This window comes from Cyanobium sp. Aljojuca 7D2 (assembly GCF_024346415.1).
Taxonomy (GTDB): domain Bacteria; phylum Cyanobacteriota; class Cyanobacteriia; order PCC-6307; family Cyanobiaceae; genus Cyanobium_A.
Genome location: NZ_JAGQCX010000009.1, coordinates 1 through 104870, shown reverse-complemented (window position 1 = coordinate 104870; position 104870 = coordinate 1). Strand labels below are relative to the sequence as shown.

At 63.4% G+C, this 104870-nt stretch carries 130 protein-coding genes and 1 tRNA gene (1 of these 131 running past the window's edge); 61 read left to right on the top strand and 70 right to left on the bottom strand.

Translation table 11 applies throughout. The features are described from left to right. On the bottom strand, window positions 1-560 hold the beginning of the coding sequence (locus KBY57_RS10725; protein ID WP_254995860.1) for an MFS transporter. Its footprint begins 850 nt before the window's first position; 560 of the gene's 1410 nt are visible here — the first part of the coding sequence; the start codon lies at window positions 558-560; its stop codon lies off the left edge, out of view. A 76-nt stretch (window positions 561-636) separates the two neighbouring features. On the opposite strand from KBY57_RS10725, the gene KBY57_RS10720 reads away from it, so the two are divergent. Both KBY57_RS10720 and KBY57_RS10715 read left to right on the top strand, forming a co-directional pair. Then, window positions 637-707 (top strand) — tRNA-Gly (locus KBY57_RS10720). Between the two features lie 283 nt (window positions 708-990). Next, the gene (locus KBY57_RS10715; RefSeq protein WP_254995858.1) at window positions 991-2136 is read left to right on the top strand and encodes a hypothetical protein; all 1146 of its coding nucleotides are present in this window, start codon (window positions 991-993) and stop codon (window positions 2134-2136) included. Here KBY57_RS10715 and KBY57_RS10710 read toward each other — a convergent pair. Together KBY57_RS10710 and KBY57_RS10705 are read right to left on the bottom strand one after the other, a co-directional pair. Next, entirely contained in the window at window positions 2118-2687 is a 570-nt protein-coding gene (locus tag KBY57_RS10710) for a PIN domain-containing protein (protein WP_254995856.1), read from the bottom strand. The genes KBY57_RS10715 and KBY57_RS10710 overlap by 19 nt on opposite strands. A gap of 1 nt (window position 2688) precedes the next feature. Beyond that, complete coding sequence (locus tag KBY57_RS10705) at window positions 2689-3162, bottom strand: helix-turn-helix domain-containing protein (RefSeq protein WP_254995855.1); 474 nt, start codon at window positions 3160-3162, stop codon at window positions 2689-2691. A 296-nt stretch (window positions 3163-3458) separates the two neighbouring features. Between KBY57_RS10705 and KBY57_RS10700 the strand changes: the two genes are divergently transcribed. From KBY57_RS10700 to KBY57_RS10690, 3 genes are read left to right on the top strand one after another with little or no spacing between them, the layout of a single operon-like run. Next, window positions 3459-5870, top strand: a complete 2412-nt coding sequence (locus KBY57_RS10700) for a TOTE conflict system archaeo-eukaryotic primase domain-containing protein (protein ID WP_254995854.1) — start codon at window positions 3459-3461, stop codon at window positions 5868-5870. Between the two features lie 22 nt (window positions 5871-5892). After that, complete coding sequence (locus tag KBY57_RS10695; protein WP_254995853.1) at window positions 5893-6213, top strand: DUF1778 domain-containing protein; 321 nt, start codon at window positions 5893-5895, stop codon at window positions 6211-6213. A gap of 4 nt (window positions 6214-6217) precedes the next feature. Beyond that, window positions 6218-6763, top strand: a complete 546-nt coding sequence (locus KBY57_RS10690; RefSeq protein WP_254995851.1) for a GNAT family N-acetyltransferase — start codon at window positions 6218-6220, stop codon at window positions 6761-6763. 4 nt (window positions 6764-6767) lie between these two features. On the opposite strand, the gene KBY57_RS10685 is transcribed toward KBY57_RS10690, so the two are convergent. From KBY57_RS10685 to KBY57_RS10640, 10 genes are all read right to left on the bottom strand, one after another. Further along, entirely contained in the window at window positions 6768-7004 is a 237-nt protein-coding gene (locus tag KBY57_RS10685) for a helix-turn-helix domain-containing protein (RefSeq protein ID WP_254995849.1), read from the bottom strand. Then, window positions 7004-7804, bottom strand: a complete 801-nt coding sequence (locus tag KBY57_RS10680) for a KilA-N domain-containing protein (RefSeq protein WP_254995848.1) — start codon at window positions 7802-7804, stop codon at window positions 7004-7006. The genes KBY57_RS10685 and KBY57_RS10680 overlap by 1 nt, the downstream gene beginning before the upstream one ends. After that, complete coding sequence (locus KBY57_RS10675) at window positions 7801-8097, bottom strand: hypothetical protein (protein ID WP_254995847.1); 297 nt, start codon at window positions 8095-8097, stop codon at window positions 7801-7803. Before KBY57_RS10675 ends, KBY57_RS10680 begins: the two co-directional genes overlap by 4 nt. After that, window positions 8097-8429: a hypothetical protein gene (locus KBY57_RS10670; protein WP_254995846.1), complete on the bottom strand. Its 333-nt coding sequence runs from the start codon at window positions 8427-8429 to the stop codon at window positions 8097-8099. The genes KBY57_RS10675 and KBY57_RS10670 overlap by 1 nt, the downstream gene beginning before the upstream one ends. 246 nt (window positions 8430-8675) lie before the next feature. Beyond that, window positions 8676-8921, bottom strand: coding sequence for a hypothetical protein (locus tag KBY57_RS10665; RefSeq protein ID WP_254995845.1), 246 nt, complete (start codon window positions 8919-8921; stop codon window positions 8676-8678). After that, window positions 8918-9682, bottom strand: coding sequence for a hypothetical protein (locus KBY57_RS10660; protein ID WP_254995844.1), 765 nt, complete (start codon window positions 9680-9682; stop codon window positions 8918-8920). Before KBY57_RS10660 ends, KBY57_RS10665 begins: the two co-directional genes overlap by 4 nt. A gap of 90 nt (window positions 9683-9772) precedes the next feature. After that, window positions 9773-10492, bottom strand: coding sequence for an XRE family transcriptional regulator (locus KBY57_RS10655; RefSeq protein WP_254995843.1), 720 nt, complete (start codon window positions 10490-10492; stop codon window positions 9773-9775). Between the two features lie 79 nt (window positions 10493-10571). Continuing rightward, window positions 10572-10736, bottom strand: coding sequence for a hypothetical protein (locus tag KBY57_RS10650; RefSeq protein WP_254995842.1), 165 nt, complete (start codon window positions 10734-10736; stop codon window positions 10572-10574). Continuing rightward, entirely contained in the window at window positions 10736-11116 is a 381-nt protein-coding gene (locus tag KBY57_RS10645) for a VRR-NUC domain-containing protein (RefSeq protein WP_254995840.1), read from the bottom strand. Before KBY57_RS10645 ends, KBY57_RS10650 begins: the two co-directional genes overlap by 1 nt. A 138-nt stretch (window positions 11117-11254) precedes the next feature. After that, a complete protein-coding gene (locus KBY57_RS10640; RefSeq protein ID WP_254995838.1) occupies window positions 11255-11497 on the bottom strand; it encodes a type II toxin-antitoxin system Phd/YefM family antitoxin in 243 nt (80 codons plus the stop codon). A 118-nt stretch (window positions 11498-11615) separates the two neighbouring features. On the opposite strand from KBY57_RS10640, the gene KBY57_RS10635 reads away from it, so the two are divergent. Then, the gene (locus tag KBY57_RS10635; RefSeq protein WP_254995836.1) at window positions 11616-11930 is read left to right on the top strand and encodes a DUF1778 domain-containing protein; all 315 of its coding nucleotides are present in this window, start codon (window positions 11616-11618) and stop codon (window positions 11928-11930) included. Continuing rightward, on the top strand, window positions 11927-12427 hold the full coding sequence (locus KBY57_RS10630) for a GNAT family N-acetyltransferase (RefSeq protein ID WP_254995835.1): 501 nt from the start codon (window positions 11927-11929) through the stop codon (window positions 12425-12427). The genes KBY57_RS10635 and KBY57_RS10630 overlap by 4 nt, the downstream gene beginning before the upstream one ends. Here KBY57_RS10630 and KBY57_RS10625 read toward each other — a convergent pair. After that, complete coding sequence (locus KBY57_RS10625; protein ID WP_254995834.1) at window positions 12424-12663, bottom strand: FitA-like ribbon-helix-helix domain-containing protein; 240 nt, start codon at window positions 12661-12663, stop codon at window positions 12424-12426. The genes KBY57_RS10630 and KBY57_RS10625 overlap by 4 nt on opposite strands. A 202-nt stretch (window positions 12664-12865) precedes the next feature. On the opposite strand from KBY57_RS10625, the gene KBY57_RS10620 reads away from it, so the two are divergent. Then, a complete protein-coding gene (locus KBY57_RS10620; RefSeq protein ID WP_254995833.1) occupies window positions 12866-13102 on the top strand; it encodes a type II toxin-antitoxin system Phd/YefM family antitoxin in 237 nt (78 codons plus the stop codon). Further along, a complete protein-coding gene (locus tag KBY57_RS10615; protein WP_254995831.1) occupies window positions 13102-13548 on the top strand; it encodes a type II toxin-antitoxin system VapC family toxin in 447 nt (148 codons plus the stop codon). Before KBY57_RS10620 ends, KBY57_RS10615 begins: the two co-directional genes overlap by 1 nt. Here the strand turns inward: KBY57_RS10615 and KBY57_RS10610 are convergent. After that, a complete protein-coding gene (locus KBY57_RS10610; protein WP_254995830.1) occupies window positions 13545-14960 on the bottom strand; it encodes a DEAD/DEAH box helicase in 1416 nt (471 codons plus the stop codon). The genes KBY57_RS10615 and KBY57_RS10610 overlap by 4 nt on opposite strands. Before the next feature lie 102 nt (window positions 14961-15062). On the opposite strand from KBY57_RS10610, the gene KBY57_RS10605 reads away from it, so the two are divergent. The 7 genes from KBY57_RS10605 to KBY57_RS10575 all read left to right on the top strand — a co-directional run bounded on the left by KBY57_RS10605 (window position 15063) and on the right by KBY57_RS10575 (window position 22290). Beyond that, window positions 15063-15257 carry a hypothetical protein gene (locus KBY57_RS10605; RefSeq protein ID WP_254995828.1) on the top strand — a complete coding sequence of 65 codons (195 nt, stop codon included), beginning with the start codon at window positions 15063-15065 and terminating at the stop codon, window positions 15255-15257. A gap of 15 nt (window positions 15258-15272) precedes the next feature. Then, the gene (locus KBY57_RS10600) at window positions 15273-17978 is read left to right on the top strand and encodes a primase-helicase zinc-binding domain-containing protein (RefSeq protein WP_254995827.1); all 2706 of its coding nucleotides are present in this window, start codon (window positions 15273-15275) and stop codon (window positions 17976-17978) included. Window positions 17979-18269: 291 nt separating this feature from the next. After that, complete coding sequence (locus KBY57_RS10595) at window positions 18270-18956, top strand: PD-(D/E)XK nuclease family protein (RefSeq protein WP_254995826.1); 687 nt, start codon at window positions 18270-18272, stop codon at window positions 18954-18956. Between the two features lie 117 nt (window positions 18957-19073). Further along, complete coding sequence (locus tag KBY57_RS10590) at window positions 19074-19472, top strand: hypothetical protein (protein ID WP_254995825.1); 399 nt, start codon at window positions 19074-19076, stop codon at window positions 19470-19472. 43 nt (window positions 19473-19515) lie between these two features. After that, window positions 19516-20013, top strand: a complete 498-nt coding sequence (locus tag KBY57_RS10585; protein ID WP_254995824.1) for a hypothetical protein — start codon at window positions 19516-19518, stop codon at window positions 20011-20013. Next, window positions 20013-21707, top strand: coding sequence for a terminase (locus KBY57_RS10580; protein ID WP_254995823.1), 1695 nt, complete (start codon window positions 20013-20015; stop codon window positions 21705-21707). Before KBY57_RS10585 ends, KBY57_RS10580 begins: the two co-directional genes overlap by 1 nt. Window positions 21708-21876: 169 nt before the next feature. Beyond that, complete coding sequence (locus KBY57_RS10575; protein ID WP_254995821.1) at window positions 21877-22290, top strand: sigma factor; 414 nt, start codon at window positions 21877-21879, stop codon at window positions 22288-22290. Window positions 22291-22316: 26 nt separating this feature from the next. Here the strand turns inward: KBY57_RS10575 and KBY57_RS10570 are convergent, their stop codons facing one another. From KBY57_RS10570 to KBY57_RS10560, 3 genes are all read right to left on the bottom strand, one after another. Beyond that, a complete protein-coding gene (locus KBY57_RS10570) occupies window positions 22317-22847 on the bottom strand; it encodes a DUF6155 family protein (RefSeq protein ID WP_254995820.1) in 531 nt (176 codons plus the stop codon). Window positions 22848-23009: 162 nt separating this feature from the next. Next, window positions 23010-23318 (bottom strand): addiction module antidote protein, encoded by a 309-nt coding sequence (locus tag KBY57_RS10565; RefSeq protein ID WP_254995819.1) that lies wholly within the window; start codon window positions 23316-23318, stop codon window positions 23010-23012. Next, window positions 23318-23620: a type II toxin-antitoxin system RelE/ParE family toxin gene (locus tag KBY57_RS10560; protein ID WP_254995818.1), complete on the bottom strand. Its 303-nt coding sequence runs from the start codon at window positions 23618-23620 to the stop codon at window positions 23318-23320. The genes KBY57_RS10565 and KBY57_RS10560 overlap by 1 nt, the downstream gene beginning before the upstream one ends. Before the next feature lie 207 nt (window positions 23621-23827). Here KBY57_RS10560 and KBY57_RS10555 point away from each other — a divergent pair, with 207 nt between their 5' ends. From KBY57_RS10555 to KBY57_RS10515, 9 genes are all read left to right on the top strand, one after another. Beyond that, the gene (locus KBY57_RS10555; RefSeq protein WP_254995817.1) at window positions 23828-25270 is read left to right on the top strand and encodes a DUF4055 domain-containing protein; all 1443 of its coding nucleotides are present in this window, start codon (window positions 23828-23830) and stop codon (window positions 25268-25270) included. Between the two features lie 5 nt (window positions 25271-25275). Continuing rightward, window positions 25276-25800, top strand: coding sequence for a hypothetical protein (locus tag KBY57_RS10550; protein ID WP_254995815.1), 525 nt, complete (start codon window positions 25276-25278; stop codon window positions 25798-25800). Further along, window positions 25800-26363, top strand: a complete 564-nt coding sequence (locus tag KBY57_RS10545) for a hypothetical protein (RefSeq protein ID WP_254995813.1) — start codon at window positions 25800-25802, stop codon at window positions 26361-26363. The genes KBY57_RS10550 and KBY57_RS10545 overlap by 1 nt, the downstream gene beginning before the upstream one ends. A 264-nt stretch (window positions 26364-26627) precedes the next feature. Then, a complete protein-coding gene (locus KBY57_RS10540; RefSeq protein ID WP_254995811.1) occupies window positions 26628-26945 on the top strand; it encodes a nucleotidyltransferase family protein in 318 nt (105 codons plus the stop codon). Continuing rightward, on the top strand, window positions 26942-27316 hold the full coding sequence (locus tag KBY57_RS10535) for a DUF86 domain-containing protein (RefSeq protein WP_254995810.1): 375 nt from the start codon (window positions 26942-26944) through the stop codon (window positions 27314-27316). The genes KBY57_RS10540 and KBY57_RS10535 overlap by 4 nt, the downstream gene beginning before the upstream one ends. Before the next feature lie 81 nt (window positions 27317-27397). Next, window positions 27398-28261 carry a hypothetical protein gene (locus tag KBY57_RS10530; protein WP_254995809.1) on the top strand — a complete coding sequence of 288 codons (864 nt, stop codon included), beginning with the start codon at window positions 27398-27400 and terminating at the stop codon, window positions 28259-28261. A 17-nt stretch (window positions 28262-28278) separates the two neighbouring features. Beyond that, the gene (locus KBY57_RS10525; RefSeq protein WP_254995808.1) at window positions 28279-28560 is read left to right on the top strand and encodes a hypothetical protein; all 282 of its coding nucleotides are present in this window, start codon (window positions 28279-28281) and stop codon (window positions 28558-28560) included. Window positions 28561-28796: 236 nt separating this feature from the next. Further along, on the top strand, window positions 28797-29147 hold the full coding sequence (locus KBY57_RS10520; protein WP_254995807.1) for a nucleotidyltransferase domain-containing protein: 351 nt from the start codon (window positions 28797-28799) through the stop codon (window positions 29145-29147). Next, window positions 29134-29517, top strand: a complete 384-nt coding sequence (locus tag KBY57_RS10515; RefSeq protein ID WP_254995805.1) for a HEPN domain-containing protein — start codon at window positions 29134-29136, stop codon at window positions 29515-29517. The genes KBY57_RS10520 and KBY57_RS10515 overlap by 14 nt, the downstream gene beginning before the upstream one ends. 60 nt (window positions 29518-29577) lie before the next feature. Here KBY57_RS10515 and KBY57_RS10510 read toward each other — a convergent pair whose 3' ends face one another. Further along, window positions 29578-29793 carry a hypothetical protein gene (locus KBY57_RS10510; protein WP_254995804.1) on the bottom strand — a complete coding sequence of 72 codons (216 nt, stop codon included), beginning with the start codon at window positions 29791-29793 and terminating at the stop codon, window positions 29578-29580. 388 nt (window positions 29794-30181) lie between these two features. Here KBY57_RS10510 and KBY57_RS10505 point away from each other — a divergent pair, with 388 nt between their 5' ends. Together KBY57_RS10505 and KBY57_RS10500 are read left to right on the top strand one after the other, a co-directional pair. After that, window positions 30182-30325 (top strand): chlorophyll a/b-binding protein, encoded by a 144-nt coding sequence (locus KBY57_RS10505; RefSeq protein ID WP_254995803.1) that lies wholly within the window; start codon window positions 30182-30184, stop codon window positions 30323-30325. Between the two features lie 232 nt (window positions 30326-30557). Continuing rightward, entirely contained in the window at window positions 30558-30794 is a 237-nt protein-coding gene (locus KBY57_RS10500) for a chlorophyll a/b-binding protein (RefSeq protein WP_254995802.1), read from the top strand. Between the two features lie 22 nt (window positions 30795-30816). Here KBY57_RS10500 and KBY57_RS10495 read toward each other — a convergent pair whose 3' ends face one another. From KBY57_RS10495 to KBY57_RS10470, 6 genes are all read right to left on the bottom strand, one after another. Then, window positions 30817-31191: a DUF5615 family PIN-like protein gene (locus KBY57_RS10495; RefSeq protein WP_254995800.1), complete on the bottom strand. Its 375-nt coding sequence runs from the start codon at window positions 31189-31191 to the stop codon at window positions 30817-30819. After that, window positions 31188-31403 (bottom strand): DUF433 domain-containing protein, encoded by a 216-nt coding sequence (locus tag KBY57_RS10490; protein WP_254928830.1) that lies wholly within the window; start codon window positions 31401-31403, stop codon window positions 31188-31190. Before KBY57_RS10490 ends, KBY57_RS10495 begins: the two co-directional genes overlap by 4 nt. Before the next feature lie 19 nt (window positions 31404-31422). Beyond that, window positions 31423-31686 carry a hypothetical protein gene (locus tag KBY57_RS10485; protein WP_254995799.1) on the bottom strand — a complete coding sequence of 88 codons (264 nt, stop codon included), beginning with the start codon at window positions 31684-31686 and terminating at the stop codon, window positions 31423-31425. A 37-nt stretch (window positions 31687-31723) separates the two neighbouring features. Then, the gene (locus tag KBY57_RS10480) at window positions 31724-32002 is read right to left on the bottom strand and encodes a cupin domain-containing protein (protein ID WP_254995798.1); all 279 of its coding nucleotides are present in this window, start codon (window positions 32000-32002) and stop codon (window positions 31724-31726) included. Between the two features lie 182 nt (window positions 32003-32184). Continuing rightward, window positions 32185-32472, bottom strand: coding sequence for a hypothetical protein (locus tag KBY57_RS10475; RefSeq protein ID WP_254995797.1), 288 nt, complete (start codon window positions 32470-32472; stop codon window positions 32185-32187). A gap of 33 nt (window positions 32473-32505) precedes the next feature. Next, window positions 32506-33249 carry a C39 family peptidase gene (locus KBY57_RS10470; protein ID WP_254995796.1) on the bottom strand — a complete coding sequence of 248 codons (744 nt, stop codon included), beginning with the start codon at window positions 33247-33249 and terminating at the stop codon, window positions 32506-32508. An 84-nt stretch (window positions 33250-33333) separates the two neighbouring features. Here KBY57_RS10470 and KBY57_RS10465 point away from each other — a divergent pair, with 84 nt between their 5' ends. The 13 genes from KBY57_RS10465 (at window position 33334) to KBY57_RS10405 (ending at window position 40668) form a co-directional block, all read left to right on the top strand. Then, window positions 33334-33609 (top strand): type II toxin-antitoxin system Phd/YefM family antitoxin, encoded by a 276-nt coding sequence (locus KBY57_RS10465; RefSeq protein WP_254995795.1) that lies wholly within the window; start codon window positions 33334-33336, stop codon window positions 33607-33609. Continuing rightward, window positions 33596-33865 (top strand): Txe/YoeB family addiction module toxin, encoded by a 270-nt coding sequence (locus KBY57_RS10460; protein WP_254995794.1) that lies wholly within the window; start codon window positions 33596-33598, stop codon window positions 33863-33865. Before KBY57_RS10465 ends, KBY57_RS10460 begins: the two co-directional genes overlap by 14 nt. A gap of 58 nt (window positions 33866-33923) precedes the next feature. Next, a complete protein-coding gene (locus tag KBY57_RS10455; protein ID WP_254995793.1) occupies window positions 33924-34859 on the top strand; it encodes a major capsid protein in 936 nt (311 codons plus the stop codon). 11 nt (window positions 34860-34870) lie between these two features. Continuing rightward, window positions 34871-35308, top strand: coding sequence for a hypothetical protein (locus KBY57_RS10450; protein ID WP_254995791.1), 438 nt, complete (start codon window positions 34871-34873; stop codon window positions 35306-35308). A 5-nt stretch (window positions 35309-35313) separates the two neighbouring features. Further along, window positions 35314-35853, top strand: coding sequence for a hypothetical protein (locus tag KBY57_RS10445; protein WP_254995790.1), 540 nt, complete (start codon window positions 35314-35316; stop codon window positions 35851-35853). 13 nt (window positions 35854-35866) lie between these two features. After that, window positions 35867-36661 (top strand): hypothetical protein, encoded by a 795-nt coding sequence (locus KBY57_RS10440; protein WP_254995788.1) that lies wholly within the window; start codon window positions 35867-35869, stop codon window positions 36659-36661. 426 nt (window positions 36662-37087) lie between these two features. Continuing rightward, entirely contained in the window at window positions 37088-37834 is a 747-nt protein-coding gene (locus KBY57_RS10435) for a hypothetical protein (RefSeq protein ID WP_254995893.1), read from the top strand. A 60-nt stretch (window positions 37835-37894) separates the two neighbouring features. Beyond that, window positions 37895-38440, top strand: a complete 546-nt coding sequence (locus tag KBY57_RS10430) for a hypothetical protein (protein WP_254995892.1) — start codon at window positions 37895-37897, stop codon at window positions 38438-38440. Window positions 38441-38548: 108 nt separating this feature from the next. Beyond that, window positions 38549-38992 (top strand): hypothetical protein, encoded by a 444-nt coding sequence (locus KBY57_RS10425; protein WP_254995787.1) that lies wholly within the window; start codon window positions 38549-38551, stop codon window positions 38990-38992. A 128-nt stretch (window positions 38993-39120) separates the two neighbouring features. Further along, the gene (locus KBY57_RS10420) at window positions 39121-39348 is read left to right on the top strand and encodes a Nif11-like leader peptide family natural product precursor (RefSeq protein WP_254995786.1); all 228 of its coding nucleotides are present in this window, start codon (window positions 39121-39123) and stop codon (window positions 39346-39348) included. Window positions 39349-39538: 190 nt separating this feature from the next. Beyond that, on the top strand, window positions 39539-39967 hold the full coding sequence (locus KBY57_RS10415) for an EamA family transporter (RefSeq protein ID WP_254995785.1): 429 nt from the start codon (window positions 39539-39541) through the stop codon (window positions 39965-39967). A gap of 75 nt (window positions 39968-40042) precedes the next feature. Then, complete coding sequence (locus KBY57_RS10410) at window positions 40043-40333, top strand: nucleotidyltransferase family protein (protein WP_254995783.1); 291 nt, start codon at window positions 40043-40045, stop codon at window positions 40331-40333. Then, entirely contained in the window at window positions 40330-40668 is a 339-nt protein-coding gene (locus KBY57_RS10405) for a DUF86 domain-containing protein (protein WP_254995782.1), read from the top strand. The genes KBY57_RS10410 and KBY57_RS10405 overlap by 4 nt, the downstream gene beginning before the upstream one ends. Window positions 40669-40720: 52 nt before the next feature. Here KBY57_RS10405 and KBY57_RS10400 read toward each other — a convergent pair whose 3' ends face one another. Beyond that, the gene (locus tag KBY57_RS10400; RefSeq protein ID WP_254995781.1) at window positions 40721-42949 is read right to left on the bottom strand and encodes an ATP-binding protein; all 2229 of its coding nucleotides are present in this window, start codon (window positions 42947-42949) and stop codon (window positions 40721-40723) included. Between the two features lie 192 nt (window positions 42950-43141). On the opposite strand from KBY57_RS10400, the gene KBY57_RS10395 reads away from it, so the two are divergent. Further along, on the top strand, window positions 43142-43891 hold the full coding sequence (locus KBY57_RS10395) for a hypothetical protein (RefSeq protein WP_254995780.1): 750 nt from the start codon (window positions 43142-43144) through the stop codon (window positions 43889-43891). A 131-nt stretch (window positions 43892-44022) separates the two neighbouring features. On the opposite strand, the gene KBY57_RS10390 is transcribed toward KBY57_RS10395, so the two are convergent. The 5 genes from KBY57_RS10390 to KBY57_RS10370 all read right to left on the bottom strand — a co-directional run bounded on the left by KBY57_RS10390 (window position 44023) and on the right by KBY57_RS10370 (window position 51350). After that, window positions 44023-45024 carry an STAS-like domain-containing protein gene (locus tag KBY57_RS10390; RefSeq protein WP_254995779.1) on the bottom strand — a complete coding sequence of 334 codons (1002 nt, stop codon included), beginning with the start codon at window positions 45022-45024 and terminating at the stop codon, window positions 44023-44025. 273 nt (window positions 45025-45297) lie between these two features. Then, a complete protein-coding gene (locus KBY57_RS10385) occupies window positions 45298-45600 on the bottom strand; it encodes a hypothetical protein (RefSeq protein WP_254995778.1) in 303 nt (100 codons plus the stop codon). Between the two features lie 166 nt (window positions 45601-45766). After that, window positions 45767-47386 carry an HIRAN domain-containing protein gene (locus tag KBY57_RS10380; protein ID WP_254995777.1) on the bottom strand — a complete coding sequence of 540 codons (1620 nt, stop codon included), beginning with the start codon at window positions 47384-47386 and terminating at the stop codon, window positions 45767-45769. 58 nt (window positions 47387-47444) lie between these two features. Next, the gene (locus KBY57_RS10375; protein ID WP_254995776.1) at window positions 47445-50162 is read right to left on the bottom strand and encodes an AAA family ATPase; all 2718 of its coding nucleotides are present in this window, start codon (window positions 50160-50162) and stop codon (window positions 47445-47447) included. A 6-nt stretch (window positions 50163-50168) separates the two neighbouring features. Then, window positions 50169-51350, bottom strand: a complete 1182-nt coding sequence (locus KBY57_RS10370) for an exonuclease SbcCD subunit D (protein ID WP_254995774.1) — start codon at window positions 51348-51350, stop codon at window positions 50169-50171. A 132-nt stretch (window positions 51351-51482) separates the two neighbouring features. Between KBY57_RS10370 and KBY57_RS10365 the strand changes: the two genes are divergently transcribed. Next, a complete protein-coding gene (locus KBY57_RS10365) occupies window positions 51483-52583 on the top strand; it encodes a hypothetical protein (RefSeq protein ID WP_254995773.1) in 1101 nt (366 codons plus the stop codon). On the opposite strand, the gene KBY57_RS10360 is transcribed toward KBY57_RS10365, so the two are convergent. The 8 genes from KBY57_RS10360 to KBY57_RS10325 form a co-directional block, all read right to left on the bottom strand. Next, complete coding sequence (locus KBY57_RS10360) at window positions 52519-56133, bottom strand: TM0106 family RecB-like putative nuclease (protein WP_254995771.1); 3615 nt, start codon at window positions 56131-56133, stop codon at window positions 52519-52521. The genes KBY57_RS10365 and KBY57_RS10360 overlap by 65 nt on opposite strands. A gap of 114 nt (window positions 56134-56247) precedes the next feature. Next, on the bottom strand, window positions 56248-56700 hold the full coding sequence (locus tag KBY57_RS10355) for a hypothetical protein (RefSeq protein ID WP_254995770.1): 453 nt from the start codon (window positions 56698-56700) through the stop codon (window positions 56248-56250). 7 nt (window positions 56701-56707) lie between these two features. After that, a complete protein-coding gene (locus KBY57_RS10350) occupies window positions 56708-57187 on the bottom strand; it encodes a hypothetical protein (protein WP_254995769.1) in 480 nt (159 codons plus the stop codon). A gap of 85 nt (window positions 57188-57272) precedes the next feature. Beyond that, a complete protein-coding gene (locus tag KBY57_RS10345) occupies window positions 57273-59240 on the bottom strand; it encodes a protein kinase domain-containing protein (RefSeq protein ID WP_254995768.1) in 1968 nt (655 codons plus the stop codon). A gap of 2 nt (window positions 59241-59242) precedes the next feature. Further along, window positions 59243-59989: a protein phosphatase 2C domain-containing protein gene (locus tag KBY57_RS10340; protein ID WP_254995767.1), complete on the bottom strand. Its 747-nt coding sequence runs from the start codon at window positions 59987-59989 to the stop codon at window positions 59243-59245. After that, window positions 59977-60687 carry a vWA domain-containing protein gene (locus KBY57_RS10335; RefSeq protein WP_254995766.1) on the bottom strand — a complete coding sequence of 237 codons (711 nt, stop codon included), beginning with the start codon at window positions 60685-60687 and terminating at the stop codon, window positions 59977-59979. Before KBY57_RS10335 ends, KBY57_RS10340 begins: the two co-directional genes overlap by 13 nt. 195 nt (window positions 60688-60882) lie before the next feature. Further along, complete coding sequence (locus KBY57_RS10330; protein WP_254995765.1) at window positions 60883-62439, bottom strand: ATP-binding protein; 1557 nt, start codon at window positions 62437-62439, stop codon at window positions 60883-60885. Window positions 62440-62480: 41 nt separating this feature from the next. After that, window positions 62481-62735 (bottom strand): hypothetical protein, encoded by a 255-nt coding sequence (locus tag KBY57_RS10325; RefSeq protein ID WP_254995764.1) that lies wholly within the window; start codon window positions 62733-62735, stop codon window positions 62481-62483. 328 nt (window positions 62736-63063) lie between these two features. On the opposite strand from KBY57_RS10325, the gene KBY57_RS10320 reads away from it, so the two are divergent. Together KBY57_RS10320 and KBY57_RS10315 are read left to right on the top strand one after the other, a co-directional pair. Next, window positions 63064-63642 (top strand): hypothetical protein, encoded by a 579-nt coding sequence (locus tag KBY57_RS10320; protein WP_254995763.1) that lies wholly within the window; start codon window positions 63064-63066, stop codon window positions 63640-63642. A gap of 303 nt (window positions 63643-63945) precedes the next feature. Next, window positions 63946-64086: a hypothetical protein gene (locus KBY57_RS10315; protein WP_254995762.1), complete on the top strand. Its 141-nt coding sequence runs from the start codon at window positions 63946-63948 to the stop codon at window positions 64084-64086. Window positions 64087-64120: 34 nt separating this feature from the next. Here KBY57_RS10315 and KBY57_RS14375 read toward each other — a convergent pair whose 3' ends face one another. From KBY57_RS14375 to KBY57_RS10285, 7 genes are all read right to left on the bottom strand, one after another. Continuing rightward, window positions 64121-64366: a type II toxin-antitoxin system HicA family toxin gene (locus KBY57_RS14375; RefSeq protein WP_409996439.1), complete on the bottom strand. Its 246-nt coding sequence runs from the start codon at window positions 64364-64366 to the stop codon at window positions 64121-64123. Next, on the bottom strand, window positions 64363-64569 hold the full coding sequence (locus KBY57_RS10310) for a 2-oxoisovalerate dehydrogenase E1 subunit beta (protein ID WP_254995761.1): 207 nt from the start codon (window positions 64567-64569) through the stop codon (window positions 64363-64365). The genes KBY57_RS14375 and KBY57_RS10310 overlap by 4 nt, the downstream gene beginning before the upstream one ends. Before the next feature lie 64 nt (window positions 64570-64633). After that, window positions 64634-65404, bottom strand: coding sequence for a hypothetical protein (locus tag KBY57_RS10305; RefSeq protein WP_254995760.1), 771 nt, complete (start codon window positions 65402-65404; stop codon window positions 64634-64636). A gap of 78 nt (window positions 65405-65482) precedes the next feature. Continuing rightward, window positions 65483-65656 carry a hypothetical protein gene (locus KBY57_RS10300; protein WP_254995758.1) on the bottom strand — a complete coding sequence of 58 codons (174 nt, stop codon included), beginning with the start codon at window positions 65654-65656 and terminating at the stop codon, window positions 65483-65485. 17 nt (window positions 65657-65673) lie between these two features. Further along, window positions 65674-65922, bottom strand: a complete 249-nt coding sequence (locus tag KBY57_RS10295) for a hypothetical protein (protein ID WP_254995757.1) — start codon at window positions 65920-65922, stop codon at window positions 65674-65676. Beyond that, window positions 65919-66221: a nucleotidyltransferase family protein gene (locus tag KBY57_RS10290; RefSeq protein ID WP_254995756.1), complete on the bottom strand. Its 303-nt coding sequence runs from the start codon at window positions 66219-66221 to the stop codon at window positions 65919-65921. Before KBY57_RS10290 ends, KBY57_RS10295 begins: the two co-directional genes overlap by 4 nt. 123 nt (window positions 66222-66344) lie before the next feature. Beyond that, complete coding sequence (locus KBY57_RS10285) at window positions 66345-66806, bottom strand: DUF1810 family protein (protein ID WP_254995755.1); 462 nt, start codon at window positions 66804-66806, stop codon at window positions 66345-66347. Window positions 66807-66891: 85 nt separating this feature from the next. Between KBY57_RS10285 and KBY57_RS10280 the strand changes: the two genes are divergently transcribed. From KBY57_RS10280 to brxL, 8 genes are all read left to right on the top strand, one after another. Beyond that, window positions 66892-67242, top strand: a complete 351-nt coding sequence (locus KBY57_RS10280) for a hypothetical protein (RefSeq protein WP_254995753.1) — start codon at window positions 66892-66894, stop codon at window positions 67240-67242. Window positions 67243-67496: 254 nt separating this feature from the next. Continuing rightward, window positions 67497-68285 carry a BrxA family protein gene (locus tag KBY57_RS10275; RefSeq protein WP_254995752.1) on the top strand — a complete coding sequence of 263 codons (789 nt, stop codon included), beginning with the start codon at window positions 67497-67499 and terminating at the stop codon, window positions 68283-68285. Further along, entirely contained in the window at window positions 68282-68890 is a 609-nt protein-coding gene (locus KBY57_RS10270; protein ID WP_254995751.1) for a BREX protein BrxB domain-containing protein, read from the top strand. Before KBY57_RS10275 ends, KBY57_RS10270 begins: the two co-directional genes overlap by 4 nt. Further along, complete coding sequence (brxC, locus tag KBY57_RS10265) at window positions 68890-72375, top strand: BREX system P-loop protein BrxC (protein ID WP_254995750.1); 3486 nt, start codon at window positions 68890-68892, stop codon at window positions 72373-72375. The genes KBY57_RS10270 and brxC overlap by 1 nt, the downstream gene beginning before the upstream one ends. Window positions 72376-72424: 49 nt before the next feature. Next, a complete protein-coding gene (pglX, locus tag KBY57_RS10260; RefSeq protein ID WP_254995749.1) occupies window positions 72425-75922 on the top strand; it encodes a BREX-1 system adenine-specific DNA-methyltransferase PglX in 3498 nt (1165 codons plus the stop codon). Window positions 75923-75932: 10 nt separating this feature from the next. Next, window positions 75933-77369 carry a helix-turn-helix domain-containing protein gene (locus KBY57_RS10255; protein WP_254995748.1) on the top strand — a complete coding sequence of 479 codons (1437 nt, stop codon included), beginning with the start codon at window positions 75933-75935 and terminating at the stop codon, window positions 77367-77369. Then, on the top strand, window positions 77369-79906 hold the full coding sequence (gene pglZ, locus KBY57_RS10250; protein WP_254995746.1) for a BREX-1 system phosphatase PglZ type A: 2538 nt from the start codon (window positions 77369-77371) through the stop codon (window positions 79904-79906). Before KBY57_RS10255 ends, pglZ begins: the two co-directional genes overlap by 1 nt. Window positions 79907-79914: 8 nt before the next feature. Beyond that, entirely contained in the window at window positions 79915-82050 is a 2136-nt protein-coding gene (gene brxL, locus KBY57_RS10245) for a BREX system Lon protease-like protein BrxL (RefSeq protein ID WP_254995745.1), read from the top strand. Between the two features lie 98 nt (window positions 82051-82148). Here the strand turns inward: brxL and KBY57_RS10240 are convergent, their stop codons facing one another. From KBY57_RS10240 to KBY57_RS10225, 4 genes are all read right to left on the bottom strand, one after another. Beyond that, window positions 82149-82283: a hypothetical protein gene (locus KBY57_RS10240; RefSeq protein WP_254995744.1), complete on the bottom strand. Its 135-nt coding sequence runs from the start codon at window positions 82281-82283 to the stop codon at window positions 82149-82151. Between the two features lie 41 nt (window positions 82284-82324). Further along, entirely contained in the window at window positions 82325-82693 is a 369-nt protein-coding gene (locus KBY57_RS10235) for an AbrB family transcriptional regulator (protein ID WP_254995743.1), read from the bottom strand. 75 nt (window positions 82694-82768) lie between these two features. After that, the gene (locus KBY57_RS10230) at window positions 82769-83023 is read right to left on the bottom strand and encodes a hypothetical protein (protein ID WP_254995742.1); all 255 of its coding nucleotides are present in this window, start codon (window positions 83021-83023) and stop codon (window positions 82769-82771) included. 158 nt (window positions 83024-83181) lie between these two features. Next, a complete protein-coding gene (locus KBY57_RS10225) occupies window positions 83182-83652 on the bottom strand; it encodes a LysR family transcriptional regulator (protein WP_254995741.1) in 471 nt (156 codons plus the stop codon). Between the two features lie 129 nt (window positions 83653-83781). Here KBY57_RS10225 and KBY57_RS10220 point away from each other — a divergent pair, with 129 nt between their 5' ends. Continuing rightward, entirely contained in the window at window positions 83782-86058 is a 2277-nt protein-coding gene (locus tag KBY57_RS10220) for an AAA family ATPase (protein ID WP_254995740.1), read from the top strand. 25 nt (window positions 86059-86083) lie between these two features. Here the strand turns inward: KBY57_RS10220 and KBY57_RS10215 are convergent, their stop codons facing one another. The 5 genes from KBY57_RS10215 to KBY57_RS10195 all read right to left on the bottom strand — a co-directional run bounded on the left by KBY57_RS10215 (window position 86084) and on the right by KBY57_RS10195 (window position 90071). Next, window positions 86084-86512: a hypothetical protein gene (locus tag KBY57_RS10215; RefSeq protein WP_254995739.1), complete on the bottom strand. Its 429-nt coding sequence runs from the start codon at window positions 86510-86512 to the stop codon at window positions 86084-86086. Window positions 86513-86776: 264 nt separating this feature from the next. Beyond that, a complete protein-coding gene (locus tag KBY57_RS10210; RefSeq protein ID WP_254995738.1) occupies window positions 86777-87610 on the bottom strand; it encodes a M20/M25/M40 family metallo-hydrolase in 834 nt (277 codons plus the stop codon). Between the two features lie 3 nt (window positions 87611-87613). Next, window positions 87614-87772 carry a hypothetical protein gene (locus KBY57_RS10205; protein WP_254995737.1) on the bottom strand — a complete coding sequence of 53 codons (159 nt, stop codon included), beginning with the start codon at window positions 87770-87772 and terminating at the stop codon, window positions 87614-87616. A 186-nt stretch (window positions 87773-87958) separates the two neighbouring features. Beyond that, window positions 87959-88399: a hypothetical protein gene (locus KBY57_RS10200; protein WP_254995736.1), complete on the bottom strand. Its 441-nt coding sequence runs from the start codon at window positions 88397-88399 to the stop codon at window positions 87959-87961. A gap of 397 nt (window positions 88400-88796) precedes the next feature. Beyond that, window positions 88797-90071: a vWA domain-containing protein gene (locus tag KBY57_RS10195; RefSeq protein ID WP_254995735.1), complete on the bottom strand. Its 1275-nt coding sequence runs from the start codon at window positions 90069-90071 to the stop codon at window positions 88797-88799. Window positions 90072-90221: 150 nt separating this feature from the next. Between KBY57_RS10195 and KBY57_RS10190 the strand changes: the two genes are divergently transcribed. Next, window positions 90222-91283 (top strand): DUF4145 domain-containing protein, encoded by a 1062-nt coding sequence (locus KBY57_RS10190; RefSeq protein WP_254995734.1) that lies wholly within the window; start codon window positions 90222-90224, stop codon window positions 91281-91283. A gap of 33 nt (window positions 91284-91316) precedes the next feature. Here KBY57_RS10190 and KBY57_RS10185 read toward each other — a convergent pair whose 3' ends face one another. Together KBY57_RS10185 and KBY57_RS10180 are read right to left on the bottom strand one after the other, a co-directional pair. Next, window positions 91317-91610 (bottom strand): hypothetical protein, encoded by a 294-nt coding sequence (locus KBY57_RS10185; protein WP_254995733.1) that lies wholly within the window; start codon window positions 91608-91610, stop codon window positions 91317-91319. A 643-nt stretch (window positions 91611-92253) separates the two neighbouring features. Next, the gene (locus KBY57_RS10180; RefSeq protein WP_254995882.1) at window positions 92254-94560 is read right to left on the bottom strand and encodes an AAA family ATPase; all 2307 of its coding nucleotides are present in this window, start codon (window positions 94558-94560) and stop codon (window positions 92254-92256) included. Window positions 94561-94730: 170 nt separating this feature from the next. Here KBY57_RS10180 and KBY57_RS10175 point away from each other — a divergent pair, with 170 nt between their 5' ends. Then, window positions 94731-95504 (top strand): hypothetical protein, encoded by a 774-nt coding sequence (locus tag KBY57_RS10175; RefSeq protein ID WP_254995732.1) that lies wholly within the window; start codon window positions 94731-94733, stop codon window positions 95502-95504. A gap of 334 nt (window positions 95505-95838) precedes the next feature. Here the strand turns inward: KBY57_RS10175 and KBY57_RS10170 are convergent, their stop codons facing one another. Further along, window positions 95839-96051 carry a hypothetical protein gene (locus tag KBY57_RS10170; RefSeq protein WP_254995731.1) on the bottom strand — a complete coding sequence of 71 codons (213 nt, stop codon included), beginning with the start codon at window positions 96049-96051 and terminating at the stop codon, window positions 95839-95841. 311 nt (window positions 96052-96362) lie between these two features. Here KBY57_RS10170 and KBY57_RS10165 point away from each other — a divergent pair, with 311 nt between their 5' ends. Together KBY57_RS10165 and KBY57_RS10160 are read left to right on the top strand one after the other, a co-directional pair. Continuing rightward, the gene (locus KBY57_RS10165) at window positions 96363-96512 is read left to right on the top strand and encodes a hypothetical protein (RefSeq protein WP_158217095.1); all 150 of its coding nucleotides are present in this window, start codon (window positions 96363-96365) and stop codon (window positions 96510-96512) included. Window positions 96513-96520: 8 nt separating this feature from the next. Then, window positions 96521-96901 carry a type II toxin-antitoxin system PemK/MazF family toxin gene (locus tag KBY57_RS10160; protein WP_198953915.1) on the top strand — a complete coding sequence of 127 codons (381 nt, stop codon included), beginning with the start codon at window positions 96521-96523 and terminating at the stop codon, window positions 96899-96901. A 53-nt stretch (window positions 96902-96954) separates the two neighbouring features. Here KBY57_RS10160 and KBY57_RS10155 read toward each other — a convergent pair whose 3' ends face one another. Together KBY57_RS10155 and KBY57_RS10150 are read right to left on the bottom strand one after the other, a co-directional pair. Further along, window positions 96955-97905, bottom strand: a complete 951-nt coding sequence (locus KBY57_RS10155; RefSeq protein WP_254995730.1) for an ArdC family protein — start codon at window positions 97903-97905, stop codon at window positions 96955-96957. A gap of 262 nt (window positions 97906-98167) precedes the next feature. Further along, window positions 98168-98776 carry a hypothetical protein gene (locus tag KBY57_RS10150; RefSeq protein ID WP_254995729.1) on the bottom strand — a complete coding sequence of 203 codons (609 nt, stop codon included), beginning with the start codon at window positions 98774-98776 and terminating at the stop codon, window positions 98168-98170. Between the two features lie 97 nt (window positions 98777-98873). Here KBY57_RS10150 and KBY57_RS10145 point away from each other — a divergent pair, with 97 nt between their 5' ends. Together KBY57_RS10145 and KBY57_RS10140 are read left to right on the top strand one after the other, a co-directional pair. Further along, on the top strand, window positions 98874-99209 hold the full coding sequence (locus tag KBY57_RS10145; protein WP_254995728.1) for a hypothetical protein: 336 nt from the start codon (window positions 98874-98876) through the stop codon (window positions 99207-99209). 103 nt (window positions 99210-99312) lie between these two features. Continuing rightward, window positions 99313-99834 (top strand): GNAT family N-acetyltransferase, encoded by a 522-nt coding sequence (locus KBY57_RS10140; RefSeq protein WP_254995726.1) that lies wholly within the window; start codon window positions 99313-99315, stop codon window positions 99832-99834. Between the two features lie 4 nt (window positions 99835-99838). On the opposite strand, the gene KBY57_RS10135 is transcribed toward KBY57_RS10140, so the two are convergent. Together KBY57_RS10135 and KBY57_RS10130 are read right to left on the bottom strand one after the other, a co-directional pair. Continuing rightward, window positions 99839-100186 (bottom strand): MerR family transcriptional regulator, encoded by a 348-nt coding sequence (locus KBY57_RS10135; RefSeq protein WP_254995724.1) that lies wholly within the window; start codon window positions 100184-100186, stop codon window positions 99839-99841. Window positions 100187-100217: 31 nt separating this feature from the next. After that, window positions 100218-100430, bottom strand: coding sequence for an STAS-like domain-containing protein (locus tag KBY57_RS10130; RefSeq protein WP_254995723.1), 213 nt, complete (start codon window positions 100428-100430; stop codon window positions 100218-100220). A 22-nt stretch (window positions 100431-100452) separates the two neighbouring features. Between KBY57_RS10130 and KBY57_RS10125 the strand changes: the two genes are divergently transcribed. Continuing rightward, on the top strand, window positions 100453-101016 hold the full coding sequence (locus tag KBY57_RS10125) for a WYL domain-containing protein (RefSeq protein ID WP_254995722.1): 564 nt from the start codon (window positions 100453-100455) through the stop codon (window positions 101014-101016). Window positions 101017-101107: 91 nt separating this feature from the next. Continuing rightward, window positions 101108-101383, top strand: coding sequence for a hypothetical protein (locus KBY57_RS10120; RefSeq protein ID WP_254995721.1), 276 nt, complete (start codon window positions 101108-101110; stop codon window positions 101381-101383). Window positions 101384-101593: 210 nt separating this feature from the next. Here the strand turns inward: KBY57_RS10120 and KBY57_RS10115 are convergent, their stop codons facing one another. The 8 genes from KBY57_RS10115 to KBY57_RS10080 form a co-directional block, all read right to left on the bottom strand. Further along, window positions 101594-101965, bottom strand: coding sequence for an AbrB family transcriptional regulator (locus KBY57_RS10115; protein WP_254995720.1), 372 nt, complete (start codon window positions 101963-101965; stop codon window positions 101594-101596). A gap of 90 nt (window positions 101966-102055) precedes the next feature. Continuing rightward, window positions 102056-102289, bottom strand: coding sequence for a hypothetical protein (locus KBY57_RS10110; RefSeq protein ID WP_254995719.1), 234 nt, complete (start codon window positions 102287-102289; stop codon window positions 102056-102058). 251 nt (window positions 102290-102540) lie between these two features. Continuing rightward, entirely contained in the window at window positions 102541-102702 is a 162-nt protein-coding gene (locus tag KBY57_RS10105) for a hypothetical protein (RefSeq protein WP_254995718.1), read from the bottom strand. Window positions 102703-102758: 56 nt separating this feature from the next. Continuing rightward, window positions 102759-102941, bottom strand: a complete 183-nt coding sequence (locus KBY57_RS10100) for a hypothetical protein (protein ID WP_254995716.1) — start codon at window positions 102939-102941, stop codon at window positions 102759-102761. A gap of 62 nt (window positions 102942-103003) precedes the next feature. Beyond that, window positions 103004-103294 carry a hypothetical protein gene (locus tag KBY57_RS10095; RefSeq protein WP_254995715.1) on the bottom strand — a complete coding sequence of 97 codons (291 nt, stop codon included), beginning with the start codon at window positions 103292-103294 and terminating at the stop codon, window positions 103004-103006. Window positions 103295-103311: 17 nt separating this feature from the next. After that, complete coding sequence (locus tag KBY57_RS10090; protein WP_254995714.1) at window positions 103312-103560, bottom strand: DUF1651 domain-containing protein; 249 nt, start codon at window positions 103558-103560, stop codon at window positions 103312-103314. Window positions 103561-103652: 92 nt separating this feature from the next. Beyond that, the gene (locus KBY57_RS10085) at window positions 103653-103883 is read right to left on the bottom strand and encodes a hypothetical protein (protein ID WP_254995713.1); all 231 of its coding nucleotides are present in this window, start codon (window positions 103881-103883) and stop codon (window positions 103653-103655) included. Between the two features lie 245 nt (window positions 103884-104128). Then, complete coding sequence (locus KBY57_RS10080; protein WP_254995711.1) at window positions 104129-104725, bottom strand: thermonuclease family protein; 597 nt, start codon at window positions 104723-104725, stop codon at window positions 104129-104131. Window positions 104726-104870 lie beyond the last annotated feature (145 nt).

Below are 104870 nucleotides of genomic sequence, written 5' to 3'. Positions count from 1 at the left end.
AGCACCAGCCCCGCCAGGCCGGCCAGGATCGAGCCGGTGAAGCGGCCCGCACTCAGCTGGGTGCGCAGCTGGGTGGAGCTGGTGAGCTCGGAGGCGAGGGCGGAGTAGGGCAGGTTGACGCAGGTGTAGAGGCCCATGGCCACCAGCTGGATGGCCACCAGCACGGTGAATTTCTGCCAGTCCCCCCCAGGCGGCACCCACCACATCGCCACCAAGGCCAGGCCGAGCGGGATGGCGCTGCCGGCCATCCAGGGCAGACGCGGGCCCCAGGGGTGTTTGGTGTGGTCGCTGAGCCAGCCCACCAGGGGGTCGTTGATGCCGTCCCACACCTTCAGCACCATCAGCACCAGGCCGGCCATCCAGGCCGGCAACCCCACCACACCGGTGTAAAACACGAATAAATAGAAGCCCAGCTGGGTGGCGGCCATGCCGGTGCCGATGTCGCCGAGGCCATAGCTCCACAGCAGCCGGCGTCGCGCAGCTGTCCCCAGGGGTTGGCTGCGTGCCGCGGTGAGATCAGGCGTCACAGGCGGCGATTTCGAGCTGGGTGGGCAGGTCATAATGCAGTAACTGCAGGTTGCAGCCCCCGGTGGAGGGCCAACAATCCAGCAGTCGCTTCAGTACGTCTGTACTGCTGCGGGCGTAGTTTAGTGGTAAAACCTCAGCCTTCCAAGCTGATGATGCGGGTTCGATTCCCGCCGCCCGCTTCCTTTTCTCAATAAGGGTTTTCGGCCCAAAGCCCTTGCTGCGACTGGCGTTAGGGCTTCCAGTCTTTGCCAGCACCTGTTTGGCCGTGCCAGGCTGTGAGGCGAAACATCTCACCAAACGTCTCACATGCCGGCGGCCCGTGATTGGGAGGTGACGGTCAGGGCCGTCGTGTCTCACGCGCTGTCCCAAAGGGGCTGCCGCAGGGGCTGGACGGTTCTGAATCACCGCGGTCATGCGCGTCTGAACATTGCTGCTGGTGCCGGTGGGGGCAAGCGCCGCCAGGTGCTGCTGCCGGTCCCCTGGCAGTGCGACCAGGTCGATCAGATCCGCGACGCCGTGGTTCAGGTCTACGACGAGTTCCAGCAGGGCGTCGAGCCCGATGCCTGCGTTGCTCGGATGCCTCGTGCGGAGGAGCAGCGCGCCGATGGGGAGGCAGTGCTCCGATCGGCATCGAGCCAGGGCGGTCGCGCCAGGCATCGAGGTGGTGCGGCGCTCCACGCTCCTGGGGACTGGGATGCCTTGATTGCAGCCTTCCGGGAGCACAAGCTGATCAGTGGCGAGATCAAGCCGTCCACCTGGCACCGGGTTTACCGGCACCACATGAACCACGTGCTTGGAGCCGTGGCTGTGGCGGCCCCGCCGCAGAACGCCAAGCAGCTCCTTGAGACGCTGGCCCGGATCTGGGCGGACAAGCCGGGCGGGCGCACCCGCCAGATCCAGATTCAGTCGACTGCAGCCCTGCTGCGTTGGGCCGTGGCGGAGCGGCGGCTGGGTGAGGACTGGGATCCGCCGCAAGACCTGACGGTGTTCGTGGGCCGTTCGCGTGCAGCGAAAGCCATCACCACGCCGTTGGAGGTAGAGCACATCCTCGCGTTGGTGCGGGCCATCCCGGATGTCCGCTGGCGTTTTGCCTTTCAGCTGATGGCGGCCTACGGCCTCCGCCCAGAGGAACTTCAGCATCTGCAGATTCGCCAGGGCCGTCTCTGGTGCATGTACGAGAAGGTTGCCTCTCGCGGGAAGACCCGGCCACGGGTGCTTCGCACGCTGCCCTGTGATGACTGGGCGGATGGCTGGCGCCTGGAAGAGCGCTTCCCTGCCCAGGAGCTTCCCCCCATGCAGCCTGGCCTTGGTGGCGGCTATGTGGGCCACTACCTGATGAACCGGCCGCTCTGGAAAGAGCTTCGTCGGGAGTACGAGGCGAAGGGGGAGAAGCTGGTTCCCTACTCCTGCCGGCACGGCTACGCGCACCGGGCCCACGTGATCTGCGACCTGCCGCCCAAGGTGGTGGCCGCGGCCATGGGACATAGCGTCCAGACCCACCTGGCGGCCTACAGCCGCTGGTGCGGGGATGACGTGGTGGATGACGCCTTCGCCAAAGCGGAGAAGCGCCTCGGCCACGACCGAGCTGATCAGAACTCGGCGGCGTAATGCCGCACTGCCTGCGAGAACCCGCCCAACCCCTGTTCCTCCAGGGTTGCCAGATACTCCTCAACTGTTTTGGCCGGGTTCTTCAGGCTGGCCCGGTGCTGCCGCATCGCCGCGCACACCCGTTCGGCATCCAGGTTCAGTTGATCCACCAGAAACGAATCGGGATGGCAGGCGCCAAGGCCATAGCTCGCCAGGGCGTGATCCGGGAAGTCATTCAGGTTGAAGGTGATGATCAGATCGGCACCACACTTGATGGCGGCAGCCAGAACATGGCGGTCATCCGGGTCGGGTAACTCCAGAGCTGGAATTAGGGACTGATAGCCATTGACCCGCGCATCACGCACGTGAGCATTCATCAGCGAACGGGTGCGTTCGAGCTGCGCTCTGGAGAGATCAGACCGGTTCCGCAGCACGGCCGTCATCCACTCCTTGTGAATCTGGTCACTCCAACGGGCCCGGTAGAGATCGGTGAGCGCCAACCGCATCAGCAGATCGCGGAGTGGCGCGGGATAGAGCACGCAAGCGTCGTAGACGACGGTGAAGCGATTCACCTCAGTAGCCCAGTCCCAGCTCCTGGGCTTGGGCAGCCAGCTCATCGAGGGCCGCCGCACGCCGCTGATCGATGGCGTGCTTGTAGGCCATCAGGTCGGACAGGCGGATGCGTCGATGGGTGCCGACCTTGCGGAATGGAATCTCCCCTTGCTCCAGCCGCTCGATCAGGAAGGGCCGGGACACATTCAGCAGATCAGCGGCCTGCTGGGTCGTGAGCTCGGCATGCACCGGCACCAGCGTGACGGCATTGCCTTGGGCCATCTGCACCAGGATTCCCTGCAGCAACTCCAGCACCGCGGCCGGGATGGGGACAGATGCGTGCTGGCCGCCTTCCAGCTCAAGGGAGAGACAGGCTTGACGCAGGCCATGGCTGGCACGAAAGCGAGCGAGGTCGCGCAGGCTTGCTCCTGCGGCCTCAGCCGCCTCGGCTGTGGGAACCACGGGCTCCATGGAGCTGGGGAGCGCGACGGCCATGGGCAACGGGGGAGAGGCCACCTGAACAGTAATCAAAATAATCGCAGCAACCGCAGCTTCCGCAAGAGCGTCGGGCCTGCGTTCCATGGATTGCCGGCCAAGGCCCAGCCAGCGGGATGTAGGTCTGCACTGATCGCACCAAGATCAAGCTCCGCGCCGCAGGGTTCCGCCTGGTGGTCGAGGTGCGGGATCACACGAAGCTGCCGGTCCTTGCTGTCGGTCCTTCTCGTGGCGGTGGGCAAGCGGGAGCGCAATGCTGGCTACCGACAGGCCACCCAGCGCTGAGGCCCTACCCCATGGCCGACTCCATGCACCCTGAGCTGGATCAGCTGCGCCGGGAAAACGCTCGTCTGATTGGCCTTCTGGAGGCCCACCGTATCGCCTGGCGCTCCAGCGAACCCCCGCGGACGGAACCACCCCCGGACTCAGCTCAGCCCGTTGCCAGTGCTCCCGGTTCGGCGGAGCAGAAGGTGGCCCTGTTCCGTCGTTTGTTTCGCGGTCGTGACGACGTCTATGCCCTGCGCTGGCAGAGCCACAGCAGCGGGCGCTCGGGGTATGCACCGGCCTGCGCCAATGAATGGCAACCCGGCGTCTGCGAGAAGCCCAGGATCAGCTGCCGCGACTGCCAGCACCGGAAGCTGTTGCCCCTCACCGATGCGGCGATCTACGGCCATCTGGCCGGCGAACACACCCTCGGCCTCTACCCCCTGCTGGAGAACGACACCTGTCATCTGTTGGCGGTGGATTTCGATGAGCAGGACTGGCGCGAGGACGCCCGGGCCTTTCTGCGCTCCTGCCGGGAGCTGGGCGTGCCGGCGGCCCTGGAGATCTCCCGTTCCGGGGAGGGCGCCCATGTGTGGGTGTTCTTTGAGGAGGCGGTACCGGCCCGAGAGGCCCGTCAGCTCGGGGCAGCCCTGATCAGTCACACCTGCGCCGCGTCACGTCAACTGCAGCTGAGCTCCTACGACAGGCTCTTCCCCAATCAGGACAGCATGCCCAAGGGGGGCTTCGGCAACTTGATCGCCCTGCCGCTGCAAAAGGAAGCCCGGCAGCGGGGTTGCAGCGTGTTCGTGAATGACGACCTGCAGCCCTACCCCGATCAGTGGGCCTATCTGGCAAGCCTGAAAAGGTTGTCGGTGGTGGGGCTGCAGACCGTGATTCAGACCGCCACCAGCGGCGCCCATCCGCTCGATCTCGCCTTCATCGACGAGGAGGACCTGGCGACCCCGTGGAAGGCACCTCCTGCGATTGCGAAGCTCAGCGGGCCGCTACCCGCCTCGATCAGCCTCACCCTGGCCGACCGTCTCTATGTGGAGCGCTCGGGGCTGCCGCAACCGCTGCTCAATCGACTGATCCGCCTGGCGGCATTTGCCAATCCCGCCTTCTACAAAGCCCAGGCCATGCGGCTGTCGGTGTGGGACAAACCCCGGGTGATCGGCTGCGCTGAGAATTTCCCACAGCACCTTGGCCTGCCGCGGGGCTGCCTGGAGCAGGCGCAGCACATGCTGCAGGAACAGGGAATCGGCTGGGATCTGGTTGATGAACGCCAGAACGGCTCGCCCCTGGAGCTGGTGTTCACAGGTCAACTTCGCGATGACCAAGAAGCGGCGGTCGAAGCGATGCTGCGCCATGACATCGGAGTGCTGCAGGCACCGACGGCCTTCGGGAAAACGGTGGTGGCAGCAGCGATCCTGGCCAGGCGGGGTGTGAACACCCTGGTGCTGGTACATCGGGCTGAGCTGCTGCGCCAATGGCAGGAGCGATTGCAGTCTTTTCTTGATGTCCCACCCGAGACGATCGGTTGCATCGGTGGCGGCAAGGCCAAGCCCATCGGCCGACTCGACATCGCCGTGATGCAGTCGCTGGTGCGGAAGGGAGAGGTGAACCCTGTGGTGCAGGACTACGGGCAGGTGATCGTCGACGAGTGCCACCACATCGCCGCCACCTCCTTTGAAGCGATCCTCAGGCAGGTGAAGGCCCGCTATGTGCTGGGGCTGTCGGCCACCCTGGTGCGCCGGGACGGCCTGCAGCCGATCCTGTTTATGCAGTGCGGCCCTATTCGCCACACCGCCCAGCGACCTGCCGGGGCGCCCCAGACCCTGGAACTGGTGAGCCGCACCCATCAGCTCCCAGCACTACCGGCCGATCTGCCGATCCAGGAGCTGATGCGCCGGCTGGCGGAGGACCAACGCCGCAGCGAGCGGATCGTGGCCGAGGCCCTCGCCTGCTGGGGTGATGGCCGCAAGCTGCTGCTGCTGAGCGAGCGGACGGACCACATCACAGCCATCGCTGCCGCTCTGGCCGGACTGGTACCGAACCTGTTTCTGCTGCATGGCCGCCTGAGCGCACGCCAACGCAGCGCCACCCTGGCCGCACTGGAGCAGCTGCCCCCTGAGGCATCTCGCATCGTGCTTGCCACCGGGCGACTGGTGGGGGAAGGGTTCGACCATCCGCCGCTCGACACCCTCCTGCTGGCGATGCCCGTGTCCTGGAAAGGCACGCTGCAGCAATACGCCGGCCGGCTGCACCGGCAGCAGAGCGGCAAGACCAGCGTGCGGATCATCGACTGGCTCGATCTCGGCCACCCCGTGCCGCAACGGATGTGGGAGCGGCGGCTGCGGGGCTATCGGGCGATGGGGTACGAGCTGACCTCGACACAGCAGCCCTTGTCAGACGGCGGCCATGTACGGCCATCCCCCGTACAATGACAACGTTGCTCCCTGGTGTGCCATGTCACCGGTCGAGACCGCGCTCCATGCGGCGATCGAAGCGATTGACGAGCCCCGCTCCGCTCGGATGGACCAGCGCACCAAGCCCTCGGTGAAGGCCAGCATTGAGGCGGCAGCAGACCTGATGGGCATCGAGGCCTCCGCCTTCGTGGTGATGTCGGCGTATGCACGCGCCCAGGAGCTGCTCAGTGGCAGGCAGCAGACCCTGCTCAGCCAGGGCGATCACCAGGCACTGCTCGCCGCCCTCGACGAAGAGACCACGCCAACGCCCGCCCTGCTGGAGGCTTGGCAGCTGTACCAGGACCAGGTCGTGCGCTCTTGACCCGGTGGCCTATCGGATCGAAGCCTTTGACCCTGGCCTGCACGACACCAAGGACTTCTGCTGCGGCAGCGACAGCCAGGACAACTTTCTGCGCCGCACCGCCAGGCGCCAGCAGCGTGATGGCTACACCCGGCTCTACGTCGCCACTGACGCCGCCCAGGTCGCTGAACCTCGGGCCTGCCTGGGCTTCTACGCCATCAATGCCCATGCCATTGGCGTGGCCGACGTGCCTTCCGATGCGGCCCCGCGGCCCCCGCGCTCGAACCTGATCCCAGGCGTTTTTCTCAGTCACCTCGCTGTCGATGGGAGACAGCAGGGAAAGGGACTGGGGCGCATCCTGCTGGTGGATTCCATGCAGCAGTGCCAACGGGCGGGCCAGATCCTGGGGGTGCGGCTGATGTTGCTCGATGTGGAGGGCGCCGCTGGAGACGCGGAACGCGCACGCCTCCACAGCTTCTACGCGTCGATGGGGTTCCGGCCTTTGCCAGGTCGACCGGAGCGGTTGTTCCTGTCTCTGAGTGCTCTTCCACCTCCGCAATCGGGCGGATAAAGCATCAGAGGCGCAGATGTTTCCTGCTCCAGCCTGTGATCGTGGCCTCCACGTTCTCCATGTGCCACTGCAGCGGCCCCCGGCCCTGGGTGCAGCCCCAGCGGCGGTAGTGCTTGCCGGGGGTGAGCACCCCCCGCAGCCGCAGCTGGCGGAGTGTTTCACGGCTCATCCCCAGAGCTGCACATGCTTCTGCCGTCGTGACCCAGACCCGCTGGCGGGCTGGCGTTGTGGGGGTTTCCATTAGCCTCCTGCCAGCTGGGCGCGGAAGCGCTTGAGGGTGTCGATCAACCAGGAGCGGCGATAGCTCTTGACTTGGCACGGGGCCCCGTCAACAAACTGTTGGCGGCGAGGAGGTTCTTCTCCGAATTCCTCGCGGTAGGCCCTGGCCACGAGCTTGCCGGCTGCGCAGAACTGGTTGCGCGGCAGCACTTGCTGGAACACCTCCAGCCAAGCATCTCCCAAGGTGAGCTCCTGGTCAGTGGGGGCCCCCGGCAGCACTCCCGAGCTTGCGGTCAGCACGTTGCTGCGCACGATGTCCTTGAACAGGAGCTGATCGCGTTGATCGAGGCCGCCCAGCTGCTCGAACAGGGTGATGCTGCGTTCCACCAGCGCGATCACCTCGACCTCTCGCAGCCGGGGCGGGGGTGTTTCCACCGGCGCCGGTTGAGCCTGCTGGAGACTCTCCAGAAACCAACCATCCATCCACACCGCGAACGGTGCGCTGATCCACCGGGCCAGGTCGACTGCGACCTGGGGATGGACCCAGGTGCCGCCGCCCTGGCCCTGGCGGGACTCGATCAGGTCAAACATCCGAATTTCGGAGGTTTCAGCGAGGGCATCCAGATAGGTCTGGCAGCGGTCGCTCTCCCGGTACTTGGACCATTGCTTGCCGTTGGCCCTGCACATGGCTGTGGCATTGACGTAGCCATCGGTGGTGCGCCGAGAAATCGGCGTGCCGTTCCAGGAACGGGAGACCAGATCGGGGTGATCCATCGAGGCGAGAGGACTGACAGGAAAGGAGCCGGTGGTTGTGTTGTTCATCGGTCTGACAGCGGTGTGGCTGAACTCCCACCGGTGACGGCGGAGCGAAAGACGGTGTTGCTGCTAGTCACCGGTCGCGGCGGCACCGGCCCGGCGAGCACGAGCAGCAGGGTGCTGAGCTGAAACAGCAGCCCCAGCACAACCAGCAGGCGCAAGGCGACGAGGCTGCTGGCCGTGATGGCCACGGTTGTGGGCCGGCGGGTGCGGCAGAAGGCAGGCAACTGGGGACCGGGCCGGTGAAGGGGCCTGCCCCTCCAGGTCCCGGCGCTCTGGTCCTGACGATCGAGCGGCATCAGAACAACTCCTCCTCGTCGTCAGCAGCACCGGCGCTCCAATCACCGGCACCAGCGCCGGTGGTGGTGTAGCCCTCGACCTCCTCAAAGCCGTCGGTGGGATCGACCTGCTCGTAGGGCACGAACTCGACGACCTGAACAGCACGGGGCTGGAAGGTCATGCCGCAGCCGTTCTCCCCGTCCCAGTCGTAGATGTCGAAGGCCACCACCACCTTGGAGCCATTGCCGATGGCGGCCCCATCCCAGGGCTGCTTTTTGGCATCGACGATGCGGGGCCCCTCGGACAGAGAACCATCACGCCGCTGGAACTGCGGCACCTTGAAGCGCACCACCGTGATCTCGCTCGGCTTCTCCTTGTCGGGCTTCCAGGGGAAGCCCTTTCGGCGCGGCGCTTGCGGCTGCCGTGCAGGGCGATGAACTGATCCTCCATCGCCAGCAGAAAGGACTGGGCCTTCTCGTCACCGTTGGGGAGAAGCAGGTCGGTCGTCCAGGCCTTGGGTTTGCTCTTGTCGAGCTGATGCCTGGGGGTGATCAGGTGAGCCCAGCGCACTGCAGCGAGGGGCGTGCGGAAGACGTCTTTAGCCATGGGATGAATCGGTGGAAATCTGGTGTTGATCGAATGGAGGAAGGGGAGGCAGGCCAAAGCGCTCGCGCAGCAGGTGATGCACCGCTCCGCTGGCGGAGATGTTGTGGCGCTCCATCACCTCGCGGATCCGCAGGTACACATCGGTGCGCACCTGGGTCTGGATGAAATGGCGACCAGCCAGAGAACGGGGCTGCTCGCCATAGCGGCGTGGCGGCCGGGGGCGATGGCTCTCGCTCATGGGCCTGGCTCCGCAGGAGCTTCCGCCTGCATCTGGCCTTGCGCTTCTTCCAGGAAAAGCGCAATGAAGTCGCTGTGCTGCCGTTGGGTGATGCGATCACCGATGGAGCGCGCATTGCGCGGCACCTGGAAGTGCTCGCGGAAGGCTTTGGTCAGCTCCTGACGGCTCGCCTGGGGCAGCTCGAGGACGCGACGGTGAACCTCGCTGACCTCCTCAGGGGTGAGGGGAGCGAGGGCTGGATCACCGTCTGCGGGACTGCCATCAGCACTGCAGTCAGCCAGGGGGACTGGCTCCTGTGGAGACTCATCGTCGGCTTGCCGATCTGGACAAGCCTGCTGTGCAGGAAACGCATCAGGCTCTTCAGCCATCTGCTCTTTCGTATTTGCATTGGGCTGTACAGCCCGAGCCTGAGCGGACACAGGAATGCCCAGCAGCATGGCCAACATCAGACCGGTGGTTTCGGCCAGATCGCTGGCCTCATCAGCCCAGGACTCGCTGCAGAGCTCGGCCCCGGCGACGTGCATCACCGTGACCTGCAGCCTGGAGCGGCCTTGCTGCTCGCGCAGATGGGCGGACCAGCTGATGCCGCGGCGGAAGGCGGGGCGGGCTGAGTGCACCACCTCCGCCAGGTCGGCAGCTGTGATGGGGGACACCTCGGCCTGGAAGCAGGCCAGGGCATGGGTGAGCTGCTGCTCAGGGGTGGCGTGGCCCAGGTCAGCCGGTAGGGGCTCGGCGTCCGTGGGCCTGGATGGTGGAACCATGGCGGATCGAATCGGGCGGTTGCCCGCTGATCCGAAAATTAGCACTGTTCACTGATAGCCGCGCTCACAGCGGCTGTTAATTCCTAGCCATCAGGCTGTGACTGGCTTCTTGCCTTTGCGGCCGCTGGGCTTGGCGCCCTTCCTGTTGGCCGCCTCCCACTGGTCCAGCCAGCGCTTCGGCAGGTACAGGTCGCCCTCGATCCACAGCGGGGCCAGTTCCTCAGGCTTGTAGTCGCCGAAGCCCGTGAGCACGGCAAAGAAGCGCTTGCGGTGCTCTTCGCTGGCTTCGACCGCCAGGGAGTTGAGGGCGTCACTGGGTTCGAGGCCACACTCGTCGACAACCCGGCGCATCTGGCTGCGCCACTTGCTGGAGAGCTCCGTTGCCTTGCGCTGGCCGACCGTCGGCGCGGGAGTGGTGCGGAAGGCTTCTGGCACGTCCCTCAGGCCGCAGTAACAGGCCCATAGCTCCAGCGGCGTCCAGGCCGGGCAAGCCTCATCGCCTAGTGGGATGGCCCCTTCCAGCTTTTCCTTGATCGCCTGGGTCTTGACCGGGCCCCAGTCCTTCGCGGCGATGCGGCGGTTCAGTTCACCCAACTGCCAAAACGCCTTCTGGCGCAGTTCACCAGCCTTGCCCTGCTCGATCACCGAGAGGTTGCCGTAGGAGATCGCATCAAAGCCCGCCTCCTCCGCCCAGCTGCAGGCGGTGTACTGGGTCCAGCCGTTGATTCTTCGCCAGTTCAGCAGCATCCGACCGAACGCTGCGCGGTTCTCCTCCTGGTGCTCAAGCAGCTCCGCGTAGGTGATGGCCACGTTCAGGTTCCTGAATGGGATCCCAAAACCATACGGCAAACTTGGCACTCCTAGCCACGCCCTGTCACGTCCTGCCATGTCAGGGCCGGTCAGGCTCAAGCCTCTGCAGGATCAGCTTGGCAAGCTGCCCCGTAATCACCTTTCCTGTTTCTGCCTGCAATCTCAAAGCGAGGGTGTAGGGGTACTCGCCCGGATAGGCCTGTGAGAGACGCCTCAGCCGCTGCTGCACTTCTGCTGGATCCATCAGTGTCCCAGCGGCACTTGCCTTGGCGCGCCAAGCAACTGCTCGGCTTCCTCCACTGAGCGGCAGGCCGCGGCCAATCCGCCGAGTTCCTGCACGAGGCGCAGGAAGGCCCGCTGCTCCGGGCTGAGCACGCCCTGGGCTGTCTTGACCTCTAGGGCCACGAACTGAGCGAGCCGCTGACCGACCAGCTCGGGTGTGACCTCCAGCGAGCGCAGGCCGATCAGGTCGCTGCTGCCCTTGCACAGCCCAAAGCGCACGAAGCGACCCTGCTGGTCGACCAGGGCGCCGGTGTTGTTGCGCCAGAGCCGCACCGGCCCCCGGCCGCAGGCGAGGCGGATGCGCTGCTGGATTTCGTGTTCGCTGGGGGAGGAGGAGGCCATGCCTCCTGTTGCCGGGCTGGTTGTCAGCGAACGGCAGGTATTGGCTGTTTTGCCAATACGTGACAGGTATTCGCTGAATTGCTTCGGCGGGCAATAGCTCGGTCAGTCAGCCAGCCAGCCCGCTGCTGTAGGCCGTGCTCACCAGAGCGCTTCTGGGCTCAACTCAGTCACCTCGGTGGCCATGCCATCGAGGATCGACGTGCGCATCCCGGGAATCGAGACCAGATGCAGGGTCTCCCAGATTGCGCGCCAGTGACCTTCCCCCAGCAGAACAGCGTTGCCCCGCTTCCCAATGATCAGCAACGGCTCGTGGGACTGCCCCACCTCGTCAATCAGGGCGTCGAGCCGCTTGCGGGCTTCAGTGGTTGAAACGCAGGCCATGGCGCTCCTGCTGCCAGTCCGTGAAAGCGTATTGCTGCTGACGACCTGCGCAGGACCTGCGGAGCTGTCAGGACATTGTCTGGCAGGCAGGGCTAGGATGGCGGAAGACGGTGCTGTGATGACGTCATCCCCTTCGAGAAGCGAGAAGCTCGACCTGCGGCTGACGCCAGGTGCCAAGCAGACCCTGCAGCGGGCAGCCGCGGCGGCCCAGCGCAGCGTGAGCGAGTTTGTGTTGGAGAGCGCCCTGGCCAGCGCGGCTGAAACCCTGGCCGATCGGCAGAGCTTCCAGCTGGATGGGCAGCAGTGGGAGGCTTTCGTGGCTGCCCTGGATGCTCCACCCCAGGTGCATCCGCGGCTGGTGCGGCTGCTGCAGGAGCCGAGCGTGCTGGAGCGGGGTGTTGCGGAACAGAGGCCTGCTGGTGGCGCCTGGTGAGCCGCTACCGGATCGAACCGCTCCAGGCCAGTCATGCCGTGGAGTGTTTTGATTGCGGGGAGGAAGCCCTCAACCGCTTCCTGGGCCGCTTTGCCCTGGCGAATCAACGAGCGCGGGCCAGCCGCACCTACGTGGCGCTGGATGGCGACGTCGTCGTTGGCTTCCACACCCTGGTGGTGGGTGAGGTGAGCCCGGAGCAGGCACCCGAGCGGATTGGCAAGGGGTTGGCGCGGCATCCGATTCCGCTGATGGTGCTGGCCCGGCTGGCCGCGGCGGTTGCGCACCAGGGGAAGGGCCTTGGCGCCGCCCTGCTGAAAGACGCGATCGGCCGGACGCTGGCGGCGGCCGAGATCGCCGGCATCCGCGCTTTGGCGGTGCATGCCAAAGATGAACGGGCCCGAGGCTTCTACGAGCATTTCGGCTTCCGGCCCTCGCCCACTGACCCGCTGCACCTCTTCGTGCTGCTCAAGGATCTGCAGGGCATCGCCGGCGGCTAAAGGGTTGGCGAGGAGGAGGGCTCAGTCAGCTCCAGCTCCACGCCGCCGAGCAGGGCGAAGTGTGCATGGATGCGAGTGCCCAGGCCCTGACCACCAGCGACGGGCTGTCGGGCTTCGAGGGCGGAGCGGAGGATCGTGCGGGCTTCCTCCTCCATCGATCGACCATGGCGGGCGGCCTGAATGCGCAGCTGCTCCTTGGTGTGCTCGTCGAGGTTGCGGATCGTGAGCGTGGTCATTGACGACTCTCGCTGGCGCTGACGGCAATGCTGTCAGTGCTAAGGCCTCTGACCGCGCGTAGCCATCCCAGTGGGGATCAAGTGCTGTGCTGACGAGCGGCTGAGTCGATGGCTGGTTGTCGCGCTCGCCGGGAGGAGACCACGCCCCTGCCTCTGTGCCGCACACCCGCCCTAGATTTGGTCATCTAGGTGGTCAATGGTCATGGTGCAGGTATCGGTGGCGGAAGCCAAGACCCAGCTCTCCAGCCTGCTGGATGCGGTGGAAGCCGGCGAGGTCGTGGTGATCACCCGCCGCGGCAAGCCCATCGCCGAGCTGGTGCCGCGCTGCAGCGTGCGTGATCTGCTGCCACAGCTGGCAGCCCTGCGAGAAGCCCTGCCAGAGCAGCAAGTCAGCGGCGTGGAGAGCATGCGGCTGCTCCGGGACGAATCTCGCCCCTGATGCTCTACCTCGACACCTGTGTGCTGCTGGCAGTGCTGATGCCGGAAGTGCACTCCGCCGCCGCGGTGGCATTTCTAGAGGCGGCCAGGGCACCGTTGGCGATCAGCTCTTGGAGTGTCACCGAGCTCCATTCCGCCCTTGGCCTCAAGGTGCGAACCAAGGCCCTGAGCCAGGCGCAAGCCGAGTCGGTGCTGCAGGGTTTTGAGCGCAGCCTGGCGCCGGGCCTGCTGGTGTTGGAACTTGAGCCGCAGGACTTCCGCAATGCCAACGCCTGCCTACGCGGCTGGAGCACGTCCCTGCGAGCGGCCGATGCCCTGCACCTGGCCATCGCCAGCGGCCGTGGTGCCACCCTCTGCAGTCTGGATGCTCCGTTTGTGGCGGCGGCCCAACAGCTGGGCCAGGAGGCTGAACTCCTGGGGGCAGGCGGCAAGCCGGGCAGGGGTTAAGTGCTGCGCTGCCGAGCGCCCCAAACGTGTCTGGCCCAGCCGGGTTTGTAGCCGCGCTCCTGCTCCCGCTCCAGCAGCTCCTCGAAGGTCCGGCAGCCAGCTGCCGGGTGCGTGCGCCGGGGCCTCTGCTGCAGGTTGTGTTTGGGCCGGTGGCGCGCGGCGCCCGTGACTTCAACCAGTTCGCCTTCCAGTTGCTGGATCCCGCGCCGCTGCTCATCGCGTTCCTCGGTCAGGAACAGGTGGCCGCAGTCCGGGCAGACCTGCACAGCACTGGGGCAGCTGCAGAAGCAGAACGGGCAGTCCTTGATCGGAATCGAGACGCCCTCCCTGCGGCGCCGACCAGCCAGGTTCCACTCACGCTCATCGGTGGGCAGGCCGTGGCGATGGGCATTTCCGACGTGATCGAGGATCACTGCTTCCTGCTTCCCAGGTGCGGGACGCAGAGCCCGGCCAACCATCTGCAGGTAGAGCGACAGGCTGGCGGTGGGGCGCATCAGGATCGCGCCGCCGACTGAGGGGATATCGGTGCCCTCGGAAATGATCATGCAGCTGGTGAGCACCTCCAGTTCGCCGGTGCCGAGCCCAGCGATCAGGCGCTTTCGCTCCTCCGCTGGGGTGCCGCCGCTCACCGCGGCGGCGCGAATTCCCGCACGACGAAAGGCGCCGGCCATCTTCTCGGCGTGCTCGATCGTGCAGCAAAAGCAGATGGCCGTGCCCGGGTTCAGACGTCGCTGGTAGTGCGAAACGGCATCGCCAATGGCGGCCCGATCGCCAAAGGCGCGTGCCGCTTGCTCCAGGTCGTACTCGCCCTTGCGGCGGCGGAGCTTGCTGTTCCTGGCCCCTGGCCAGGAGAACACCTTGGGCCGCGCCAGCCAGCCCTGTTCCACCAGCTTGGCCGCGGAGGGCCCCAGCACCAGGGCCTCGAAATAGCCGCCGGCCTCCACGCCGAGCCCTTTGCCGTCGAGGCGTTCCGGGGTGGCGGTCTTGCCGATCAGATGCGCCTCAGGCCAGGCGTTGATGACCCGGCCCCAGACATTGCCGGCCACCAGGTGGTGGGCCTCGTCCTGAATGATCAGATCCGGCGCGGGAAGCAGGTCGAGCCGCCGGACCACGGTCTGCACTGAGCCCACCGCCACCTGGCGGCCCTGCAGCTGGTGGCCTGGGGCGATCACGTCGGGCTCCAGGCCCCAGGCCCGCACGGTGCCGGTGAGCTGGTCAATCAGCTCGGCCCGGTGGGCGAGCACCAGCACCCGCCGGCCCTTGCCGGCCGCGCCCTGCACGATGGCGCCGATGGTCTGGCCCTTGCCCGCGCCGGTGGGCATGACGGCACAGACCCGGCGGTGGATCTTGAGGGCGGCGCGGAGGTCGGCCAGCAGCAGCTGCTGGTAGTCGCGCAGGACGATCGGGGCCATGGGCAAGCGGCAGGCTTTGCGCTGGGGCGTACGTCTCAGCAATGTTCAATTTATCAAGCTTTGCTGGGTGTGCTTAGGCTGTGCTCAGAACTCCAGGCATTTATGGCTTCTTTCGCGCCACCGCTGAGCGTCTCCATCACCGAGGCGCAGTTGGCTTGGCTTGACCAGCGTCGCCTGCATGGTGCCCTCAGTCGCTCGGCGGTACTGCGCCAGGTGATCGATGCCGCGATCGCGGCAGAGCGGGCCGGCGTGGCCAAGCCAGGGCCCGTGCTGGCGGCAGCCGCTGAGCGTCGTTGATCCGCGCCGACACCCATGGCAACCGACGTGATGATTGCGGCCAATGGCCGCTGGAGGGACATCCTCGAGGTGTTGGCAGGACTGCCTGCCGAGCAGCTCAGCAATCGCCACCAGCCTTGTCCTGCCTGCGGGGGACGAGACCGCTACCGCTTTGACGACCGGGACGGCAGTGGCTCCTGGTTCTGCAATCAGTGCGGCGGCAAGGACCACCTGGGTGGAGGCGGAACCGGAATGGACCTGCTGATGCGGGTGCGCCGCTGGAGCTTCCGCCAGGCCTGTGAGGAGGTGGAGCGCTATCTCGGTTTGGAGGCGCTGGGGAATGGCCGGCATCGGCCCCAGCCGGTCTCCAGCGGCAACGGCACCGGAGGCAAGGCCCATGCGGCCAAAGGACTCCCCGGCCATGCCAGTCGGCCCTGGCGTCAGCCCGAGGTGCCGCCTGCTGACGCCGCGCCGCCAGAGCTGGAGCGGGGTGCGATCGCCCAGTGGTGCTATCGCGATGCAGCGGGAAACCAGCTGTTCTGGATCCAGCGGCTCTGCCCTGGCCGCAGCAGGCGCAAGGCTTTTCTGCATCGCGTGTGGCTCGATGGCGGCTGGCACCAGCCCAGCCGCCGCGATCCCTTCTCCTGCGAGTGGCCTGCCCCACGGCCGGTCTACGGCCTGCAGGGCCTGAGCCAACGCCCAGACGCTCAGGTGCTGGTGGTGGAGGGGGAGGGCGCGGCCGATGCCGCTGCCCGTCTGTTCCCCGAACACGTGGTGATCAGCTGGGCCAACGGCACCAACGCCATCGCCAAGACCGACTGGCAACCGCTGGCCCCACTGGGGCTGGCGGGACGGAAGGTGATGCTTTGGCCTGATGCCGACGCGCCCGGCCGCAGGGCGATGGCGCGGCTGGCCGCACTGTTGAGCGAGCAGGGCTGCAGCGTCGCGCTGGTAGACCCTCCGGCCGATCTACCGCAGGGCTGGGATCTGGCCGATGCCGACTGGAGCCCGGCAGAAGCAGCCGACCATCTGCAGCAGTGGCTGCAGCCACTGCTGGCAGGTGAAGGGGACTCGGACGAGGACGCAGAAGCTGATCAGCAGGAGTCCGCTTCCGGTGACCCCCCTGCTGGTGGTGGCGGCGGCGCGCCATTTCAGTGCCTCGGCTACGACGGCGAGGCCAGCTACTACCGCTCGGGGCGCACCGGGCAGGTGCTGCGGTTGAGCCGTTCGGCCCACACCGCCACTCACCTGATTGCCCTGGCGCCGCTGGCCCACTGGGAAACCCTTTACCCCAGCCGCACCGGCGTGAACTGGTCAGCGGTGGCCAGTGACCTCTACGAGCGCTCGATCGCCGCCGGGCTTTTCACGCCCGATCGCATCCGCGGCCGCGGGGCTTGGTGGGACGACGGCCGGCCGCTGCTGCACCTGGGCGATCGGCTCGTCACCCCCGACGGGGAGCACCTGATCACCAGTCCCTTTCGCTCGCGCTACGTCTACCAGCGCATGTCGCGGCTGGATGGGCCCGGCGATGTGGAGCCCCTTTCGGTGCAAGAGGCGGCGGTGATCGTGAGCATCGCCAACCGCTTCCACTGGGACGTGCCCGCCTCCGGCACCCTGCTGGTGGGCTGGGTGGTGCTCGGACCGATCTGCGGTTCGCTGCGCTGGCGGCCCCACGTCTGGCTGACGGGCGGTGCGGGCTCGGGGAAGAGCGCGATCCTCGATCGCTACATCACTCCCTTGCTGGGGGACTTCGCCCTGCTGGTAAGCGGCTCGACCACAGAAGCCGCGCTGCGCCAGTCGATCTGCTCCGACGCCGTGCCGGTGGTGTTTGACGAGGCGGAGAGCAACGAGCGGCCAGATCAGCAGCGGATGCAGGGGATCCTGTCGCTGGCGCGGGTGGCCAGCAGCGAGAGCGGGGCCTCACTGCTCAAGGGCTCACCCAGCGGGGAGGTGAGCCGCTACCGGGTGCGCTCGATGTTCCTGCTCAGCTCGATCGCCACTGCTCTCAAGCAGGGAGCCGACCGCAGCCGCTTTGCCCAGCTCACGCTGCGCAACCCCGCCGAGCTGCCCAAGGGGGACCGGGAGCTGCATTGGGCCTCGCTGGATCGGGACCTGGATCGCCACATCTCCAGTGAGCTGGGCCGGCGTCTGATCGCCCGCACCGTGAGCCTGATCCCGATGATCCGCCAGGCGGAAGGGGTGTTCACCCGGGCGGCGGCGCGGCACTTCGACTCCCAGCGGCTGGGGGATCAGTACGGCACCTTGATGGCCGGGGCCTGGTCGCTGCTCAGCGATGTCGTCCCCACCCAGGAGGAGGCGGAGCAGTGCATCGCCTGCCATGACTGGGAGAGCTACAGCCAGAGCACCGAGCTCAGCGATGAGCAGCGCTGCATCCAGACGATCCTGCAGCACCCGTTGCGGGTGGAATGCCCCGATCGCACTGTCACCCGCACGATCGGCGAGCTGGTGGAGCTTGCTGTCCACCAGGCTCACGACCTGGAGATCAGCGCCGAGCTGGCTGTGCAGGCCCTGGCCCGCCAGGGATTGCGGCTGGAGCCGTCCCATCTGCTGGTGAGCAACACGGCCGAGCCGATCGCCCACATCCTGCGGGAGACCGCCTGGGCCCATGGCTGGGCGGTGGTGCTGTTGCGCCTGGCTGGCGCTCAACGCCGCGGGCCGGTGCGCTTCTGCGGTGCCGGCATGGTCACGCGGGCGGTGGCGATTCCACTGGCGGTTCTCTGAGCTTCAGCGTCACAGCCATGACACCCCGAAACACCCCACCGTTATGCCCAGATCGACTGCAGCGCAGCCGATCCCAGCGGTTGTAATGCTGTAACGCTTTTTGCCGGGGGGAGACACCCTCACACACACATAGACACTCATGCACACCTGCGCAAGGACACACTGCTGCTTGCTAATGCTTCTATTTATAGAAAGAGGGTTACAACGTCACAGGGTCCGCTCAACCCCTGCTCTGGCGCAGGATTTCGGCTGTGACGCCTGCCGTCACAGCCCGTTGCGAGGGAAACGGCCATGCTGACGGCGACCTGGCTGGAACCCATCCCCGGCCTCTGGCGGGATGAGGCAGCGCATCGGTACTGGCTTGGGGATCACCTGTTTCCGGTGTCGATAACGGGGGTGCTGGCCCACGGGCTGAGCGAGACCGCCAAGCGAGCGATCGAGGCCAAGCGGCCGATCTGGGAGCCCCGCGGCACAACGGTGCATGCGGCCCTGGAGCGCTACAGCCAGGCCCGCTTCCTGGTGGGCAAGAGCGCGGCCGAGGCCCTGCTGGAAGCCGAAACCGTGCCGGGCCATCACCCGTATCGGGACTGGATCCTGCCGTTGCTGCAGCTGCCGCTCTGGGATGAGGTGCGGGTGATCGCCAGCGAGCGGCTCACCTGCTGCCTGACACGCAACGTGGCCGGGGCCTTCGATGGGGCGTATGTCTCACCGGCCCTGAGCGAGCGGCGGGGGCATCAGGTGCGGGTGCTCTACGACCTCAAGACCCTCTCGGCCCACGGCCGGCCCTATTCCACCGCCGCCCAGCTGGGCGGCTACATGGTGCTGGAGGCCGCTCAGGGGAACCACTACGAGCTGGGCCAGACGATCTGGAGCAAGCCCGGCGAGGCGTTCATCAGCACCTTCTACAGCCGGGAGCAGTGCCTGGCGGCCTGGGCTGCCGCCTGGAGCCGCTACTGCCTGACCCACAGGCCCTTCTGAGCACAGGGGGAGGACTGGTTAGGAATTAACAGTCCCTGTGATTGCGGCTCTCAGGACAGAGCCCATACAGTGAACCCCTGGCAAGCTTTGGCCTGCTGGCCTCTGAACGCTGTGCTCATGGTGATGCCTGCTGCCCCTGCTGAAGCCGCCCCTGCGCCGTCAGGCGCGCCACGCGGAGCGACGGATGGGGCAGGCGCCATCGATGCGATGCTCGATGCCATCACGGCCCTCAAGGCTCAGCAGAAGCAGCTTGAGCAGCAGATCGAACCGCTGCTGGACGCTCTCAGCGATGCCATGGCGACCGGCCAGCTGGATCCCTCTTTCTCCCACAACGACTGGGCCTTTGCCCACAGCGCCGGCCGGCTGAGCTACGAGTTCCCGCCGGCGGTGCAGCAGATCGAGCAGCAGCTCAAGGCCGTCAAGGACGTGGCGATCCAGCAGGGCAGCGCCACGGAGAAGCGCGGCAAGCCCTTCTGGACCATCCGCCCCCCGAAGACCCAGGACCAACCGTTCTGAGCCGATGCCGCAGCGTGCCCACGCCCTGCCTCCCGCCGATCCGGTGGAGGAGCTGCGCGCTGCGGCCAGCGCGGAGGACGACAACGGCAAGCCGCTGTATGAGCCCACCGATCCGGCCCGGCCGATCGGCCATGCCAATCCACCGCGCCGCCCCAAGGGTTTGGCGTATCAACTGACCCCCAGGCCCTCACGGCTGGAGGTGGAACGGCGCATTGCTCAGGCACAGCTCTGGGTGGCTCAGCGCCTACCTCTGATGCAGATCATTGAAAATGCTCGTGAAAACTGGGGAATCCACAACACCCAGACGGTCAACCGATACCTGAACCTCGCGCGGGAGCGCATGGTTCAGGAGCTGATCTCTGACCGGCGCCGACATCAGGCCGAGCAGATCTTTGCCCTCAATGACTGCGCTCGCCGGGCAATGGATGCGGGCCAGTTCAACGCCGCCGTCGGCGCGTTCCGGGTGATCGCCGAGATCGGCGGGCTGCTGCGCGCGCCGATCAAGGCACCAGACGGGCAGGCGGCAGGGGGCAAAAGCTGATGCCCGGCCTGCTGCTGGATCCGGCATCTGATCTCTGGGCCGATTGGGGCCTGCTGGGTGCCCCCGATCCCTCCCGGCTCTCCGCAGAGCAGGCCGCCCCAGGTCTGTTCCGCGACTTCATCCGCGAGGCCTACCCGAGCTACGCCTTCCACACCTGGGCCGAGCGGCTGATCGCCCTGCTGCAGAGCGTCGCCGATGGCCAGCTCAACCGCCTGATCGTCTGCTGCCCGCCGCGGCTGGGCAAATCACTGCTGGTCTCCAAGCTCTTTCCCGCCTACTGGGTGAGTCGCTACCCAAGCCGCTTCTGCGCCATTGCCTCCTACTCAGCCGAGCTGGCCTACGCCCATAGCCGGGAAGCACGGCACTACATCCGGGCCTGCGGCCATGCCCTCTCCAAGGACTCCACAGCCGTGGGCAACTGGCTCACCCCCGAGCGCGGCGGCTGCATTGCCGCTGGCGTGCGCGGCCCGTTCACCGGCAAGGGCTATGCGCTGGGGATCATCGATGACCCCTACAAGGGTCCAGAGGATGCCAACTCCGCCGGCCAGCGCCAGAAGCTGATCGAGTGGTTCCAATCCGTCTGGCTCACCCGCGCCGAACCCGGGGCCCCACGGGGGCCTTTGCGATGGGGTGTTGCAGGGGAGGGCCAACGGGAGGGCTTGGAAGAAGGCAGGCCGGGGGCTCGATCTGCGGCGCAGGTGGTGGTGCTGACCCGCTGGCACCAGGACGACCTGATCGGCTGGCTGCTGCAGCAGGAAAGCGGCGACGCACCGCAGCACTGGCATGTGCTGAACCTGCCGGCCACCTGTGAGCCGCCCGAGCAGCAGCTCAGCTTCCCGTCCACCTGCACGCTCGAGCCGGACTGGCGCCAACCCGGTGAGCCCCTCTGCCCCGAGCGCTTCCCGCTGACTGAGCTGGAACAGATCAGGATCCGTGCCGGTAGCTACTGGTGGAATGCCCTCTACCAGCAGCGACCTTCCCCAGCGGAGGGTCTGCTGTTCCAGCGGCAGTGGCTGCGCCGCGCCCAGGGCCAGCAGACCGTCTCCCCGTTGGTGCTCAGCTGCGACCTGAGCTTCAAGGGAGGGGAGGGGAACGACTACTGCGGCTTTGTGCTGCTGGGGCTCCACAGCGACTGCAGCAGTTGTCATCCAGCCGCGGACGCCCGGGCCCAGGGCCTGCAGCTGCACCGCTCCGCGGCACTGCTGCCGCCCCCAGCGTCATCCCCTGCGCAAGCGGCAACCGGTCCTGCAGCAGGCGAGGCGGCAGGTGGCGCGATCACCGTGCTGTGGAGCCAGCACCAGCGCCTCGATCTACCGGGGGTGGTGAAGTTCCTCACCCACACCCTGGCTGATCTCAACCAACGGGGCCTGACGCCTGATGCCGTGCTGGTTGAGGACGCCGCCAATGGTCCGGCGGTCTGCCAGCTGCTGCAGCGCCAGATCCCAGGGCTGATCGCAGTGCGGCCTGCCGGCAGCAAGGTGAGCCGGGCCCATGCCGTTGCGCCGCTGCTGGAAGCCGGCCAGCTGGGTTTCCAGGCCGGCAACGACGCCTTAATCACAGAACTGCTGGGGTTCCCCAACGCCGCCCACGACGACCTGGTGGATGCCTTCTGCCAGGGGGTGATCTGGCTGCAGAACCGTCACTGGCGCGGCCAGGGCAAGGCGCCGCCCAGGCCCCTGCTCTTCTCCCGCTGAGGGGGCAGATCCCCCCTTTTGCATCTCCCCACCACCTCTCGCTGCCCTTGCCATGAGCCCTGCTCCGGTCAATCACTGCCCCAGGCCCCAGGAGCGCGCGCCCATGTGCACCATCGCCAGCAGGCGAGCGCATCGCTGCCGTTCGCCCCATGCCGCTGCTGATGCTCTGGTGGTCGAGCACCTGCCCTTTGCTGCTCGCGTGGCGGCCAACTACGCCCGCCGCACTGGCCACCCCAAAGAAGACCTGGAGCAGCTGGCAGCGATCGGGCTGATCAAGGCCTCACGCCGGTACGACAGCCAGCGGGTGAACCGCAGCTGCTCCAACTTCATTGCCTACGCCAGGCCCTACGTGAATGGCGAGATCACCCACTACCTGCGCGACAAAGGGTTTCTGATTTCGGTGCCGGGCCGCTGGCGCGAGCTGCATGCCCGAGGCCAAAAGCTGCTGCGGCAGGGGATAAATCCAGCCCAGGTGCCGCAGCTGCTCGGGCTCACGCCAGAGCGCTGGGCCGAGATCGCAGCGGCCTGCTCGGTGCGGGTGGTGGCGATGGCGATCAGTCAGACAGAAGGAGTCTTGGAGTGATGGCCGCTGCCGAGGGGCCAATAATTTCAATCAGGAAAAGCAGCTCCGTAGATCTCGACAAGTTCATCGTGATAGCCCCAGCCGATGCCGGATGAAGACTGCACGACCTCAGCGAAACGATCCCTGAAGGGCTGCTGCAATTCCTGGGGCAGGACGCAAATGGTCTCAGCAGCCCGGCTGGCCATTGTGATCAAGGCGTTGTAGAAGCCCGCATCAACATCGCCGAACTCCACCGTGAAGGCATTGCCCTGCTCCAGAAAGACCAACATCAGATCTGCTTGGGCGATTGGGTTGGCAACTGCTTTGCAGAAATCGGCAACGACCTTCTTGGCTTTGGCGACTTGCAGTGGACGATTGCGTTGCACATCTGGATACAGACAATCGGCGACAACCACCTTGCACTCATCCATGGCAGCCTCTGCATCCGCGAAGCGGGCATGAAGAAAGGTCTGGTTCTGCTTGGAGAGTCGATAGAGCTCAGCAACAAGACTGAGCAGTTCGTCGTGGCTGAGCTTGATAACCGCTGATTTAACGGCTGACCATGTCTGCTTAGGCATCTTGAGGCTAGTCGAGACTTAAATATGGTTGCCATACTGCCGGTGGGTGGGAAAGAATTCTGCATCTAGTCGGAACTTGTCAATTCCTGTCCACTCGAGTGGCGCGTTAGAAGGGCCCGCTCAACAGACAAACATCGCAGACTCTGGCTGGCCTAGTTGAACTCAGGCCACCTCAGCCTTCTCCTGAACACCGGCGCTGAGCTTCAACCCAAGCGCAGCGATCACCTTGAGCACAGTGTCAAAACTAGGGCTGCGATCACCAGATAGCGCCTTGTACAGGCTTTCGCGTGAGAGCCCTGTTTGGCGTGCAATCTGTGTCATGCCCTGGGCACGGGCTATATCGCCAAGAGCCTTGGCAATGAAGGCCGCATCGCCATCAGCTTCTTCAATGCATGCCTCGAGGTAGGCCGCCATTTCGTCGGGGGTTCTGAGTGTCTCAGCGACGTCGTAAGGCAGGGTCTTGATCTCCATCAACCGTTCTCCTTGATCTGGCGAGCCAGCGACAGTGCTTCATCAATGTCTCGTGGTTGAGATGCCTTGTCGCCACCGGCCAAGAGAATGATCAATGTGGAGCCCTTCTGCTGGAAATAAACCCTGTATCCAGGGCCGTAGTTGATCCGTAATTCAGAGACGCCACTTCCAACAGGCCTGATGTCACCAGGATTGCCGCCAATGAGACGCTCAATCCTGGCTTGCACACGCGCCCTAGCCCTGAGATCACGCAGATCCTCGAGCCATCGAGCGAACCGCTCTGTCTGCCGAACTTCAACCACAGACCCACTGTAGCCGTGTGGCTACGCATCGGCAAGCGGCTAGGCCGCTGCAAGTCCCCTCCTGCCTGTTCCTTCAAGCGCTGAATGGTCGAGTCCGATAACCACCTGTTCAGCCGGATACACGATCACAGCAGCCGCTCCAGCAAAACCACCCTGGCCGATGGTGCATTGCAGCCGCCGGCAATAGCCAGCAGCTGCTGATCTTTTTTGCTGTCGCTGGCCACTGGTCCAATCCCCTGGCTCCTGCATCCATCCCTGGCGGCGCTGCTGCCCCGCCTCGAGCTGGTGGCCGACTGCTGGCACCTGCTGGCTGACCCCAGTGGCTCAGATCGCAGGGAGCACTACCTGAGCCGCGGCGAGCGCGAACCCGAGAGTGCCTACCGCCGCCGGCTGGAGGCCGCCCTGCCCTCGGGCTTCTTCCGCGATGCACTGCGCACCTTTGCCGGGATGCTGGCTTCCAGCCACTGGCGTGAACTGCCCCCGTCGCTGCAGGCGGTAATCAGCGATGTGGATGGATGCGGCACCGACCTGGGGGTGTTCCTGGAAGCTGCTGATCTGGCGGTGCTGCGTGACGGCGCGGCCTTGGTCGGGGTAATCCCCCCCGGCCATAGCTGGCCCAGCGAGGGCGATAGGCAGCAGGCCCTGCGCAATGGCGATCGGAACTCCTTGCCTCGCTTGCTGCTGCTGGAGCGGGGTGACGTTCTCAACTGGCACCTGCCGGCTAACCACGCCCTGCCTGATGCGATCACCTGGCGGGAGCGTCTGCCCAATCCGCCCGTTGGAGCACCTGATGCCTGCCTGGAAGCCTCAGGTGGCTATCGCAAAGGGATGTCTCCCCATCTCTGGCATTACCGCACGGTGGCGCTGGAGCCCGGCGTGGGCATGCAACTCACCTCAGAGGAGCTGGTCCCAGATCGCCAGGCCCCGTCAGGGTGGAAGCGTCAGGTGATCGAGCAACGCCAGTATCTGGGCCTCAGCGCACTGCCGGCGATCTGGTACGCCAGCCACGGCTCTGCCTTTGGCAATGGTGAGCTGCCGCACCTGGGGCTGGCGCACCAGTACCTGAACCATTTCTGCCGGCAGAGCGACTACCAGGAGCTGCTGTATCGGACAGCGCTGCCCGTTGGGGTGCGCACCGGAGTGCTGGGTCCGATGGGTGGGACCGGCTCTGCCGGTGAACCAGTGGTGCTGGGTCCCAACAGCGTGATCGACCTGCCGGAGGGGGCCAGCTTCCAGTTCGTGGAGATCCAGGCCCGTTCGCTGGCGGAGCACCGCGCCTGGCTCGAATCGCTGGATCAGGGCATGCGCCGTGATGCCCTGATCCCCTCCGGCGCCCAGGGTGCACCGCGCACCGCCACTGAGATCTCCCTGGCGGCATCCCAGGCCTATGCGCTGCTGCAGAGCCAGGCGATCCAAAAGGCGTCGATGTTTTCTTCCCTGCTGGAGCACTGGTGCACCCTCACCGGTGAAGCCCTGCCGCAGCGCGATGGTCCGGCGCTGCTGGTGGAGATCAGCCCGCTGGCACCGGCCCCCAAGCCGCAACCGACCGTGGCCGAGATGCTGCAGCTGCAGGAGCGGGGAATCATCAGCGAGCAGGCCCTGCGGCAATGGCTGGGGGATCTGGCCGGCATCGCACCGGCAACGACATGACGCAGATGCAGTCAGGACTCCCGAGTGCACCCATCGGTGCGACCACCTGGAAACCGAGCGACCAGGAAGCCATCCGGCAGGCCCTGGCCCTACCGGCGACGGTGCCTTGCCTTGATGCCATCGGCCGGGCAATGGCCGATCTGGAGCGTCAGCACCCGGCCGGAGTACTCAGTGCTCGCGCGCTGCTGGATGCGGTGGCCTTGATTGACCAGCAACTCCTGGCCGGTGGACCTGAGCAGGAGCAGGCGATCCAGAAGACCAGCCGCTCTGGCCCCATCGCTGGTTCGGTGGCAGCCGCCGGTGACGCTCCACTGCAAAAGGCGGATGTGATCGCCTACGACACAGCTCTGCTGCGGGAAGAGAGCGAGACCGTTTATGCCACCGCGGCCTCTCCAGCGGCAGCGCTACTGAGTCAGCGCCGGCGCTACAGCGAGCAGCTGCTACTGCTTCTGCCGGGCCTGAGCAGCTGGATGCAATTCAGCATCGCTGCCGCAGGGAAGGCTGGAGCGACAGCCGTGCTGCGGGGCTGATGATCTCCCCCCGCCAGTTCACCAGCGGCAGCCACGTTCGCAATGCCCAGGTCTGGGGGGCAACTCCCTTGCAGCCCTATGCCAATGCCCGCCTGCTGCTGCACCAGAACGCGACCCCTGGTGACACCACCTCGGCGGTGGTGGCCAGCCACGTGCTCGAGTGCTTCCTTGAGCGCGACAACTACATCTCTGCCAAGGAGAACGGCCCTGGGGTGGAGACCGGCGACTTCACCAACCAGGGCACCATCTGCCGGGCCAGCCGACTACCGCCCAACCCTGGTGCGATCTGGCTGAGCAGCGAGCTGGGCTGGCAGCAGAACGGTCGCCGCGTTGCGAGCAACGGTCTCACCGTCGTGGCGCCCTGCGAGGGCTGGATCTGGCTGGGGGATCTGACCCTGCTCAACTCGGCCGGTGATGCGGCGGTGGATCCCTACGCCCAGCACACCCAGTTCAGCGTGCTGGAGTTTGGCGCCAGCTACGGCTCCGGCGGCATCGGGGCCCTGGTGCAGCCGCTGATCGGTGAACGGGTGTTTGGCACGCTCAAGCCGAATCGGCGGGAGTGAGCGGAGATGACGGCTCTCCATCAGCTCTGCATGCCCCCTGGCTCTGCTCAGCACCGATACCGGCCTCAGATGCTTCCAACCAGGCACGGAATTCTGCGCGCTCCTCAGCTGACAGACCCTGAATCGCCACTTGGATGGCCTGGAGGGACAGCACGCTTGGATCCATTGCTGCGGGCATCCTGGGTGTGATCACTCCAGGTCACAACTCAGCTGTGCTGCCTCTGCCGCAAATCAGGTCGATACTGACCGTGTGCAATTGGCTCCATGACCAGCAGCAGCACCCAACCCGCACTCGCTCTTGAGCAGGTCCTCTCCCTCCTGCGAGAGCACCGGAGCGAATGGCGAGAGCGCTACCAATTGCAGCGCATCGGCCTGTTCGGCTCCACAGCTCGTAACCAGGCCACCGCCAGCAGTGATGTGGATGTGTGGGTGGAGCTCGACCCGCTCACACCCTTTGCCACGGTGCATCTCAAGCAGGAGCTGGAGCAACTGCTGCAGCGCCCCATCGACCTGGTGCGACTGCGCGAGCGCATGAACCCAGCATTGCGGGCGTCCATCCTCAAAGAAGGCATCAGCGCGTGAGCAGCGAGCTGCTTCTGCTGCTCACGCCACTGCGACAGGCACTTGAGCGGATCGAACGCAAGGCGCTGCCACTACTGAACGATCCAGCGCTACTGGAGCAGGAGGAAGGCCAGGATCTCCTGGACGTGATCTGTATGCAGTTCTTGGCTGCCGGGGAAGCCCTCAAGCGACTGGAAAAGCTCCGGCCGGGACTTCTGGCTGCCAGCTTTCCGGACATCGATTGGAGGGGCGCCATGGGATTTCGCGATGTGATCGCCCATCAGTACTTCGATCTGGATGCCGAGCAGGTGCTGCTGATCTGCCAAGAGGCACTGCCAGGAGTTCTGACTGCCATTCGCTCGCTGGAGACGCTCAGTCAGGAAGGCTCCTGATCCAACAGGCCTCTCCCCTCGGCAACAGGGAATGGCAGCGCCGCGATGGGCTGCCGCTCCCACTGACAGCCGAGACGGGTCATGGCCACAACCGCAGCGCACAACAGCCCCAGGACAACTGACGAGAGCAGCGAGCTGCTCGAGCAGCACCTCCCAGAGCTTGGAGAACCAGAGAGCAACAGCACGGCTGACTATCCACCCGCTGATCGCCAAGTCGGCATTGCTCTGGCTGATGCGGAAGAGCCCAGCACCAGCGAGATCCAGCCCAGTAGCGGCTTGGGCGATGCCCTCAAGGCCGAACGCAGGCGCAGCAACAACCTGGAGAAAGAACTGCGGGGTCTACGCCAGCAGCTGACCCGCTTCTCGGAGATCAATCCCGAGGAGTACGCCCGCCTGCAGCAGGCCGAACGCCAGAAGCAACTGCTCGAGCAGCAGGTGGAACTGCGCGAACGCCAGATGGAAGAGGCTTCTGCCCGCAAGGTGGCGGCCGTTGCGGCCGAACGCGACGCGGCCCATGAGCGTGTGCAGGAGCTGCGCAAGGAGCGGCTGCTGGAGCGCGCCTTCTCAGAAGCAGAAGGCCGCACCGGCGGCGATGGGCGCGGCACCTTTTTTCAGGTGTTCAAGGGCCAGCTGGGCGAGAGCTTTCGCCTCACCACCAGCAAGGACGGCATCGATGTGCTGGAACCGCTGGACAGTCAGGGCCAGCCGTTGTTGGGGGATGACGGCCGGCCCCTGAGCACCGCTGACTTCCTCGATCAGCTGCGCATCCACCCCGTGTACGGCTTCCTGTTCCAGCAGCGCGGCGCCATGACCGGTAGCCCGGGGCTGGGAGCAGCACCTGCGGCAGCTGGTGCCTTTGGCGAAGTGCTCAACCCCCAGGCGATGAGTGCCAGCGAGCTCTACCGGGCTGGCTTTGTCACCAACGGCCGCAGCCCACGCCGCTGAGCACAGCCGTTCAGACGATGGCCAGCCGCTACTACCTGGTGTTCTGGAGCCGCCGCTCGACAGCCACCGTGGTGCCGGCTGCCACAGCTGCTCAGGCCCGCACTAGAGCCCGGGCCCGCCACAAAGCGGGCTACGGCACCCTGCTTTCAGCCCGTCAGGCCAATGCGGCCGACCGTCGCTTGATCCGCAAAGGGGTCTGGGTGCGTCGCCGCAAGGACGGCAGCAGCCCCCAGTTCGGCACTGCTGCATCGCGAACAGCGGCCAGACGCCAGCGCAGCCGTTACCGCCACTGGCTGTGAGCGCACCTACCGGTGCTGACACTCTGCGCGCACCTACCGGTGCTGACACTCTGCGCGCACCTACCGGTGCGACGCCGTGACGCCAGCCCGCAACCCCGACCAGGCGGGCGTGGGTGGAGGGTTGCGCTTGCAGGAGAGCTGGAACTGGTGGTCATCAGAGCTGGGTCGTTGAGCAGTGGAGCTGCGACTTGTGTTTTTCAACCAGGCCGCGGCATCCTGAGGGTCGAGGTACTGCCATGACCACAGCTCCAGCCGCCACGATCAGCGAAACCCAGCTGCAGCAGATGGCGGCTGAGATCCGGGACGAGATTCCTGGCGCTGAAGTGCGGTTGTTTGGCTCCCACGCCCGGGGTGATGCGCGCGCGGATTCCGACATCGACCTGTTGATCACCGCCAGCGACAGCTGGCTGCTGCATCACAACCGCTTTGACACACTTGGCAAGCTCTGGCGCCGGCTCGCGCACCACAGAATCCCCATTGACCTCCTGCTCTATTCCCAAAGCCAGGTGGCTGAGCGGCGGCATTGGCTCAGCCACGTGATTGCGAGGGCCTACAGAGAAGGACGGCTGCTGCATGGCCAACCCTGAGGCCCAGGCCCTGCTGCGGATTGCTCGCCGCGATCTCAAGGCAGCAGAGGTTCTGCAGATCCCGTCCATCGATGAATCCAGCTGGGGCTTTCAGATTCAGCAGGCCGTGGAAAAGGCCCTGAAGGCCTGGTTGTTCAGCCTTGGCGAGGAGCCACCGCTGATCCATAACCTCACGGCCTTGCTGGAACGGGTCGCGGATGCGGGCGGAGATATCGAGCCCTTTCTGGCTCTGGAAGCCTTCACCGCCTTTGCCGTCCAGTTCCGTTACGACGCTGAGCCAGAGCCGATGCAGTTGGACCGCAGGAAATGGCAACAGCGGGCTGTGGAGCTGGTCGATCACGTCGAGCTGATCGTCCGCAGCGGCTGCTGATCCACCAGCTGGGCGATACCAGTGGGTGCCGAAAAGGGGCCGTGAGGCCCCAACGGGGCCTCAGATCACCGAGACGGTGCAGCCCTTGGTGCCTTGCATCGCCTTGGCGATCGAGAAGGCCTTTTCAGCCGGGACAAAGCGCATCTTTTTGACGGGCTTGCCGCGGCGGCCAAAGAACTGCTGCTCGCAGGGATGGGCACCGCCTTTGAGGCCAGCGGGATAGAAGTGAACCACCACGCGGCGGATTTCGCAGCTGGGGGCAGAACTGGCGGCCATGGGATTGGGCGCGAGGGACCCAACCGATCAGCCCGGCGCGCGTGGGGGAAGGCAGGGGCGGCGGTACGCCGCTTGCGTAGCCCTTGCCGAGCCAAGCCGCCAGGGCACCGTGCTGGGGCCCCTCGAGACAGCCCAGCCGCTAGCGCCCTGTGCTGCTGACCGCTCGCTGTGGTGCCAAAGGCAGAGCAGTGGCTTTAAGCGGTATCCAGACCCGATTGCTCAGCAGCGGCAGCGGCGGGCTGACCGAGATCTGTGCTGTGCGGTGGCCGGCTGGAGTGATGGCAGGGCAAGGCGAGGCAGCGCTGCTGCAGATCGGAATCAGGCGGGAACCCGCCCGAGTCAGGTACTTAACGTCCCGTTACAGTTTGCGCAACAAGCCGCAACACTCATGGCTGAGCCCGCTCCCCGCTTCGGATTCGTTGCCTTCGCTGAAACCTGGAATGGTCGCCTGGCCATGCTCGGCTTCGTGATCGGCCTCGGCACCGAGCTGCTCACCGGCCAGAGCATCCTCGGCCAACTGGGCCTGGGCTGAAGCCATGAGCACCGATTACACCGCCGCCATTGCCACCGTCATCGCCCTTGTCGTTGTGCTCGGTGGCATGACGACCTACGTGCTCAGTCGCCCTACCGACCTTGCCCCGAGGACTCGATGATCGCCACCCTCTGCGTTGTGCTTTTTGGCGCCTGGGTCATGGGCGCACTGCTCCAGCCCGATCTTGCGGACTGACGGTTTCACTTTCAGCCCACCCCTGAACACCTCCCCAATGACCAATACCCCCGCCAACGAAAAGTGGATCGAACACCGTGCCGAGCAGCTGATCCTTCTCGATCAGCTCAAGCGCGCTGAGCTCTTCAACGGCCGCGCCGCCATGCTGGGCATCGTGCTCGGCATCGTCACTGAGGCCATCACCGGCTCGGGCATTGCCCACCAGATCGGCCTAGGCGCCCTGGTGGATGGCTACGCCGCCTGCCGAACCCAGTTCCTGCCTTTCTGCTTCTGAGTCGTCCCCAGGACCTTGGCCCTCAGACCCCTGGGCTCTGCCCGGGGGTTTTGTTTTGGCTGGGCCGGATCTCCACCCATGGCTCTCCACTGGCCAGCAGGTCAATGGCTTGTGGCACGGTTGTTGCCAGGACTTGCTGCAAGGCGGCATTGCTGCAGTTGCCCGTCCGCAGCCAGATGACATGGGGAGGTGGGCCCTGCGCATCGAGCAGGTGGATGAAGTCCCGATCTTTGGTCATCACCACGGCAGCGCTCTGGCGTGCGGCCTGGAAGATTTCAGGATCGGTTGCATCGCGCAGACCGAGTTCGCGCACAGCCACGGCCTCCAATCCCCAGCCCTGTTCGTTGATCCACCGCGCTAACAGGGGCGGAAGCTGGGCATCAAGCCAAAGCTTCATCCAACCAGAACCGGGTGATCGATCTCGCGGGCGGCGTAATCCAAAGCCGCTTTGAGGTCCTCCGCCTCCAGATCCGGGAAGTCAGCCAGGATCTGCTCGCTGCTCATCCCGGCGGCGTAGAGCTCAAGGACGTCGCGCACGCGAATGCGCATCCCGCGGATGCAGGGCTTTCCGCCGCATTGCGCCGGGTTGTGGGTGATGCGAGAGCTCATCGGCTCAGGCTACGGGGATTCAAGGCGTCTGGGCCCTGGGATCAGCCGCCGCCCATGGCTCGATCCGCCTGGGCCTGGGCGCCGTGTCGATCAGCAGGTTGTGCAGCAGCTCCTTGCTGCTGATCAGCAGGTGAGCCATCCACGTGCCGGTCAGCTCAGGTTCCGCCACCGCATCACCCCGGCAGCGCCCGATGGCCCTCTGGATTTCAGCCATCTCCCGGCCGATGTTGCGGACCATCGCTTCTGTGGTCTCGCGGGGTGAAGGTGGGTGCGGTGCCTGCATCAGCTCCACTTTGGCGGCCCCACTGTTGTGGCAGTGCTCAACCAAAGCGGTAGTGCTTGCGCACCGGTGCATGCACATCCCAGGTGCAGCTCAGTCCGGCGTCAAACACCACCAGATCACCAGCCCCAAAGCGCACGGGTTCGCCGCCATCCGGGGTGACCGTGACATCCCCCTCCAGCAGCAGGCAGCTCTCCTGCTCGTCGTAGGTCCACGGGAAGGTGCTGACCTCACAGCCCCAGGTGGGCCAGCTCATGACGCCCAGGCTCTGGAGGTGAGCAGGATCCGGATTGGACGTGACCTTGATCCCGCTGGCCATGGCGGCTTGACCGTGATGAGTGGGACCATTCTCGGCTGGACTGCCTCTGGCAGCTTCTTGCCATGCCCTGGACGCCCTACGCCGACTGAATCTTCTCGGCGATGAGCACCGGCAGCATCCTGCTGATTACCTGACTGGTGCTGCGCCCCAGGCCGTGACGGGAGGCTGGGATCTGAGCTGGCTCATGAGGGCGGCCCCACCCTGGAGAGTGCTGCCCCGCCCAGCAGGGCCAGCAGCAGGTTGAGGGTGGAATCAAAGCCGCCCTGGAGTTTCTCGAGGGTGCCGGGGCAGATCTGACCGACGGGCCTGCCGCCCAGGGCCCGCTCAGCGCAGACCCCAGCCGCCAGCGAATAGATCAGCAGCTGGGTGCCGATCACCACCGCCAGCGTCTTGAAGACAAAGCGCTCGCGATCAAACGGCGGCTTGGATCCCCGCGGGGCTAACGGTGCTGGCTCCAGTGCATCGCTCATAGACCTGCTCCTGTGGTTCTGCCCTCCTGCTGCTCAGGGATGGCAGGTGAGCAGCCAGCCGGTGCTGGTGCCATCGGCTTCCCAGCGGGGCTGCCAGTTCTTCCAGCTGTAGTGCTGGCCGGCGCCATTGGTGTTGCTTGTGTAGTCGCCAGCGACCAGATCGGCTTCTCCATTGGGGTCGTTGTGGATGGCGACCGACTCGGTGAAACCGATCACCACGCTCCAGTGACCGCCACCAGAAGGCGTTGAGACGGGGCCGTGGTGCAGCCAGCCCACGGCCACCGGCCGGCCCAGGTTGATCTGCTCTTCCAGGGTCTGGCGATCCCCGTTGGTCGCGAAGTTCGCCGTCAGCCCCAGGGAGCGCAACGCCGAGAGCTGGGCTTCTGCTGAGGTGCTGTCGCCGTACTGGGCGCGGATGGCGTTGTACTCGTCGTCGCTGGAAACCTTGCCCCAGTAGCGGGCGAGCATGGCGCAGCTGCTGGAGAAGCACTCCCGGTAGCCAGTGCCTGAGGCGTTGTCGTTCTGGTTCTCCCAGGCGACCGGCAGGGGATTGGCATACGCCGGGGCTGGGGGAGCCGGTGGGGTCGAGGAGAACGTCAGCCGCCAGGGGGCCGATTCCGTCAGCAGCGCCGGGTCAGCAGAGATGACGGCCTGGCGCAGCTGCTCGATCCCCTCGAGCTGCTGGGGCTCGGCTTTCCAGGCATCCCAAAACTGGCGCCAGCGCTCAGCGCTGAACGGCGTCTGGGCGGCAGGAGTGGCAGTCGGAGATGCGGACATGAACAACAGGGCAGACATCTGCTGTTGCCGCGCCAGGGCATCTCGCTCGCCTTATGCTGTTGTACAACGAGTTGGACGAGTGCGATGCAGGTCGTCAGTTTTTCGGAGGCCCGCGAGAGTTTCAGGGCGGTGCTCGATCGCGTGGCCGACGACGCTGATGTGACGCTCATCACCCGGCGCCACGCCCAGGGCGCTGTGGTGATGTCGCTGGACACCTACAACAGCCTTATGGAGACGGTCTATCTGCTCCGCTCTCCTGCCAATGCCGCCCACCTGCAGCGATCCCTGGAGCAGGCAGAAGCTGGCGAGCTGCAGGAGCATTCCCTGCTCGATGCCGATCTGATCGATGCCGGCAGCTGAGCGGCTGGCGTGGACTCCTGCTGCCTGGGAGGACTACCTCTATTGGCAGGGCCAGGACCGCAAACAGCTGCGACGCATCAACCAGTTGATCCAGGCCTGCCTGCGGGACGCGTTTGTGGGGATTGGCAAGCCTGAACCGCTGCGTGAAAACCTCTCGGGCTGCTGGTCACGCCGCATCGATGACGAGCATCGTCTTGTCTACCGGCTGGATGGAGCCACGCTCGTGATCCTGGCCTGCCGTTATCACTACCGCTGAGCCATCGGCCCAGCTCGGCAATAGCCCCTGACCTCCCTGGGGCGCTGCCCCCTGTGCCATGGGCCTCACCCTGATCGAGGCAGCCAAATACGAGAACCGCCTTGAGCACTTAGCTGTGCTCAAGACCTTCTCAGAAGGCGAGTTGCTCGCCCGGCTGCCGTTCATGAACATCGCCGGCAGCGGCCTGTTCTATTCCGCTGAGCAGGAACTGCCCTCGGTCGGCTTCCGGGCTGTCAATGAGGGCTACACCCAGAGCTACGGCGTGGTGGACCAGCGCGCAGAAGCGGTGCACCTCTTTGGCGGTGACGTGGATGTGGACCGCTCGATCGTGGACCTGATGGGCCCAGAAGCCCGCGCCAGCCAGATCGAGATGAAGGTGCGCTCGATGCGCCTCACCCTGGAGGCGACCGTGATCAACGGCGACACCGCCGCCAACCCGCGTGCATTTGACGGGCTGAGCAAGCGCCTGCCGCCCGGTGACGCCATGGCGATCGACAACAGCGCAGGTGCCGGAGTGGCTGGTGCTCCGCTCGATTTCGATCGCCTCGATGAGCTGATCGATTCGGTGAATGCCTACGGCGGCAGCAAGGTGCTGGTAATGAGCAAGGCGATGCGCCGCCAGCTCAATGCCTTGGCACGCAGCACCATGGGCGGTGGGGTGTACCAGACCAGCACCAACTCCTACGGGATGACGGTGCACCGCTACCAGGACTGCGACATCCTCACGGTGGACCGCGATGCCCAGGGCGTCGAGGTGATGGGTTACGACGAGGCGGGCGGCACCAGCTCGATCTACTGCTGCACCTTTGGCGATCAGGGCGTCACCGGACTGCAGGGCCCCTTCCAGGGCCGCTATGGGATTTCGGTGCGGGATCTGGGCGAGGTGCCCGATGCCCCGGTGTTCCGCACCCGCGTCGATTGGTACGTGGGCTTTGCCGTGCTGCATCCGCGTGCAAGCGGCCGTCTGTTCAACATCACCCCCGCTGGAGCCTGAGGAGAGCAACCATGACCTACGGAAACGGCAACCCGTTGCTGGATGCGGAGACCACCCTGGTGGGCTGGACCAACCGCAGCGCCATTCGCAACCACGAGCACACCTTCCTCTCAGGAGAAGAGGTGCTGCTGAACACCAAGCTCGATGCGGCATCGCGCTTCTCGCTGGTGGTGTCCCACCCCGGCGCAGATAGCCCGGTGGAGGTGGAGCTGCAGCTGGCCCCGGTGCTGCGTGATGGCACCACCGGAAGCTGGATCAGCGCTGCCACCGTCGCCCTGCCGGCAGAAGGCGGCCGGGTGGAGGCCTTCCTCAGCGGCCGTGACCTCCAGCTCAATGCGGCGGATCTGGCGGATGTGGACCTGCCGGCGGTGTGTTTTGCCAAGGCGCTCGTCTCCCCCGCCACACCGGAGGGGATGCACGTGGGGCTGACCGCCACTATCCCCGCCTGAGCGTCATGACGAGTTTTCTTCGGCATGACCTGGCAGACCCCGCCATTCCTGAGGGGATGGTGCGGATCACGCAGGATGGCCGCCATCGCTTCATCTGGCCGGTGCATCTGGGCGGCTGGCAGAGCCTGGGCTGGCAGCTGCAACCGGCTGCCGATCTGCCAGCGCCCGAACCACGGCTTCCTGAGCCGGAGCTGGAACCAGAACCCGACCCAGATTTGCCTCCAGACCCAGACCTGGTCCCAGACCCAGAAGCGGAGCTGGCAGAGCTGGACGTGCAGACATCACCTGCAGTGGAGGAGAGCGACCCCAGCCCTGCAACGGATCTGATGGAGCCCGAACCGCTCCCAGCGGGCACAGATTTCCAGGCGATGACCAAGGCCCAGATCCTTGAGCACTGCTCAAGCGTCTATGGGGTTGACCTCGATGGCAGCCAGACCAAGGCGGAGCTGGTGGAGCAGGCCACTGCTCTGGAGCTCCAGTCCGCTCCATTGAACGATGAGCCTCTGGCGGATGGGCTACTGGATCTGGATGACCCCCTGATCTGAGGAGGAGCACCGCATGTCGCTGAGCTTGCGCACCCCAGCCATCAGCAGCAGCGGCATCAGCGTCCAGCTGATCCGCCTGCTGCCCCCTTTGGGTTGCCCGGGCCACCCCGTCTGGGTGCCGCCCAATGAGGTGCAGCGCTGGGAGCAGCTGGGTTTCTGCCGTGCGCCGATCCCCGCGGCGGACCTCGAGCTGAGCTGGCAGCCCGCCGGCATGGAGTCCGGCGGCCTGATTCCAATCGAGCTGCTGCTCAACCCACGCCACACACCACCCAATGCAGTGACGGTGGACTGGGGTGATGGCACGGCCGAGACCCTGCCATGGCCGGTGGGCGGCGATGGCAACGCCCGGTTGCGGCACGGCTACGCCAGCCGGAGGGACTACACAATCCATGCCGAACTCACGGGCAGCGGCGCCAGTGCTTCCTTGTTGGTGAGCCTGGGCGGTTGTTTGATCTGGAAACCTGAGATCACGCCCCCACCCGATGGTGGCGGCGCAGGGCCAGGAACTCTGCTGCCATTGATTCCTGGCACCGGCCTAAGTGGTGCCCCCTACGACGGCAGCAGCTCCCAGCAGTGGAGCCTGCAGACCTGGGCTGGCGGCAGTGCCGCCGGTGGTGTGCCGCCTTCTGATGGCAGCACCACCAGCTTCCTGCGGGCCGATGGCAGCTGGGCCATCCCGCCCGGCGGCAGTGGTGATGGCAGTCGCTGGTTCAACGGTGATGGACCACCAGTGACCGTCACCGGTGCTGAGCCCGGTGACTACTACCTCGATGGGATCAGCGGCGCCTTCTACGTGCTGGAGAGCTGAGGGATGCCCTGGAGCAAGACGCAAAACCTCATCGGGCCGCAAGGGGCGCCCGGACCGGCTGGGGAGATGGGCCCAGCGGGGGCCACCGGACCGGCGGGTGAACCGGGGCCGGCTGGAGCCGCCTGCAACACCGAATTTCGCGTGGAAGCAGGGGTGCCCCAGTTCTTTCTGGCGGCGGAGGGGCGTTGGGCGAACCTCAGCGTTGCTGGCACCAGGTCCAGTTCCGATGCATCAGGTGAGGTCGCACCGGTAGGTGCGCTGGGTGAGTTTGTGATCGATCCAGCGCTCGAGCCGCGCTCTGTAGACCCTGAGGGTTGATCGATGGCCTGGGTCAAGACGCAGAACATCACCGGAGCGCAGGGTCCCTCGGGCCCAAGGGGTCCTGCTGGAGACCTGGGGCCAGCAGGACCGCCGGGAGCGGCGGGGATGCCGGGCTACAGCGACTTCCGCGTGCAGGACGGCACACCCCAGTGCTACGTGGCGGATCAGGGGATCTGGGTGAATCTCGGGGTAGAGCCTGCTGTGCCGGCTTTTGGTGCTCCCTTGGGTGGTGGCTTCTTTGCCGGGCTGATCAGCCACACGGCAGATGGCAATCCCACCCATGCCCTGATCGTGGCCCCACGCGCTTCTGGTGCTTCTGGCGGTGCCACCAATGGCGGCCAGACCTATCCGCAAGCCACCAACTTGACCTACAGGGTTGGGGCAACAGCCACCGGCGGTGCAACCAGCTCATTTGATGGTGCAGCCAACACGGCATGGCTGGCGGCGAATGGTGATCACCCCGCCGCCCGTTTCTGCGCCGACTTGACCATCAACGGCTACGACGACTGGTACATGCCGGCACGCTACGAACTGGAGATTGCCTACGAATGGCTCAAGCCAACCACTGATCCAAACGCATCGGATCCTGCTTACGGAGATGGAATCAATCCCTACGCAGTCCCGCGGCGGGACAATGTCCACACCCCCTCGAACCCTGCTCAAACGACCAACCCGCTCTTCCAGGACGGTGGTGGTGAACATTTCTTCCCGAACGTCCACTGGACGTCCACTGAGAAGGACGGCCGTGATGCCTGGGTGCTGACCATGAACACCTGCTTGGCGTCCTGGATGCCCCAGATCTTTGAATCGCCGGTGCGCGCCTTCCGCAAAATCCCTTACCAGGACCTGTAGCGCATGGAGAGCCTCGGCAATAGCTGCTGAGAACACACCGGGCTGCTGGCCCGCTGAACCATGGCTTGGGTGGCGGCCGGCTCCCTCAAGGGACCACAGGGCATTCAGGGTCTGCAGGGTGTAGATGGCCCGGCCGGTCCTGCCGGCGCCGACGGCGCCCAGGGCATCCAAGGCGAGCAGGGCGTTGTGGGGCCAGAAGGTCCCCAGGGCCAGCAGGGCATCCAGGGTGCTGCGGGTCTGGGCATCACCTTTAAAGGCCAGGTGGCGACAGAAACGGAGCTGCCGGGTGACGCGGCCCAGGGCGATGCCTACATCGTGCAGGCCGATGACTCCTTCTGGGTCTACGACGAGGCCAGCAGCAGCTGGGTGAATGGCGGCTCCATCCAGGGCCCCCAGGGCATCGAGGGTCCGCAAGGCCCTCAAGGCCTGCAAGGAGAGATTGGCCCCCAGGGCATTCAGGGAATCGACGGCCCGGCTGGCGTGCAGGGTCTGCGCGGCACGGGCTGGTTCAACGGCAGCGGTGCTCCGGCCGCGGACATCCCCGGCTCGATTCCTGGCGACCTGTATCTGGACAAGGACAGCGGTGATGTCTACACGCTGAGCTGAGTGGTGGGCTGGTCATTTGCTGGCAACCTGCAGGGCCCGGCTGGCCCAACAGCGGTGTCGGCCGATGCTGGCAACAGTGCCAGGCTGGGCAGCGATGGGAGGGTGTTTGTGCCGTCCTCCCCCTACGTCCTGCCTGTGGCGACGGCCACGCTGCTGGGCGGCATCAAGGTGGGTGCCGGGTTGTCCATCACGACCGATGGCGTGCTCAGTGCGGCCATGGCCACCACCTACGTCAAAAAGGCCGGTGATGTGATGAACGGCCCGCTGCGCTGGGCCAACAGCGGCAGCGTTTCCACCTTCAATGGCCGGGACGTCTACCTGTACTACGACGGGACCTTCTTTCGCTGCCAGCTGCCCTCTTCTCGCACGGCCTGGCGGATTGAGAACAGCACCGGTCAGGTGACCTTTGGGTCGCTGCCTGCTGCTGCTGGTTTGCCCACTGCAACCAGTGATCTGGCGAACAAGGGCTATGTCGATAGCCGACTGACCGCCGTCCTTGACGAGCTGGCAGTCCTCAAGGCCGAGGTGGCCGCCCTCATGGCTGCGAGCTGAGGCCTTGCTGAGGACAGACAGCTTCTCCAACGGGCACCCATGTGCCGCAATGTGCGCCAATGTGCTGCGGGGAACCTGGCATCACGCGCCAGAGCGCGCCAGGTTGGTTGCAGCAGAGGGTTGAGCCGATGAGCTGGTCTGATCTGGAGCGGCTGGTTGCTGATGCAGAAAACAACCAGGAGCTCCAGCAGACGCTCAGCCAGTGCCGCAGCCGCCAGGAGCTGCTCCGCACCGCACGCCAGCTGGGCTATCGAGTGACCAAAAGCGACCTGCACAACGCCTGGTTGGAGCACCACAACGCTCCTGCAGCCAATGGAGCCGGTGGTGCTGATCGATGGGCAGCAGGCGGCAGCTGAACTCCCTGCAGCCAGGCCAGCGGCCCCTCAGCAGAACGGTTCAGAGCCGCAGTCCAGGTTTCACCTTGCTGAGCGCGTGAGACCTGCTCCCCCCTGGCATGGCTCTACCAAAAGGAGGTTTGTTGGTTGGAACGTCGCCCAACGACAAGCTTCTAGCTTTGACTTCCCCCTCCTCAAAGCAAGGCGCACCGTGCAGAACTGGCAGCTGTGGGCCACAGCGGCGGCGCTCTCAGCAGCCGTAACGGCGCTGCTGATCAAGGTGGGCGTGCAGGGGGTGGATGCGGGGCTGGCCACCTTGTTTCGCACCGTGGCTGTGGCGGTTGTGCTCGGCCTGGTGCTGCTGGCCAACGGCCGGCTCGACTGGCAGGAGCTGAGCCACTTGCCGGCTGCCAGCCTTACGGCGCTGACCCTCTCCGGCCTGGCGACCGGTGTGTCCTGGTTCTGCTACAGCCGCGCCCTGCAGCTCGGACCGGTGGCCGGGGTGGCGGCACTCGACAAGCTCAGTGTCGTCTTGATCGCGGTCTTGGCCTTGGTGTTTCTGGGCGAGCCGCTGGACATCAAGGCCTGGCTCGGGGTTGTGTTGATGGCTGCCGGTGCCGCTTTGGTGGCTTGGGTCTAGCCAAGGGGGGTTGTGGCAGCGGGGGAGCCTTTCCGGAAGAGACTGGATACAGTGACCTCAGGCTTGAGGAGCCCGATGCAACTCGCTGAACTCAAGGCCCTCGCACCTCAGATCGATGCTCTGCTGGCCCAGTACGGAGCCAGCAACCTGGCTGTATTCGGGTCGGTGGCGCGTGACCAGGCCCGTGCCGGCAGCGATGTGGATCTGCTGGTGGACCTGCCCCAGGGCACCAGCCTGCTTGATCACTCCGCCCTGAAGCTCGAGCTGGAGGACCTGCTGCAACAGAAGGTGGATCTGATTCGCCGCCGCAACCTCAAGCCGTCCTTGCGGCAACGGGTGGAAACAGAAGCCGTCGCGCTGGGATGAGCGAGCGCGACCATGAGGCTCTCGGAGACATCCTGGGGGTACTGGATCGGGCCCTGGGTTTTCCGATCACCAATCTGCAGACCCTGGAAGAGACCGACTATCTGCAGGATGCGCTGGTGCGCTGTCTGGAGGTGATCGGTGAAGCAACCAAGCGCCTGAGCCAGGACTTCCGCGACCGCCATCCCGAGGTCCCGTGGCGGGCAATGGCCGGCATGCGAGACCTGTTGATCCACGCCTATGACCGGGTGGACCTGGAAGAGGTGTGGGAGGCCTATCGCCAGTTCCGCGGGTTGAGGGAGCAGATCGCTGCGATGGTTGACACCCCCGAGAGCTGAGATTGCTCGTGCCTGCAGGCGAAGTGCTTTTGAGCATCGAGGGGAGGCGTTCTCAGATGAGGGCAATCGCGGGTTGTTGGCGCACCGTCTTCTTCCGCGGCCGTCGCTGCGGATAGGCCGCCAGGCCAGCCTTGAGCCACTGCCTGTGCTCCTGCTGCAGGGCCAGGGGAGCGTCGATGCGGATGCCGCCGCCAAAGCTGAAGAGCCAGCGGCGCAGCTCGGGATCCCGCGCCACAGACCAGGGCGGCAGGTCGATCTCCACCGGGTAGGGATGGCTGCTGCCCAGAACGGACTTACCTGGATCGCAACGCAGCACGTGGGCGGCAGAGGACGGCCACCAGAGATCACCCGGCGCCGGCTTGGAGAGGCGCAGGGCGCCTGCGGGGAAGCGCTTGATCTGGCGGCGGATCACCGAGAAGGCCGGGGCGGTGGCGTGCAGCTTCACGGTGACGAGCAGGGCCTGGCGCTGCTCGGCTGTGGCGTTGCAGAGCGCCAGCTGGGCGGCGGGATCGTCGCCGAAATCAAGGCTGGCGCAGTGCTCCTGCAGCAGTTGAGCCCGCTGCAGAGCCCGACCATGCTCGGCGCTGCTCCGGCTGCTGCCCCGCTCGATTGTCTGCAGGACCAGCTGCTCGATGGGACGGCAACCCAGCAGGCCACTGGCGTGACCGACGGCATCGGTTTCGTAGAGCAGGAACCAGGCATCGGTGTGGAAGATCAGCTGCAGCGGCCATACCTGTAGGGGTAGGCCTGCAACAGCACTGCGGTGATCGCCTTGCAGGACAGGTGCCAGCACCACCCGCTGGTGTTTCTGGATCGCGGCCACCAGCCGTTCCGCCTGTTGGGCATTGAGCAGGCTGGCCTGCTGGGGCGTTGCGGCCGAGGCGAGCGCCCGGTTGAAGTAGCTGCGCAGCGGCGTGATGGCGTCGATGGCAACGCCGCTCCAGAGCAGGCGCTCGCTGAGCTCCTGACAGATGTCCTGGCCAGTGGGATCACCTAGGTGATCAGCATTGGCGCGCATCAGCGCCAGCACCTCCACCAACCGGGGAATGGAGAGCAGGGAGGCCCCGAGGGCATAACCGCAGCGGCGATGGTCATTGGCGCTGCGGAAGCCGTAGGGCGTGAGGACATTGGTGATGTCTTGATGCACCCGCCGCTTCTGCCAGAGCTCGGGATCACCGGAGCGTTCGACCAGCTGCTGCGCCAGGTGCTCATGCACCGGCAGCAGCGGGTTGTGATCCAGCGGACTGTGAAGGATGTGGCGCAGCAGGGTCATCACCCGGCAGAAGGTGGCCCGATCCGCAACGCTGGCCCAGCCGCTGCTCACCCCTGATCTGCCGGCGGTGGTGGGGCCTGCAGGCCAGGGCGGGGGCTCGACGACGCGCCGCTGCGGGCCTGGATCGCTGCTGCCGGCAGCGGGCTGCTGGGAGCAGAAGCCCTGCTCTTGCAACCAGTTGAGATCGGCATCGATGGCAGCGGCATCGCCGTAGCAGGGACCATGCAGCCGGGCCAGGTAAGCGGCGGCGCGCTCGGCCAGGCCCCCGGATGGCAGGGGCGTGATCAGGGCCTCCAGCGCATGGCCGGTGAGCGGATCGTTGGCGGTGAGCTCGGGATGGCGGCTGAGCAGCTGGATCAGAAACAGCAACCGCTCGAAATCCAGCAACCGCGAGTAGCCGTGCAACTGGTATCGGCTCTCGCTATTCCGGGCGCGGCGGATGCGGCCCTCCAGCCGTTCGAGCTCGGCGGCGAGGTGGGGCTCCAGATCCGAGACATGGCCCAGCTCGACGGCGACGATGGCGGCAAAGCCCTCGGAACGGCTGGGGGAGAAGGGGGTGTTGGCCAGGGCTGCCCACTGCTCGCGGATCACGGTGTCGGGCACCTGATGGCTGCTGCGGCACTGGTTCCACTGCAGGCCCAGCTCCAGGGGCGTGTTGACCCACCAGCCGATCCACTCCACTGGCAGCGGCAACTCCAGGACCTGGGTAGTGGCCAGACGCCAGGGGCGACGCGCGTGGGTGGCATTGACGATCACCGGGGCTCCAGCACTGAGAGCGGCGGCGATGCGCTCGTTCATCACGGCTTCCAGCTGGGACCAGGGGCCAAAGACGCCGCGATCGCCAAACAGCTCGATGCGCAGCTCGCGGGTGGAGATGATCTGCGCCGGTGGCCCGTCGGGCCTGCTGATCAAGCGGGCCAGGATGCGGGCAACGGTGGACTTGCCGCTGGCGGCGGCCCCGATCATCAGGTGGGCGCGAATCGGAGCTGAGGGGGTAGCTGGGGCCATGGCACTGCGGGCATGACCTCAGCATTCCCACCAATGGCTGTGTTGTTCCCAGGCCAGCCACTCAGCGTTACTGCGCTGTGCAGGGCCTCCAGGACTTGCGATGAAAGGACAGGTTCTCGTCACTGTCTCTGGGAATAGCGAATTGGGGCCGGGGCCGATGGAGCCTTTGGGGCCCGTCGCTTGCTCCCGTCCTTGCACCGCCCTTTTCCGACCTCGCTCGAAGGCCGCCCTGGTGGTGCCGCGGTTGGTTTCGCCAGCAGCAGCCCGGAGCTGGAGGCAGCGCAGCGCTGGAGGCGCGTTGCCGGTGGACAAGCGCTGCTGGCGACCGATCTGTTCCACCAGCACCTGCTGACGGGATTGGGCGATCGGGCTGAGCTGCCGCAGGCCTGGCGCAGCCCCCGGCAATGGGCCGAGCTGGTGCGTTGCGGAACCGTGGACGCCGTGCTGCTGCAGACGGGGCAGGGTGAGAAGGCCTTGCAGGGCTCAAAGGGGGCGAACCAGCTGCTGGCGGGATCACTTGCGTGTGTGGATCTGGGCCGTCGCCCCCTGGTGCTGGTCTGCAAGCCCCAAGCCGCCGGGGGCCATCGTCATTCCATTCCCCCTTTACGGCTATTGGCACCGCCGCAAGCAGCGGCCATGGAGCTGCATCAGGCGCTGGAGGACATGCAGCTGGCGCCGCTGATGAGTTGCGCCAGCACTAGTTCCATCGAGTGGATCACTCAGCTGGAGCAGGGCGATGTGTTGTTGCCGGTGCCGGCCGAGCTGCTGCTCCAGCCGCCCTGGCAGCAGGCCCAGCTCACGGCGGTGCCGGCCTGGGAGCCGCTTTGGGAGCAGCTCGATCTGCTGGTGCCCAGCGCCCTGCTGGAGTGCTCTGCCATTCAGGAGCTGACGCAGACGCTGCGGCAACGGATGGAAGAGAGGACCTCTGGTTGGCTGGCTTGATCCACGCGAGCGGCGGCTGTCACCGGTCGTGAAGTCCTGATCAGCTCAACCGCCGCCGCATCAGGCCACTGATGCGTTGATGACAAGAACTTGGACCGCAACCAGCACCTCGCATCGAATGACCATGCTCTTCACCTGGAGGCCTCTAAAACATGAGCAATCATCTGGCTTACTTCCTTGTTGGCGTTGAGGGGTACAAGCTCGACTTCTGGATGGGCGAGGGGGAAGACACGTAACACTTCATCGGCAAAAGCCTGGCCGATCAAGGCGACACCTTTGAAGTCGAGCACCACAGTTCTAAATTTTTCAAATCGGGCGATCAGGCGCTTGGCCTGCGACCTCGACACAAGATTGTCATCGCCGTATTGAGCTAGACGAACGGGCACAACGGTCTTCGTGAAACCAAAGTCATCACCAGTGGTGAACTGTTTGAAGACCTTGTTGACGGAGCGCGACGTGTGATTGCCGAGTTCCATCCTGACGGCGGTGCCACCGCTAGCGTCGGTTTCGAGAATCCAGTCTTCAGGGGCTTTGGCCTGATGACTGAAGCTCACAGAGCCCGATGTGATCGAAAAACAATCGAACATGCGCGAGCTGAAGAAGATGCCTTCTCCGGAATGGCGCTGTGGATCAGTGGTGAATTTACCCTTGGCCAGCTCCAACACGGCATGGCGTTCATCCAGAAGGCCAAGAGCTGCTTGGATCTTGTGGAAGATGCCAACACCGTCATCACGGATGCTCACCTCCGAAGTGGCTGCTGTCTTGGTGACGGCCACCGCGATGCTCCTGGCCTGGGCATGATCCAGCGCGTTGTTGAACATCTCCGTAAAGCCGTACTGCCAGATGCCCATCACGTTGGTGGCCAAGGGCTCGAGTTGCGGGCGGACGTCCCGCATCCAGATATCACCCTCATCGCCACTGGAGGCCACTTCGTAGTGCTGCTGCCAGGAGCTGAGCTGGGCCAGCGCATAGGTGCGGCTGCGGGTCTTGCCGGATTCGATCAGCGCCCCTACTTCCAACAGGCGTTGAATGTGGCGATGGATGGCCTGACGGGAACAGTCGAACTTCTCCGCCGCACGGCGGACGATGTCCGTGGGGTGCTTGGTCACATTGGCGACGATGAAGGTGCGCACCTCCTCTCCACGACCTCGAATCGCTGGCAAGACACCACTCGATAGATGCCCGATTGTCAACCTGACAGGGCTGCATTGTCAACATCATTGTCAACCTCCGCTGGCTGACAGCCCAGGCAAGCTCAAGTCCCTGTCAGCGTTCTGGGGAGGGATGGCCAGCGACCGTTGGCTGGTGCAGTGAGACGGAGCTAGACGGCTGATGACCACCGAGCAGCTCGATGGCTGGATCGTGCAAAGCAGCCGGCAGCCGCTGCTACCGGCCGCATGTGCCGATCAGACCAGCAATGGCCTGCGCTCAGCTTCCAGCGTGCAGCGCCGCAGCAACTCCTGCTGGGCCAGCAGCCGCTCATCGAGGGCATCCACCCGCGCCAGGCACTGGCGGATGGCGGGCAGCACCTCTTCTTCCAGGAGGGTGATCTCCTCTTCTCCATAGGGCTGCTCGATCCAGGTGCGGCGCAGCGGCAGATCGCGCCGCAGCATCAGCACCACCTCGATCGAGCGGAGCGTGGATTCGAGCAGCAGGAACGGATCTTCCTCCGGACGGCAGAAGGCAGATTCAGGGAATCGGATGGCCATGACTTTCGGCGCCAGGTGCGGCGCAGCGATGGGACCGATCCCAGCGGAGGCCCGACGCCAGGAGGGCCTCAAACTGGAGAGGGCCGGAGCAAGTCCCACATCGACTCAGTCGTGAGTCAAGGCCAAAGGGATTCAACCGTTCGTTGTCCACTCTGACCGGGCGTCTTCAGTGATTCGGATTAAACAGATGTTTGCCGCAAAGGCCGATCACCACCTGAGTCAGGTGTTCGTCCCAGCAGAAGTGGATGCGGATGGTTCGGTTTTCGGAATCCTTGGCGCCAATCTTGAGGTGTTGCCACATCTCAACGGTTTTGCCCTGGTACGTGAATGTGCGTGCACGGCGTGCCTGGGTGTTGCTTTCGATCGTTTGCGACTCCCTTGGGGCATAGCTGCTCCCTCCGAAGATCTGCCCGGCGATCCGGTCGGGTGCGCCAGTCAGCTTCTGGTCGCGGTAGGCGGTGGCGAGGTTCCAGAGCAGCTCGAACAGCTGGTCGCCATGTTCAAACCCCTTGGCTTGATCAGCTGAGCTCCAGGCACTCTCGAGCACAAGAAGGTGGCCGGGGCAAAGCTCTTCACTCACCAGTTCAAGGCATTGCCGCGGTTTGAGGCGTGCGGTTCCGGCGACGGAGCGCAGCCCACTCAAGAGACGGTTGCGCAGCTCCTGTTCAGCAATCACACCGCCTGACCCACCCCAAGTGGATTGGCTCAACTCACCAGCTGCTCCTGCAGGGGCAATTTGCTCGAAATAGTCCAGTTCCAGCCTGAGCGTCTCAAGCTCGTTGGTGCTCTGTTCGAGCTGATCCTCGAGGGCCTTGTTTTCAGCGAGAGCCAGTTGCAGCTCCTGTTCTTTGAGATCGAGCTTCTGACCCAGCTCACCCTCGACCGATTGCGCCAGTTCGATGGCTTGATCGCCTTGTGCCTGGGCTTTTTCGGTGCGCTGTTCCCAGGCTGTCTTATTGAAATCAAACTCGCGCCTGAGGCGGCGCTCTTCTGCCCTGCTGGTCTCCAGTCGCTTGTTGATGTCCTCCTGCTTCTCCTCCAGCTCCTTGAGGCGTTCTTGCCGTTCGCGGATGCGGGTGGACTCACTGGGCACCCCGAAGAGTGAGCGAATCAGCTGCTCCACCTGCTCAGGGTTTTCCGGCGCTTTGCCACTGCTGCCGGTGAGGCTGAGATACCAGGGGTAGTGGCGGCCGTCCTGGGCGGGGTAATAGCTATAGCCGCACTTGCTCACGTCGTAGCTGGCGGCCAGTAGCTCCTGCAGTTCGCGAAAGGCGGTTTCCGTGCAACTGATCACCAGCCGCAGCTTGTCGGCTCCGGTGGTGCGATCGAAATCCCAGGCAAAGGTGCTCGTGACTCCTAGCTCCCGCAGGCGGCGGCTGGCCTTGGGAATGGGGATGGAAATCTGCAGGCGGAAGGCATCGCGGCGAGAGGTGGTGGTGAGTCCAGTTACCACCGCCTCCAGTCCCGTTGCCGCTTCTGGCACTTCGGCGGCGATCAACGCCGCCATGTCTTTCGGGATGTAGCCGATCCACTGCTCCTTCCAGAACACCTTGACGGCATTGGGATCCCACTGGTTGGTGGGCTCGTGCAGCAGGGTGAGTGAATCGCCGATGGCCAGTCCCAGGCCCATCTTCTCGGAGGCGTGGTCGAGCTTGTAGGCCAGGAAGGTCTGCAGAATCTCGCCAGTGCTCTGCTGCTGGCGTTTGCGCCGTGCCGCCTGGCGCTCAGCACTGGCCGCCTGGTCGAGGTGCTGCAGCCGGCTGAACAGGTTGTCCTTGGGCGCCATGGCCCCAGCGCAGAGGTTCCGCCCAGGCTAAAGAAGCAGGCCAGCAGGGCTTGATTCCTCAGAGGCCGGCCAGCTCCACCACTTGATCCGCAAAGGAGCCATAAGCGTTGGGGTCACAGGTGAGCAGGATCACCTGCAGGCCCCGCTCCACGGCGGTGCCGAGCATGCGTTTCACCAGGTCGACCCGATCGGGGTCCGAGTTGGTGAAGGCGTCATCGAACACCAGCGGCAAGCAGCCGTCGTGGGCCTCCTTGAGCACATCCGCCATCGACAGCCGCAGGGCTGCTGCCAGCTGCTCGCGCATGCCGCCACTGAGGGCTTCAAAGTCGTAGAACTCCTGGCCGCGCCGGAGCTGCAGGCCTTGGAAGCCCTTGCTCGGGTCATAGTCGAGGCGAGCGGCTTGGCCGTCGGGCACCAGCGGCTTGAGGTAGTCGCCGATGGCGCGTGCCAGAGGCTCGCTGTAGCGGCTGGATAGGTCTGACTGGGCTTCTTGGAACAGATCCCGCAGCAGCTCGTGGGCCTTGGTGAGCCGCACCAGCTGACGGTGATCGGCCTCTGCAATCTCCAACTGGAGACGCGCTTGCTCAACCGCCGCGAAGGGGTCGTCGCTGCTGATCGTGTCGCAGCGTTGTTTGGCGGCACCGCGCTGATCCAGCAGCTGCTCCTGCCTGTGCTGCAGTGCGTCGATCGTGCCCTGAAGTCGCTGTTGCTCCGCTTCAGCGTCCTGACTGCCAAGGCCTGCGCGATCGGCCTGCAATTGGCTCAGGTGCGCCTCCGCCTGCTGGCGTGCCTGCGCCTCAGCAGCGAGCTTGGCCGCCACGGCCTCGCGGCTCCCCTGCTGGCTGATCAGCTGCTCCAGCCGCTGCCGGCGGTCGCTGAGTTCAGCGTCTACCACCTTGACCTCGCTCGCTTCGCTGATCCGTTGGGTCTGGAACTCCTGGAGGGCTGAACGGGCAGCCTCCAGCTCGGTGTCTGCAGCGCCCACGGCTGCGCCGATGTGTTTGCTGGTGGCGTTGATCTGCTGCTGCAGAGCCTGCAGCGCACTGAGGGCCTGGGGTAGGGGCTGCTCCTGCTCCATCGCCAGGCGCACCGCCTCCAGCTCCTGCAGCTCGGCATCGAGTTCAGCGAGTCGCTGCTGCAGGGTGTCGTTCTGTCGCGTCAGCTCGCCGAGATCGGCTGGTGCGGAACCCAAAGCTGCCAGCTGTTGTTCCAGCCCGGTGCGCTGCTCCAGGAGTTCATCAGCCGCCGCCACATTGGCGACCTGAAGTGCGCTGAGCCGCGTTGCCAGCTGTTCCTTGTCGCTCTGCACCGTGTGCTCCAGATCCTCGAGCGCCTGGCCACCACCAGGGGCGATCTCCAGAACCACGCCATCACCCACCTGCAGCTGGAACACCGAGCTGAGCCGTTGCTCATCGCCCACCTGCAAGGGTTGGCCATCGAGGCGAACGGGCTGGTCGGCCTTCAGGAGCTTCACCCCGGCAGCCATGAACTCCTGGCGGGTCTGGGCGTCGCGCAGCTGTTGTTCCAGCCTGCGCAGCTCCTGCAGCGTTTGCTTGTTGATGCTGGGCAAGCCAGCCAGTCGCTGATCCAGGGACTGTCGCTTGGTGGTGTCCTGCTGCAGCTTGTCCAGCTCACTGGTCAGGCGCGTCAGCGACTCGGCTGTGCTGGTGCGCTCCACCAAGCGCTGCAACAGCAGCTGCCGCTGCTCCAGGCGTTTGCGTTGCTGGTTCAGGGTCTCAAGGCTCTGGCTCCGTTGCTGCTGAGCCGCCTCCAACTCCGCTTCTCGGGCCTGGGCCCCTGCGGCATTGGCTTCCAGGATCGTCAGCGAGGCCTGCTTATGGTCTATCTGCGCCTGCAGATCATCCAGCTGCTGCAGCGTTTCGCGTGCGGCCTCATGGCGCAGCCGGATCGGCTCAACGGCCTTGTGCGCCAGTTCGATCGCGGCATCGAGGCGACCGGCCGCTTCCGCCCCCTCCAGCAGGCCTTTCTGGCGCTCCAACAGGGTCGGCAGCTCTTGGGATTGGAGGCGCTCTAACTCCTCACAGAGATCACTCAACTGCTCACTCGCCTCTTCGTAGTCGGTGAGGCGTGACAGCGCCAGAGCCAGGCGCGACTGGGCTGTTTTGAGGGCTTCTTCGCGCCCGTACAGGGGCGAGTTTCTTTTGGTGCCCCTGCTGGTGAAGTTCTCGGCCAGCGCCTCGTCGATGCGCTGCTCCACGAGCTGGTCAAGGGCTGACTGTTGCACCGCAGCGCCGCCACTGCGCTCCAGCTGCAGGCGCAGCTGATCAAAGTCGTAGTTGCTTTTGCCAGTTGCCAGGAGGTCGTCTCCTGAGAGCCCCTGCCGCACCCAGAGGTGGGCCCAGCGGCTGGGGAGCACCGTGCCGGCCTGCCGGCTGCCGACAATCTCTCCAATACCCACCAGTTCAGCCAGAACGTCTTCTGCAGATGGTCCGGTGAGTGGCTTGCCACTGCTCTCTGCCTGCAGGCTGACCTGGCCGGTGCTGCCGCTGAAGCGTTTGCGCAGGGTCCAGGTGTCTCCCTTGGCTTCAAAGCCGATCTGCACCGTGGGCTGGCCCATGTGCAGCCGCGACTGCAGCGCTTCGACCGGGGCACCTGTGGCGGCCGCCTTGAGGAACAGGGCCCGGTGTAGTGCTTCAACCAGGGTGCTTTTGCCGGATTCATTGGGCCCACCGATCAGGGTGAGCCGGGGCGAGAAGTTGAGCTCCAGGTCGCCATGGAGACGCACGTTCTGGAGTTGGCAGTTGAGAAGACGCATGGCGGTTCAGCGAGTGGTGGCGAAGCGAAAGAGTTCACAGAGGGCGGCGCGGATCCGGCTCGCTTCATCGGAGTCGGGATCGCTCTCGCGGCCTAGGCGCTGCTGCAGCTGCTGGGCCACTTGGGCGATCAAGGGGTCTTCGCTGCGGGCGGTGAGCTGTTCCAGCTCGGCGGCTTCGGGGGCCTGTTGGCACTCCCCCTTGATGCGCAGACGCAGCAGCTGGTTCTGCAGGTCGTTGAGCCGCTGCTGGTAGCGGCGATGGCCCGCGAGGCTGAGGCTGCCGCTCACCTCGAGGCGCAGCAGATCCCGGGCCACCCGGCCGGCGATGCAGTCCTCCAGTTGGCGATCAAAGCGATCGAGATCGCCATCGCCGCTGAAGCGCATCGTGAGGTTGTGCCACTGGATCCGGCCGGTGGTCTGCGGTGTCACAGCGGCTGGTGCGCCCCGCTGCAGGTCCACCAGCAACACCTGGCCGCGTTGGTTGCCATCGCCCTGATCAAAGCGATCCGGTTCTGGTGTGCCGGGGTACCAGGCCTGGGCTGACACCTGCTTGAGGTTGTGCCAATCCCCCAGAGCGATGTAGTCGATCTGGGCAGCGGGTAGAGCCGTGAGGTCGATCAGGTTGTTGGCGCCGGCCTGCGCCTCTTCATCGCCCTCATAGTTGCGCCCGCCAAAGCCATGCACACCGCCGTGGGCGAGCACGATGCGCGGCCGATCTGTTGGCAGGGAGCTCCAGTCGAGTCCACGCAACCACTGGGTTGGATCGGTGTTGTCCTGGTTGCGCAGCAGCGGACAGGGCAGCACCACCGCTGATTCGAGCACAAGCGGCTGGCGCTCTAACAGCAACTGGAGGTTGGGCGCCTTGGTGCGCTGGTGGCGTTGAAAGTCGTCGCGGTGCCACACCGTGCCGGGGGCGCCGTGGTCGTGGTTGCCGGGAATCACCAGCACCGGCACCTCCATCTCGCCGATCAGCTCCAGCACCTCCAGCACCGCGGTGGTGTCAGGCGTGGGTGAATCGAAGAGATCCCCTGCCACCAGCACCAGCTCGGCGTTGTGCAGCCGCACTACGTCGCGGATGCGGCCAACAGCATTGATGCGCTCCTGCTGCAGCCGGAAGCGCTTTTGCTCGTCAGCAACCGTGCCGTAGGGCTTGCCGATCTGCCAGTCGGCGGTGTGGATCAAACGCATCGGGGTCGCGTGAGCTGCTGGAGGTCACTGTCTCACCGATCCCTGGAATGGGAAGCGTTTGTCATGCGAACGACGGGCAACCGGCCGGGACCCTGTGCATGCGATCAAGATTGGGCCAGTCCAGGGCCGGCCATGTCCGTACCGACACCCCAGCAGCTCATCGAGCTGAACACTGCGCTGTTGTTCGACCCTGCTTCAATCGACGACCACACAGTGCTGTCATTCCTGGCCGAAGGGGATCCCAGCCTGCGATTTCTCTGCCCACTTACCCGGGCATTGGTTCAGCTTGTTCACGCAAAATGTGATGCTGTCTCCGCGCAGGCGGCGCTGGACAGTTGCTGGCTGGTGGATGATTCAGCTGTCAACAGATCAGAAGACTGGGAGCCTGGTGACAATCAGGAAGTCGTCGAGTTGGTTGAGCACCGCCTGAATGTTGATTTTAAAGGGCAAACGATTCCATTGCTCTTTCACTCCGAAGCCGACCTCCTTTATTGTTCAGAGGAATACAAGGAGCATATCGTTGCTGCGACAATAGGGGATCTGCTTTCTGAGCAGGGTGACCTATCAATCGTTGCCTCTTCGCATCATCTCGTTGACTGGCTCACGGAGCATGCCGGTCCTCCAGTTGCGCGGCCGGAGGGAGAGGATGAGCCGCTGTGTTCGATTCGCTATCAACTCTGCAGGATTGGTGGCATTGAAGTTGAAGGCCCGGTAGTCGCGAACGGCTATCACGAGATCAGCATAGAAGGTCTTAATGATCACTATCAGCAGCAGAATGATGGCGAATCCTTCTGCTGGTTGCATGCTCTCGACGCTTCGCAAGCCGAGCAGTTGGACATAGCTGCTGCTGCGACTGCAGCATCAAACCCTCACGGTAGCGTTACCCCTCAGGCCTATCCTTCATGGGTCTCGCCAGAAGCGGACGTTGAAGCCTGTTGGCTCTCAGCTGAGCAACTGCAGGAGAGCTACGCCTATGGACGACGGTTACGGCCGGGGAATCGGCCGATTCACTTGGAGCTGGGTTGTGGCTTGGACTGGGGCCCAAGGCATGACAACGAGCAATGTCCTGATGAGGAGTTGAAAGAAGGGAATATGACGTTCCCTGATGAGCACGCACCTCTGATCAGTATTGCGATTGACTCAGAGGCGGGGAACATGCCCGATGAACTCAGACGACTGAGCCCTTACCTTCACAGGCTTGCGGAGATTGCATCAGTCGGCAAAGCCGATTGAGTTGCTCCACGTTGTTAATACTGTTGCTGATGCCGGTGGCTAAATGGGGGGATCCAACCACGATGGACAAACACTGAGCGCGACTGATAGCCACATTGAGTCGGTGGGGGTCGAGCAGGAAGTCCAGGCCTCTGGGCGCCGACTCACCATCGCTTGCAGTCAGAGAATGGATGGCTACCGGTGCCTCCTGGCCCTGAAACTTATCGACAGTGCCGATGCGTGCCCTTTCTCCAAGCACCCGCTTGAGACGGTTCACTTGAATGTTGTAGGGGGCAGTAATCAGGATGTCGTTGGGGGCAATGACGCCGTCTTCGGTTGTCATCTGTCCGTTGCGCATCTGGGCGCGCTGATAGGGCTTGCCGAGTAGCTGCTCCACCAACATGGCGATAGCCACCACCTCCTCATCGCTGCCGGTGCTGTTGCCCTTGTGTTCCACTGGCTTGAAGACCAGACCCTGATGCTGGCCGCTCCACAGAATTCGGTTGGCTTCGTTGGCGGAGCTTGCCTGCAGCTGCCCTTCGTAGAACAGCTCTGAGACCACGCCTGTCAGTACGGGGGGCATGCGCCAACTGGTGGCCAGGAACACACCGCGATCGGGTGGCACCACCGCCTGGCCTGACATCACGTACTCGAGGCAGCTGAGGCCGCTGTCGTCGGGGTGGGCTGCACGAATGGGTTGACTGAGCTGCTGTTGATCACCGACCACCAGGATGTTGCGGGCGCAACGGGCCATCGCCAGCAGGTTGGCCAAGGACACCTGGCCGGCTTCATCGATCACCAAGAGATCGAACGGCGCGTCATCGTGTTTGGCAAAAACAAAGACGGTGCCACCCACAACGTCCATCTCCGGGCGCAGCTGCTTTTGCAACGCACAGCACACAGCGCTATCCCGGAAGGCCTCTTCATCCTCCACACGGGCAGATGTGCCCATGCACTTCACAACCGTGGCTTTGCCACCAAGGCGATCAACTGCCTTTTGACACTGCTTCAGCAGGTGATTAATCGCCGGATGACTGTTTGAGCTCACCGCGATACGAAGCCCCTGGGCCGTCAGTTGCGCGATCAGCTCAGCAGTGACGGTTGTCTTGCCACTACCTGGAGGCCCTTGCAGTGAGAGGGCCACGCCATTAGCACTGGCAAGGTAGCCAGCTAGATCAGAGGCGGTGCTCGCGGGATCGCGTCGGGTGCGCGCATTGATCGGCTCCAGCTCCGGCATCCGCCGCCGCTCCAGGAGATGCACCATGGCTGCAGGAAGATCCGCACCCTCCAGCCATCTCTCAGCCTGGGCTGCTAGATGGGGTCTGAGGTGTTGGCTGATGTCTGGCGGGGACAACACCAAATCGCTCTGCTCGGGAATCGAGACCGAAAGACCGGCCTTCAGGCGTTTTTGTTCCCTGGACTCAGGCAGCTTCAGGATCACTAATCCAGCCTCCTCATCAAGGTCCGCGTCAAGCGAAATTCCCGCTTCAGTGAGATAAAGCGACAAACCAGCTCCATCGTTCAACTTGAGGGGCTGATCTCGATCAAAGCTGTAGGTCAGAAGCCGCTGACGGCTGCGAGCCAGCTGTCTAGTTTCATCGCCTTCGAGCCTGGCTGCGACGATGACTTCGGGATCATCGAGCCGTTCTTCTGGGGGCAGCTCCAGGCGCGCGAAGAATTCCCACCACTCCACCTTGCGCTCCCGCACATGAAAGGGCAGCAGCTGGCTCAGCAGACGTTGGATGCGCAGGCTCAGGCCTCGAGGGCCAGCGGCTTCCTCTGCCTCGCCGAGGGCAAGCAAGCGTCTGTCCACCTCTCCTGGCTGGATGGGAGCGGGGGTGACGCGATGCTGTTCGGGCAGCTCTTCCAGCAGGGTCTGTGAAGAGCGCATCAATGACTCGATCACCTCTCGATTGGCCCTCGCGCGCGGCGATTCCTCGACCGCATCTTCGAGCGGAGCGCCATTTGCACTCGCATCGTCCATCTTGGATGCCGATGGAAACTCGAGCTGAAGCTTCCGATGTTGCTCAATCAGAAAGTTATGGAGGCGAGCTGTCGAAATGCAGTCGTCACGGTTGTAGAGCTCGATCGCTTGCAGGCGAGGACTGCCATGCGGCAGATCACCAGCGATGGAAGGCTCGCCTGAGCGCAGCCACTCGGCGTATTGCACCACAGAATCTGCAGCTGTCTCAACATCACCTTCTCGCGGAGGCTGATACAGGCGCTCCACCTTCTTGATCGAATAGCTCTCGGCTCCCAGGAGCAGTCCTCGGCGCACGATGGGGTACAGGTCAACTAACACTCCCTTGGCGCGCCACTGGTCCATCAATGGTTCGTGGATTTGATGCAAGGCTGCCAGATTCCCGAGGGCCGTTTTCTCGTAGCTGGCGTAGTGGTAGACGTGAAGGTTGGGATGCCGCAAGCGGCGTTGTTCTACCCACTGGACAAAGCTGTCGAAGGCCCGCTTTTCCTCCGCCATGTTGTGCGCCCACCAGGGCATGAACTTCAAGTCACCTGCGGGATCGCGATAGCAGGCTCCAAAGAGATACTCGAGCTTCTTGCGCTTAATCGGATCGGGATAGCCCTCCATGTCAAACCAAATATCGCCTTCATTTGGGCTGGGAAGCAGGGCAAGGCCGCGCCCTTGCTCTTCGATGGGCCGCATCCGGAAGGCTGGCCTTTCATCGTCTGCTCTGGTCTCGACCTGAATGGCGGCCTGCTCGCGTAAACGTTGAAGAATGTCGGAGTTCACGCTTGGTACGCGGCTCTGCTCTGGCAGTGCAGCGAGCTTCTCAATGGTGTGAATGCCGGCTCTCTTGAGCTTGTCGCGCTGACTCCCGCTTAAACCTGCAACGAGGATCACATCTCTCTTCTTCTTTAGGCGTTCCTCAATAAACGGCTCCCATTGGCCGTGATCCCCAGGCGCATCATCTGGTTCCTGGCTGGAATCAAAGGCGGCGCGGAAGTTGCGGTAGCGCTGGCGCAGCTGTTCGTACCAGCTCCAGAAGCGCTCCACTGGGTAGCCGTGCTCCCCCAACTCAAAGCGACGCCCTCCGAGGTAGAGCTTGAAGTGCTCTGGCCGCTCGCCCAGGATTGGCTCCAGCAGTTCGCAGTAGGCGCAGGCCTGCACGAGGTAGATGGGTTTGGGGTGGCTGGAGAGCTTGCATTCGATCGGGATGTAGCTCCAATTCCCGAGAGCCGATGGTTTCTCGATGCGTTCGAGAAGGTCTGCCCAGCCGCGAATCTCTGCGTTTTTCAGGGCTGCCTGGTGGATGTACTGCCGGCCTTGGCGCATCGCGTCTTTGGTCTTGGCGTAGTCCTCCTCTTGCGGCGGGCCTTCCTTCTCAACCGGCTGATGGCGGTAAACGTCTTTGCCCTCAGCCTCCAGCCACTCCAGCAACACCTCCTCGTGTTGATGGCCCTGCTTGAACAGCAGATCATCCAGAGGGGTCGTCTCAGGCCGTTGCTCCTTGAACAAGCCTTGGGCCTTCAGCTCTTCCCACCAGGCGCCAATCACGGGGCTGCGGCTGAACAGGGCGAGTTGGGTGGGGGTAATCAGGCGTTCGGCCATGGGGCTCAGGGAAGGGCTTTGCTGGGGACTGATGACGACCAGCCTGCCGGGCGCCGGTGACGCAACGCGCATGGCTTGTGCGAAGGACGATGGCTGGCCGCCCGTGCGGCCCGTTTAGTTCAGGTCGCAAGTGGCGATGAACGCCAGCCCGCGGCTGAGCAACTCCTGCAGCAGCGCTTCTGACTCCGGCGTCGTGAGTACCTGATCACAGGCGGCCTCCTCCTGTTCGCTGAGCTCCACGTCGAGCTCTTCGGACCAGGCCACTTGATCGAGTTCGAAGCCAGCACTCACCAGGGCATCCAACACTTGTGACAAGGGAAGCCTCAAATGGCGAACCGGCAATGGCAGATGCTGGGCCTCCAGCCCCAATGGGCTGAAATTGGCGCTCGTGAAATCCAGCAGGGTGATGTGCAGACCCACCAGCAGCTGCCAGCGCTGGCGCAGGCTGAGTGCGGTGAAGAACAGGGGATTCTGTTGATACAGCTCCTGCATCAACGGCTGCTCAACTGCGCTGGCTGGGCACTGGTCGAGTTCAGTCAGCCATTGGGCGAGATCAGGGTTTGTCATGGCTGGCTCAGTTGAGGTCGACGCTCTCCAGCAACATGCGGCAGCGCATCAGCCGGTCGGCATCGATGGCCCAGCTCACGATCTGGGTGTGCTTGGCTTCGCTGTCCTCCTGCATCTCTTCCACAACGTTGTCGTGGAACTGCTCGAGGTGCCGCACGAGCGCCAAAGCGATCTGCTGATCCTCGTAGGCATTGGTCTCCAGCTTCTCGATCAGCTCCATCACCTGGCTCACCTTGGGGCTGGTGGGTTCGGCGCGCTTTTCGTGGCGCTCGGGCTTCTTCTCCTGCATGGCAATCAACTGCTCAGGGCTATCGGGAATGGCGACGGCCGGCGTGGCGGCGGTGTCGTTAAACGCGCTGCTGCGCAGCTCGGGATGCACACCGTCATCGGGATCCACGGGCTTGCCGGCCTGGAAGCGGTAGCGACCGTTGCTGGCCTTGGCGTCATCTGCGGAAGGGTTCAGAGGCTGCTCGTTGCTCGGGCTCATCAGGCTCTGGGCTGAACTGCAACCAGCGTTGCCGATGCAGACCTGCCGTGCTCCTGTGCTACTGCGAACGACGGGAGTGCTGACCTCAACACAGGACCTCAAACGCCTTCAGTTGGATCTCCATGGCGCTGCGACGATCACGGATCGTGGTTTGCAGAGCCTCGATTGCTGCTGAGAAGGAGGCCAGCGCGCGGCTGAGGGCCTGCAGCTGCTGTTCGCCGTTCTGCAGGGCCAGCAGCTCAGGCAGCAGCACGAGATCTTCACGGCCAGGCCCCATCCCTGTTGCGTTGGCGCAGGCCTCAAGCCGTTGCACTGCCTGGTCAAGGCGCATTCGCAACCGTGTCTGGAGCCCGGCCCCAATCCCGGGTAGGGCTTGAAGGCGGTCGATATGGGTGCGCAGCTGGTCGCCATTGCTCAGGCCATGGCTCTCCAGCATCCTCAGCCGCGCGTCCCCGAAGCCTTCGATCTGCCAGCTGCGCAGCGGTTCACGGCTGAGCTGCTCCCGCAGCCAGCGCTCACGGCCTTGGCTGGCGGCTTCACGGAGCCGAGCTTCTGCCACCACCGCCGGATCATCGCTGGCAGTGAGCTCCAGCAGCGGCGACAGATCGAGCGCGGACAGCTGGCGTTGCAGTTCCTGGTACTGCAGTTTTAGTGGGCGGACCTGCTCATGGACCAGGTCGCTGTTGGTGTGTGCCAGCTGCAGCAGTTGCTCGGCGGCGTTGCGGCGGTTCTCTTTGGCATGGGCATCGCCAAACCAGCCGCTGAGGCGGCTGCGCCACGACGTCTGGCGTCGCTGCACGAGCGCCTGATCCACCCAGTGGCCGGAGCCGCCATGGCGGTCGACCAGGGCTTGCAGCTCACGGTTGCTCTCCAGCAGCTGCTGGGCGATGGACTCGCGGCGCCTCAACAGCTCAGCGGCGCGCTGGTGGTGGCAGCGGAACAGGTCACGCAGGGCTGGATCCAGCTTTTCCCAGTGGGCGCTGGTGCTGACCGCCCCTGTGGTCGGCGCGGGGTTGGCGGTGTTGGGGAAGCGGCAGATCGGCTGGCCGATGCGCTGCTCCACCACACACCACAGGCAAGGTTTGCCGCTGGGGTGGTGGTGCTCGGGGGTGCGGCTGCAGGGCACCACCTGCCGATGGAGCTGCCGCAGCAGCAGTACCCATTCGGCGGCCGTGGGCCGCCACTGCGTTTCCAGTGAGAAGCTGCGCTGAAAGGCCTCAGCCAGCGCTGCCGACACCTCCTGGGGGGCGGGCCGCGCCGGGCTGGGCCGCAGGCCGGCGGGCACCACGGCGGCATGGGGATATAGGCTGCGCCGGATCTTGTCGCCGATCGGAAGATCCGGCTCAGCTGCGTTGATGGCGTTGTCGTAGGGGTGATCGTGGAGCAGCAGCTGATAGATCAGCACCGCCAGAGCGAAGTGATCGCTGCTCACCTCGCGCCAAGTGCGGCTTAGATCACAACCCACCAGCTCAGGTGCGGTGTAGAGCGGCCGCGCCACAGCGCAGTGGAATCGTTGTCCATCAGTGCCCTGGATCTGGAAGCTGTCGCTGTCGAGCAGCACCGCCCGCCAGCCGGCGGGAGCAGCGGCCTGGCTGAACAGCACGTTTTCTGGATTCAGATCACCGATCACCACCCCCTCGGCGTGCAGCGCCGCCACCGCTTCTGCCAGCAGCAGCGCCGCCAGCACCGCATCGCGCCAGGTGAAGCGGCGCAGGCGCTGCAGTTCATCGAAATTGAACAGCCGTGCCGCCGACAGGCTGCTCTCCGGCGGGATGCAGGGCATCACGTAGCCGGCAGCCTCCGCCCGGGCACCGCTGCGCCAGTGGTGCAACACGGCCTGCGGCAAGGTGGCGTAGCTGGCGCAGGCCGGCGGGAGCTGGCGCAGGGCCTCCAGCCGTTGCAGATCCACGCTGCGCAGCAGCTTCACTGCCACTGGAGTCCCGCCCAGGCTGGCGCGAAACACCTGGCCCTGGCCGCCGGCTCCGAGGCGTGCACCGCTTTGCAGACGCAGGCTGAGGCGTTCGCCGCTGTCGGTGATGAACGGCTGCTCCATGGTCAGCGACTGGCGATCACCAGCGTGCGGTCGTCGTCGGACAGCTGCGCAAGGCCTGGATCCGCCAGCGAGCGGGCTAGCCAGGCGGAATAGCTGCGGGCGCCATGGCGGCGGCGATGCTCGTTGATCACCAGATCAGCGAGTGCTGCATTGGCCTGCAGCTGATCGCAACCGGGGCGGGCGGGGCCGAGGAACGCGCTTTCGAGGCCATCGGAGAAAGCCAGCACCGCTTCCACTTCTGCCGCCGGCGCCTGCCAGAGCTGGAAGCTCTCGATCGGTATGTGACGCCGTAGAAAGGTGGTCTGATTGGCGTAATCCCCTTTGGCAGGCGGCAGCGGACAGCGCCACTGCCCGCCCTGGCGAACCAGCAGGGTGGAATCGCCCACCTGCAGCACGATCAGCCGGCGCCGATCCCAGCAGCAGGCCAGCAGGGTGTGATCCAGCAGGGGCACAGGGCCCCGGCGCTGAAGCAGGCGGTTGTGGAACTGCTGCAGTAAGTGTGGATCGGGGCAGAAGCGCAGCTTGCGGCGCAGGCGCACCAGCGCCAACCAACCAGCGCGGGCGCTCGCGAGAGCAGATCGGGCGACGGCGGTGCTGCCGCCGGCACCATCGCAGAGCACAAAGCCACTGAGCCCGTAGGTCTGACGCGGCAGAAGCAGGGCGTCGCAGCAGGGCTGATCCAGCGCGGCATGGCGTTCACCACGGTGCTGGGCGCCGCTGAAGCGCGGGACGCTGATCACAGCACCCACCCGTCGTACACATCGTCGCCAACGCGCGGATCCACCAGCTGCACGCGATCACCGGGGGCGGATTGCGAGACGCGGCTGAGGCTGGCCGACAGCCACAGGAACATCTCCTCGAATTTGAGGTTGTCGAGATCGAGACAGCGCCCCTTGAATGGGCGGCTCAGGTCATCAAGCACAGCGCGGCCGCGGGGTGACACATTCACACCAACGGTGAACAGGGTGAATTTCTGCTCCTGCGCCGCCAGTTCCAGCGGAGGGATCAGTGACTTGTAGCCATTGGAGCCGTGACCGTCTTCGTCGGTGGGCTCGCCATCGGTGAGCAGGAAAATCCAGGGGCGGTAGTAGCTGATGCCCTGCTGCTGATAGCTGTGCTTGCGCTCAGTGACCTTCAACATGGCCAGCTCAAGGGCCTGGCGCATGGGCGTGGAACCGCAGGCCTGCAGCTGCAGCGATTCGTTCTCGCTCAGGGGGGCGAAATCGCGCTCCAGCTGCACCGGCCCGAAGCTGATCACAGCGAGATCAACGCTCTGGGCTGCCACCGGACTGCGCAGGATGTCCTGGCGGAACGCATAAAAGCCGGCGTTCAGGCGACGGATTTTTTCGCCCGCCATCGAATAGGAGCGATCGAGCAGCAACACACATGGGGTACGGCGCTGGCGGTTGACCAGCAGGCTGCGGGCCTCAGGGTTGTCGAACAGCATCAGGCGTTGGAATGGATGCAAGCAGCCTCGCGGCTGAACACGGCGTGCAGTTGGCGTGCCGTGCGAACGACGAGCAAGGGCACGGTTGGGTGAGGCAACACCAGGCCACAAGGCTCACAACGCCTGGTGAGGCGAGGGCTCAATGCCCAGTGCGATGGCTGCTTGAAGCCCAGCACCTTCGATTCAATGGATCGCTCAGCACAGCTCAGGGAACTGAGCGCGTATCTCGGGGCCGCGCTGGAACATCACATGGGCGGCAACACCAGCCAGCCGCTCCACTTCCACGCGAAATCCATAGCCATGGTGCATGTTCATGGCGTGCGCGGCTTCGTGGATCAGGATCTTGAGGCTCTCTGCACCGAGAGGTTCCAGCCAGAAGCAGGGCTGATCGATCGCCAAGGTGAGGACGTTGGTCGCGCTCCAGTGGGCATAGAGGCTGCGGCTGCCATCATGATTGCGGGTTAATTGACCACGCACCCGCTGTTGGCGGACTGGCCCGTGGTCCACCAGCTGCTGGCAGAACCAGATCGCAAAGTCAAGGCACCGCTGAACGCGCGCGACGCCGCCTTGCTGCTTAATCAGTTGGAGCCGTTCATCGGCTGCGTGGACGGCTGACCGCACCGAAAAGCCATCGTCGCCGGCTTGTTCAGCCTTGCGGAGCTCATCGCGCCGAACCACCTCCTGAGCTGAGGGCACATGCAGCTTGAGCATCTCCCGAAAGCCGCCACTGGCCTGGGCCGTATTGACAACCTGAATCCCTAAATCACGGGCGTCTTCATCGAAATGCCGGGCACCCATGCGGGGGACAGACCGTGCGATGTTGTCGCCAAAAGCCCTCGCCAGGATCTGCTGCTGCACCTCCGTCGCGCAACGCCGCCCAGCGGTCCCCACCCAGTCGTCCTTCACGGTGGAGGCATCCATCTCCTCCAACAGCGTGGGTAGGCAAGCCACATGCAGCTTGGCGGGATAGCCGGAAGCCACCGCATCGCGGTTGGGGTTCATTGGCACCCGCTGCTGAATATCGCAGTGGTAGGCCAGGCTCCAATCGAGGGCCGCTACCGGGATCCCCATCTCATAGATGGTGGGTTGCTCGTGCTCGGCCGTGGGTACCAGGTGAATGGTTGTGCGCCGGCTGGGTTTCTTCCAGCTCTGGCTGGTTGGGTCGTAGACCTCGGTACTCAAGTTGGCGCTGATGACGTGCCTGATCTGGCGCATGGGGATGGGTCGTCCATTGATCTTCAGCTCCACCCCTGCTGGCACTAGGAAGCGTGAGAAGTAGTCATCCAGCTGGGTGCTGATCTCCGCGGGCCATGGCATCTGCATGTGCACCTGCGTGCCGTTGACGGGGGCGGGCAGAGAGGATTGCCGGCTGATGCGTTCCCCTTGATCGCGGAGGAACTCCAATTGCTGGTGGCCACTGACCACCCGTGCCTGCTCAGCGATGCAGAGCGCTTCCTTAAAACCGCGCCCGAAGCGTCCTCGTTTGAGATGGCTATCGATCTTGTGGGTGAGGTAGACGACGCGTAGATCGGCGAGCTCCTCAATACCCGAGCCATTGTCTGTGCAACTCACCAGGACGTGGTCGGCCCTGGGTTCATAGCGGAGCTCAATCTGCCCCGCTTCTTGCTCTGTGAGCGAATCCAGGGCGTTCTGCACAAGCTCCTTCACCAGGTGCTCGGGTGGCCGCGCCGCATTCATGGCCGCGAAACCTTCGGTGCTGATGGCAAGCCAGCCCTGGGACTGCGTCTTCATCGGGGATGATGTGGTGATGGAGTGATGGGTGGGAAGGGCTGTCAGCTCTGTGGCGCGTCAGCGTCCCACGCCGCGTCATCGGTGCCATTCCAGACAGCCTCGGCATCGCTGATCGACTTGCGCAACGCCAAGGGCTGCCAACCGATGCAACGGGCTTCCAAATCGATGCGCCGCCCGCAGTGGGTCCAGATCGGCAGAGGCTCAAGCGTGGGACCACAAGGCAACCACTCGCCATCGAAGACGTCATCAAAGGGGCTGGCGGTGGCCAGGATCTGATCGAGGAGGAGGCTGCTCATGTCGAAGGGCTCAACGCGATGAACCCAGCTTCTGCGGGCTGATCAGCCTGATCCGGGCGCCTCCTGCGAACGACGGGCCCAGCAGCGTCTCTGGAGAGTCGCCATGACTGGTGATTCGCAGGAGGAGGTCCTCAGCGCGATGGCACTGGCGTTGGGATGTACAGGTCGTTCAGTCGAACCAAGACACCATGAAATGCCGCGTCACCTGCTGGGTTGCGGGGAAGGTCTTCACGGTTGACTGCTATGCAGCCAACTATGCCGAGGCCCGCGAAGTGGCCAAGGCACAGCACCCCAATGCACGCATTCTCAGCGTAAACGCTGTTTTCCAATGAACAGCTCAATGATGTTGCTTGCATTATTTGCCACAGGCCTGGGCGTTGGCTATTCGATCGAGCGTGCCGAGCAGGGAGCTCCATTGGTGTCGTTCACCCCGAGGCGTGATCCAGTCTGGCTGCGAGATCTCGATCCCGCCTACCAAGACCTTGCGAGCGTGATGAAGAAGAAGGGCTTCACAATTGATGAAAATGCGACAATCTGCAAGCAGCTGGATATTGTGGGGTACTACTACTGGGGGCACCGCACTATCAAGATTTGCACCGATAGCATTGCCAAGCTCAATGGCGACCCATCGGCCTTTCGATTGCTGCTGCAACAAACCCTGGCCCACGAAGCTGTCCACGTCGCGCAAAGCTGCCGCCAAAGGCTCAGTGGTAAGCCAAGCCTTGAACTTGCGGCTTCCAGGCTCTATAGCTTGCCGCCATCTGTCAGATCTGACATTCAGAAGTCGATTGCCTCCAATCGCACCAATCATCCACGATCCGTTCAGTGGCGTATCGAGGCTGAAGCGTGGGCCATGGAAGACACGCCTGATCAGGTCATTGCGGCCCTGCAACGGTTCTGCAGATGACTGCAATGGCCTGGTCTTGCAGGGCAGGTTTCAACCCTTAGGGCTTTGAGCGCTGCCTCCACATCCAGCAGTCAAGCAGGGTGTTGGGGTTGGGCCATTTGGCCGACGGGTCAAAACCCATGTGCCGATAGAAGCGACGGGCTGCAGCAAAAGCGGCATGCACGAGGTTTCCACCCACGCCGATCTCCTCCCTGACCTGCAGAACCTGCCCTGAGCAATGCGGCACACGGCGAGCCGCACCAGCACCACTGCCAGTGCGGCGCAGATCGGGTTGTCGCAGCCGAGCGTCAGCCGCCTACCTCATTGTCGTCAAATATTCCCGGTGATCCAATCTGCAAGCGCTACGGCCATACCCCCTGGCTGCAGTTGCAGCTGCAGCTGGAGGGAACGGATGTGGCCATGCCGTTTCGTCTGCTGCCCGACCCCAACGGCCAGCCTCTGTGAGGGCTGAGCGCCAACGATCCCCCAAGCCAGATCATCAAAGATGAAGGCTGGTGAGAAGCTCTTCCATTGAGAAGCCGAGCTGGGCAGCTACGTCCTTGAGGATCTGTCGCAAGGTGCCAACCCTCAGCGGCTTGTGAGCAGGAATGGTGAGGTGCTGCTGCGCGGCGCCAGAACTTCGGGACAACCGCATGTGACTGCCCGTTTGGCGGTTCAGCGCATAGCCATGGCGGTGAGGGTGCTCGGCCAGTAGCTGGCCATTGACGTCTCGCGGGATTCTCACAGGGCTAGCAGTTCCTGCTTCACGTGATGGAGACGGATCAATGGCGGCGCCTGGCCTGGATCGAAGTGGCAGAGGACGGCGTCCCGGATCTCCCGGTGGAGTTCCTCGACCGTCTCGGCCTCGGTATGGATCGCAGCGGCAGCGGCGCTGGCCCGAAAGGAACCGTCCTCAGCTTCCTCCACCACGAAAAGAATTTCCTGCATGGCCACCTTCAATGGAACCGGTCTGACAGCGGTCGACAAATGGCTGCCGAGTGCCAGCAGCCCCTCAGCGCGGCTGAGCTGTGAGGGTGAGCAGATTGTCGCTGTGGCTGAAGCTGGTGCTGATGCGGGTGCTGGGTTCAGCGGCCGGCGGCTGCTTTTCCATGGCGTCGTAGTGGGCGCGCATGGCAGCAAGGCGCTCCTCGTAGCCCGGGTGGGTGGACTCGGGTTCGGTGATGGAGGCATCACCAACCGAGCGGGCCATGAACTCCAGCTCGTGCTGGCAGATGCGAGCTGGATAACCCGCGCGGGCGAGCATGGTGGCGGCATCACGGTCGGCCTCAAGCTCCAGCTCCCGCAAGCGCTTCATCTCACCGAGCTTCTTGGCCTTCTCGTTCTGGCCGTGCAGGTTGTGATGGAGGTGGTAGCTCTGCTGGAAGATGTGATGGCGGCGGATGTGCGCGATCTCGTGTGCCACGGTGCAGGCCAAGTAGCCGACCTTTGGCCCATAGGCGCGAAACGCGGCGCGGGGAATCACCACAGTGCCGCTGGAGGCGGACCAGCCCTGGATGTCGCCCAGCGCATAGCCCTGCCGGATCAACTCATCCCATCCATTGCCGTAGCGCTGGTAAGGGTTGAGCAGGGCGAACATGTCGCACTGGTCGGGCTTGCAAAGCCCGCGCTGGGCCGCCAACTGGGCGGTGTAGTTGCCAGAGCCCACCATGAAGGCGAGGGGCTGTTGGCCGAGATCGTTTCCCTGGGCCAGGCGCCGCAAGACGCCCTCCAGCGTGCGCACCTCTGCTGGTGGACCGGGAGCCCACCAGCCTCTGGTAGCCATGCCAGCCGCAGCGATGCCAACCAGCGCCGCAACGGCCGTCACCGCAGGGCGGAGGCGTTTCGAAGACCATGGCATGGGTCAGGGCTCCAGCAGATCGAGCAGCCGACCGCCTTCATCCACCAGGCGGTGCCGCTTGCCGGTGCTGCGGGCGCGGGCCTGGGCGGTGCGGTACGCGTCGGCTTGGTTGTGCTTTTCCTGGAAGCGCTGCCAATGGCCGAATTGGTCTTGCCACTGGATCACGATGCGGGTCATGGGGACTGTGTTGCGGATCAACTCCCAGCAGCCTGAGCCACGCCGTGGTCATCGCCAGAGGCATTCGTGCGAACCACGCCGGTGCCTCTGGGCAGCCCTGGCCCCTCACCGACAGCCATGAACTGCATGCAGATCACATCCAGGGCGTCCTGGCCCGCTTCTGAATCGAGGAGGGAAGGATCAGCGAGCAACGGCTGACTTTTGCGCTCGATGCGCGAGAGAGCTTTGAGGAGGTCGCCAAGAAGTTCGCGCTGTTCAGGTGTCATGCGGCCACACCCTCATGCTCGATTCGCTGCCGCAGCGCTGGATTCATGCGTTTGCGCAGGCGTACCACGTCAACCGGAGCCGGTAGCAAGGCGTTGAGCTCCTGTTTGAGATGCACCAGGGCAAAGGGTGTGAGGGGCTCAAGCTCCACCCAGATGTCGATATCGCTGCCAGGACGCTGCTCGCCTCGAGCCACCGAACCAAACAGGCCGATCGCCTTGAGGTGGTAGCGCTGCTGCCAGTCGGAGCAGTGGCGGCGCAATTGGCTGAGAACCGCGTCCGCGGCGGGGGGCTGAGCCATGGAGGGAGAGGCCCTAACGACCAGGGACTGTTGGTCCCTGGGAGATTCTGAATGCTTGGCCCAGCATCTGCCGCACGGCGCTTGGGTTTCCTGGGCAGTTAACGGTGGATCCGGCCACCATGCTCAAGCAGGGGGCTTGGTTGCTGAGGCATTGAGCTGCGTCTGCGTCCAGGCGCAGCGGCGGCCTAGGTGATTGAGCAGGGTGGTGGCTCTGGCGAGCCCAGCCGCTTCAAAGAGGGTGAGGCTGCTGATGGTTTTGGTGGTATCGAGCTCGCTGCCCATCAGGCGCTCAAGGGTCTGGTCGTATTGTTGCAGCTGGTGGTGGATCACGCTGATCACCGCCTCCAGCCGCTGCCGCAGCAGTGGCTCCGCCAGGTAGGCGCGTGCTTCTACTAGGCCTGCGATGCCGTAGCGCTGGGCCATTTCTGAGTGCCCAAGCCCAGCCAGCTGCGGCAACACGAACCAGATCCAGTGGCTGCGCTTGCAGCCAGTGCGCAGTTCGCCCAGGGCTTGGTCGATAGCGCTGGGGTTGCCGGCGTTCTGGGCAGTGCAGAAACGATCGAGACCACCAGTGGAGTTATGCATTCTTCAGTACTCCGTCATTCGCAGGAGAAGGGTTGAGATCAGCTGGCTCCCCAGCGAGGGTATTGGCATCACCCACTCAAGGGCCATGCAGATCATCGAGCTGGAACGCGACGACTGGAACTTCTTCTGCCCGGCCACCGGCCGGCCGGTGTTCACGGAAGACGGTGAACCCAACACCCCAGCGCTGCGCGGCAGCTGGTGCCATGAGGTACCTGAGGAGCCGATGCACCTGGCCGAGGAGCTGAAGCTCCAGTGGCAGGCCCACCTGGAAACCCAGGAGGCTGCCGATGAGGGAGCCGACGTGGTGCGCTTTCTGCAGTCGGTGGAGCGCCCGAACTGGGTGGCCTTTGAGATCACGACCTGTGGCATGGCCTGCGGGCCGGTCTGGAGTACGGCTTGGACGGTGCTGGATCTGGGCCGCGCAGGTCCTCTATAAATTTTGGACATGGCGAGGACAATTCTCGTTACGCCACCTCTGGCAATATGGAAAGACTTTCCAACTGCGCAGCTACTGCAGAAAACCAAAAGCATGCGTGTAATGCATAGTTTTGACCCATGCCCAGAGGGGGCTGTTCCCCGGGGCCCTGGCTTGATGTGACGAGCCTTGAAACTCAAGTGCAAATGTGGGTTATCGGCAAGTCATCCCCCACAAAGCTGCCATGATTGTGCTGCAGATTTCAGCCAAATACTTTGCCCCGCCCAGCTGAGGAAGATCTCCGCTACTGCCTCAGCTTCACGGCGGCAGGGCTCAGGCCTGAGCTGGCGTCTGTGATCGCGGCTATCCATCTGGAGGAAGACGGTGACTGGCTCCGCACCAAAGCGGCGGTGCTGGAGCGCAATGCCCTGCAGGCCCGTTCCGCCAGCTCGGGCAAACGGCTCGAGTCGGAGCTACGGCAGCGTCTTCAGTGCCTCACCTTCCCCCAGTTACAGCTGTTGGCACGGGGAACGGGCGAGGAGCGCAGCGCCATGGCCTGGCTGGCGGTGCTCAAGCGCATCCAAATCGCAGCCGAACTGAGTCGGGATGTGCTGCTGGAGAAGCTCGCCAGCCTGGATCCGGTGCTGCGTCGCTCGGACATGGCGGCCTTCTATGAGGACCGTGAGCGTGATCACCCCGAGCTGGCGGCCCTGGCACCCTCATCCCAGCAGAAGGTGCGATCCGCGCTGCTGCAGATGCTCAGGGATGCAGGGCTCTTGGCTGGCAAGGCAGGCAAGAGCGGAACCCTTGGCACAGTGCAGCGACCGCTGCTCTCGCCGCAGGTGCAGGAGCTGGTGGCCAGTGACGATCCATCGCTGCTGGTTGGATTCCTGATCCACGGACCGGCCAAACCCGCCAAGAGCCGGAGCGGGCCTACGGCGGCGAAGGCATCTCCTAGGACAACGTCAAAAACTAGACCCAGCTCTGGAGCTAAGCCCGCAGCGAAGGTGTCCACCAAGCCTGCAGCCAAGAAAGCCACACCCACCAGGAGGAAGCCTGCATGAGCAGCGTAAGCGGCCTCGACAAGCGCCTCCAGGAGGTCCTCAGCCGCCCCGAGTTCCTGGGCATGCGGGGCGTAGCCAAGGAGGTGCCGATCTTCATTCAGACCTACAGCCCCGCCGATGAAGACCAGCTGCGCGTCGTAGTGAAAGGGGCAGAGCAATACCTGCGCAAGCAGGGCCTGCGCGTGAAGCACGTGGACCTTTTTGATCTGTTGCTGCAACTATTGGAATCCGAGGGATGGCTTCAAGAGGTAATGCAACATGAGGCGAGTTGGAGCAAGAGCGACCTGTTCGACGATCTACAGAACGTGGCAGACCCTTCTGACTCCTTGGTGCCGAAGTTGATGGAGGCTCTAGGCGATGATACCCAGATCAGCTTGATCACCGGTTCAGGCCGGATCTATCCATTCCTGCGCACCCATACGATTCTTGAGGCCCTACAGCCAGCGATGGTGCGCCATCCAGTGGTTGTCTTTTTCCCAGGTGAGTACTCCCGGGATACCGACGGCGGTTCCTACTTACGTCTGTTTGGCACCACGACAGCCAGCAAGATCGAAAATCCGCATTACCGCGCCACCAACCTCGATTACTTCGACATCAAGAGCTGATGACTTCCAGCACGATCAAAGAGCTCTTCGCCAAGCCGGTTGATCGCCCGATCGACGGGGTCATCAAGGCTGATGACGAGCGGCATCTCCAAGTCGAACTCGACGAGTACGTCGTCACCCGCGAGGTGAGCAAGGGCCTTGGTACGTTTACCGACGCATACCTGCACAACCCCACGGCCAATGGCGTGTGGATTTCAGGGTTCTTTGGTTCGGGCAAGTCGCACCTGCTCAAGATGCTCTCGCTGATGCTCGACAGCGAAAAGCGCATAGGAGAGCAAGGGATCCGTCCAGCCGAAATCCTTCTGCCCAAGGTGGGCGACGAGATCCTCCGAGCAGACCTGAAGAAAGCCACTGCAATCCCAGCTCGAAGCATTCTATTCAACGTCGACCAGAAGTTTGACCACAAAGGTGGAGACAAGGAAGCGCCAATCCTTGATATCTTTTTCAAGGTCCTAAATGAGCTGCAGGGATATTATGGAAAGCAAGGGTATATCGCCCAACTCGAGTACGACCTTGACAAGCAGGGCTCTTATGACTCCTTTAAGAGAGTCTACCGCGAAACCACGGGATCCGAGTGGGAGAACGATAGAAGGATGGTGCTGACTTCCACGAAAGGAAAGTTCGCAAAAGCCTACTCTGCGCATTCTGGAATGTCTGAAAATGCGGCATTCCGGATCATCGACGATGCTAAAGACAGCTTCAAGTTGTCGATCGAGGACTTTGGGCAACGTGTGAAGGAGTATCTCGACAGCCAGCCACCTGGTTTTCGGCTCAACTTCTTCGTGGATGAGGCGGGTCAGTTTATTGGCCAGGAACGCAGTCGCCTGTTGAACCTTCAGACCGTGGTGGAAAGTCTGGCCACGGCCACGAACGGTCGGGCCACCGTGTTCATCACCTCCCAGGCTGATCTGGAAGGCGTTCTGGGCCAGGTGAAGTTCGAGCAAGCTGACGATCTCAGCCGCATTCAAGGGCGCTTCAAAACGAAGATGAACCTTGCAAGCGCCGATGTTCAGGAGGTGATTCAGCGTCGCCTTCTTGAAAAAGACCCACAGGAACCAGAGCAGCTGATCAGCATCTACGAGCAGGAGAAGGAGAACTTCACCACCCTGTTTCGATTCGGTGATGGCTCAATCCAACTCAAGGGCTGGAGTGATTGCCAGGGCTTCTGCGGCCTTTACCCCTTTCATCCCTACCAGCTGAGCTTATTCCAGCAGGCAATCCAAAGCTTGGCCAGCCACAGCATTTTTGAAGGCCGAAACATGGCAGTGGGGGAGCGCTCGATGCTTTCGGTGTTCCAGGACGTGGCCAAGGCGATCAAGGAAATGCCGGTGGGGCGGCTGGCCAGCTTCGATCAGCTCTACGACGGAATCAACAATGTGATCCGAAGCGATAAGAAGCAGACCATGGTGACCGCCCAGAACCAGGTGGGGGATCTGGAGCTGCGGATTCTCAAGTCCCTCTTTCTGCTCAAGTGGGTGCCGCAGTTCAAGAGCACGGCACGCAATATTGCGATTCTACTGATCAATGAGCCCAATTTCGACATCCGTGGCCATGAGCAGGCGGTGAAGGATGCGCTGATCAACCTGGAGAGCCAGAGCTACCTGCAGCGCAGCGGTGAGGTCTACGAATTCCTCACCGACAAGGAGAAGGATGTTGAGCAGGAAATCAAGCGCACGGAGGTGTCCGACTCGGAGGTGATTAAGGCCCTGCATCGGATTGTTTTTGACGACGTGCTTCGCAGCAACAAGATCCGCTTCGAGGACAACGGCAATGACTATTCGTTTGCCCAGAAGATCGACGACGGACTGATCAAGTGCAAGGACACCGATGTGGCTGTGAACCTGGTAACGCCGGAGCACCCCAACTACGGCAATGAGGCGATCCTCCACAGCCGCAATATGGGCGGCACTGAACTGATGGCGGTGCTACCGAGTAAGGAGCGGCTGCTGGAGCAGATCCGTAGCCAACTGAAAACCGATCTTTACGTTCGCCAGAACAGCGGCAGCGAAGACGAAGCCCTGAACGCTATCCTGGCGATCCGGGCCAAGCAGAGTGGTACGCGGCGGCAGGAGATCACTCGCCTGGCCGAAGAGCAACTGCGCACGGCCGCGCTCGTGGTCAATGGCCAGACACTCTCGGTCGGCGAAGGCGATCCGAGAACCCGATTCAGCAAGGCCTACCAGGAGCTGATCCGCTCCGCGTTCCCCAAGCTGAAGATGGTTCACGGATCGTTCAGTGAAACCACCGTGGCCGCGGTGGTGGAAGACCAGGACGATCTGCTTGATGGCCTGGCGCTTCAGCTGTCAGAGGCCGAGCAGGAGGTGCTGGTGGAGGTGGAGCGCCAGCAGAAGCTGGGCGAGCGGCTGAGTGCAGAAGCGCTGGTGCGCAAGTTTGAGGGGCGGCCCTATGGCTGGAGCAACTGGGCCACCCTCACCTTTATTGCGCGGCTTTACCGGCTCGGGAAGCTGGAGCTGCGTGAGAAGGAACTGCTCAACAGCGTGGAGGTGATCGATGCGCTCACCAACAGCCGCAAGCTGGGCGGCGTGAGCGTGCGCAAACAGGAGGTATATGACACCAAAACGATCAATGACTTGAAGCGCTTCCACCAGGATCTGTTCAATGTGCAGAGTCACGGCACAGATGCCCGCAGCACCTGCGAAGTCTTCCGAATGGCGATGCGCGAGGAAGCGCAGAACTTGCGCGACCTGGCGGCCCAGGCTGGCACCTATGGATTCCTTGCTGGGGTGCAGCCCTGGGCGGAGCAGGCCGAGGCGATGGCCAAGAAGGACGACGGCTACCTGCTCAACCAACTGGGTAGCTTCAAGGCCAGCTGGCTGGATGCCGAAGAAGACCTGCTCACCCCCCTGAAGCAGTTCCTCAACGGCAATCAGAAAACGGTGTACGACCAGGTGCGGGCCTTTGAACTGCGCTACGGCGATGAGTTTGCCGACCTGCCGGCCGAACAGGTGGCGCCGCTGCGAATGCTGCTGGAGAGCGACAAGCCCTATGCCGGCGGCCTGATCCCCCAGGCCAAAAGCGCGATAGCTGAGCTGCAGAAGCAGCTGGGCGAGCGACTGGCGGCGGCCAAGGCCAAGGCGCTGGAGGAGATCAGCGAGCAGGAAGCCCGCCTGAAGGCAACGGCCGACTTTCAGAAGCTCGACACCAGCCAACAGGAGCAGGTGCTGGCAACCACGGCAGCGGCCAAAACCGATGTGGAAGCCGCGAGCCAGCCAGGACGGGCCTTGCTGCGGGTGAGCCGCTACCGGAACGAGGAGCTGCCCAAACAGCTGCAGCGGATGGCGGCACTGGTGGCGCCGCCGGACAGACCAACGCCTGAACTGATCAAAGTGGTTCCGGCTTCTGCCTTGAAGGTGAACTGCCCGCTGAGCCAGATCACCAACAGCCAGGAGCTGCAGCAGTGGCTCGATGCCCTAAGGGCCTCAGCTCAGGCAGAGCTTGAGCAGGGTCACCGGATCAGTCTCTGAGCCCAGGCTCTCTTCCATTCCACTCGTTTCTCAGACCCGCAACTGATCGATGCCCGTCAACACCGCTGCCCTGAAAACCTTTGCCCCGGCGATGCGCCGGCAGCTGTTGGAGGCGGTGGGCCGCAAGCTGGATCTGCTGCTCAACAGTCAGACCCCGGACACGCTCAGCACCTTCGCCAAGCAGATCGCTGAACTGCGAGAGCAAGAGGGGGAGAACCGCGACCAGCTGCTGGAACGGGTGGCCTACACCTGGTTCAACCGTCTGTGCGCGCTGCGCTATCTGGATGGCAGGGGCTGGCACCCATTTGGCTGCAAGGTGTTGATGCCAGCGGCTGAGGGTGAAACCCAGCCGGAGCTGCTCAAGCTGATGCGGGCCGGAAACCTACCGGCGGCGTTGCAAAGCCACACCGATCAAGCCAGGTTGCATGGCTTGTTGGATGGCCAAATCCAAACGGCTCTTGCTGGAGCAGATCCGCAAGGTGAGGTCTATCGCCAGCTGGTGCTGGCGGTATGCCGCTGCTACCACGAACTACTTCCCAACCTTTTTGAAGGCCTCGATGATGCCAGCGAGCTGCTGCTGCCCGACGACCTACTGAGCGATGGCTCAATAGTGGGAGCCTTCCGCAAGGAAATCACCGATGACGACTGCCAAGACGTAGAGAGCCTGGGCTGGCTGTATCAGTTCTATATCGCTGAAAAGAAAGATGAAGTAATGGCCCGCAAGAAAGCGGTGCCAACAGAAGACATCCCAGCGGTAACCCAGCTGTTCACGCCGCACTGGATCGTCCGCTATTTGGTGGAGAACTCCTTGGGGCGGTTGTGGTTGCTGAATCGGCCTGCTTCAAAGCTGCGCGACCAGATGCCCTATTACATCAAGGGTGATGCCGAAACCGATTTCCTGGTGATCAATAAGCCAGAAGAGATCAAGCTGCTTGATCCAGCCTGCGGTAGCGGGCACATGTTAACCTATGCCTTTGACTTACTGGTTCTGATCTATGAGGAGGAGGGCTACTCGCCCAACGAGATCCCTGGATTGATCCTTAAGAACAACCTGCATGGGCTGGAGATCTGCCCCCGCGCCGCCCAGCTTGCCGAGCTAGCGCTTGTGTTTAAGGCGCGGGAACAATCGCGACGCTTCTTCCAGCCTGAGCAGCTGGTAAGACCCCAGATCATCGAGATGCAGGATGTCCAGTTTGAAGATGGCGAGCTGAACGACTACATCAAAGCACTCGATCTCGGTGAGCTGTTCGATCCAAGCCTATTCAAACTGCTCCGTCAGTTCGAGGAGGCGAAGAATTTCGGCTCGCTCATCCAACCATGCCTGGATGAAAAGGCCATCGCCGACGTCCGCCGCGCCATCGAGGCGAAGGACCTCGGCGGCCAGCTCTTCCTGCGCGAAACGCACCTCAAAGTCCTCCGCGTGCTCGAACAAGCCGACGCGCTCACCCAGCGATATCACGTCGTCGTGGCCAATCCGCCGTATATGGGTGGGAAACAGATGAATCAAGCCGTCAAAGAAATGGCCAAGACGTGCTTCCCCAATTCTAAATCGGATCTCTTTGCGGTTTTTATAGAACGAGCATTCGGACTATCGCAGCCACATGGATACGTATCAATGGTCACAATGCAGAGCTGGATGTTTCTCTCCAGTTACGAGTTGCTCAGGCATCATATTCTCACCCATAAATCTATCGTATGTATGGCGCACTTGGGTGCGCGAGCATTTGACAGTATTGCCGGAGAAGTTGTCCAATCCACGGCATTCGTTCTTCAAAATATCGCTCACAGGACGAGAATCGCTTGTTTTGTTCGCCTCACCGATGGAAATAGCGAAAAGGAAAAGGCGTCCCAGTGTCTCGCTGCGGTAGCCGATGAACAGTCAGCACTATTATTTCGCGCTTGTGCCGACACGCTTCTCCGCATTCCAGGGCAGCCAATAGCCTATTGGATGACTGAGCAAACGATTCGGCTTTTTACCGATAATCCATCTCTCGGCAGTCTTGCGATGCCTCGCAAAGGCAATACCACTACAAACAACGATAGGTTCCTGCGTAGTTGGTCCGAGGTTTCTTTGGCTCGCCTTGGAATTGACCTTCCGGCCTACGACCATCGATTCAAGTGGATTCCCTACAACAAAGGAGGCGGATATCGGAAATGGTTTGGCATGAACGGGAGCGTGGTGAACTGGTCGAACAACGGGGCAGAGATTAAGGCCATTCCACACTCTGTCGTCGCCAGTGAATCGCTTTACTTCCAGACAGGACTGACTTGGTCCACGGTAAGTGCTGGACGCTTCAGCGTCCGTTACTTCGGAAACGGATTCATTTTCGACAACGGCGGATGTTGTCTTTTCTCAGATGACGCACGACGCCTGTATTTTCTCGCCCTGATGAATTCAGCCATCTTCGAATATTTACTCTCGAAAATTAACCCGACGGTCAATTTTCAGTCGGGAGAAATCGCAAAGCTGCCTGTGATTTCGTTGGATTCGATCAACTTTGACCTCGATAGGAATACACTGGGCCTAGTCAACATCGCCCGCGCCGACTGGAACAACTTCGAGACCTCGTGGGACTTCCGCGACCAGCCGTTGCTGCGGCCGGGGCTGAAGGGCGCGACGCTGGAGGCGAGCTGGCGGAATTGGGATGCGCAGAGCACCGCCGCCATCCGCCGGATGCAGGGGTTGGAGACGGAAAACAACCGGCTGTTCATTGCTGCTTATGGCCTAGAGGGCGAGTTGCAACCTGAAGTGCCTGAGGAACAGATCACCCTCGCCCGCGCCGATCAAGGCAAGGATATAGCCGCTTTTCTCTCCTACGCCACCGGCTGCATGATGGGCCGCTACAGCCAGGATCAGCCGGGCCTGATCCTGGCAGACTCTCGTGACAGCCAGGCAGCACAGCTCGCCGCCTACGAAGACAAAGTCGGCAAGCCCATCGCCGAAGTTCAATTCAAGCCCGACCCCGACGGCATCATCCCGGTGCTCGATGGCGAGTGGTTCGAAGACGACACCGTCGCCCGCACCCGTGAGTTTCTGGCCGTTACCTTCCCCGAGAGCAGCGTCGGTGAAAACCTTCGCTTCATCGAGGAGTCCCTCGGTAAAGATATCCGCAAATACTTCTGCAGCGAGTTCTACAAGGATCACCTGCAGACCTACAAGAAACGGCCCATCTACTGGATGGTGCAGAGCCCCAAGAAGGGCTTCGCCTGCTTGATCTATCTGCACCGCTACACCAAAGACACACTCAACCAGGTGCTCAACAATTACTTCCGGCCCTACCTGCAGAAGCTGGAAGCCCGCCAGGCCCAGCTCGGCCCCGATCAGCTCAACGACGACCTGCCCACCCGCGAGCGCACCGCCGCCCGCAAAGAAGCCGAGAAGATCACCAAGGTGCTCAAGGAATGCCAGGCCTGGGAGCAGGACGCCCTGCTGCCCCTGGCCCAGCAGCGCATCGAGCTCGATCTCGATGACGGCGTGAAGGTGAACTACCTCAAGCTGCAGGACGTACTGGCACCGATCCCTGGGCTGGCGGCCAAGGAGGACTGAGCGCTTCGCGATGCAGAGATCCGTTGCTGAATTAATCACCACACCCGAAGGCAAGACCTTCGAGTGCAAGCGCGATCTCTCCTCTACCCAGAATCTGCTCAAGACTCTGGTGGCCTTTGCCAACAGTGCTGGCGGTCTGGTGTTGATCGGAGTAGCTGATGGAACCCGCGATGTGATTGGCCTGCCAGAGCCCTTGCAGGCCGAGGAGCAGCTTTGCAATCTGATCGCCGATGGCATCTCGCCTCGCCTGGTGCCCAATGTCGAGCTAGTGGCCCATGGGGATCTCAACCTATTGCTGGTGGAGGTGTTTCCCAGCAGCCAGCGCCCGCATCACCTGAACAAGCAGGGCCCGGAGCAGGGTGTGTTCGTGCGGCTGGGCTCCACCAACCGCCAGGCAGATCCCGCCTTGATCGAGGAATTGCACCGCAGTGTGAGTGGCGCTGCTTTTGATGAACAGCCCATTGCGGAGCTCTCTGTCGATGATCTGGATCGCGAGGCGATCACGGCTGCCTTTGAGGGCATTCGATCGATCAGCGACCAGGACCTGTACAGCCTGCGGGTACTCACCACAGTTCAGGGCCGAGACGTACCGACCGCGGGCGGGGTGTTGCTGTTTGGGCAAAACCGTGATCGCTGGTTCCCAGACGCTTGGCTGCAGTGCGCCCGATTTGTGGGCACCACCAAGGCCGGGATCTTTGATCAACTCGACATCCACGCACCACTCCCGCAGGCGTTGGAGCAGGCCCTGGCCTTCCTCAAGAAGCACGCAATGCGTTCCGCTGACTTTCAGGAGCTCCGGCGGGTCGACCGCTGGAGCATTCCTCTGGCCAGCCTGCGGGAAGCCCTCACCAATGCTCTGGTGCATGCCGACTATTCCCAGCGCGGTGCACCGATCCGCGTGGCATTCTTCGACGACCGGATCGAGATCGAAAGCCCAGGTGTTCTGATCCCCGGCCTGAGCATCGAGGATCTTCCCCGGGGCATCAGTCGCCTACGCAATCGCGTCATTAGCCGGGTGTTCCGTGAGCTCGGCCTGATCGAGCAGTGGGGTAGTGGTGTCCCCGTGATCCTGGAAGAAGCCGCGAGCTCCCACCTTCCGCCGCCGCTGTTTGAGGAGGTGGGTCTGCGTTTTCGGGTGACTCTGCCCCTGGCATCCCAGCCCCCTGCAGAACAGGGGCAGAGTCGCCTCGGGGGGGCAGAGTCAAGGGCAGAGTCAGGGGCAGAGTCGCTGGCCGAGGGCGGTCTTGCCGCTTTGGTGCTCAAGGCCCTTGCCCAGGGCCCTATGAGCAAGTCTGAAATTGCCCAGGCCCTGGGCCGAGACTCCGTCTCCGGGGCACTCAACCGAACGATCCGCCAGCTACTAGATCGCGACGAGATCAGCTACACCCTGCCGGAAATCCCCAACAGCCGGCTGCAGAAATATCGCCTGCTTCAGGAGGCTCAGTGATGACCCGAACCCCCGCCGCCACCAGCCGCATCCACGAGAGCCTCGATAGCGCTCTTGCTCGCAAGCGGGTTGTGCTCTGGTACGACCCCAATGGCGAGTGGGCTTCTGAGTTTGACGACTACCAGCCCGCTGCAGCCGAGAAGCTGCGGGTGGAGCGCAACGAGTTCTCCGTGAAGGTGGCGATCAGCCGCGCCCCCCTGGATCAGCGCTTCCTGCTCTACCTACCCACCGCCAAACCACCAGAACCGGATAACTGGCTGCTGGACCTGCTCTTGGCGGGCCATGAGTTCACTGCGGACCGGGCCTCGCTCGACATCCAGGAAGCGGGATTGCCGCTGGAACATAAGGACCTTGCCCAAGAGCATGCATTCTTCTTCCGCTCACCGGTGCGTACTACAAAGCTCAAGAACTTAAAGCCCTCGAAAGACAATAAGCTCACTATCCGTCTCAAAATGCTTGCTGTATTGGCGGAACAGCAGCCCGACATTGACCAGCTGTTGCTGCATGCCTTTGGGCAGCTAGATCCAGCCAATCCCGATGGCGATGACCCGGTGGAAGCCCTCTATGGCAACCACCAGCTGAGCAGCCATTTCTGGAAGGCAGTGGGCGAGAAGTTCGGCTACGTCAGCCCGGAGCCCAACCTGCGCGACTTCGCCGTTGGCTTGTTCAACAGCGTCAGCAGCATCGGCCCCTCTGGCGAGCTGCTGCCCCACGCCCGGGTGTTTCTGAGCATCTGGAAAGACAGCAACAGCTCCCGGCCGGCCTTTGAGCAGTGGAGTGATCATCTCGCTGTAGTGCTGCGAGTGGAGGAGCAACTCAACGACGCACCAGAGAGCTTTGAGCCAGACAACGACGACAGCTATGAGTTGATCGAGCGTTTTGTGCTCAGGCGCCTGCTGCAACGCTTTCGGGGTGACGCCTCAGACACTGAACTTCTAGAAGTAATCCGCAACCGCAGCAGCTCCTGCTGGTTTGGCAAGCACCAGCACGGCTACCGCGCCTTGGAGCAGGCGATCAACTTCCGTGGCCTTCTGGCCAAGGCTGATCTGCAAGTGCCCAGCTTTGAGGAGGGTCTGCAGCGCTACTGCAACGGCTGGTGGCGCCTGGATCAGGCCTACCGGCGCTGCATCTTCCACGCCCGCACCTACAAGCAGCCCGGGCTGCTCAAGCCACTGCGCGACTGGCTGGAGGCCCAGTACGTCAACAACGTGCTGCTGCCGCTCACCAACAGCTGGAGCGATCAGGTGGCTGGCCTCAGTAACTGGGGATCGAGCACCCTGCCGAGGCAGAAGGAGTTCCACATGCGCTACGTGCATGCGCCGCTCTCCTCCAAAGGTCTCAAGCGCCTGTTTGTGGTGATCTCTGATGCCCTGCGCTACGAAGCCGCCCGCGACTTTGCCGAGCGCCTCAACAGCCAGGCCGGTAAGGGCTGGCAAGCCGAGGTGGATGCCCTGCTGGGGGTGCTGCCCAGCTACACGCAGCTGGGGATGGCTGCGCTGCTCCCTGGTGCGCAGCTGGGCCTCAACCCCAGCGATTCCAATGCCATGGTGGATGGTCAAAGCGCTACGGGCACTGAGAACCGCGACAAGCTGCTCAAGGCCTACGCCGGTGGCCGCGCCAAGGCGATCAAAGCGGAGGATTTCCTCAGCCTCGCCACCAGCAAGGAGGGTGCCGAACTCACCCGCGACTACGACTTGATCGTGGTTTACCACAACTGCATCGACCGCATCGGTGACAAGCGCGAGAGCGAGGTCGACACCAGCCAGGCAGTGGAGCAGACCTTTGATGAGCTGGAGCTGATCCTGCGCAAGATCGCCAGCCTCAAGGGCAGCCAGGCGGTGATCACCGCCGACCACGGCTTTCTGTTCCAGCAGGAGCCAGTCGACGCCAACGACCGCGCCGAGTTCCCGCCTGCCACCGAGCTCAATTTCAAGAACAGGCGATTTGCTTTAGGCACTGGCATCAAGGCCAGTGCCGGCCAGAAGGTGTTCACCGCAGGCGAGTTGGGCTTGAGTGGCAGCTGGGAGGCTGTCTTCCCCCTGGGGCTTGATCGCTTCCCCCGTTCAGGCTCAGGCTCACGCTTCGTGCATGGCGGCACCTCCTTGCAGGAGGTGGTGGTGCCGGTGATCAAGCTCAAGCGCGAACGCAAGGACGAGAGCCGGCCGGTGCAGGCCCAGCTGCTGCGGGTGCCGGCCAAGATCACCATGGGCAAGCTGAGCTTCGGACTGTTCCAGCTGGAGGCAGTGGAGCCCAAAAAGCGCCTTCCCTTGCAGCTGCGCATCGGCATCTATACCAAGTCTGATGGCGCCCTGCTCTGTGCACACCGCACCGTGCTGCTGGATTCTGCGGCCACAGAAGCCCGCGAACGGGAACAGCAGGTGGTGCTGGAGCTCTCGAATGCTGCGGGCGACTACAACAACCAGACCCTGGAGCTGCGCATTGAACAACTACTGGAGGGCGTTTCCACGCCGGTTTCCTATAAGACTGTAGAGCTGAAGCTGCAGCAGCCCTTTGGCAGCGACTTCGACGACTTCTAATTATCGCCATGAACACCAACGCTGCTCCCACGGTCCACAGCCCCTTGGATCAAAAGATCCTTGAGCATTTCCCTGGCCTGGTAGTGCGGAAGGACCTCACCACCGAGCTTAAGCAGAACGCCGTAGTACCCACTTACGTGCTGGAGTATCTCCTCGGACAGCACTGTGCCACCGACGACCCGGCATTGATTCAGGAGGGATTGGAATCAGTAAGGCGAATCCTCGCGAAGCACTATGTGCATCGAAACCAGGCCGAGCTGGTTCGCTCGACAATTAGCGACCGAGGTAGTCATAAAGTCATTGACAAGGTCACTGTCACTTTCAATGATAGGGGTGGCTTTCACGAAGCTGAATTCACAAATCTCGGCCTCAAAAAGGTGCCGATTGATGATTCATACGTCAAACGCTTTCCAAAAATGTTGGTCGGCGGAGTTTGGGCTATCACGGACGTTGAATATGAGCTGCCAGTCGATCCAAGCGCTAGCCCCTGGCAAATCGCAGGCCTAAAGCCAATTCAAGTGGCCGGCATCGACCATGAAGAGTTTCTCAAAGCCCGTGCTCAGTTCACCACCGAAGAGTGGATTGATGTGCTCATGCAGAGCGTGGGCTTCAACCCAGAACCGTTCACGCGCCGAGGCAAGCTCCTCACCTTGATCCGGCTGATCCCTTTCTGCGAGCGCAACTACAACCTGCTGGAACTGGGGCCCAAGGGCACGGGTAAGTCACACGTTTACGCCGAGTTCTCGCCGCACGGCATGTTGATCTCGGGCTCAGAGGTCACAGCCCCGAAGCTATTCGTCAGCAATGCCAATGGCAAGATCGGCTTAGTGGGCTACTGGGACTGCATTTGCTTCGACGAGTTTGCCGGCAAGGACAAAAGGGTCGACATGATGCTTGTCGACATTATGAAGAACTACATGGCCAACCGCACCTTCTCTAGGGGCATCGAGCAGCTCTCTGCCGAGGCCTCGATGGTGTTCATGGGCAACACCCAGAAGTCGGTTGCCTACATGCTCAAACATTCCCACTTCTACGAGCCACTTCCAGACAAGTACATCGACTCGGCCTTCCTTGATCGTATCCATGCCTTTAATCCCGGATGGGAGGTGCAGACGGTACGCCATGAGTTGTATTGCACAGGATACGGTTTTGTGGTGGATTACATAGCCGAAGTACTTAAGTACCTGCGCACTGAGGACTTCACCGGCATCTACAAGCAGTATTTCGAGATCAGCTCAGAGGTTTCGATACGCGATCAGACAGGCTTCGAAAAGACCTTCTCAGGTCTAATGAAGATCATCCATCCCAGTGGCAAAGCTACGCCAGATGAGATTGCCGAGCTGCTGGAGTTCGCCATGGAGTGCCGCCGCCGGGTGCGTGAGCAGATCCTGCGCATCGACGACACCTTCAAGCCCCATGACTTTATCTACAGAAACCTGCAAACCGGTGCCGATATCACGGTGCTGACGCCTGAGGAGCAGCAGTATCCAGCCTTTGCCGGCCTACGGCCTCTCAGTAAAGACGCAGCGCCAAGTGCGGTGTCGGAGCAAGTTTCAGTTGCAGGAGTCACCGGTAAATCCAGGCCGGCGTCAACTACCAAGCCGGCGGCTGCAGCTGACCATGCGAGTGGATCTGCGCAAGTCTCCACTGCCCAGCTGAATGAGCAGCATCTGGTGGTGCCCGAAAACGCCATGGGCTGGAGCTACCGCCGCCTGTTCTCCGACTACCTGCAGGGCTGCAGCGGCATCATCATCCGCGACCCCTATATCAGGGCCTTCCATCAGATCCGCAACCTGGCGGAGTTTCTGCGCATGGTGAACGAGATCACCCCCGTGGGCGACGAGGTGACCGTGCACCTGATCACCGGATCCGAACAGGAGACGTTGGAAAAGCAGGTGGAGAGCCTTCGCCAAGTGCAGGACTCTTTCGCTGGCACAAGCACGCCGTTTAGCTGGGAGATCGATGCCAGCCCCAACTTCCATGCTCGCAGCATCACCACCGATCACGGCTGGAAGATCACCCTCGATCGAGGTCTGGATTTGTTCCAGAGGTTCGAATTTTCGCCCTTTAACGCAGCTGCCGTAATGCAGGAAGCTCGGATGACCAAGGGGTGCGAGATCAACTACATCAGGACTGTGACCTGATCCTTAGCCGCCCTCCTGGGCCACCATCCAGACCTGAGAAGACCAATTCAGCAGCGCCTTTGCCTTCTCGTCTGGGAAGCGTTCCTCAAGCACTCCGATCAACGCCTGCCGATCAGCAAGCCCCCACCCAGATTCACGTCCAATCCCTCCCAGGCCACATACACCCGGCCCTCATCGAGGAACTTCTGTTCACGCTCGCCCCGGGATCCGGCGCGGATTAGCCAAAGGGTCATGATTTCTGCCTACTGCCCCATGCAAGCGCAACGGCTGTGGATCACTCCTCTTCGTCGGAGCCACCAATGGGGATCAGCTTGATCTGCTTGCGGCCGAGCTTGATTTCGAACTCATCGCCGGGCTGCAGATCAAGCATGGCGGTGTAGGCCTTGCCGACAAGCAGATTGCCGTTGAACTGCACCTTGGCAGTGTGGCTCAGTTTGCGGCCTCCTTTGCCGCGACCCTTGAGGCTGCCTTCGCCTAGGCTGACGCCCTTGGCTTCCAGCAGCGCTTCATAGAACGCCGTGAAGTTCAGCCGCTCGCCACCATCCTTTTTGGTGCTCACATAGCCGCAGCTGCGCACTAGATCTGACTTCGAAACATCACCAAGGTCTTTCACCTTGGCGAGCAGTTCAGTACCGGTAAGCATGCTGATTAACCTATGGCCCAAAGATTCTAGCCCTCTCGTCGCAAATGGCCAATACCCTGTGCTCTTGATGAGGACTCAGATCAGGATAGCTTCTGTATCCCAAGCCGCATCATCCTCCCCGCTCCAGTTGGCTTCGGCGTCATCGATCACCTCGCGCAGGCTCAATGTCAGCCAGCCAAGGTTGCAGGCGAGCAGATCGATACGGCGGCCGCAGTGGGTCCAGATCGGCAGTGGCTGCAGGGTGGGGCCGTAACCAAACACATCCCCATCGAATGCATCGTCGAAAGGGCTATCCACCGCAAGGATTTGATCGATCAAGTTGCCGTCCATGGTTCGCTCGTTTGACTTGAGCCAAGCCTCGGTCAGCTCAGCCGTAATCGCTAGCACCCTTGCGCGAACGACGATTGCATCAGCTGATTGCATTCCCGTTGGGCGAGCTCCTGCACGAGTGGATCGCTGCGGCACAACAGCCACAGGCTGCAGTCTCCTCATACCGGCAGTGGAATCAGATTGCAGGGCTGGAAGGCGGCGATCTGATTGCGATCCAGCACCACCCCATCCAGCAGATCAAGCTCAAGGAGAGTGTTGCTGTGGTTCAAGCTGGCGGCCGGCAACGGCACCCACTCCGCCCACGGCCAACTACTCATCAGCGGTTCGATGGCGGCAGAGCCACCCAGCCGCAACACCCCGCAATCCAACCGGTGACGGTTCACGCCCTGCCTCAGCAGGCGCATCCAGTCGGCATCGCAGAAGCGCCGTCCAGGCTGGCGGCCGCGCTGCTGCTGCAGACCCATCTCCTTGGCCAGGCGCCGATAGCGCCGGCTCACGCTTGGTTGCGACAGGTTCAGTAGCTGAGCGGCAGCCACGGTGCTGCCAGTGAGCTCGAGCATGTCCACCAACACCAGATCTCTCAGCACGGCTGGGATTCGGTAAGGACGACGAGGAAGAACGGCGGACATCCAACAGCTGCAGCAGCCACACCAGTGTTCGGAGACGGGGCCATGGTTGGCGGCTGACTCCTGCGAATGACCGCCGGTGATTCGCAGGAGCCCATGGCATGTGCCCCAGTCCCGCTGCAGGATGGATTGATGACCGGCACCCCCTTGCGCTGCCACCTGCTGATCGGCCCGCCCGGCAGTGGCAAAACCACCCTGGCGCACCAGTTAGCGCCCTTGCTTCCGGAGGCCGATGGCGGCCCGGGCCTGGTGCTATCCACCGATGTGATCCGCGAGGAGCTGTTTGGCGATGCTGCCGTGCAGGGCCCCTGGGATGAGATCCGCACCGTGATGCTGCAACGTCTGCAGACGGCGGTGGCGGCCGGCCGGCCGGTGATCATCGATGCCACCCACGCCCGCCGGCCCTGGCGGCTGCTCTACACCCAGCAGCTGCAATTGCCCCAGCCGGTCGAGTGGATCGGCTGGTGGCTCACCACACCCCTTGAGCAATGCAAGGCCTGGGCGTTGCGGCGTGATCGACCCGTGCCCGAGGCGGTGATCGAGGAGTTCCACGCCAGCCTCAACAACCGCTTCTTTCGGCCGGATCGGGCCGAGGGCTTTGCGGCGATCGTGGCCCTCAACCCCGGCGACGGAGAAGGCAGCGATGACGATCTGCGTGGCCGTCTGGCAGCCCTGGATGGGCGCATCCGCAATGCCCTCAACCGCCAGCGTGCTGTCACCCCCCAGCTGCATTCCTACTCACGCCTGCTGGATCTGGAGCGGCTGTTGTTTCTGCTCCGCCTGCTCACCAGTTTCAACGGGCTAGACGACAGCGATCCCGGCACGGCGGCCGAGCTGCTCAAGATCTGCAACCCACTGCCCCAGGGCGATGTGGCCGAGCGCGCCGCTGCCTACCTCGGCAGCTGGAGCGAGGTGCACGGCGGCAACAGCGAGTGCTACGCCGATGCCACTGCCATCCGAGGCGACCTGGCCTGGCTGGAGGCCAATGGCTTCACGGGCCTCGACTGGCAGAGCGACCAGCCGATCGAGCTGGGCAGCGGCGGCCCCCCGGACCGGAGCAACGTCAACGGCGGCCAGCCCGCCCTGGCGAGCCAGGAGGTGTTCCGGCGGGTGTTCACCCTGCTGCGCCACGTGCTCAAGTATCCATTCGATGCCCCAGAAGCCGCATCAGATCGGGAGCCCTCGGAGCCGGAGCCATCCGCCCCTGCCCCCTCCAGGCCAATGCGGGCCAGACGGGCAAGCACGGAATTCGGCCCCTTCTACCGCCATCTGATCGGCAACCTCCAGGAGATCGAAGGGAGCTACCGCCCCGACCAGGAAGCGGCTCTCCGTTACGACATCGAGCACGTGTTGACCCCCTACGGCTTCCTGCCCACCGTGAAGGGCAAGGGTCGCCCCCACAGTCGCCGCCAGGGTTACGCGATCGGCACGGCACTGCTGTCGGCCGATCAACTGCTGCAGGTGCACGCCCAGCTCAAGGCCTCTCAGGATCGCCTCAGTGATCAATCGCAGAAGCCTCTGCTGCTCACCCTTGAGGAGCGCCTCCAACGCGCTGGCATCCTCAGCGCCGATGGAAACCCCGACCGGCTGCGCCAGCCCCGGCGGGCCCTGGCCCACCGCTCATACACAGAAGAAAAGCCAGGCACCCTCTCCAGCCTGGAGCTGTCTCCCCGGGTGGAACGGGCGATCCGCGACCGCCGCCGGGTGTGGTTGCGCCATACCCCTGACGTTGTGAATGAAGAGCAGCGGAAACGAGGCGATGACGGCAGTTTCCGTGCCTGGCCCCTGCAGCTGATTTTCCACAACATCAGCTGGTATCTGGCCTTTGAAACCTCCCCGATCGGCGGCGACGGCCTCGGTCTGATCCGCGTGCTGCGCCTCGATCGACTGGTGCTGACGAAAGAGGATGGCAACGTCCGCCGCAACAGCGAGCAGGAGCACGCCCATGCCCTGGAGCGGCTGGAGCGGCTGATGGACGTCTGCGGTGGTGTCTATTTCGGCGAGTCCATCGAAGACCAGCTGGCGGTGATGGCGCCTGCGCTGGGCCGCAGCGTCAAACCGCCTTATCAGGTGCTGCGTTTTTCCTGCACTGCCTGGGTGTTCAATCTCATCCGGGAAACACCACGTCGATATCCACTGGAGCACATCGCCTTCTCCAAAGCGATCCAGGGCGATGGCATCAAGGATCCGGGAACAAGATGCATCCTCACGCCCAATCCTGCCGGTGACAGCCATCCCTATCCCGTGGAATTCCGCCTGCCCCATTGGACCGTTGCGCACGACTGGGACCTACATAACTGGCTGTTTCGCTGGGGCGCCGGCATCCGCATCGAGCAACCCATCGCCCTGCGGGAGAAACAGCTGCAGCAGGCCCAAGGAGTGGTGGATCTGTATGGGGATAAACCCTGATCCACCACCACCAAACTCTCTGCTCCTAAAAGCAGTATTTCTTGACCACGTAGAGCACTTCGTTTGGCTTGTCCTCCATCCAGAAGGCCTCTCGCTCGAGCGCTCTGAGATTGTGACCGAATCGATCGACCTGTCTGAGATCACGCTCGCGAGATGCCGTTAGCACCATGGCGGAAGAGTTGATACCAAGGGCGCTAATGGTTCGAAAGCCTCGCTTGCAGGCCTGAGCAACATGAACCGATTCATGCAGGATCGTTTCATTGATATGGCGCGCTGAATCACCAAAGCGAAGGATCCGGGATGTGCAGATTGTCAACTCACGCTTGTGGGTGTCGAAGAAACCAAAGATGTCAAACTTGTTGCAAGCAGAGCCGTTCTCAACGATTCGCACCTTCCGCTGCACGAGCTGGCGAACCTCCATCGCAATGGGATTCAGATAGGCAACATAGTCCATAGTGTTGACGCCCCCAGATTTAGCGGAACACGGTGGTGACGCCCATAATCGTGGCGTTTGGGTGCTGGGCCTTGGCTACGCTTCTGGCTTCGTCGTAGTTGCGGGCGTAGCATTCGACGTAAAAGATCTTTCCTGCCACAAAGCAGGTGACACGGCATTTCATTGACATGGCTCGATTGGATCAGACCATCACAATCGAAACAGGCAAAATGCGTGAGAGGTGACGTGCGAACGACGCTCAATTGAGTCATTCGAACTTTCCGCTCAGCAGCCCGAGATCGCTTCGTCCAGCCCATCGATCACCGCCATCAGAAAGGGCAGATCCAGGGTGTCGATCGTGTCGCTGGGCTTGTGGTAATTCGGGTTCCGCATAAACGAGGTGTCGGTCACCATCATGGCGTCGTAGCCCGCATCCCAGAACGGGCTGTGGTCGCTGAGGCGCACTCCCTCGATTCCATGGCCGCCGCTGGGCACAGGCAGCACCTTGGTGGGCACGTGCCGCCCCATCGCGCGGGCCAGTCCCGGCAGCAGCAGGCCGGCACCGTCGTTGGCCACTAGAGCGATGAAGTCGCCGCGGTACCCGTACACCCGCTCCATTCCTGGCACCGGGTAGCTCTGCTGTTCACTGGTGAAGGCGAGCATCTCAAGACTCACCATCAGCTTCAGGGGCTGCTGGGCTTGGCGGAGCTCTTGCGCCAGGGCCGCGCTGCCGACCATTCCCCACTCCTCCTGGTCGAACGCCACCAGCCACACTGGCCGGCGTGGCGGATCTGCCGCCCAACGACGTGCCAGCTCCAGCAGCGCCGCCACGCCACTGGCGTTGTCGTCGGCACCCGGGGAGTGCAGCGGGCCGTCGTAGTGGGCGCCCACCAGCAGCGGCGGGAGGTGCGCCTCGCGGCCAGGCAGCCGCAGGATCAGGTTCACCCCTTCTTCGCCGGAAGGGCAAAAGCGGTGCTCCTCAAGGTCACCCAAAGCAGCCAGGCGCTCACGCAGCGCTTGGCGCACCGCCATCAGCCCGAGCGGATCCCAGCGGGCATGGCGGGGTACGGCGAACTGCTGGAGGTCGGCCAGAAGGAGCGCTTGCAGGGCAACGTTCATTACTCAGGCCAGAATCAGATCCACAAGGGTCTGCCAGTCGTCGTCGCTGATCTCCTCGGTAATGCCGAGCTGTTCAGTGGCCGATTGAATTTCACGATCCAGGCTGTTAAGCAGGCTGTCCTGCACAGCCTTGGCGATCTGATCGAGCTGGTCGGGGGTCATGGCTAACCGGCATGAGTGACGTGAATCAATTTAAGCTATCCAGACTGTTGTTCTCAGATCGCTTGTGCGAACGACCAAGCCCAAAGTTCTTTATCGGCTCTCTGTCGGTAATCGCTTGTCTCCTTCTGGATGTCGTCACAGTGATCATTCTTCGGGAAATCGAGGACAAAGGTTCTTGATTTCCCCTCAATTGAGCTGTTGTTCCTGATGACGGACATCTTGTTCTCTTCGGGCCGAGCGTTCTTTGGATTGGCTGTAGCCAAATTTAGAGCGGAGCTGACATAGCTCCGAGACAGCCCGTCTCATTTGACCCCAATTGCGATGATTCCGCGCCTCTTCAAAATCGAGATAGATACTCATCAAGTCAAACGCTTCATCCATTGGCTGGCCACCTTGAACGTAACCATTGATTTGCGTGTCGTAACCGCCATGTCCGTGGTCTCCCCAAAGCATGCAGAAGTGCCCTTGTGCTTCGGGGCAATGCTGCTTAGTGAACTCGCTATGAGTAAAATAGAGGGATTTCTGCAGCTCTCTGCCTCGCCGGTTTTCCGATGCAGCCTCTTCTCTCGCCTTTAGCTCGGCAATGCTTTTGCGGGATTGCCCGTCGTCTATGTGAGCTTTTGCCATGGCATCTCAGTGCTGGATGTCTTTAAATGAGATTCTTTCATGTTTGACAAGGGGTATTGGCATGGCTGATCACTCAACGCTACCCCGCTGCATTTAGTTTTGGAGCGTGTGGCTTGATGTAATGCATGAGGGCATCTTGAGAGCCCTTGCCCCTTGGCTGGCTCTCAGGGCTGATGATGGCCGAGAGCGCCTGTCTTCATTCACAGGTGCAGTCGCTACCAAACCTGTGTTGCCGTCTGCTGATCGGGAAGCGAGGCAGTGACAAAACAACCAAGGCGCATCAACTGGCACCGTTTATGAAGGGTGAAGGTGGCGAGCCATTAGCCCGAGCGGATCCCAGCGGGCATGGCGGGGTACGGCAAACTGCTGGAGGTCGGCCAGAAGGTGCGCCTGGAGGTCAGAGGTCATCTCGACCCTCTTGATCGCGGAGCTTGCGTCCGCGAGCGCGCATGAAGGCCTGGCTGCCCATCACCTTGCGCGCCAGCGACAACTTGTTGGTCGAGATCAGATCCAGTAGCTCACCAAGCAGTTGCTCCTCCCGCTGCACGGCACTGTTCCCCTTGAACGACCGCACGCTGTCGAGGGCCCGTTGCACAACCATGCGGCTGGCGTGTTCATCGCCGCAGTCAATGCTCTGCATCGCCTCCTGACGGCGGCGCGCGGCCTGTTGCAACAGCACCGCGCTCACGACCGCTTCCTCCAGCGGCAACGCATCCCAGGCCGGCTGCTCCAGAACCGGCAGCCGCAGCAGGGCCTCGACCATGACGACCTGTTCATCGGCATCGCGCCAACGCGCCTGAACCTTCAACAGCTCCACCACGGCCGGTCCATCGCATGGGCGCGGCGCCATGTTCAGCCCAAGGGCCAGCGAGGGGGTACTGCCCGCCTGGAGCTCACCCAGATCGATCCAGCCTTCAGCGTTGGCTTCGAGTGGGTTGTGAATTTGCGTCAACTCAACTTCAGGCCCGGGCTGCAGGCGCAGCTGCAGGTGCCGGCCAATCACCAACTGAAGGCCCTCGAGTTCGGCCGTGAAGACGGCTTCCAGCTGCTGCGGTGCGGTGAGGTGCACGAGGTTGCCCTGGCCCGCCTCGGCCATCGCGCTCAGCAAGCGCTCGTCGTAGTCCTCGCCAAGGCCGATGCAACTGGTGCTGATGCCTTCCTCATAGGCCTGACCTAGCAGAGGTGCGACATCGCCACCACGCCGCGGCCCAATGTTGGCTTGGCCGTCGGTGAGCAGCAGGAGCCGTTTGTGGTGCTGCTCAATCCCATGCCCATCCCGCAGGGCCTCCAGGCCGGCATGCCAGCCATCCACCAGGGCGGTGGAACCACCTGGATGCAGGGCATCGATGCGGGCGATGGCGTCCTCACTGGGCGGCCCCAACGGCACCACGGTCTCCACCGCGTTGTCAAAACTGATCACCGCCACACGGTCATGGGCAGAGAGCTGCCGCACCAGCTGTTGCGCGGCCGCACAAGCAGCCTGCAGCTTGTGCTCAGCCATCGATCCCGATCGGTCGATCACGATTGCGATCGCAACCGGTTGCCGCTGGGCCGAGGCCAGCGGCGCAGGGGTGTTGAGCTCCACCAGCACATCAAGCTGGCAGCCGTTGAGACAGGCAGCGGGTCGAGCCGCCAGCACGGTCAACGAGGGATGAATTTTGGCGATCGCCATGGTGGACGCATTGCACAGGGTCGTGAGATGGAGTCTTCGCCCAATGCAGGCGATCGAAGACCGGGCTCGTGCGAACCACGTCGCCGAGCAGCAGCGGCTACCACCCGCTGCCAGAGTCACCGCGGCATCTCTGGCCCTGCCGCCCACGCCGTGCTGCTCACCTTCTTCGACATCGAGACCGCTCACGGGCGAAGCACCGTTGAGCTGCAGGCCGGTGACTTCCCGAGCCTTGGCCTGACGGCCGATCTCCTGGTGGTGTCGGCCTTTGAGCGCTGTTATGCCCCGGTGCCGGGCACCCTGATCGGCCGTCTGCACGAGGCCTATGGCCTTCAGCTCAAGGCCCTCCCGATTGCCCTCGATCTGCGCAACAGTCCGCTCAAGTGCTGGGTCAGCGCAGAGCTGGATTGGCCCGATCAGCCCAACCAGCTCAGCCGCTTTCGCCGCATCGCTGTGATCGAGGGGTTGATGGAATGGTCTGACGAGGATGACCTGCTGCCCTGGCCACCGTTTAACCGCCTGTTTTCACTGTTGGCCCTGCTGCCGATGCGGCAGATCGCCTGTGCCACGGTGGCCAGCCCACTGCTGGGCAGTGGCAATCAAGGGCTCGATGTTGTCGCCCACTATCCCGATCTGCTGCATGCCTATCACCAGGCATTCCGCCATGTGCCCGAACTGGAGCGCTTGATCCTCTTTGACAAGACGGATGCGCATCTGCAGGTGCTCGGCGAGGCGATTGATGCCGCGTTGGAGCGCCCAGCCCCCCAGACAATGCGGTTGCGACTTCCTGGTGCCTCACCCGCCGTCAGCGGCCTACAGGATCTGCTCAGCAGCCGCAGCAGCCCATTCACGCGGCCCTCGTCGCAGGCGGCGCAGGACATCCGCGAACTTCTGATGCTGCTGCGCAGTGAGGAAGCGTCTTTGGTGGCCCTGGGAAACCACAGCAGGCGGGTGGTGGAACAACTGGTGCTGCAGAGCCTGAGCGATGAGGCGTCTTCAGAGAAACTCACCCTCTACAAGGGCATCCGACGCCTACAGCAACGCGGTGTGCATCCCTGGGTGATCCAGTGCCTGCATCAGGTGCGCTGTTTCGGCAACTGGATGGGCCATCCACCCCGGGGTGGCAGCGTCATGCCGGTTGAGCTGCATGACGTGCTGGCGATGCTCTCGTCCTTGCAACGCGTGTTGCAGGCCTATCCATGGTTGAAGGCCTGATTCACGGGCATCCGCGCGGTTCACGCACTCAGATCATTCGACCCCAACCTCCAGCTGCTGATCCGGTGCGCGGGGGACGGTGATCTGCTCCACCCGCACCAGCCTGGGTTGTTCATCAGCTGCCGCCTCGTAGCTCCCGTTAACGCGCACGGCGGCGTTCAGCATGGCAACGATCTTGCCGTCGTAGATCGGCTCGTCGATGTAGCGCATGCCGCTGCTGGCACCGCGACCGCGGATCTCGAAACGACGGGCATCGAGATCCACCTCCCGCACAACACCCTCGAAGTCTCCATGTCCTTTGAGCCGCCGGCTGTTGGGGGTGTTCAAGCTGCGGTCAAGAATCTGTCGGCTTTGCTTGGTGAGGGGTTTGGCTGGTCCCAGGTGTCAAGTGACATCTGGTTTTGGCCCTCCGGCGACCTGAAAACTGGCCCACCCGCTCGGTGCTCCATCGGGGTTGGTTGATCGCCTGATCGGTGACGATTGGGCTGGTTAGTTTGAGCGTTCATCGTTGTCTGGTTGTTGTTGGCCTGGGTTGCTGCCGTGTTCATCCGGATCGCTCCTCTGCGCTGGTCGGCATGGACGTGACCGGGCTGCTGGGTTTGAGCAGGCCTGAGCGGCGCTTCTCCCGCACTTGGCCAGGGTGCCGTAGGGAAGAGCCTCGACATTGGTATCTGCTGCCGCCCTACAGGCGGTATCAAGGGACCAGCCGTTACGGAGCCGCCAGTTCAAAAGCATCCGCCCAAAAGCCTCGCGGCTGGCCTGCTGCTGCTCAACGAGACCGGTGTGGCTGAGAGCTGCCTCAGCAGCAGGTTGCGGTTGATCAGGCTGCTCAGGGTCCAAGGCTGCTGGCTGCATGGGACGGGATAGAGACAAAGCTGACATCCACCTCTTGCCTTTGGGAGCAACCGAGCAGAAACCATGATCAGGTGGGCATTGATTGGGCCCAGGGCATCAGTGCTGGAGCCTGCTTTCACGGATTGTTAGCCGATGCACCCAGCACGGGGCCCCAGGGCCTGCTGATGGGTGGCTTGACGACGCGTTTACGCCGCACTGCCCCCTGCGATGAAGACCCAGCACCAGCGCTGCCCTCATCGCGTTTGAACAGCTCCCCCTCCTGGCTGATCCCCGCCATTGGCTCATAGACGCTGAGTGCAGCGGCCAGCCAGCGGCGCTGCTCCTCCACCAGCGAGGCGGGGGCCTCAATGCGGATGCCAGCACCCAATGAGAAGAGCCAACGCCGCAGCTCGGGGTCGTCGCGCAGCACCCACTCCGGCAGGTCCAGCTCCACTGGGTAGGGGTGCAACACATCGCCGTCGCTGGTCATCACCAGCTGCTGCGATTCCGTTCGACCCCAGCTGTGGCCAGGCAACGGCCGTGACAAGCGCAGGTTGCAAGGCAGAAAACGCTCCAGCTCCTGCCGCACCACCGCCATCACCTGCGGGCTACAACGGAACCGCAACGTCGAACGTGCGGGCTGCTCTCCAGCTGCGATCGTCCGGGAGAAGGCCAGCTGCTCTGCCAGATCGCTGCCCAGATGCAGGCTGCCGCAGTGCTGCTGCAGCAGCGAGAAGCGCTGCAGAGCGGCCTGGTGCATCGAGAGGTTGCGGCCGGCCCGGGCGGCGCTCTGGATCAGGTGGATAGAAGCGAGCGGCGCACAGGCCAGCAGGCCCTCCGCCTGGCCGATGCTGTCGTGCTCGTGCAGCAGAAGCCAGGAGCCGCGATCGAGCAGCAGCTGCAGCGGCCACAACTGCAGCGGGCTGGAGCGCTCTCCGCTGCGGGAGCGCAGCGTGATCATCACCCGCTGCCTCCTCTCAATGGCAGCTTCCAGTACGGCTTCTGTCGATCCCAACGTGCGATAGGGCCAGTGCAGGGTGCGTGCCACCGGCTGTTGTTCAAGCTCTACCCCCACCCGTTTCAGCGAGTCCTGAATCGATGTGCGGATCTGGCAGGCCGAGCTGAATCCCAGTGTGTTGGCGTGCAACTCAAGCAGCTGCCACATCTCCAGCAGCTGCGGCACCGACAACAAAGAGGCGCCAATCGCGTAGCCGCCACGGCCACTGCTACCCGGCATGCGGAATCCGTAGGGGGTGAGCGTCTGGGTGATGACGTCCTGCACCTTCCTGGCGCTCCATCCGCTGTAGCCGCCGTTGGCGTCCTGGTTGAGGCTGCGGGCCAGGTGGTGATGCACCCGAACACCATCGGCGCGATCAAACGGGTGATGCAGCAGATGGCGCAGCACCGTGAAGACCTGCTGGAAGGCCTGGCGATCCGCTAGCCGGGAGAAGCCCCCTGTGCTGCGGGCCTTGCTGGCAGGCCAGGGAGGTGGTTCGAATGGCGATAGCGGCCTGTCGCTCAAGCCATCGCTCGCCAGGGTGGCGCCGGCCATGAATCCCTGCTCCTCCAGCCAGGCAAGATCGGCGGCCACCGCCAGCGGATCGCCAAAACAGGCCCCGTGCCGAACGGCCAGTTCCTGTGACACCACCAGCGCCAGATCGGCCTCGTCATCAGCCCTTAGCTGCTGTCCCGGCTCTCCCCCGGCTTCAGAAGTGGTCCCTGTCAGTTTTGGCTGACTGCTGAGCAGCCGGATCAGAAAGATCAGCCGTTCTTGATCCAGCAGGCACGAGTAGCCGTGCAGCACGTGGCTGGCATCCCGGTTGCTGGCCTGGCGGATGTGGTGATCCAGTGCCGCTAACTGCGCCGGAATCAGCTCCTCCAGCGCGATGCCCTGCCCGGTCTGGAGGCGAACCACCTGGGCAAAACCCTCCTGCCGATGGGGTGTCGGCCCGGCCTGCATGAGCTGGGAACAATGCTTGGTAATCACCCCATCTGGCACCGGATGCTCGCGTCGCTGGTTCCACTGCCGGCACAGGTCAACAGGTGTATCAAGCCACCAGCCAATCCACTGCACCGGCTCCGGCAGCGGCAGGGCCTGGGTGATGGCCAGCCGAAAGTCTCGTTTGACATAACAGGCTTCCACAATCGCTGTTGCACCTGCGTTGAGGGCCTCACAGAGCTTGCGGTGAATGACGGCTTCTACTTCCGCCCATGGGCCGCGGTGCTGGGGGTTGCCATAGAGCTCATCTCGGATCTCTCGGCTGGAGATGTAATGGATGGGGCGGCTGTCCCGGGCTTGCAAATGCTGAACAAGGATCCGAACAGCTGTGCTTTTGCCGCTGGCTGCTGAACCAATTATCAGATGAAACCGCGCTGGCGCCTTCTGGGGTGACGGCTGCGCCTCTGAAAGGGAAGACTGGGAGAATGATTCTGCTGCTGCCACGGGCGTTGAGGAGGACAATCCCCTGAAATTGTGCAGTCCCAAGCTGCACAATCCCGCCCATGAAGACCATCAAAGCCGGTAGCGGTTGCTACAAGGTGGTGCCTGTCAGTTTGATGCTGGACACCAGGCAACTTTGATCATCAGGCTTAGGTAATGCCCTCCCAGCAGGCGTGCTGGCGCAGATCATCGAACTTCCAATCTCTGCTGGCCAATGCAACCAGCAGCTGCAAGGACGGGCTGAGTACAGCCCACGCCCCCACTCCTCTCAAGCCAGTGACCTGGCAGGTACCCCGTTGCTGCGGCTTGGCAGTGACCCGCTGCATCAGCACCTGCTAGGCGATCTGCTGGCAGCAGAGGGTTGCGTGGAGCTGGCGACGGCTTTCCGCTCGCCCCAGGACTTTGGCCAGCAGCTCAGGCGCGGCACCCTTGATGCCGGGCTGCTCAGCCTGGCCAGCATCAAGGGTGTCAGCACCGGGGCCCGCAACCCTGCCCTTCTGGGACTGGACTCGGCAGAACTGGAGGCAATCCCCCTCGGCAGTCAGGACCTGCAGCTTCTCTACGCCGCTCGCCACCTGAGCCGCCCACCCCAGCTCAATCCTTTGCGGCGGCCGCTGTTTCTGCTCCCACCGGCCAGCTGCCAGCTGCTGTTGGACGAGCAGCTCAGACGGCAGGCGCTGATGGAAGTGCGCAACACCGAGACCTGCCTCGCAGGGGACCTGGTGGAGCTGCTGAGGCGGGAGCCCCTGCTGCTGCCGGCCCATCGTTCTCTTTTGAAGTCTTCTCCCTGGCAGGATGCGCAGCTGATCGCGGTGCCGCCTCCAGATCCAATCAGCGACCGTCTCTGGCTTTTGGTGCGGCCTGAGCTCGCCGGCACGCCGCAGATCAAGGAGCTGGAGGCCCAGCTGCATCGAAAAATCGCCTGCTCAGACCTGGATGAGGATTGACGCGCAGCTTGGCTGCTGACGACTGGCTGCCTTTCGGGCGGAGAGGGGCGAGCAGGTGTCTGCACTCTGCAACCTCCACATCGCACTCCCGTCACAGGCACCATCAGCCTCAATGCTGGGGCCTCTCACTCAGCTACGCCTGGATGCTGGCGAGGGTCCGGTTTCCTCTTGACAGCCATTCGCGCTTTGACCCTGAACCTTGATGCCCAACGCCCCTTTATCGGCAAGCCCGCGCAGCTGTCGATGCCTGAATGGCAGCCAGATACGCTCCTGGTCCTGGAGAGCCCGGCGAGTGTGATTCGCCGGGCGATGGCCGATCAGCCGGGCCCGAGCATCAGAGCACCCGCACCTCGGCCTGGGGACCGAGCACCCGCTGCTGATTGGAGGCCAGGATCAGGGCCTCTTCCCGAGGCAGGTAGTGCGGCTGGCCAGTGATGTGGCCCTCGCGATCGAGGAACAGCACCCGCAGCAACCGGCCCGCGGTATCAAGGAGATGCACCGAGATGATGCGGATCGGGCAGGTGCTGCTGAGAGGAGTGGCGGCCATGGCTGTGCTGGCGAACGACCCCGCCTCTGCTCCCCGGTGAAGCCTGCGCCGGGCAAGGGTCGTGGAGCGCAGCGCAGCGACTTGCGTCAGCCCTTGCGCGGCGCGGGTGCCGGGGCAGGCCGGGTGGCGTGATCGCCAGCGCCAGGGACTGGCATCCAAGGAGCGCGATGGTGAAACGGCGATTAACGTTGGGGCCTCAGCCCTTGCGGTTGGCGAGAGCCGCTGCCGTCATGACCCCAGCCGACCAAGCCACTCAAGAGCCTGGGACTCCCTTCTCCATTCGCCGCCGGCAGCGCGGTGGCAGACGGGTCATGGCTGTGAGCAGCTCGGTGAGCGCCATGGATGCCCTGCGGGCCCGCATCCGGGCCCAGAGCAAAACGGTGGCCGAGCACATTGCCGCTGACCCTGAAGCCAAAGCCTTCATTGACGACTGGGCCACTCCTGAGCCCATCTCCCGCTGAAGACCAGCGTGGAACTCAAGGCCGGGCAGATCGTTACCGTTGACTGGCGCAAGGATCCAGACGATCCAGCCCAGGATCCCCAGCCCCCTGAGCCGAACAAGCTCCGCCCGGCAGTGGTGGTGCAGGACACCGAGCTGTTTGACCCCGCCTACCCCACGGTGCTGGTGGTGCCGATGACAGGCGACCCTGCCCTGGCGATCCCCGATCTGACGGTGGTGCTGCAGCCCAGTCCCAGCAACGGCTGCAAGAAGGTGAGTTACCTGCTCCCGCAGAACCTGACCTGCGTGGCGAAGACGCGCATCACCGCAGCCACCAAGTCAACAATCACACCAGCCGAACTGCAGCTGCTGCGCCAGTTGGTGGTTCTGACCATCGGCGGCCTGAGTTAAAGCCCATCGAGGCCAGCAGGTGAATGCCAGTGGCTGGGCCTTTGCTACCAGCCTCAACAGAGGCAAGCCCCAGCCGATTCCGGTGCCTCCGGGCAGATGAGATCAGCAGCCCGGCGGGCATCGCCGAGCACCTGCAGCAGCACCCGCGGCGATTCCTTGAGCAGCTCCACCCAGTGGCCTAGATAAGCAGCGTGATTGGCCATGGCGCTGCCGATCTCGAGGCGATCGCCCAGCAGCACCGTGCCAAGCTCGGCCACGAGCTCTTCGCGGGCATAGGCCCGGCCGCCATTGCCATCGGCCCCCATGCCGCCGGAGAGATCCCGGGCCAGCCGGGAGCTGTGACCCGTGGAGTGAATCGCCTCATGGGCCCAGGTGGAATACAGGGCCCCAGCCGAGTGGAAGGCGGCACGCTCCGGCAGCTGGATGCGATCGGGCCCCGGCAGATAACAGGCTCGATCGCCGCCAAACCGCACCTCCACGGGCCAGCGGCTCAGCACCGCTTCTGCCGCTGCCAGCCGCTCCGGCTCGGGCTTCACGGCAAGCCCTTCTGCCTGCCGCCGCTTCTGGATCAGCCCCTCCAGAGCCTCACCCTCCAGATCCGCGGCATTGAAGAGCGCCACCGGCCGGTAGCTCACCCAGCTGCGCCCAGCACTGGCGGCATCGCCGCAAGCTGTGGCTTCTCCAGCGCCGGCATGGCCAGAGCCCTCGCCAGAAGCTGCTTCCACCAGCCGGCTCTCACCCCGCTGATGCACCTGGGGCCGCTGCACGTGCACTGCCTTGCTGCCCTTGCGGGGAAAGATCCCCAGCGCCTTGGCCTCGGCAAAGCCGCACCAATAGGGCAGGGCTGATCCCCGCAGGTGCATGCCCAGGCTGAGCAACACCGGATTGGCCCCGCGATAGCGGCGCCCCGAAAGCAGATTCACGTGGTGACCGCCAGCGGCGGCATCCCACTCCCGCCGCCAGGGGGTGGTGCCTGCCTCAAGAAGGGCGATCAGCGAGGCCACCAGCTTTTCTTCTGGCGAGACCTTGGAAGCAGCAGCAGCTCTGGAAGACCGGCCAGAGCGTGATCGGGAAGCAACAGCCACGTGTGGGCAAGCGCAGGACCGCAAGCGCCAGCGCGACCAGCGTCATGGGCCGGCCACAGCACTCACAACACCCAGTGCCCTGGGCGTCTCATCGCCTGCGGCGGGTCGGCTTGCACAGCCCTTGCGCGGCCGCGCACGCTGAGGAATCCTGCGCGATGTTCTTTTCAGCGACAGGGTGTGGTCAGTAGCCCTGAGTCGTGCCGTTGATTCGGCAGACGCCCGAGAAACGCATCACAACCGGCGGTTGAATTGGCTGGAGCTGCTGGGCTGTGGCCTCCAGGAAAGCCACAAGGATCGTGATCAGCAGGATGTAATCGCGCAATGCGGGCTCCAGCGGCCCATGGGCAGAAGGCGGCTGGGCGGCCAAGACTGTTTCCAATGGTTTCCAGAGCGGGTTAGACCGCGCGTCTGCGTACAGCTCGGCCAGGCGCGAGCTATGGGCTGGATCCCCCAGCGAGGCTGACTCCGCTGAGTGGGCGAAGGCGTTGCGCAACTTGCGCAGCACGTTCAGAGCCCGCTCCACCGGTCCATCGATCAACCCAAGCCGGCTGGCCAGGGCAACCTTGGCGCCGATCGATCCAAGAGGTCGCTCCGGAAGGAACAGGCCGTCGCTTTTGGTGCTTGACGGGGACATCACCGCCTGCAGCAGATGCTCCAGGGCTGCATCTACGCGAGCCACGCCCACGAGGACCGCACCACGGCCACGCTCCTCGAGCATCTGCAGCGCGATGGTGCGGGCTGCCTGTGCAGCGGCGATGTCAGGGGAAGAGCTGGGGTCTACTGCCGTCATGGCACGTGGGAAGCATTGCCATCCTGGTCTTTCGCACGGCTTAGTGCCCCAGAACAGGTCCTTGGATCAACAGTGGCACCAACACGCCAGCAAGGCCATGCAACTGATCCAACTGGAACGCGACGACTGGAACTTCTTCTGCCCGGCTACCGGGCATCCGGTGTTCAAAGACACGGGAGAGCCCAACGCCTCAACGGTGCGTGGCTTCTGGTGCAACGAGGTGCCGGAGGAGCCAGAGCTCTTGTCAGCAGAGCTCCAGCCTCAATGGGCTGCCCACGTGGCCACTCAGGACACTGCGGACGAGAGCGTCGACGTTGAGGCCTTTCTGAGGAGTGTCGACAAACCGGGCTGGGTGGCCTTTGAGATCACCAGCTGCGGCATGGCCTGCGGGCCGGCGACCAGCACCACTTGGACGGTGCTTGATCTCAGCTGAAGGCACAAAGGGACAGAGAGATCCAAAGGACGGGCCTCCTCCGCATCAAAGATCTCGACACAATTTTCGCCGCTATACTTTGACAAGCGGGTGATCACTTCGGATGGCGGGAGAGATATTTTTCGAGTTCGCGCTGCCAGACGATCCTTTTCTTGATCAGTTCTCATGTGGTTACGAAACTGCCGACAACTACTTTCGCAGTCGCAAATGGTTCAAGGCCGATAAGGGTCGATCCTCTCCACCCACCTACGTTTTCCGAGTTGGTGAGGATTGTCCAGTTGTGGGTTACTGCGCCTTTGACTTCGGCAAGCAGCCCCATCCGGACGATGCCAGTGAAGCCAAGGCCAGATATCTGGTGATCTACATGATCGGTGTTGACCAGGCGTTTCGGGGCACCCAGAATCCACTGGCCCCCGGAGAGACCTACGCAGCATCCATTATGGCTGTCCTTGAGGACATCGCACGGGCCAAACAGAGTTGTGTTGGCCTCAGTCTCTGGGTGCGTTCAACCAACGAGGTGGCGATGGCTTTCTACCGCAAGGTTGGCTTTGCGGAGGATCCTGGTGGCCCATCCCAGCGAGATGAGGGTGATCCGATCCTGACGATGCGCAAGATCCTGACCTGAAATCTCAGGGCAGAGGTGGATGAACGCTGTCCTCATCCTCTCCAACGGGCATGAGGTCTCCGTGTCGATTGCGGTTACGAAGATCTTCCATGCGCATCTTGACGGCTTCGACTTCTTCTCGGGGGAAGCGCCAGTGGCCGCCGGGGGTTTGAAAGGCACCGGGGAAGTAACCACCCTCCAGCCAGTTCTTCACCGTATTGGCGGATGCCACACCAAGCAGGCTTGCCGCTTGCTTGCTTGTCAGCATGTCTGCCTCAGTGCTGGCCACGAGTCGCTCAACCAGATCGGAGCGGCCTGCATCCCGCAGGACAGCGGTCACATCGTCGAGAAGGGCAGGGCTGATCGTGCTCATGACCCGATCCTATGCCAAACCGTCAAAACCGTCAGCTGCGGATCTGCTGCCCCAACCGCTGCGCCACCACCACATTCGCCATGGCCTGCACGGTGGGCGTCATTCCCTGGATGCGCACCGGGCCGTCGAACACGGCCTGACCGCGTGGGTCTTCATCGGCGAGGCGGCCCAGGAGCTCATCGAGGAAGCTGCTAGCGGCGGATTTGACGGCGGAGAAATCGAGGATCAGCGGCTCACCGTCCATGGCGGGCAGGAGGCCCTGGATCTTGCGCCGTAGCAGCGACGAACACGCTGCCGCGGTGAACAGGCTGGAGCGCTTGCTGCACCACAGCGGCGGCATCTACTTCGGGGCCGATTTGGACCAGCAGCTGGCCATCTCCAGCCCGTCTGCCGCACGCCGCAGCCAGGCGCTGATCACCCTGCGCTTCTCCTGCGCCCCCTGGGCCTTTGCCTTCATCCGTGAGGGCCTGCAGCGCTACCCGATCGAGCAAACCCGCTTCTCTGAGCCGCTCCCCGGCGACAGCTGGTGGCACCACCCCAAGGCGCCCCATGTGCTGGAGCCTGGCTCTTCCGACTCCAGTCATCCCTATCCAGTGGAGCTGGATCTGCCGCCCTGGACCGTGGCGGCTGATGTCGACCTGCGCAGCTGGCTGTTTGCCTTTGGCGGCGGCATCCGCATCGAAAGCCCTGAAGCGCTCAGACAGGAGCTGGTGCAGCGCAGCCGGGAGGCGATGGATGCGAATGGGCTGCTTCACGCAGGCCAATCCACCGAACCAGAGCAGCTCAGCGGCAACCGACGCTTTTTCTCGAGTCGCCTAAGACGCGACTGAAGAGCAGCTGTAACGACACATCAAAACGTTCCGCTCGATACAGCCAGGTCCACCTGCTGGTGGCCATGGTGATGCTTCAAGAAGAACGGATATGCAGGCAATCGGATCCACAGCTCGATATCGCAAGGCCTATCAGCCCATCGAGCGCAGCTACCGCCTAATCGACGGCAGCTGCCAGCCCCACTGTCAGCTCGACGCTGAGTACAGCTCCCTTGATGACGCCATTGCTGATGCCATCGCCTGGATCGGCGATCTCAGCGAGCCCGACCATCCCGCCAGCTTGATCGGGGTGGAGGTGTGCAGCAGCAATGGCGACTGGCGCACCTGCCGTGTGCCGGGACCGTTGCTCTGTCCGCTGCCGCGCTGAGAAACAAGACTTCAGGAGCACGCCCCGGCCAGGTGACAACAGAAACCCCCCGGGGTGAGCGGGGGGTTCTGGAGCGGCCGGGCAAGGGTGGCTGGCGCTCATGCCGGCACCTGCATCGCTGGCGCCTGAGCCTCACTCTGAAAGCAACCAAGAAGCAAGGCAGACGTGCGCAACAAACGCTCACATCCCGCTGCTGCTGCTGTTCTCAGCTCACTCCTCCTCGTCAGCACCACCGATGGGAATGAGCTTGATCTGCTTGCGGCCGAGCTTGATCTCAAACTCATCGCCGGGCTGCAGATCCAGCATGGCGGTGTAGGCCTTGCCGACCAGCAGGTTGCCGTTGAACTGAACCTTGGTGCTGTAGCCCAGCTTGCGGCCACCTTTTCCAGTGCTACGGCCGCCACCATCTGTACCAAGACTGACGCCTTTGGCACCGAGCAGGGCCTCGTAGAAGGCCGTGAAGTTGAGGCGCTCGCTGCCATCCTTCTTGCTGCTCACATAGCCGCACTCACGCACGAGCTCTGACTTGGAGACATCGCCCAGCTCCTTGACTTTGGCGAGCAGATCTGATCCAGTAAGCATGAATCCAATGGAGTTTCCTTGAAAATACCAATCCCCAGCAGGTTGTCCAGTGGGTTCAAGCGAAAGAAAAGTCCTTGATCTGATGAATGATCAGCTTTCTGCTGCTGGCGCGTCTGCAAACAAGGGGCCGAGCGGTACCACGGCGAGCCTGCCTTGCTCCACCACCTGCAGACCAGGCGGGTTGGCTTGTTCCGGTCCGTAAAGCTCGACTGGTGGCGCTTCCGGACCGATCGGCAATGGGTTCTGCTGGTAACGCAGTCGTGGCATTCCTCTGATCTGCAGCCGCTCCCAGCGTGCCTCAGCTGCTTGTTGTTGGCTGTTCAACGCCGCAACATTTCGCGGACCCACCCCCATCGCCGCTGCTGTCCAAGTAAGCAAGCCATTAGCCCGGTAGCTCTGGGGGCGGTTAGAGGAGCCGATCTCCCGGCTGCAATCCGGGTGGTGGTGGCGTCATTAGTTGCCAGCGCAGCTGGATGGCACTGTTGTGAGGCTGCTTTGCCAGATTCCCCAGAGCCGCCTCAACAGCACGGTCGATGACCTGATCGGCGATAGCTTCCCAGTAGCGGCGTGTGGCTTCATCCGTTGAAAAGAAGCGCGGCGGCAGAGCGTTGCTGCTGTTGGAGCTTCTGGTGGCTGGTGTAGGCCATCCACAGCGAACCGGCGATCACGACAACCACGATGCTCACCAGTAGCTGGTAGACGGTGAAACCCTGGTCAAGGCGAGGCTGGCAGCGCATCCGTCGAGTTCTTTCGCCCATCAAAACAGGTCGTGCCTTGCCTTGCCAGCTAGAACTCACCAAGAGCTTCCAGCCTTGATGCCCAGATTCGCGGTGTTCTTCGATGACGAAGGCGCGCGGGCATCCAGCTGGTGCTGGCGATGGATGAGGGCCACGCCAAGGGCATCATGCGCGCCACGCATCCGCAGGGTCGGATGAGTGTGCTGGCTGCAGCCCTGATCGCAGGGCAGGTCAGACATGCCCTGCTTGCCCGCTGGCTCAGGCGGAAGCAGTGAGTCGCCCAAACAGCTCCCGCTGCCGGCTACCGCCTGCAGCGTCGCATGAACGTCAAAAATTCGCGCTGCAATCGCTGGTGCAGCGGTGTGATGTCGACCATCTCCTCCCTGGAGGGCGTGTTGAGGGTCACCGCAGTCCGCTCCACCTCTTTGCGGAGCTGCCGCATAACAGGAATCAACAACAGGGCCGCCAGCAGACTCACGATCAGCAGCACCGGAAGGATGCTGGCGGTTATGGCGATAAACACCACAACCGCGATGCCCTGACCAACCGCCACCAGCCATTTCGGCCTTGCTTTACCGGGCAGCTGCTTCATCATCCAACGCTAAGCACCTATGGATCAACCTCTGCGCCCCACTGGGGAGCGACTCGCCTCCACCCTTGCCGCTGGAGCTTCCTCCACAGCTCCCGAGCCTGCTTCAGGTGTAGGTGGCTGCGGGTCTTGAGCAGCGGTGGAGCGCCAGGAAGCGGGCGGCCAGCATCCACGAAATACATCGGGTAGGCGCTCCAGCTCTTGGGGTCCAGGTGAAACCGCGCCGTGTTGGTGGTCCTGGGGTCCTGAATCCAGGCCTGCTTCTCCATCCCAACGGGGCAAGTATATCAGTACTAGCACCGGCTGCCTCAAATCAGTATTGAGTGACCAAGTGCAGCCCGGGCACTCGCGGCGACTTGCTTTATCGGACAGGTTTGTTGGGCAGGCCGCCATTGCAGAAGTTGGCCGCAATGGCCGTGCGGTCGCCGCCCTTGATGCTGGGGCTGCTGCGCTCGAGCCACGCCAACCCAGCATCGAAACACTGGTTCCAGCGGGAGGACTGGCCAGCAATGGGGCCCAGTGACAGGGCGATCGACACCGAGCTTGCTGTGGCGACCACGGCCAACAGCGGGAACAGGTGAGCGTTGATCATCTCCCGAACACTGAGCTTGCGTCCGTCGTGATCTGCCATGAGAAGCCCTGGTTGGGGTGCTGGACCCATTGTGAACGATCCTTTCTGTCACTCGCCGTCACTCGCTTTAAAGCGCTGAGAATGTGAAACGGTTGGAATGACTGCGGCTGTATCAAATCCACTACATCAAGCAGGCAAACCATTGCTGCCACAGGACTTCTGTAAAAACCAATAATGCAGTTGCGCGACATGGCAAAGGGCAAATGTCAACGGAGTGCTTCGCATGCTTCTCCGTCTTTGTTCCCATCCAGGTAGGTGTGCCCCTGACGCAGCAGCTCCTGTGCTCTGGCATAGGAGCCGATCTCCTTGCAGCGGTAGCGGCGCCCGCCCGGGGTGGTGCCATCGGGGATGGCCGCTGAACGGCGACCGCGGCGGAAGTCCCAGGGGCGAGTGATGCCATCGGGCACCTGCCAGATACCCAGACCGGCACGGTTGGCGCGCTCTTCTGCCTCCAGGTATTCGCGGGCAGCGCAGCCCCCCAGATACTGGCGGTAGGCAAAGGCCTGCCCGTCTTCCAACATGGCCAGGTTGATGTTCACGCCGCTGAACACCTCCGCCACCGTGCGCCCGTAGCGATCGGTGGTCTTGACGGCAATGACAACTTCGCGGCCGATCGGCAGGCGCTGCTGCAGGTAGCGACGGGCTTCCTGTCCGTAGGGGCTCTGGGCGGTTTCGGGGGCATCGATGCAGGCCAGCCGTACGGTCATCGCCCGGCCAGACTGGCGTACGCGGATGGTGTCGCCATCACCAATGGAGAGCACCGTGGCCGTAACACCTTGCGGCTGAGCCAGGCTTGCTTGCACGCCCAGCCAACCCAAGCCCCAGGGCTGACTGAAAGTCCATTCATCCCGTTTCCGCAAGGCTGATGCCAACCCAGTCGAGCATTCGGCTGATGTCGTGTGCCACAGCCATCAGACCAGCACGGATCGATTGAAAACCGTTGCAGCG

What these genes read in the sequence shown, in the direction of transcription:
- KBY57_RS10705 (WP_254995855.1), bottom strand. Translation starts at nt 3,162, where the DNA reads ATGGCCGTCGCGCTCCCCAGCTCCATGGAGCCCGTGGTTCCCACAGCC.
- KBY57_RS10700 (WP_254995854.1), top strand. Translation starts at nt 3,459, where the DNA reads ATGGCCGACTCCATGCACCCTGAGCTGGATCAGCTGCGCCGGGAAAAC.
- KBY57_RS10695 (WP_254995853.1), top strand. Translation starts at nt 5,893, where the DNA reads ATGTCACCGGTCGAGACCGCGCTCCATGCGGCGATCGAAGCGATTGAC.
- KBY57_RS10685 (WP_254995849.1), bottom strand. Translation starts at nt 7,004, where the DNA reads ATGGAAACCCCCACAACGCCAGCCCGCCAGCGGGTCTGGGTCACGACG.
- KBY57_RS10680 (WP_254995848.1), bottom strand. Translation starts at nt 7,804, where the DNA reads ATGAACAACACAACCACCGGCTCCTTTCCTGTCAGTCCTCTCGCCTCG.
- KBY57_RS10675 (WP_254995847.1), bottom strand. Translation starts at nt 8,097, where the DNA reads ATGCCGCTCGATCGTCAGGACCAGAGCGCCGGGACCTGGAGGGGCAGG.
- KBY57_RS10665 (WP_254995845.1), bottom strand. Translation starts at nt 8,921, where the DNA reads ATGAGCGAGAGCCATCGCCCCCGGCCGCCACGCCGCTATGGCGAGCAG.
- KBY57_RS10660 (WP_254995844.1), bottom strand. Translation starts at nt 9,682, where the DNA reads ATGGTTCCACCATCCAGGCCCACGGACGCCGAGCCCCTACCGGCTGAC.
- KBY57_RS10650 (WP_254995842.1), bottom strand. Translation starts at nt 10,736, where the DNA reads ATGGATCCAGCAGAAGTGCAGCAGCGGCTGAGGCGTCTCTCACAGGCC.
- KBY57_RS10645 (WP_254995840.1), bottom strand. Translation starts at nt 11,116, where the DNA reads ATGGCCTCCTCCTCCCCCAGCGAACACGAAATCCAGCAGCGCATCCGC.
- KBY57_RS10640 (WP_254995838.1), bottom strand. Translation starts at nt 11,497, where the DNA reads ATGGCCTGCGTTTCAACCACTGAAGCCCGCAAGCGGCTCGACGCCCTG.
- KBY57_RS10635 (WP_254995836.1), top strand. Translation starts at nt 11,616, where the DNA reads ATGACGTCATCCCCTTCGAGAAGCGAGAAGCTCGACCTGCGGCTGACG.
- KBY57_RS10625 (WP_254995834.1), bottom strand. Translation starts at nt 12,663, where the DNA reads ATGACCACGCTCACGATCCGCAACCTCGACGAGCACACCAAGGAGCAG.
- KBY57_RS10620 (WP_254995833.1), top strand. Translation starts at nt 12,866, where the DNA reads ATGGTGCAGGTATCGGTGGCGGAAGCCAAGACCCAGCTCTCCAGCCTG.
- KBY57_RS10615 (WP_254995831.1), top strand. Translation starts at nt 13,102, where the DNA reads ATGCTCTACCTCGACACCTGTGTGCTGCTGGCAGTGCTGATGCCGGAA.
- KBY57_RS10610 (WP_254995830.1), bottom strand. Translation starts at nt 14,960, where the DNA reads ATGGCCCCGATCGTCCTGCGCGACTACCAGCAGCTGCTGCTGGCCGAC.
- KBY57_RS10605 (WP_254995828.1), top strand. Translation starts at nt 15,063, where the DNA reads ATGGCTTCTTTCGCGCCACCGCTGAGCGTCTCCATCACCGAGGCGCAG.
- KBY57_RS10600 (WP_254995827.1), top strand. Translation starts at nt 15,273, where the DNA reads ATGGCAACCGACGTGATGATTGCGGCCAATGGCCGCTGGAGGGACATC.
- KBY57_RS10595 (WP_254995826.1), top strand. Translation starts at nt 18,270, where the DNA reads ATGCTGACGGCGACCTGGCTGGAACCCATCCCCGGCCTCTGGCGGGAT.
- KBY57_RS10590 (WP_254995825.1), top strand. Translation starts at nt 19,074, where the DNA reads ATGGTGATGCCTGCTGCCCCTGCTGAAGCCGCCCCTGCGCCGTCAGGC.
- KBY57_RS10580 (WP_254995823.1), top strand. Translation starts at nt 20,013, where the DNA reads ATGCCCGGCCTGCTGCTGGATCCGGCATCTGATCTCTGGGCCGATTGG.
- KBY57_RS10570 (WP_254995820.1), bottom strand. Translation starts at nt 22,847, where the DNA reads ATGCCTAAGCAGACATGGTCAGCCGTTAAATCAGCGGTTATCAAGCTC.
- KBY57_RS10565 (WP_254995819.1), bottom strand. Translation starts at nt 23,318, where the DNA reads ATGGAGATCAAGACCCTGCCTTACGACGTCGCTGAGACACTCAGAACC.
- KBY57_RS10550 (WP_254995815.1), top strand. Translation starts at nt 25,276, where the DNA reads ATGCAGTCAGGACTCCCGAGTGCACCCATCGGTGCGACCACCTGGAAA.
- KBY57_RS10545 (WP_254995813.1), top strand. Translation starts at nt 25,800, where the DNA reads ATGATCTCCCCCCGCCAGTTCACCAGCGGCAGCCACGTTCGCAATGCC.
- KBY57_RS10540 (WP_254995811.1), top strand. Translation starts at nt 26,628, where the DNA reads ATGACCAGCAGCAGCACCCAACCCGCACTCGCTCTTGAGCAGGTCCTC.
- KBY57_RS10530 (WP_254995809.1), top strand. Translation starts at nt 27,398, where the DNA reads ATGGCCACAACCGCAGCGCACAACAGCCCCAGGACAACTGACGAGAGC.
- KBY57_RS10525 (WP_254995808.1), top strand. Translation starts at nt 28,279, where the DNA reads ATGGCCAGCCGCTACTACCTGGTGTTCTGGAGCCGCCGCTCGACAGCC.
- KBY57_RS10520 (WP_254995807.1), top strand. Translation starts at nt 28,797, where the DNA reads ATGACCACAGCTCCAGCCGCCACGATCAGCGAAACCCAGCTGCAGCAG.
- KBY57_RS10515 (WP_254995805.1), top strand. Translation starts at nt 29,134, where the DNA reads ATGGCCAACCCTGAGGCCCAGGCCCTGCTGCGGATTGCTCGCCGCGAT.
- KBY57_RS10510 (WP_254995804.1), bottom strand. Translation starts at nt 29,793, where the DNA reads ATGGCCGCCAGTTCTGCCCCCAGCTGCGAAATCCGCCGCGTGGTGGTT.
- KBY57_RS10505 (WP_254995803.1), top strand. Translation starts at nt 30,182, where the DNA reads ATGGCTGAGCCCGCTCCCCGCTTCGGATTCGTTGCCTTCGCTGAAACC.
- KBY57_RS10500 (WP_254995802.1), top strand. Translation starts at nt 30,558, where the DNA reads ATGACCAATACCCCCGCCAACGAAAAGTGGATCGAACACCGTGCCGAG.
- KBY57_RS10495 (WP_254995800.1), bottom strand. Translation starts at nt 31,191, where the DNA reads ATGAAGCTTTGGCTTGATGCCCAGCTTCCGCCCCTGTTAGCGCGGTGG.
- KBY57_RS10490 (WP_254928830.1), bottom strand. Translation starts at nt 31,403, where the DNA reads ATGAGCTCTCGCATCACCCACAACCCGGCGCAATGCGGCGGAAAGCCC.
- KBY57_RS10485 (WP_254995799.1), bottom strand. Translation starts at nt 31,686, where the DNA reads ATGCAGGCACCGCACCCACCTTCACCCCGCGAGACCACAGAAGCGATG.
- KBY57_RS10480 (WP_254995798.1), bottom strand. Translation starts at nt 32,002, where the DNA reads ATGGCCAGCGGGATCAAGGTCACGTCCAATCCGGATCCTGCTCACCTC.
- KBY57_RS10475 (WP_254995797.1), bottom strand. Translation starts at nt 32,472, where the DNA reads ATGAGCGATGCACTGGAGCCAGCACCGTTAGCCCCGCGGGGATCCAAG.
- KBY57_RS10470 (WP_254995796.1), bottom strand. Translation starts at nt 33,249, where the DNA reads ATGTCCGCATCTCCGACTGCCACTCCTGCCGCCCAGACGCCGTTCAGC.
- KBY57_RS10465 (WP_254995795.1), top strand. Translation starts at nt 33,334, where the DNA reads ATGCAGGTCGTCAGTTTTTCGGAGGCCCGCGAGAGTTTCAGGGCGGTG.
- KBY57_RS10460 (WP_254995794.1), top strand. Translation starts at nt 33,596, where the DNA reads ATGCCGGCAGCTGAGCGGCTGGCGTGGACTCCTGCTGCCTGGGAGGAC.
- KBY57_RS10455 (WP_254995793.1), top strand. Translation starts at nt 33,924, where the DNA reads ATGGGCCTCACCCTGATCGAGGCAGCCAAATACGAGAACCGCCTTGAG.
- KBY57_RS10450 (WP_254995791.1), top strand. Translation starts at nt 34,871, where the DNA reads ATGACCTACGGAAACGGCAACCCGTTGCTGGATGCGGAGACCACCCTG.
- KBY57_RS10445 (WP_254995790.1), top strand. Translation starts at nt 35,314, where the DNA reads ATGACGAGTTTTCTTCGGCATGACCTGGCAGACCCCGCCATTCCTGAG.
- KBY57_RS10440 (WP_254995788.1), top strand. Translation starts at nt 35,867, where the DNA reads ATGTCGCTGAGCTTGCGCACCCCAGCCATCAGCAGCAGCGGCATCAGC.
- KBY57_RS10435 (WP_254995893.1), top strand. Translation starts at nt 37,088, where the DNA reads ATGCCGGGCTACAGCGACTTCCGCGTGCAGGACGGCACACCCCAGTGC.
- KBY57_RS10430 (WP_254995892.1), top strand. Translation starts at nt 37,895, where the DNA reads ATGGCTTGGGTGGCGGCCGGCTCCCTCAAGGGACCACAGGGCATTCAG.
- KBY57_RS10420 (WP_254995786.1), top strand. Translation starts at nt 39,121, where the DNA reads ATGAGCTGGTCTGATCTGGAGCGGCTGGTTGCTGATGCAGAAAACAAC.
- KBY57_RS10410 (WP_254995783.1), top strand. Translation starts at nt 40,043, where the DNA reads ATGCAACTCGCTGAACTCAAGGCCCTCGCACCTCAGATCGATGCTCTG.
- KBY57_RS10405 (WP_254995782.1), top strand. Translation starts at nt 40,330, where the DNA reads ATGAGCGAGCGCGACCATGAGGCTCTCGGAGACATCCTGGGGGTACTG.
- KBY57_RS10400 (WP_254995781.1), bottom strand. Translation starts at nt 42,949, where the DNA reads ATGGCCCCAGCTACCCCCTCAGCTCCGATTCGCGCCCACCTGATGATC.
- KBY57_RS10385 (WP_254995778.1), bottom strand. Translation starts at nt 45,600, where the DNA reads ATGGCCATCCGATTCCCTGAATCTGCCTTCTGCCGTCCGGAGGAAGAT.
- KBY57_RS10380 (WP_254995777.1), bottom strand. Translation starts at nt 47,386, where the DNA reads ATGGCGCCCAAGGACAACCTGTTCAGCCGGCTGCAGCACCTCGACCAG.
- KBY57_RS10375 (WP_254995776.1), bottom strand. Translation starts at nt 50,162, where the DNA reads ATGCGTCTTCTCAACTGCCAACTCCAGAACGTGCGTCTCCATGGCGAC.
- KBY57_RS10370 (WP_254995774.1), bottom strand. Translation starts at nt 51,350, where the DNA reads ATGCGTTTGATCCACACCGCCGACTGGCAGATCGGCAAGCCCTACGGC.
- KBY57_RS10365 (WP_254995773.1), top strand. Translation starts at nt 51,483, where the DNA reads ATGTCCGTACCGACACCCCAGCAGCTCATCGAGCTGAACACTGCGCTG.
- KBY57_RS10360 (WP_254995771.1), bottom strand. Translation starts at nt 56,133, where the DNA reads ATGGCCGAACGCCTGATTACCCCCACCCAACTCGCCCTGTTCAGCCGC.
- KBY57_RS10355 (WP_254995770.1), bottom strand. Translation starts at nt 56,700, where the DNA reads ATGACAAACCCTGATCTCGCCCAATGGCTGACTGAACTCGACCAGTGC.
- KBY57_RS10350 (WP_254995769.1), bottom strand. Translation starts at nt 57,187, where the DNA reads ATGAGCCCGAGCAACGAGCAGCCTCTGAACCCTTCCGCAGATGACGCC.
- KBY57_RS10345 (WP_254995768.1), bottom strand. Translation starts at nt 59,240, where the DNA reads ATGGAGCAGCCGTTCATCACCGACAGCGGCGAACGCCTCAGCCTGCGT.
- KBY57_RS10335 (WP_254995766.1), bottom strand. Translation starts at nt 60,687, where the DNA reads ATGCTGTTCGACAACCCTGAGGCCCGCAGCCTGCTGGTCAACCGCCAG.
- KBY57_RS10330 (WP_254995765.1), bottom strand. Translation starts at nt 62,439, where the DNA reads ATGAAGACGCAGTCCCAGGGCTGGCTTGCCATCAGCACCGAAGGTTTC.
- KBY57_RS10325 (WP_254995764.1), bottom strand. Translation starts at nt 62,735, where the DNA reads ATGAGCAGCCTCCTCCTCGATCAGATCCTGGCCACCGCCAGCCCCTTT.
- KBY57_RS10320 (WP_254995763.1), top strand. Translation starts at nt 63,064, where the DNA reads ATGAACAGCTCAATGATGTTGCTTGCATTATTTGCCACAGGCCTGGGC.
- KBY57_RS10310 (WP_254995761.1), bottom strand. Translation starts at nt 64,569, where the DNA reads ATGCAGGAAATTCTTTTCGTGGTGGAGGAAGCTGAGGACGGTTCCTTT.
- KBY57_RS10305 (WP_254995760.1), bottom strand. Translation starts at nt 65,404, where the DNA reads ATGGCTACCAGAGGCTGGTGGGCTCCCGGTCCACCAGCAGAGGTGCGC.
- KBY57_RS10300 (WP_254995758.1), bottom strand. Translation starts at nt 65,656, where the DNA reads ATGACCCGCATCGTGATCCAGTGGCAAGACCAATTCGGCCATTGGCAG.
- KBY57_RS10295 (WP_254995757.1), bottom strand. Translation starts at nt 65,922, where the DNA reads ATGACACCTGAACAGCGCGAACTTCTTGGCGACCTCCTCAAAGCTCTC.
- KBY57_RS10290 (WP_254995756.1), bottom strand. Translation starts at nt 66,221, where the DNA reads ATGGCTCAGCCCCCCGCCGCGGACGCGGTTCTCAGCCAATTGCGCCGC.
- KBY57_RS10285 (WP_254995755.1), bottom strand. Translation starts at nt 66,806, where the DNA reads ATGCATAACTCCACTGGTGGTCTCGATCGTTTCTGCACTGCCCAGAAC.
- KBY57_RS10280 (WP_254995753.1), top strand. Translation starts at nt 66,892, where the DNA reads ATGCAGATCATCGAGCTGGAACGCGACGACTGGAACTTCTTCTGCCCG.
- KBY57_RS10270 (WP_254995751.1), top strand. Translation starts at nt 68,282, where the DNA reads ATGAGCAGCGTAAGCGGCCTCGACAAGCGCCTCCAGGAGGTCCTCAGC.
- brxC (WP_254995750.1), top strand. Translation starts at nt 68,890, where the DNA reads ATGACTTCCAGCACGATCAAAGAGCTCTTCGCCAAGCCGGTTGATCGC.
- pglX (WP_254995749.1), top strand. Translation starts at nt 72,425, where the DNA reads ATGCCCGTCAACACCGCTGCCCTGAAAACCTTTGCCCCGGCGATGCGC.
- KBY57_RS10255 (WP_254995748.1), top strand. Translation starts at nt 75,933, where the DNA reads ATGCAGAGATCCGTTGCTGAATTAATCACCACACCCGAAGGCAAGACC.
- pglZ (WP_254995746.1), top strand. Translation starts at nt 77,369, where the DNA reads ATGACCCGAACCCCCGCCGCCACCAGCCGCATCCACGAGAGCCTCGAT.
- brxL (WP_254995745.1), top strand. Translation starts at nt 79,915, where the DNA reads ATGAACACCAACGCTGCTCCCACGGTCCACAGCCCCTTGGATCAAAAG.
- KBY57_RS10240 (WP_254995744.1), bottom strand. Translation starts at nt 82,283, where the DNA reads ATGACCCTTTGGCTAATCCGCGCCGGATCCCGGGGCGAGCGTGAACAG.
- KBY57_RS10235 (WP_254995743.1), bottom strand. Translation starts at nt 82,693, where the DNA reads ATGCTTACCGGTACTGAACTGCTCGCCAAGGTGAAAGACCTTGGTGAT.
- KBY57_RS10230 (WP_254995742.1), bottom strand. Translation starts at nt 83,023, where the DNA reads ATGGACGGCAACTTGATCGATCAAATCCTTGCGGTGGATAGCCCTTTC.
- KBY57_RS10225 (WP_254995741.1), bottom strand. Translation starts at nt 83,652, where the DNA reads ATGTCCGCCGTTCTTCCTCGTCGTCCTTACCGAATCCCAGCCGTGCTG.
- KBY57_RS10220 (WP_254995740.1), top strand. Translation starts at nt 83,782, where the DNA reads ATGACCGGCACCCCCTTGCGCTGCCACCTGCTGATCGGCCCGCCCGGC.
- KBY57_RS10215 (WP_254995739.1), bottom strand. Translation starts at nt 86,512, where the DNA reads ATGGACTATGTTGCCTATCTGAATCCCATTGCGATGGAGGTTCGCCAG.
- KBY57_RS10210 (WP_254995738.1), bottom strand. Translation starts at nt 87,610, where the DNA reads ATGAACGTTGCCCTGCAAGCGCTCCTTCTGGCCGACCTCCAGCAGTTC.
- KBY57_RS10205 (WP_254995737.1), bottom strand. Translation starts at nt 87,772, where the DNA reads ATGACCCCCGACCAGCTCGATCAGATCGCCAAGGCTGTGCAGGACAGC.
- KBY57_RS10200 (WP_254995736.1), bottom strand. Translation starts at nt 88,399, where the DNA reads ATGGCAAAAGCTCACATAGACGACGGGCAATCCCGCAAAAGCATTGCC.
- KBY57_RS10195 (WP_254995735.1), bottom strand. Translation starts at nt 90,071, where the DNA reads ATGGCGATCGCCAAAATTCATCCCTCGTTGACCGTGCTGGCGGCTCGA.
- KBY57_RS10170 (WP_254995731.1), bottom strand. Translation starts at nt 96,051, where the DNA reads ATGGCCGCCACTCCTCTCAGCAGCACCTGCCCGATCCGCATCATCTCG.
- KBY57_RS10165 (WP_158217095.1), top strand. Translation starts at nt 96,363, where the DNA reads ATGGCTGTGAGCAGCTCGGTGAGCGCCATGGATGCCCTGCGGGCCCGC.
- KBY57_RS10150 (WP_254995729.1), bottom strand. Translation starts at nt 98,776, where the DNA reads ATGACGGCAGTAGACCCCAGCTCTTCCCCTGACATCGCCGCTGCACAG.
- KBY57_RS10145 (WP_254995728.1), top strand. Translation starts at nt 98,874, where the DNA reads ATGCAACTGATCCAACTGGAACGCGACGACTGGAACTTCTTCTGCCCG.
- KBY57_RS10140 (WP_254995726.1), top strand. Translation starts at nt 99,313, where the DNA reads ATGGCGGGAGAGATATTTTTCGAGTTCGCGCTGCCAGACGATCCTTTT.
- KBY57_RS10135 (WP_254995724.1), bottom strand. Translation starts at nt 100,186, where the DNA reads ATGAGCACGATCAGCCCTGCCCTTCTCGACGATGTGACCGCTGTCCTG.
- KBY57_RS10130 (WP_254995723.1), bottom strand. Translation starts at nt 100,430, where the DNA reads ATGGACGGTGAGCCGCTGATCCTCGATTTCTCCGCCGTCAAATCCGCC.
- KBY57_RS10120 (WP_254995721.1), top strand. Translation starts at nt 101,108, where the DNA reads ATGCAGGCAATCGGATCCACAGCTCGATATCGCAAGGCCTATCAGCCC.
- KBY57_RS10115 (WP_254995720.1), bottom strand. Translation starts at nt 101,965, where the DNA reads ATGCTTACTGGATCAGATCTGCTCGCCAAAGTCAAGGAGCTGGGCGAT.
- KBY57_RS10105 (WP_254995718.1), bottom strand. Translation starts at nt 102,702, where the DNA reads ATGCGCTGCCAGCCTCGCCTTGACCAGGGTTTCACCGTCTACCAGCTA.
- KBY57_RS10100 (WP_254995716.1), bottom strand. Translation starts at nt 102,941, where the DNA reads ATGTCTGACCTGCCCTGCGATCAGGGCTGCAGCCAGCACACTCATCCG.
- KBY57_RS10095 (WP_254995715.1), bottom strand. Translation starts at nt 103,294, where the DNA reads ATGAAGCAGCTGCCCGGTAAAGCAAGGCCGAAATGGCTGGTGGCGGTT.
- KBY57_RS10090 (WP_254995714.1), bottom strand. Translation starts at nt 103,560, where the DNA reads ATGGAGAAGCAGGCCTGGATTCAGGACCCCAGGACCACCAACACGGCG.
- KBY57_RS10085 (WP_254995713.1), bottom strand. Translation starts at nt 103,883, where the DNA reads ATGATCAACGCTCACCTGTTCCCGCTGTTGGCCGTGGTCGCCACAGCA.